We start from the raw sequence: 113770 nt of genomic DNA on the forward strand, positions 1-113770 counted from the left end.
GGCTCCTGACCTGGGCCGGCGGCGCGCGGCCGATCAGTTGCGCGGCAGGTAGCGGCCCCGCGGGGACCCGGTGACGGCGCCGTCGGCGAGGATCGGCTCGCCGCGCAGGAAGACGTCGGTCACCTTGGCCGTCATGTCGAAGCCCTCGAACGGGGTGTACCCCTGGGTCGACTCCGAGTCGGCGGCGCGCACCGTCCACTCAACCCGCGGGTCGACCAGCGCGACGTCGGCGTCGTAGCCCTCGGCGATGCGGCCCTTGCCGGTCAGGCCGTAGCGGCGGGCCGGGTTGTCCGCCACGAGCGCGGCGACGCGACCCAGCGACAGGCCGCGCCGGGTGCCCTCGGTGACGAGGCCGGGCAGCAGGTACTCGGTGCCGCCGAAGCCGGAGTGTCCCACGAAGACGTCGTCGCGGTCCCCGCCGAACTTGACCTCCTCGCGGCAGCAGGCGTGGTCGCTGACCACCCAGTCCACGTTCCCGGCCAGCACGTGCTCCCACAGGGCCTCGACGTCCTCGCGGGGCCGGATCGGCGGGTTCACCTTCGCGCCGTTGTCGGGGGCGGTGTCCACGTCGGTCAGCAGGTGGCCGATGGTGACCTCGCGGCGGAAGTCGACGTGCGGGAACGTCGACTTCATGAGCATCGCCGCCTCGAACGCCTTCGCCGAGGACAGGTGCAGCAGGTTGATCGTGGGCAGGCCCGTCTCGTGGGCCAGGTAGGAGGCGATGGTGACGGCCAGGCCCTCCGAGTGCGGCGGGCGGGCGTCGCTGTAGGCGCGCAGCCCGCGGTCGGTGCGCTCGCGCATGACCTGGTCGGTGTAGGCGCGCATGATCTCGGCGGTCTCGCAGTGCAGCGACAGCGAGATGCGGTCGGCCAGCTCCGGGAAGCGCCGGCGGGTGGCCTCGATGCCGCGCATGACGAACTCGAAGTGCGCGATGTTGTACGGCTCGTCGGGCGGGGTCATGAGGAACTTGGCCTGGTCGTCGGAGCTGCCGTGCAGGCCGTGCCCGCCGTAGAACATGAAGATCTTGAAGGAGGTGACGCCGTGGCGCTCGACGAGCAGCGGGATCTCGTCGATGTGCTGGCGCAGGATCGGCGCGACGTGGAAGCCGTAGTCGACGTGGGCGCGGCCCTGCACGGCGGCGAGCACGTCGGGGAACATGTCCTCGTACGGGCCGCTGCGGTTGAGGTAGTACTGGCCGGTGCGGAAGTACGTCAGGCCGGAGGTGACCCCGCCCTGGGCGCAGGCGCGGCTCTCGGTCTCGGCGTCCTCGCTGAGCGGGTTGTAGATGCCCCAGTGCTGGTGGGCGTCGACGACGCCGGGGAAGGCGAGCTTGCCACCGGCGTCGTGCACGACCCGGGCCTCCCCGGTGACGTCGCCGACGGCGGTGATCTTCCCGCCGTCCACGGCGATCGACGCGGCGACCGGCTCGTCGCGATCGGGCGAGACGACGAGTGCGTTGGTGATGATCAAGTCATGCGGCATCGTGGTGCACCTCTCGGCGGGCGTCGTAGCAGGGGGTCATCGGTCTGGGGCCGGTGACCGCCTCGACTTCATCGTCAAGACGGCCACCGGAGCTCATTCGCACCCAGCTCTCGCCGGCATCCACCGCGGACGCGGTCACGCCGCCACGCCCCGCTCACGCAGCGCGGCCAGCGTCTCCGGCTCCACGAGACCCTCCAGCACCTCGTCGGTGTCGGCGTACGGCGCACGGCCGGTGAACCGGATCGAGCCCGGCGTCTCCGACAGCTTGGCGACCACGTTGGACATGCGCACCGGCCCGAGGTCAGGGTCGTCCACGGTGGTGATCATGTCGGTGGCCACGACGTGCGGATCGTTGACGAGGTCGGCGACGTCGTAGATGGGCGCCACGGCGACGTCGGCGGCCTCGCACTGGGCGAGCACCTCGTCCCGGGTGCGCTCGGCGACCCAGGCGCCGACGTAGCCGTCGAGCAGCTCGACGCGCTTGGCCCGCTCGGCGCCGGAGGAGAACCAGGGCTCGTCCACGACCTCGGGGTGTCCGACCAGGGACAGCAGCCGGGCGGCGATGCTGTTGGCCGAGGTGGAGATGGCGACCCAGCGGTCGTCCTTGGTGCGGTACGTGTTGCGAGGGGCGTTGTTGGCCGAGCGGTTGCCGGTGCGCGCGGGCACGATGCCGAGCTGGTCGTAGGCGATCGGCTGCGGGCCGAGCACCTGCACCAGCGGCGCGAGGATGTTGAGGTCGACGACCTGGCCGCGCCCGCCACGCGCGTCGCGGTGGTAGAGGGCGGCGAGCACGACGCCGAAGCCGGTCGTGCCGGCGACCGCGTCGGCGAGGCCGAACGGCGGCAGGGTCGGCGGCCCGTCGGGCTCGCCGGTCATCGCCGCGAAGCCGCTCATCGCCTCGGCCAGCGTGCCGAACCCGGGGCGGCGGGAGTAGGGGCCGGTCTGGCCGAAGCCGGTGACCCGCACCAGGATCAGGCGGGGGTTGACCTCGCTGAGCACGTCCCAGCCGAGGCCCCAGCGCTCCAGCGTGCCGGGGCGGAAGTTCTCCACCAGCACGTCAGCGGTGGCGACGAGGTCGAGGAAGACGGCGCGTACGTCCGGATCGCCGAGATAGAGGCCCACCGTGCGCTTGTTGCGGCCGACCATCTTCCACCACAGCCCGTGGCCGTCCTTGCGATGGCCGTGCGTGCGCATGCTGTCGGGCTTGGCCGGGTGCTCGATCTTCACCACCTCGGCGCCGTAGTCCCCGAGCAGCTGGGCCAGCAGGGGGCCGGCGAGCACGGTGGACGCGTCGATCACGCGCAGACCGGTCAATGGGCCGTCGGTCATGTAAGCCTCCCCGAAGCTGTTCCGGTTTGGGGAACAGCGTTCCTGCAACGCACTCTAGGGGCGACGGCGGGCGGGGTCAATGCCTTGCGAATGCTGATTGACCTGCCGGAATCCAGGACGGTACCGTTCTGCGGAACAAAAGACCGATTATCGGTACACGCTGGGGGAGGTCGAACGGGTGGCCGACATCCTCGGCTCGCGCAGTCGATGAAGCGCCGGGCCGTAGAATCCCGGTGCACGACGCTTGACGTTCCCCTCGACGAGGAGCCGGCCCGCATGCCGAAGAGCGCCCCCGCCGAGCAACGCGCGCCGGCCAGCACGGTCGACCGCGCGCTGGACGTGCTGCTGCTGTTCAGCACCGTGCGCGCGGCCACGCTCGGGGTCAGCGAGATCGCCCAGGAACTCGGCATGTCCAAGCCGGCCGTGCACCGCGTGCTCACCACCCTGCGCAGCCGCAACCTCGTCGAGCTCGACGAGGAGTCCCGCCGCTACTCTCTCGGGCTGCTCGCGGTCAGCATGGGCGTGCGCTATCAACGAGGCCTGGTCGCCGCCGACGCCGCCATCCCGGCGCTGCGCCCGCTCAGCGACGAGTGCCAGGAGACCGCCACCCTGTCGGTGCGCTCGGGCGACCGGCGCTACTACGTCGAGCAGGTCACGCCGGACCGCCCGGTCGTGATGATGGTGCAGCTGGCGGTGCCATTCCCGCTGCACGCCGGCGCGTCGTCGAAGGCGATCCTGGCGTTCCTGCCAGAGGCCGAGCGCGACCGGTACCTCGCCGGCCGGCTCGATCCGGTCACCCCGCACACCCGTACCGACTCGCGCGGCCTGCGCCGCGAGCTGGAGACGATCCGCGAGCTGGGCTACGCCCGTTCGTCCTCGGAACGCCAGGCCGGCGCGGCCGCCGTCGCCGCGCCGATCCTCAAGGGCGGCGAGGTCGTCGCCGCGATGAGCGTCTGCGGCCCCGAGGCCCGCTTCGACGCCGACGCGCACGCCGAGCGCCTGCTGGCCACGGTCGCGCGCATCACCGCCGAGCTGGACGCGGCCGCATGACGGACACGACCGACGTCGGCGGCACCGCCGCGACCGTCGAGCGCGCCCTGGACGTGCTGATCTGCTTCGTGCGCAGCGAAGCGCCGGACCTGGGCGTGACCCAGCTGGCCGAGAAGCTGTCCCTGTCGAAGGCCGCCGTCCACCGCCTGCTGACCTCCCTGCGCGCCCGAGGCATGGTGGAGATCGACGAGACGACGCACCGCTACCGCCTCGGCCCGACGGCGCTGACGCTGAGCCACTCGTACCTCTCGCGCCTCGACGTGACCGCGCTGGCCGCGCCGGAGCTGCCGTGGCTGTGCCGCGCCACCGACGAGACGGTGACCCTCTCCCGCCGCGCCGGCCTGACCCGCTACTACGTCGAGCAGGCCCTGCCCGACCGCGACGTGGTCCGCCAGGTCACCGTCGGCGTGCCCTTCCCCTTGCACATCGGCGCCAGCTCCAAGGCCTTCCTGGCCCACCTGTCCCCCGCCGACATCGAAACGGTCCTGGCGGCCCCGCACGACAACCTCTCGCTCGACCCGGACGCGCTGCGCGCCGACCTGGCAGAGATCCGCGCGCGCGGCTGGGCACACTCCGAGAGCGAGCGCGATCTCGGCACCGCCTCGGTGGCCGCCCCGATCCTGGACTACCGGGGCGAGCCCCGCGCGGTGATGAGCGTCTGCGGCCCGGCAGACCGCTTCCGCCCGGAGCCCTGCGCCGCGGCGCTGCTCGAGGTCACTGCCCGCCTCTCGCGCCGGATGGGCCACGGCATCCTGGCCTGAGGCTCACACGCGGCCGCCGCTACGGTCCCTGGAGGTCGACGGCCACCTCGTGATGACTGACCCGCTCGTCCCAGCGGCTCAGCGCCTGCCGCGCAGTCTCCTCGACGACGGCGAGGTCCGGATCGTCCCCGGCGAACCCGCGCACGTCGTCCATGCTGCCGAAGTACGTGACCGAGGTGAACAACACCTCACCCCCGTCGGCGGACCGCAGCAGCCGGGCCCCGCGAAACCCCGGCACCCGCCCGAGATGCGAGGCAACCTCGGTCTCGTAGTGCCGCTGATAGTCATCCGCCGTCGCCGCCGGCGCCCACCCCCGCCACACCCGCGCGATCATCGCCGCCCCCGTCCGTAGGTGATCCCGGTGCGACACTAGCAACACATCCATCGATGGGACGGAACAAGAGTCCGAGCCGGCGTACGTCGCGTCGGACCACTCCTTCTACCAACTGCCGAAGTGAGATCACGGTGCACCTTGAGATTGACGGGCTGAACATCCACAGCGCCGCAGACGCGCACAAGGTACTCGCCGAAGCGTTCGACTTCGGCCCGTACTACGGACACAACCTGGACGCCCTCTTTCTCAGCACCGAGGTCGCCCGCCCGACAGAGGTGATCTGGCACCACGCCGGCGCAAGCCGGGCCGCAATCGGCGAGGAGGCATTCAACGGCCTGATCCGCGTCCTGCGCCGCGCCGAAGACGAAGACCGCACCAAGAACCCGCCCAAACCGATTCACGCTGACCCTGCACGACTGACAGAGCAAGCCGGCCCGCCAAACCACAGACACCCCGCGAAGAACAACCACCAAATCGCAAGAGCCGATGCCGACCCCCTGAGGGCGAGCGAAGCAAGCCCGAAAAGCCCCGAACGGGCCGCACCTCTTCGGACCAGCGCAAGCCAAGAGGGTTGGAGGGGGTTTGGGTGGAGCGAAGCTCCCCCGTTGGGGAGCGGACAGCAGCAGCGAATATGCTGTTGACGCTATATTGGAGGAGTACTGATCGACTGGTCGAGCGAGTTCGACAGGTGGCTGACCGAGCTCGAACGTCGAGCCGACGCTGCACACGGCTGGGCGCAGGAACAGCTCGACATCGTTGCTGCGCAGCTGGAGTACTTACAAGACCTCAAAGAGCCGCCGACGGACGACACCCCGACACTGCGGCGAGTCCGCCAGTCCGGCAGGTATCAGGTCTGGCGGCTGTCGCACCCGTTCCGGGATGGCATCGCGATCCGCCTGATCGTCTGGTTCCCGCCCGACGCCCCGCCGGTGATCGTGTTGTTCGGCAACGACAAGGCCCAGATGGGCGACGTGTTCTACAACAGTGTCGGCAGCCGCGCCGACCAGGTGATCGCGGCCTACCTCAGACAGACCGATGGAGGCGACGATGACTAACCAGCCCGCCCACTCCGAGCCCACCACGTTCGTCGGCACCGAAGCCACACAGGCACGCATCACCCGGCTTCGAGCGCGGCGTGGCGCCGCTGAGCGCGTCGATAGCATCCGCGCCGAGATGGCCGAAGCCGACCGCGTCTACGCCGAGAACCTCGCCGCGGTACGCAAGGCAGCAGACCTCACACAGGTCGAACTCGCCAAAGCCATGGGCGTGGCACAGTCTGAGATCAGCCGCATCGAGAGCCGGCCCGACATGCTGCTGTCCACACTCGCCAGCTACCTGGCCGCAGCCGGCGACCGCCCCCGCGTAGTCGTCACAATCGCCGGCCACGACGTCGAAATCGACCTCACCCCCTTGATCAGGCACTGAACAAGCGAGCCCAAAAAGCCCCGCACAAGCCGCAAGCATCCGACAACCACAAGCCGCGGCGGCCGGAGGGGACGCGGGTGAGCGAAGCTCTCGACCGAGCGAAGCAAAGCGAGCCCAAAAAGCCCCGCACAAGCCGCAAGCATCCGACAACCACAAGCCGCGGCGGCCGGAGGGGACGCGGGTGAGCGAAGCTCTCGACCGAGCGAAGCAAAGCGAGCCCGAAAAGCCCCGCACAAGCCGCAAGCATCCGACAACCACAAGCCGCGGCGGCCGGCGGGGACGTGGGTGAGCGAAGCTCTCGACCGAGCGAAGCAAAGCGAGCCCGAAAAGCCCCGCACAAGCCGCAAGCATCCGACAACCACAAGCCGCGGCGGCCGGAGGGGACGCGGGTGAGCGAAGCTCTCGACCGAGCGAAGCAAAGCGAGCCCAAAAAGCCCCGCACAAGCCGCAAGCATCCGACAACCACAAGCCGCAGGGGCCGGCGGGGACGTGGGTGAGCGAAGCTCTCGACCGAGCGAAGCAAAGCGAGCCCGAAAAGCCCCGCACAAGCCGCAAGCATCCGACAACCACAAGCCGCGGCGGCCGGAGGGGGTTTGGGTGGAGCGAAGCTCCCCCATTGGGGAGCGAGCGAAGCGAGCGCGAAAAACCCACCCATCGCAACGCGAAAAAGGCGCACCCGCCTTTGAGCAGGGTGCGCCTCCGATGGGTGGAGCCGAGGGGACTCGAACCCCTGACCCCCACACTGCCAGTGTGGTGCGCTACCAGCTGCGCCACGGCCCCATCTGGTGTTTCACCCGCTCTCGCGGGCACTCAGGAATAGTACACACACTGGCGGAGAGGGGCGAACGGGTACCCCCCTCAGTTCTGCGTCGGGTCCGCCGGATAGTGCGCCACGGCCGCCATCAGCCCGCCCTGGCGGCGTAAGACCATCTGCCACAGGTCGTCCGGGCGGGGGGCGAAGGCGTCGCTCGGCAGGGCGTCGAAGACGAACCACGAGCCGCCCTCGATCTCGCGCTCCAGCTGGCCCGGGGACCAGCCCGCGTAGCCGGCGAAGACGCGCACGCCCAGGACGCCCGCAACCAGGAGGTCCGGGTCGCCCGAGAGGTCGACCGTGCCCACGGCGCCGGAGACGCGGTTGAAGCCGGCGAGGTCCTCCACGCCGGGGCGGGTGCGGGCCAGGCAGATGGCGGCCTCCGGCTGCACCGGGCCGCCCTCGAAGACCACGGGTGGCTCCCCCGCGAGCGCGCCCCAACCGCCGAGGACGTCGGCCACCTGGACCTCGGTCGCACGGTTGAGCACGACGCCCAGCGCGCCGCCCTCCTCGTGCGCGACCACCAGGACGACGGTCCGCTCGAAGTTGGGGTCGCGGAGCGCGGGCGTCGCCACCAGCAAGCGCCCGGTCAACGACTCCATCGCCCTCCCTCGCCGCTGTCTGGACGTGCCTCGGCCGGTGCCCGAAGAGCCGGGGCGCGGTGAGCCGCGGCCCGTTGGGGGCTGACCGGACGAGTGTCCTTCCATCCCACCGAGATCCCCGTGCATGGACATCAGCCCCACCAGCAAACATGACCGACCGGGCGGCCGATGATCGGGCGCGCCGGGTGGATCTTCGCGAGGCGGGGTGCGAGGGTCATGTCTCGCACCATAGCCTGACCCGCGCGTCCCGGTTAGGGTCTGTTCCGTGACCTCACTCGCGGACGTTGCGGTGATCGGCGGTTCGGGGCTCTACGCACTGCTCGACGACGCCGAGGAACACGTGGTCGACACGCCGTATGGCCCACCGTCGGACCCGATCACGGTGGCCACCGTCGGCGGGCGGCGCACCGCGTTCCTTCCGCGGCACGGGCGCGATCACCGGTTCCCGCCGCACCGGATCCCATACCGGGCGAACCTGTGGGCGCTGAAGGAGATCGGCGTGGCCCAGGTGCTGGCGCCGTGCGCGGTGGGCGGCCTTCGCCCCGAGCTCGGGCCGGGCACGTTCGTGGTGCCGGACCAGCTGATCGACCGGACGTCGGGGCGCGTCCAGACGTACTACGACGAGGGCGCCGTCCACGTGAACTTCGCCGACCCGTACTGCGCGGTGGGCCGGGACGTGGTCACGAAGGTGGCCGCCGAGCACGGCATCGAGGCCGGCGACGGCACGATGGTGGTGGTCGAGGGGCCGCGCTTCTCGACCCGGGCCGAGTCGCGGTGGTTCACGGCGATCGGCGGCGCGGTGGTGAACATGACCGGGCACCCGGAGGCCGTCCTGGCCCGTGAGCTGGCCCTCTGCTACACCTCGATCGCGCTGGTCACCGACCTCGACGCCGGCGTGGAGGGCGACCACGGCGTCACCCAGGAGGAGGTCTTCCGGGTGTTCGGCGAGAACACCGCCCGCCTGCGCCGGGTGCTGCTCGACGTCATCCCGCGCCTGCCGGGGCGGCCCGATGACCCATGTCAGCACGCGTTGGACGGTCTGCGGTAGGCAGCCGCACCACGAAGCGGCAGCCGGCACCCACGTTGTCCGCGGCGACGGTGCCGTGGTGGGCCTCGACCAGGCCACGCACGATGGCCAGGCCCAGTCCCCCTCCGGCGTTTTTCGCGGGTGTACGCGCCGTGCCCCCACGAAACGCCACGTCGAAGACCCGGGGCAGGTCGGCCTCCGGGATGCCGCCGCAGGTGTCGCTGACCGCGAGCCAGCCGCCGGTGTCGTCCTGGCCGCCCGTGACCGTGACCGTGCCGTCCGGCGGGGTGTAGCGGATGGCGTTACGGATGAGGTTGTCCACGACCCGCGAGAGCTCGGGCACCGAGCCGCGCACGACCGGCCAGCCCGAGGACGGCTCGGCCACGATGCTGATGTTCCCGGCGGCGGCGAGGGGCGAGGCCGAGGCGATGGCGTCGGAGACCACGTCGCCCAGGGGCACGTCGGCCAGCGACAGCCGCAGCGCCCCGGCGCTGATCCGGGACAGCTCGAAGAGGTCGTCGACGAGCGCGGCCATGCGGTCGGTCTCGGCACTGATCCGGCGGTGGTAGTCGGCCACGGTCTCCGGGTCGGAGACGACCCCGTCGTCGAGGGCCTCGGCCATGGCCCGCAGGCCGGCCAGCGGGGTACGCAGGTCGTGCGAGACCCAGGCGACCAGCTCCCGGCGCCGGGCCTCGGCCTCCCGCTCCCGCTCGCGGGCCTCGGCCTGCCACATGCTCGCCCGGGCCAGCCGCCGGCCCGACCACAGCCCGACCGCGAGCGACACCGTGGCCGCCGTGCCGACCACGATGAGCAGGACGTGCAGGTCGTGGTCGGAGATGAACATGCGCATGGCGGCGCCCAGGATGCCGGCGAGCACGCTGAGCACGGTGACCAGCAGGAGCACCGCGATGTGGGCGGTGACGGACCGGCCGCGCAGCGCGCGCAGGGCGACCAGGCCGGCCACGGCGACGGCCAGCGCCCCGCCGAGGGCCATCAGGAAGGTGTGCAGGTCGTCACGCATATTCGTACCGGTACCCCACGCCCCAGACGGTCAGGATGCGCTTGGGCTCGGCCGGGTCGTCCTCGACCTTCTCCCGCAGCCGTCGCATGTGGACGGTGACGGTGGACTGGTCGCCGAAGGTCCAGCCCCACACCTGCTCCAGCAGCTCGGCCCGGCGCAGGACCCGGCCCGGGTTGCGCATGAGGAACACCAGCAGGTCGAACTCGCGCACGGTGAGGGCCAGCTCGGCGCCGCGCAGGGTGGCGATGCGCCGGGCCACGTCGATGCGCAGGTCGCCGTCGATCAGCTCGCCGGCCTGGGGCGGCGGGGGCGCGGCGCGGCGCAGCACCGACTGGACCCGCAGCACCAGCTCCCGGGGCGAGAACGGCTTGGTGACGTAGTCGTCGGCGCCGATCTCCAGGCCCAGCACCCGGTCGGACTCCTCGCCCAGCGCCGTGAGCATGATGATGGGCAGCCCCGGGTCCTGGGCCCGCAGCCGGCGGCAGACCTCCAGCCCGTCGATGCCGGGCAGCATGAGGTCGAGCACCACGAGGTCGGGCCGCTCGGCCCGGTAGGCGTCCAGGGCGGCCCGGCCGTCGCCGGCGAGGCGCACGGCGAAGTCCTCCCGCTCCAGGTACCGCCGGACGACGTCGCTCACGGTCGGGTCGTCGTCCACGACGAGCACGCGCTGCCCCATCGTTCGAGCGTAGAGCGCGAGGAACCGAGCACCATGCGCGCGAGCGGGCCGTAAGCGAACCGTCAGGTCTCGCCGCCGATGTCCGTCTCGTAGGCCTCGTACAGCAGATCCGCGCCCTTCTGCCGGTACTGCCACACCTCCTGGATGAGGCGATCGGCCTCCCAGCGCAGGTCCTCGCCCGCCCCCGGGTCGCGCAGCCGGTCCTCGAACTCGTCCAGCGCGGTCCACACCGACCGGTGATGGCCGACGAGGTCGTCGAGGTCGTGGGCCAGCCGAGGCGCGTCGTCGAGCACCTTGGCGTAGAGCCCGGAGTCATGTTCGGCGAACGCCGCCTTGAGCTGCGCCACCGCGCGGCTCATCGCGGGCCGCCACGCCGGGTCGCCGACCGGCGTCTGGATAGCGTGTTCCATGCGTTGAATGCCGCCGAGCAATTCCATGCCGCACCTCCCGCCCACTCCATGATGTGACGCGAGACACACTCAAGGCAAGATCAGAGGGTCGGTATCTCTTCGCCGCCCGCTGCCGCCCCCTCGGTCATCCGCCTCAGCCAGGCGTTCACGACGGCCAGCTGGTCCGGGGTGAAGCCCTGACTGAGGCGCCCCTCGACGGCCTGGACGATCGGCAGCGTCTCGCCCAGACGGGCCCGGCCGGCCTCGGTCAGGAAGATCTGCTGGGAGCGCCGGTCGGTCGGGTGCGGGCGCCGCTCGACCAGGCCGGCCCGCTCCAGCCCGCCGAGCATCTCGTTGGCCGACTGCCGGGCGGTGGAGACCCTGCGGGCCACGTCGGCGACGGACATGCCCGGGTCCTCGTCGAGCATCAGCAGCGACGCGAACTGGGCCACCGACAGGTCGTGCTGGACCAGCGCCTCGGCCACGTGCCCGCGCAGGGCCAGCCAGGCATGGCGGACGAGGAACGTCGAGCAGGCGTCTTCGGTCGTCACCCGACCATTGTGCGCGCGTGCACTATTGACAGGGACCTGACGATTTTGCGAGTGTGACGACATGGCCGTCAGGGACCTGTCAATCAGTCTACCGAACCAGCGCCGGGTGCTGTCGGTGCTGGTGTTCGCCGCGGTACTCATCTGGATCGACACGACCATCCTCGGCATCGCGCTGGAGCGCATCGCCGACCCGCGCGCCGGCCTCGGCGCCACGCCGGGCCAGCTGCAGTGGGCCGTCGGCTCGTACGCGCTGCTCTTCGCCACCGCGCTCTTCGCCGCCGGCGCGCTCGGCGACCGCTACGGCCACCGCACGATCCTCGTGCTGGGCCTGCTCTGCTTCGGCGCCGCCTCGGTGTGGGCGGCCTGGGCCGGCGACGCCACCGGCCTCATCCTGGCCCGCGGCCTGATGGGCCTGGGCGGCGCGATGATGATGCCGACCTCGATGGCGATCATCGGCGCCACGTTCCCGCCCGAGCGGCGGGCCGGGGCGATCGCCGCCTGGTCGGCCTCCAGCGGCGTCGGCGTCGCGCTGGGCCCGCTGCTCGGCGGGGTGCTCGTGGACCACTTCTGGTGGGGCTCGGTGTTCCTGGTGAACCTCCCCGTCGTGGCGCTGGCGCTGATCGGCGTCGCGGTGGCGGTACCGAATCCGAAGCTCGCGCAGCGTCGGCGCCCCGACCCGATCGGGCTCCTGCTGTCCACCGCCGGCCTGGCCGCGCTCGCCTACGGGCTGATCGAGGCCGGCCAGGACACCGACTGGGCACGCCCACAGGTGTGGATCCCCGTGCTGGCCGGCCTGGCGCTGCTCGCCGCGTTCGCCGTCTTCGAGTGGCGCTCCCCCGAGCCGTCGTTCGACCCACGGCTGTTCCGCAACGGGCGGTTCAGCGCCGGCAACCTCGCGCTGGCCGCGCTGTTCTTCGGCATCACCGGGCAGATGTTCTACGGCAACTTCTACCTGCAGGGCGCCCGCGGGATGAGCGCCCTGGACACCGGCCTGGCCTTCCTGCCCGGCGCGCTCGGGGTGGCGGTCGGATCCCCGCTCGGCGCCCGGCTGGCCAGGCGCTTCGGCGTCGGGCCGGTCAGCGGGGGCGGCCTGCTCGTCGTCGCCGCGGCGTTCCTGGCCAACCTGCTCTTCGACGTGGATACGCCGCTGTTCTGGTTCTGCGCGGTGGGCTTCGTCAGCGGTACGGCCATGGGCCTGACCATCGCCCCGACCGTCGCCGCCGTCATCGCGGTGCTGCCGCTGGACCGCATGGGCGCCGGGTCGGCGGTCAACAACACCGTCCGGCAGGTCGGCAGCGTGCTCGGCATCGCGCTGCTCGGGACGGTGCTCGCCGCGACGTACCGGGACCGGATCGAGCCCGCGCTGGCCGGCCTGCCCGCCGCCGCCCGGGACGCGGCCGCGCCGTCGGCCGAGCACACCCGGGCCGTCGCGGACGCGCTGCACCGGCCCGACCTCGCCGAGTCGGCCAACACCGCGTTCATCGCGGCCATGCACGTCACCGCGGCGTCCGCGGCGGTCGTCGCCTTCCTGGGAGCGGTACTACTGGTGCTCGCCTTCCGCGCCCGCCGCGCCCCGGCGCCGTCGACCCGGCAGGAGCCGGCGCTGGCCGCGCAGCGGTGAACGGATCGGCCGCCGGCTACCCGTCCTCCTCAGGACGCGGGCCGGCGCCCGCTCAGGCCGACCCGGGCGTCGGCGGCCGGTCGTGCAGGATCCGCTGGTAGAGCACGGCCTCCTGCCACTGCCCGTTGAGGTAGAGGTAGTTGCGGGCCCGGCCGAAGCGCTCGAAGCCGTTCTTGTCCAGCACCCGCTGCGAGGCGATGTTGTCCGGCAGCGTGCTGGCCTCCACCCGGTGCAGGCCGAGCTCGGCCTCGGCGACCGCGCAGGCCGCGCCGACGGCCGCGGACATCACGCCCCGGCCCTCCTCGGCCGCGTCGATCCAGTAGCCGATGCTCGCGTTGCAGAACGGGCCGCGCACGATCGAGCTCAGCGACACCATGCCCAGGATCGCCTCGCCGCGGACGATGACGCAGGTCCACGCCTCGCCCGCGGCGTTGCGGCGCACCGCGGTGTCCACCCGCCCGCGCTGCCCCTCGGGGGTCCAGTACGACTCCGGCTGAACCGGCGACGACCGGCGGAAACGCTCGCGGTTGCGCAGGCTCACCTCGCGCAGCGCCACGTCGTCGCCCGGCTCGATCGGGCGCAGCAGTGCCCCGGCGGGCAGCTCGGCGGGTCTCATCCCCGGCCCATCAACCTCTCCACGTCGGCCAGCTCGGCGGGCGTCAGCGGGCCGTGGTCCAGCGCGCCGGCGTTCTCCTCGACCTGCGCGACGGTCCGGCAGCCCGGGATCGGCACCGTCCGGGCATCGTACGCCCACAGCCAGGCCAGCGCGCCCTGCGCCAGCGTGCGCCCGCCCGAGGTCAGCACCTGGCGGATGCCGTCGATGCGGGCCAGGAACTCGGGCGTGGGGCGGCCGTCGGTGAAGTACGTCATCCACTCCGGACTGAGCCCGCGCACGTCATCGCGCGGCAGCTCCGACCCCGCCGTGTAGCGGCCGCCGAGCAGCCCCATGGCCAGCGGGCCGCGGACGATCACGGCCAGGTCGTGGCGCTCGGCGACGGGCAGCACCGCGTAGGAGCCCCGCAGCACCGACATGTCGGCCTGGATCGCGGCGCAGTGCACGCCGGCGGAGGCGAACGCGTCGGCCCGCTCGGGGAAGTCGGTGCTCCAGCCGTACGCCCGGATGTGCCCCTGCTCGATCAGCTCCTCCAGCACCGGCACGAGGTCCAGCGCCTGCGGGATCGGCAGGCCGTTGATGTGCAGCTGGTACAGGTCGATGCGGTCGGTGCCGAGCCGGCGCAGCGACTCGTGCACGGCCCGGCGCAGGCCCTCCGGGCTGCCGTCGTCCGGCCCGACCTGGCGGGTCACCTCGTCGAAGGTGCCGCCGAACTTGGTGGCGATCACCGCCTCGTCGCGGCGGCCCTCCAGCGCGCGGGCGAGGACCCGCTCGCTGTGCCCGGCCCCGTAGACGTTGGCGGTGTCGAAGAACGTGACACCGAGGTCGAGCGCGCGGCGGATGGCCCGGATCGACTCGTCGTCGTCCACCTCGCCCCAGCCGAGCGGCTGCTCGCCCGCCCAGAAGGGGCCGCCGATCGCCCAGCAGCCCACGCCGAGCGCGCTGACCTCGATGCCACTGCGTCCCAGGAATCGCGTCTTCGTCATGGCCCTCACGCTGCCACCTGGAGCGCGCTCCAGGTCAACAGCGCCGGCTCAACACGTGGTCTGGACGAGTTCGGCCTTCGCCGACGCGGCCCATTGATACGGAATCTGCCGGAACCAGTACAGCGGCGGCAAATGCGAGGTCGCCACATATACCTGCCCGGGGAAACAGCGGGTTACCCGCAGTCGAGCGCGCCATGCATGATCGGCTGTTGTCACAATGACGACGGATTTCCAGCCGTATTCACGCGCATATCGGGCAATCGCCTCCGCCTCGCCCCGGGTGGTGTCCGGGTCGGGGTGGAAACACAGCACCGTCACGCCCGGCGGGGCCGGCAGGCACCGGCCCGACTCGGCGTCGGACGACAGCGTGGACTGCACGAGATAGTCCGCGCGGTGCTCCCGGGCCAGCTGCGTGGCGAGCCGGTCCCGGTCGTCGTCGCCCGGCCCGGCCAGCTCGACGATCGCGTCGATGTGGGGCGGGAGCACGGGCAGGCGCGGCCACACGAAGTACCGCGCCGTCAATCCAAGAAATGCGCTGAGCGCGACCGCCAGGGCGATCAACAAACTTTTCCGCCACCTCCGGATCATTTTCCGAGTGTCGCGGGGGCAGCTGAAGAATTGCTGAACGCCCGGGCGAGTCGCGGGCGTGACCTAACTCACGAACGCAGTATTTCGCGCAATCTGTCGGCAAAACCGGGCGGATCAAGCACGAATGCGATATGCCCGCCCGGGAATGAAATCGGCGTTGTGCCCAGCAGCGCGGCCATCGCGTGGGACGTCCGGTCCAGCAACTGCCCGGCGGAGTCCTCGCCGAGCCCGATGAGGACCCGCACCGCCCGGAGCGCCTCGACGTCGGGCCGGAAGTAGGTCGTGCCGCGCATCTCGTGGCGGAACCAGTGCCGCTCGTCGGCGATCTGCTGCGCGTCCGGCGGGCCGGGCGGCGGACCTTGCTGCTCCGTCACGCCGGCGTTGACCATGAACTTCTTCCACGCGCCGGGCACGTCGCCGGCCTCGTAGGTGGCGATGATGTCCTCGATCGCCGCGTTGCGCTCGTCGCGGTCCGGCAGCACGTCGTTGATCGGCGGCTCGTGGGCGATCACCGTGTGCACCGCCGCCGGGTGCCGCTGCGCCAGGGCCAGGGCGGTGACCGCGCCGCCGCTGGTGCCGAAGACCGCGGCCGGGCCGCCGTCGACGCGCGCGATCAGCGCGGCCACGTCGTCGGCCCGCCGATCGGCGGTGGAGTCGGACTCCGGATCGTCGAGGACGCTCGCGCCGATCCCACGCGGATCCGTGGTGAGCACGGTATGGTCGGCGGCGAGCAGGTCGGCCAGGGGATTCAGGAACCGGGTGCCCATCGGCGCGCCGACCAGCACCAGCAGCGGCCCGCCGCCGCGCAGCTCGTAATGCAGCGTGGCGCCGGGGACGCGCAGGGTGTCACTCTTCACGTCAAGTACCTCCTTCTCGTGCGCTCAGATAGGAGACCGGCGCGATGGCCCAGACTCGTCGCCTTCTGGAGCCCGATTTCGCCGACGACCTCCAGCGGGCCCGCAAGGGTGACGACGACGCCTTCGCCCGGCTCGTCGCGCCGCTGCGCGGGCCGCTGCACGCGCACTGCTACCGGATGCTCGGCTCGGTCCACGACGCCGACGACGCACTGCAGGACGCGCTGGTGCGGGCGTGGCTCGGGCTGTCGGGCTTCCAGGGCCGCGGCTCCCTGCGCGGCTGGCTCTTCACCGTCGCCACCCGCACCTGCCTCGACCTCGCCGCGGCCCGCGGCCGCCGCGCGCTGCCGATGGACCTGGGCCCGTCCAGCGAGCACGCCGTGGTCGGCGACCGCCCCCGCGACGACGTGGCCTGGCTGAGCCCTTACCCCGACGTCGTGCTCGAGCGGCGGGAGAGCGTGGAGCTGGCCTTCGTCGCCGCGCTGCAGCACCTGCCGGGCAACCAGCGGGCCGCGCTGCTGCTGTTCGACGTGCTCGGCTTCGCCGCGGCCGAGATCGCCGCGATGATGGACACCACGGTCGGCTCGGTGAACTCCGCGCTGGCCCGGGCCCGCCGCACGCTGGCCGAAAAGGTCCCGCCGATGCCCCAGCAGCCGACCCTGCGCCGCATCGGCGACGAGCGCATCCGCAAGATCGTCGAGGCCTACGCCACCGCCCTGGAGCACGGCGACGCGGCCGGGCTGGTGGCGCTGCTGACCACCGACGTGACCTGGTCGATGCCGCCACAGCCGCACTGGTACCGCGGGCTGCCGGCCGTCACCGACTTCGCCGTCCGCCTGCCGCTCGGCACCTGCGGCAGCTGGCGCCACCTGGCCACGGCCGCCAACGCCCAGCCCGCCATCGCCTGTTACCGGCGCCCCGGCCCCGACGGGCCCTACGAGGCCTGGTCGCTCAACGTGCTGACCCTGCGCGAGGACCGGATCGCCGAGATCACGTCCTTCATCGACCCGGCCGTCTTCGCCCGCTTCGGCCTGCCGCCCCGCCTCTGACGACGACGCTCGCGCACTAGCCGAGCGTGACCGGGATTTCCTGGTAGCCGTGGAAGGTCATCAGGTCGAGCGTGCGCGGCGAGCCGGCCAGGGCCAGCCGCGGGAACCGGCGCAGCACCATCGGCAGGGCGAGCTGGATCTCGAGCTTGCTCAGCGCCGCGCCCAGGCAGTAGTGCGGCCCGACCGAGAAGGACATCGTGTGGTTGTCCGGCCGGTGCGGGTCGAACACGTCCGGGTCGCTGAAGCGCCGCGGGTCCCGGTTGGCCGCGCCGAGCAGCACCAGCGCCTCGCCACCCTCCGGCACCGGCACCCCCATGACCTCGGTGTCCTCGGTCGCGTAGCGGACCCCGAACTGCACCGGCGTCTTGTACCGCAGGATCTCCTCCACGTAGGCCGGCGCCACCTCGGGCTTGTCCCGCAGCTCGGCCCGGTGTGCCGGCCGCTCCATGAGCAGGATGAGCCCGTTGCCGATGGAGTGGACGCTGGTGAGGAAGCCGGCGTTGTACACCCCGATCAGGTTCGACACCAGCTCCTCGTCGCTGAACTCGGCGGCGCCGGACGCCCGCTGCTCCAGCAGCGTGCTGGTCAGGTCGTCGCGGGGCGCCGAGCGACGGGTCTCGACGAGCCTGGCGAAGTACGCCGCCAGCTCGGCCGCCGCCGCGTCGCCCGCCTGCAGGTACCGCCAGTTCTGCGGCCCCGGCTCCAGCACCAGCGAGAAGGGCTCCGACCGGGGCGGGAACCACGGGCGGTCCTCCTCCGGCACGCCGACCAGCTCGCCGATGACGTCGCTGGGCACCGGATAGGCGAAGAGCTTCATGAAGTCGACCGTCCGGCCGCCGGCCCCGGCCTCCTCGAGCTGGTCGAGCCGCCGGTCGACGAGCCGCACGATGGCCGGCTCCAGCCTGGCCATCCGCCGCGCCGTGAACGCCTGCGCCAAGGGCCGCCGCAGTCGCGCGTGATCCGGCGGATTGAGGAAGAACACCGTTTGCTGCAGCACCCGCAACGACCGCCGGCGTCGCCACAACGGCTCGTCCCGCCCGTCGAGCCGGTCCAGGTACGCCGCGTCGAGCATCTTGAACACCGGGTCGCGGGTGAGTTTCTCGATGGCCTCGTAGCCGTGCACGACGACCGAGTAGCGGTCCACCACCGGATCGAGCGGCGCGGCCTGGCCGACCTGGTGAAGCCCTGCGTAGAACGGGTACGGGTCGCGCCGGCCCTCGGCCGAGAACAGTTCCCTGAGCGCGATCGCGGTCTGCATGAAGCACGCCTCCCCAGGTGCCGGCCGATACCCTTCGACCGCCGTCGATCATAACCACGGCAACTGATCAACGTCGATGTTTACATCAAGTTTTCTTTCCCGAGCCATTTTCACAATCGCCAATGTGTATTCCGGGTGAATGCATCACGTCCCCGCGGCGACCCACCCTGACCAACGCTTCGAACCCGGCGCAGGGAACGTCGTCGTGCCACCTGGTTGCTTGCCCGCTACCGGCATCGGGTCAAACCTCGCGCCGGCCTCGGCCGGGGCCGGTCACCCGGCCAGCAGGCCCCAGTGGACGGCCAAGGGGAGGAACAGGGTGCCGGCGGTGACGAGCAGGCCCAGGCGGGCGCGCTCCGGGGCCGAGATCTCAGCGCGGTGGCGGCGCCAGGCGATCACGGTGGCCACCAGGGCGGCGACGGTTCCCAGGGCGAGCAGCTGCAGCAGCAGCCAGGGCAGCGGGCGGCCGAGCAGCGTGGGGCCGACGACCTGGGCCGCGATGGCCATCATGAACAACAGGTAGAGCGGGCCGCCGAGGGTGGCGGCCAGGCCGGCGCCGGCCAGCCAGCGGGCCGGGCGGCGCACCGTCGGGGCGAACCGGTGGCCGCGCAGCCGGCGAAAGGCGGCCGTCAGCGGGAACGCGGCGAAGCCCAGGACGAGAAGCGCGAACCCGGCGGCCTGCAGCCCGAAGGAGTCATACCAGCGCAGCGGCGCGACGGCCGGGATCGGGCCACCGCCGGCGGGCAGTTCGGCGGCGGTGGGCGCGGGGGCGTCGATCCAGGCCGACTCGTACCGCCCGTAGTCCGGCGGGACGGCGTCCAGGTGGTCGTAGCCGCCGTTGGCGGTCAGGTGGAGATTGTGCCGTACACCAGGAACGGTCCGAATCGTCGCGTGCGTGTTGCCGGCGTCGTGCAGGGCCTCGGCGATGAGGCGGGCGCTGAGCTCCGGCATGACGTCGTGGTCCATCTCGCCCCACTCGGCGAGGACGGGCTGGCGCACCTGTCGCCAGGCGGCGGACGGGTCGAAGCCGGCCTCGGCGAACAGCCCGGCGCCGACCACGGTGCGGAAGGCGGGGCCCTGCATCGTGCGGGTCAGCGAGCCGGAGACCCCGAAGTGCCGCAGGTACTCGCCCCACTCCCACCGCGCCTGGACGGCCGGCGCGACGCCGGCGGCGCCGACCGCGATCACGTACCGCACGTCGGCCGACCGGGCCGCGGCGAGTGGGGCGACGAACGCGCCCTCGGAGGCGCCCCACAGGCCGAGGCGGGCCGGGTCGACGTCGGGGCGGGCGGCCAGCAGGCGCAGGCCGGCCAGCGCGTCGTCGGCCAGCACCGAGTAGTCGCGATGGAACAGCGAGTAGCCGGCCGTGCGCTTGTCGTAGATGAGCACGACAAGGCCGAGCCGCGCGTAGGCCTCGGCGTCGGGCCGGATCACCTGCCGGCCGCGGTTGCCCGCCCCCTGCACCATCACCATCGCCGGTCGCCGGCCCGCCGCCGAGGCGCCGGCCAGGATCGTCCCGTGCAGGACCACGCCGCCGTTGCCCTCGAACGAGACCTCGGTCGCGGTCACGTCGTCCGGGGCCGCCGCCGCGGGAGCCGCGCCCAGCCCGGAGAACCCGGCCATCACCAGCATCACCATCAGCCATCGCTTCATGCCGAGAAGGCTCACCGACACGGGATGCCGGGCACCAAGGTGCAGACACCCGGATCCATTGGGGGGCCTGCCCGATCGACCCCGAGCGGCCCACCTCCCTAGGTTCATCGTCATGGTTCGAAACGTGACCCGCGATCTCGGGCGGCTGGCGCTCGGCGCCGCGATCGGGCTGCCCGCGCCGCTCCTGCTGGCCCTCGTCCTGCTGTCGGCGCCGGCCACGCTGCTCGGCGGCCTGGGCCTGGTCCTCTTCGCCGCGGCCGTCTGGCTGGTGCGCCGCCTGGCCGGCCTGCAGCGCGATCGGTTCGAGGTGCCCCGCCCCTATCGTTCGATGCCTTCAGGTGTACTGCCCAGGGCACGCGCCCTGCTCCAGGACCCGGCGACGTGGCGCGACCTGGCCTGGCTGCTGTCGCAGTTCGCGCTCGGTGTCGCCGGCGTGGCCGTGGGCTTCGGCCTGTGGCAGGCCGCCCTGCAGTGCCTGACCGCGCCGCTGCTCCGGGCGTTGCTGCCCGGCCGCACCGGCTTCGACCCGGCCGTGCTCGAGTTCACGCACCGCTCGGCCGCCCTGGCCTGGCTGCTCGTGCCGGTCGGGGTGGGGCTGGTCTTCCTGGCGTACCGTGCGCCGGGCCTTCTCCTCGAAACCCAGACCCGGCTGGCCCGCGCGCTGCTGGGCCCGACCGCGAAGGCGCGGCTGTCGGCCAGCGTCGAGCACCTGACCGCCACGCGCGCCGCCGCCGTGGACGCTTCGGCGGCCGAGCTGCGCCGGATCGAACGGGACCTGCACGACGGCGCGCAGGTGCGGCTGGTGGCGCTACGCATGAACATCGGCCTGGCGGAGCACGTGATCGACGCCGATCCGGACACCGCCAAGGCCCTCATGGCCGAGGCCAAGGCGAGCGCGGGCACCGCCCTGGCGGAGCTGCGCGACCTGGTGCGCGGCATCCATCCCCCGGTGCTGGCCGACCGCGGCCTGGCCGGCGCCGTGCAGGCCCTGGCCCTGTCCAGCGCCGTCCCGGTCGGCCTGGACCTACGCCTGGAGCGCCGGCTGAGCGCCCCGGTGGAGTCGGCCGCCTACTTCGCCCTGGCCGAGTCCCTGGCCAACGCCATCCGCCACAGCGGCGCCGGCACGATTCGGATCATCGTGATCGACGAGGTCCACCGCCTGACCATGACCGTCTGCGACGACGGCCGCGGCGGGGCCGACGCCGGCAAGGGCACCGGGCTGCAAGGCATCCGGCGACGGCTCTCCGCCTTCGACGGCACCCTGCGGATCGCCAGCCCCGCCGGCGGCCCCACCACGCTGACCATGCGGCTGCCGTGCGCGTCCTGATCGCCGAGGACCAGCCCCTGCTGCGCGACGGCCTCACCCGGATGCTGACCGCCTACGGCTTCGAGGTGGTCGCCGCCGTCGCCGAGGGCACCGAGCTGACCGAGGCCCTGCTGACCCACCGTCCCGACGTCTCCGTGATCGACGTACGGCTGCCCCCGACGTTCACCGACGAGGGCCTGCGCGCGGTCCTCGCCGCCCGCGCCGAGTCCCCCGCCCTGCCGGTGTTGATCCTTTCGCAGTACGTCGAGCAGCTCTACGCCCGCGAACTGCTCTCCGGGCGCACCGGCGCCGTGGGCTACCTGCTGAAGGACCGCATCGGCGACGTCCAGCAGTTCATCGACGCCGTCCGTCGGGTCGCCGCCGGCCACACGGTGATGGACCCGGAGGTCGTCTCCCAGCTGCTGCACCACCGCGGCAGCCTGGACGGGCTGACCCCGCGCGAGCGGGAGGTGCTCCGCCTGATGGCCGAGGGCCGCTCCAACGCCGCCATCGCCGACGCGCTGACCATCACGGAGAAGTCGGTGAGCAACCTCATCAATGCCCTCTTCGCCAAGCTGGGCCTTCCCCCGTCCACCACCGACCACCGCCGCGTCCTGGCTGTCCTGGCGTACCTCAACCAGTAACTGCTCGATCACCGGTGTACGGTGATGCGTCGCGGCTCACTTCGAGCTGCATCCATGAGGAGGCCGAGCAGGCTGTGGACCACCCCTGGTTCGTCCTCGGAGTACTCCTCGGCAATGGCATCGGGTCCCTGCTGGCCGTGTTCTGCCTGGTCCGGATGACCGACCAGCAGCGGTCGGTGCGCAACCGCCTCCTGCTGGTGCTGGTCGCCGCCTGGGCGCTGGTCGAGACCGCGCGCGACGACATGCTCTTCGTGGCCGCCACCACCATCCACATGAGCGACTACGAGGTCCACTTCTTCCTGGCCCCGAGCATGGGCCTGACCGCGATCGCCGTGCTGTTCACGATGGCCGTCTTCTGGTTCACCGCCGCGCACCCCCGCCCACTGTGGACGATCGGCGGCGGCATCGCGGCCGGCCTGCTGATGACCGCGATGAGCCTGCAGGCGGCTTTCTCCGGCCGTACCGACTCGGCCACCTCGATCGACATCGCCAACGCCGCGATGATCGCCGCCGGCCTCGGCGTGACGACCGGGATCGCCGTGTGGCTGGGAACCGGGGCCACCACCCGGCAGGCAAGGGCGACCGCCGTCACGCTGCTGACCGTCGGCCTGACGATCACGCAGTACCTCATCAGCGCCGAGGTGACGACCGATCCGTCCACCACGGTCAACAGCGACCTCGGCATCAACCCCGTCCAGCTGGCCGTGTTCACCGCCGTGGCCTTCGGCGTCCGGGCCATCGCCCTCACCTTCATGACCATGATCGAGGAGGGCCGCCCCGACCCCGCGGCGGACCAGTTCGACGCCCACGGCTTCCGCTAGCCCGACCGGCCCGGCGTGACCGCGTCACGTCGACCCCCTCGGGCGAGGTGGCGCACACGGTGTCCCCGTCCCGTAAGGCGACGCTGCGCGGCATCCCGGCAGCGCGGGTAGCCCGCGCCCGCCACCTCTTCACGGCGGAGCACGAGTCGACATGTCCCCGCTATGCCGACCGCACCACCTCGGCATAGCTAGTATCGATCCGACACGAACGTGAGGGGGTGGCTGGATCATGACCGTCGTATCAAGCCTGCCCGACCGGCCGCTGACGCTCGACGACGTCACGCGCATCGCCGAGGCCGACACCAACCACCGCTTCGAGCTCAGCGAAGGGAACCTCGTCGTCATGCCGCCGGGCACGTGGCGCCACCAGGAGATCAGCCTGCTCATGAGCGCCTGGCTTCTCAGCCACGGCTACCGCGGCCGCGTCAACGTCGCGCCCGGCGTGCGAACCGCAGCCGACGACCTCAACGGCCGCATCCCCGACCTGGTCGTCACCACCGGCTCGATCCCGGCCGACACCGTCTGGCTCGACCCGGCGCAGGTCGCCTTGGCGGTTGAGATCGTGTCCAAGGGCTCGGAGCGCATGGACCGCTGGCTCAAACCGGTCGAATACGCCGAGGCCGGCATCCCGCTCTTCTGGCGCGTCGAACCGGACGACACCGTCGTGCAGTTCCGTCTCGACGGCAACCGCTACGCAGAGTACGGCTCAGTCCCGCTTGACGATCTCCTTGCCGGCGACGTTCCCGACCTGAGCTGACCTCACCTAGCCCGAGCGCCGTCAACCGATCGCCGGCTTCCGCGAACACGGCGACCTCCGACGAGCCTGTGCCGTTGAGCCGAGCACACAGCGCGGCCTGTTCGCCCGGCTCGGACACCACCAGCGTGATCGACGAGTGCACGCCTCATGTCGAGCCCTGCAGGTAGCTGGCCACTGCCGACGAGAACACCCCGGCGGGCAGTGCCTGCGGCGGGCGCACCGATGGCAGCTCGGGCAGTGCGGCCAGCCCGGCGGTGAAAGTCCCACGGTGCGCCGCCGACGACTGGCCCGCCGCGGTCCGCCAGTACCGGTCGGCCGCGACGTCGAACTCGACCAGCCCTGCCGCAGCCAGTCGGCTGACCGCCGTGACGAACTCGTCCTCCAGGGGAATCGCATGGTTCAGGTAGTCCGCCGTGGCGATCACCTGACGCAACGACGACCCATGAACCGGGTCCACCCCGCCGATCGACCGCAGAATCCACACGTCAGAGAGCGTCCAGGCCTCTTCCAAGGCGGTCTCCATTCGTCTTACGGGCGGTGTACTTCATGGCTTTATGACATTCTGTACGCCGATCGGGTGCTATCGGGGGAGACCCATCCATGACGCGCTGGAACGACGACGGCCAGGTTCCCTACCAGTCCTATGACGTCACGCCGATCGGCAGGGATACCTACCCGGGACACCCCGGCACGCAGCCGTTCTCCGCGCCACCCCAGCCGGCGTACGGGCCGTATCAGCCGGCGCCCCCTGGTCCGCCGGCGCCGCGGCGCACTACGCGGGTCTTCGCGCTCATCGGCAGCCTCGTGGTGCTCGCCGTGGTAGCGGTCGGCATCGTGGTGGTGATCGCGATCCGGCGCCAGTCCGATGACAAGAACACCGCCGCTCCGTCCACGCCTTCCACGGCGGCGAGCACCGAGGCGCCACAGACCGGACCGATCGACATGTGCCTCGTCGGCAACTGGAAGCAGTCGGAGTACAAGTCGTCGTTCGACTTCACCGACCTCGTCGCCGACGGCAAGCCGCTCGGCAAGGTCAAGGTCACCGGCTCCGGCGTGAAGCAGGAGATCACCGCCGAAGGCGACTCCGTCTCGGACTACTCGGGGGTCACGTACACGGGCAAGGCTTCGGACGGACGCGCGGTCACGCTGTTGTTCAGCGGCCAGTACCGCCAGAGCCTGCGAACGACCAACCACCAGATCCTGTTCAGCGCCAAGACCAGCACAATGACGATGACCGTCATGGTCGACAACAAGCAGGTCCTCAAGACCAACCCCACCGGGACGAGCAACCCGCAGCCGTACACCTGCGGCGACAACCGATGGACAACCACATCCCTGGTCGACCCCGACGCCGCCACCACGTACGTCCGCAGCTACTAGCGCGCCGGCTGCTGTCAGCCCAGCGCCCCCATCCAGCCTGCGATCGCCTGCCCGATCTCGTCCGGCGAATCTTCCTGGACGAAGTGGATCCCCGCGACCGTCACCTCGGCCTGCGCCGGCCATCCGCGGACGGTGTCGAGCAACCAGTCGCTGGCGAGGACCGCACCGGGCTCGGCCTTCACGAACAGCTTGGGTACATCGCTCGTCCCCAGCCAGTCCGCATAGGCGGCCGCGATCGCAGTCACATCGGCAGGCTCGCCCTCGATGGGGATTTCCCGGGGCCACGTCAATGTCGGCCGTCGCCCCTCACCGGGCTCGCCGAACGGCCGTCGGTACTCCGCCATTTCCTCGCCGGACAGGGTGCGCAGGACAGCCTGCGGCAGTACCTGCTCGACGAAGACGTTGTCTCGCAGGACCAGCTCCTCGCCGGCCTCGGAGCGCAGTGCCTGCAAGAGCGAGCGCTGTCCCATCGTGTCCCAGTGGTCCCAGGCTTGCGGACGCACGATCGCCTCCATGTACGCAATACCCTTCACCGCCTCGCGATGGCGGTTGGCCCAGTCGAAGCCGAGGGCCGAGCCCCAATCGTGGACGACAAGGGTCACCCGCTCGCGCACGTCCAGCGCCTCGAGCAGGGCGTCGAGGTAGCGGCGGTGCTCGACGAAACGGTACGAGCCGGGGCCACTGTCCGGCAGCTTGTCGGAGTCGCCCATGCCGATCAGGTCGGGGGCGATGCAACGGCCGCGTGGCTGCAGGTGCGGCAACACGTTGCGCCAGAGGTAGGACGAGGTGGGATTGCCGTGCAGCAGCACGATGGGATCGCCCTCTCCAATCTCCACGTACGCCATCTCGATGCCGAGAACCCGCCGACGTTGCTTTTGGTACGGAAACGCCGCAGAGATCATGTTCGCCCCCCGCTAGTACTAGCCGAACATCACCGCTGCCCGCGTCGTGGACCTTTACGCGCCTCCAGTCCATCGTTCGTGGCGGCCGACGACCTACAAGCCCAGGTAGCAAGAGGCGGGGTCACCGATATCGGTGACCCCGCCTCTGATGGCGATCTCCTCCGCGCCGCTCTGGGCGGCGCGGGCTCGATTACGCCCTCCATGGTGGACCTGACGCTGACCTACTTGAACCCGACGTAGACGCCGCGCCGTTCTTCGGGGGGTGTGGGTGGGCGAAGCCCCCCACTGGGGAGCGAGCGAAGCGAGCGCGAGGAATCCGGAACCGCAACGGCAAGCGGCCCCTGCCGCGAAGCAGGGGCCGCTAGTGGTGGAGGTGCCGGGAATCGAACCCGGGTCCTTCGTCGCTTTGTTAGGGCTTCTCCGAGCGCAGCTCGCTGTGCCTCTACTCGGCCCTACCAATCACGCGAGCGAGTTGGTATGACGGGCCCAGTCACGATTAATCTCGCCGCGCGAGCCCCGTGACGAGACTCGGTTGGCCAGCCTTCTAGCTGATGCCGGTTACTGGGCCGAAGGCAATCCCAGACCGACAGAACTTCACCCTAGCTTAGGCAGCGAGAGCGAGTTCGGAGCGCTTGTAGTTGGCGCTTATAACTTTCCGACGACTGATTCGCGAGACAACGTCGGCTTCCTCGGCTCGCTTCCCCTATCGCCACAAACAAAGTCGAAACCAGTCACCCCCGCGCGGGTGGTGGTGGCTGTCGCACCCCATCGGTGCGACCGATCAAGCGTAACGCTTCCCGGCTCGAACTTCATCCCGGTATGCCAGTGCAAGCGTGGCCGTTGATCTGACAGGTGAACGGTCGGTTGCGGACGCCCAGGCCCGACACCTCGAAGCGGAAGGTGGCGGAGGCAGAGGGGGCGATCGTGCGGGTGGCGTCGACCGGGGTGAAGATCACGCGGAGGTCGGAGCGGGACATCACGGCGCCGTCGACGTTGCGAACGCTGAGGTCGAGCAGGGGCAGGACGATGACGACGGCCCAGTCGTCGGCCGCCGACGGGCCGGGGTTGGCGATGGTGATCGTGACGCGGTACGACGTCAGGGTCAGGTTTTCGGTTCTGTAAGTGGCGCTCAGCTGGGCCAGGCCGACCGTGTTGGGGGCGGACGGGCTCGGCGTGGCGGAAGCCACCGGGGCCGACGAGCGGCTCGCGGCGGGGACGACCGGCTGGGTGGTCGTGGTCGGGTTCGGCGGCGCAGCCGCGGCCGGGGCGCTGGCCTGCAGGGGTGGCGGTGTGTCGCCGCCGGTGTACGGAGGGTCCGCGGGGTGCAGCGCGGTGGTCTTGCCGATCAGGATGCCGGCCATGGCGAGCAGCAGCAGGGCGGCGGCGCCCGTCGCGACGGCCTGGCTGCGGCGGTCGGCCGACCAGTCGCGGGCGTCCGCCAGCCATCGCCATCCCCGGCGTACCGCGCTGCCGCCCCTCACCGCCATATCGCCCAACCAAGCCGTGCGCACCGCGGCGGGGCGTGAGGCGACGCGCTGGGCGGGCACGGGCACGGCGACAGCGGGGGCGGTCTCCTCGGACACCTTGGCCACGCCGGTCGTGTGGGCGCCCAGGACGGCGGCGGCGAAGCCGGGGACGGAGGTGGTCGGGCGCGGGCCCGCGGTCGAGCGGCGCTGCGAGCTCAGGCCCGGCGCGGAGCGGCTCGGCGAGTTGGCCTGGCGCGGCAGGCGGTTGAACGGCCCGCCGTCGTTGCGCCACTGGGACGTCGCCGCCGGGGGCTCGCCGGCGCCGGGTTCCTCCGCGGCGATCTTCGCCAGCGTGGCGCTCAGGGGGCCTTCCAAGAGGGAGGTGTACGTCGAGAGCAGCACCCTGCGCCGCATCGTCCCCTGCGGGCCGAGGAACCCGCTCTGGGTCAGCGTGAAGTGGCTGCCACCCGCCCGCTCGGTGATGGTCATCGCGACGACCGTGTGCAGGTTGGTGCCCTGGCAGCGCATCACCAGCCGGTGCGGCGCCTCGATCGTGACCAGCTCGCCCTCGATCGGGTCTTCCAGGCCCTCCAGGTCGTGGGCCTCGAAGGTGAACGTGCCGTCGCCCCGGACCATGAATCGGGACGTCGACAGCCAGTCGGTGACGAGGTGGGCCTCCGTGAGCGCGCGCCACACCAGCGACGGTGGCTGCTCGAGGTCAACTTCGACCCGGATCTCGGTCACGCACGGACTATATGACCTCGACGCATTGCTTGCAGAGTGCCCACGCCATACTCACGCGCGCGGGAACGCTTACTCAGCGTTGCCCTTGCCGCGACGGCCCATAACGCGAGCGATCTCGCGGTCGGCGTCGCGTTTGGCCAGCGTCTGGCGCTTGTCGTAGGCCTTCTTACCGCGCGCGAGGGCGATCTCGACCTTCGCCCATCCGTCGGAGAAGTACACCGACAGCGGCACCAAGGTCAGGCCGCTTTCCCGCACCTTGACCCCGATCCGCTCGATCTCCTGGCGCTTCAGCAGCAGCTTTCGGATCCTCCGCGGGGGGTGGTTGGTCCAGGTGCCCATGGTGTACTCCGGGACGTGCATCGCATGCAGGAAGACCTCGCCGTCGGAGATCTGCCCGAACGCGTCCACGAGGGAGCAGCGCCCGGCCCGCAGTGACTTGACCTCGGTCCCGGTCAGCGAGATGCCGGCCTCGTACGTATCGAGGATCTCGTAGTCGTGGCGCGCCTTCCGGTTGGACGCGACCAGCTTGCGTCCCTTTTCGCGCGGCATCGACCCCTCCAGCATTTTCTCGACCGGACTGAAGAGTATCGCGCCCGGCAAGACCATTTTCGCCGCCGCCGCGGCGAAGGGCTCACGGAGATCATCTCGATAAGTCGGGCGCTGGCGCGGCACGACTTATCCCATTTTTCGCCTGACGACCTTTAAATCCGACATATCGCGGCGCGCCAGCGCCCGACATGTCGGGTATCGGCGGAGACGGGCGGTTCCACGGAGACCGGCGGTTCCACAGAGACAGCCGGTTCAGCGGAGACGGGCGGGCTCCGCAGAGACAGCAGCTTCGCAGGGACGGCGCGTTCGGTCGAGGCGGGCAGGTCTAGCAGAGGCAGGCAGGGAGCCAGGTCAGGGGCTGGACCGGGGTGCCGTTCAGCCGTACCTCGAAGTGGAGGTGGTAGCCGGTCGACGCGCCCGTGGTGCCGACGCGGCCGATCAGCTCGCCGCGCTGGACGCGCTCGCCCACGTGGACCAGGATCGCCGACTGGTGGGCGTAGCAGGTGGCGAGGCCCTTGCCCTGGTACAGCCCGTGGGAGATGCAGGTGTAGTTGCCGTTGCCGCCGGACGGGCCCGCGCGCACCACCACGCCGTCGGCGGCGGCGACGATGGGCTGGCCGCCGCCCGCCGCGAGATCGACGCCGGCGTGGAGTTGGTAGACCTTGTACACCGGGTCGAAGCGCATCCCGAAGTTGCTCGACTTCCAGCCGTGCACCGGCATCAGGAAGAAGGCGCCGCCGGACGACGGGCCGACGGCCGTGGTCAGCGGGGCCGCGCTGCCGCCGCCGCGGGAGGAGGCCTTCGCCTTGCGGGCCTCGGCGTTGGCCTCAGCGCGCAGTTGTTCGGCCACGCGGTCGCTCTCCCGCTTCAGCTCCTGGTAGCGAGCCAGGACGGCGCTGCGCTCGGCGTTGGCCGTGGCCTCGGCGCGGGCGCTCAGGTCGAGCAGGTTCTGCACGTCGGCGGTGGCCTTCTCGGCGCCGGCCCGGGCTGCGCGGGCGTCGGCGAGGCTGCGCTCGGTGTCGGCTGCGGCCTGGCCGGCGCGCTGCTGGGCCATGACGGCCACGTTGCTGCGCTGCTTGGCCGACATCCGGGCGACGGTGAGCTCGTCGATGGCGTCCTGCTTGGCCTGGGCGACGTGGTCGAGGTACTCGATGCGCACCGCCAGGTCGGCCGGGTCCGAGGTGTCGAAGATCGAGTTGAACTGGGCGAAGCCCCCGCCCTTGTACGCGGCCGCCACGAACACAGACACGTCGGCCTTGGCCGCGTCGACCTGCTGCTGGGCGTCCCGGTAGGCGTCGTCGGCGGCGTCCACGGCGAGGTTGGCGGCATCGCGGTCGCGCTGGGCCTGCCGGGCCGCGGCGTCGGCGGCGATGACCTTGCCCTTGGCGTCGGCCAGGTTGGCCTGGGCTCCGGGCAGCGCGGCGGCGGCGCGGTCGTGGTCGGCGGCGGCCTGCTGGGCCTTGTCCGTGGCCGCCTCCAGGGTCGCCTGGGTCTCCTGCAACTGCTTGTCGAGACGGGCCTTGTCGTCGCTGGTATCGGCGTGCCCGGCCGTGCCCGGCCCGAGCAGCATGACGACCGCGCCGATGACGGCGAGGATCCGGATTCGGTTCACGGAAGCAACCCTCCAGTACCACTTGAGGGTCACCGTATGCTGATATAACCGGATAAGTCCGGATTTCCGAGGTAAAACACCGATAGTGGCGCGACGCTCACGCGAACGAGCACGCACACGGCGAACGCCACGAGCACGCGCACGGCGAACGAGCACGCGCACGCGCACGGCGAACGAGCACGCGCACGGCGAACGAGCACGCGCACGGCGAACGCCACGAGCACGAGCACGGCGAGCGCGTGGGAAACGCGAAGGGCGGGCCCCCGAGTGGGGACCCGCCCTTGCGAGAGCCGCAGCGTCAGACGCGCACGTAGAAGCGCAGCGTGACCCAGGCGGTGACGGCGCTCACGAGGCCGCCAGCACCGGCCAGGACCGGCAGCATCAGCCAGATGTTGCCCCAGTCGACCGGTAGCAGCACCGTTGCCAGCGCCTTGAGCGAGCCGTCAATGAAGAAGACCTTCGCGGCTATCAGCGCACCGAAGGCGAGGATCGCGCCGATCAGGCCGGCGAAGACCGCCTCCAGGACGAACGGCATCTGGATGAACCAGTTCGAGGCGCCGACGAGCTTCATGACGGCGACCTCGCGGCGCTTGCTGTACGCCGCCACCTGGATGGTGTTGGCGACCAGCAGCAGCGCGGCCGCGCCCTGGACCACGGCGACGGTCAGCGCCAGCGTCTGCAGCGCGCCGAGTAGGTCGAAGACCCGTTTCAGCAGCTGCTTCTGGTCGATGATGTCGCTGACGCCCTCTTGGGTGCGGAATTGGTCGGTGAACTCCTGGACCTTGTTCGGGTCCTTGAGCTTGATGCGGAACGACTCGGGCAGCGAGTCCTTCTTCACCGAGTTGATCAGGTCGGGGGCGTCCTTGAACTGCTCGTTGAAGCGCTCCCAGGCCTGGTCCTTGGTCTCGTGCGTGTAGGTGGAGACCAGGGTGTTGGACTTGATCGCGCTCTCGATGTTGCTGCGCTGGTCGTCGCTGACGTTGGCGTTGAGGAAGACCGAGACCTCTACCCGCTGGTAGAAGAAGTCTTCCATCTTGCCGACCTGGAAGAAGAGCAGCAGGCTCGCGCCCAGCATGGTCAGCGACACCGTCATCGTGATGATCATGGCGATCGTCATCGTGACGTTGCGCCAAAGCCCGGTCAGGACTTCGGACAGGACGTATCTCACGCGCATCGGGTGGGGGTTTCCTTCCCAGCGGACCCAGCAGGAGGACGGGGGCGGTGCGGACTAGGGCTGGGGATCAGCCGTAGACACCGCGCGGCTGGTCCCGCACGATCCGGCCACTTTCGATCTCGACGACCCGCCGTCGCATCTGGTTCACGATGTTGGAGTCGTGCGTCACCATGACGACCGTCGTGCCGGTGCGGTTGATCCGGTCCAGCAGACGCATGATCTCGATCGACGTGTCCGGGTCCAGGTTTCCGGTCGGCTCGTCGGCGAGAAGGATCAGCGGCCGGTTCACGAAGGCCCGCGCGACCGCGACGCGCTGCTGCTCGCCGCCGGACAGCTCGTGGGGATACCGGTGCTCCTTGCCGCCGAGACCGACGAGCTCGAGCACCTCGGGTACGACGCGGCGAGCGACGCCCTTCGACTTGCCGATGACCTCGAGGGCGAAGGCCACGTTCTCGTACGCCGTCCGGTTCGGCAGCAGCCGGAAGTCCTGGAAGACGCAGCCGATCTGACGGCGGAACGCCGGGATGCGCCACGAGCGCATCGACGTCACGTCGCGCTCGTTCACGACGACCTTGCCCCGGTTGGGGGTCACCTCGTGGAGCAGCAGCTTGATGATCGTGGACTTGCCTGAGCCGGAGGGACCGATGAAGAAGACGAACTCGCCCTTCTCGATGTTGACGGAAACATCGTCAAGGGAGGGGCGAGACGCCTTCGGATACGTCTTCGTCACGTGGTCAAGCCGAATCACGGGACGTGAGTCTACGCGGTGTGACAAGTGCGCCAAGTACACGGCGTGCGTCATGTGTGCTTTGCCGGGAATGCGAACCCGATGAGGGGACGCCAAGCCCAGGGCAGCGCTGGATTCCACACTGGAGTGTGACGTACATAACATTTTCGACGGCGGAATCAGCGCTACTTTGTGTGATTGACGGACTCCGCTGAGACGATCATTCGGCCGAGCCGAGCTCCCGCTGCTTGCGCCAGCGGATGCCGGCGTCGATGAAGCCGTCAAGGTCGCCGTCGAAGACCGCGGTGGGGTTGCCCGTCTCGTGCTCCGTGCGGAGGTCCTTGACCATCTGGTACGGGTGCAGGACGTACGAGCGCATCTGGTCGCCCCAGGAGCCGGCCACGTCGCCGCGCAGCGCGTCCATCTTCGCCGCCTCCTCGGCCCGCTTCAGCGCCAGCAGCTTGGCCTTCAGCACGCCCATGGCGGTGGCCTTGTTCTGGATCTGGGAGCGCTCGTTCTGGCAGGAGACCACGATGCCGGTCGGGATGTGGGTCAGGCGGACCGCCGAGTCGGTGGTGTTGACACCCTGGCCGCCGGGGCCGCTGGAGCGGTACACGTCCACGCGCAGGTCGTCGTCGGGGATCTCCACGTCGTCGGTCTGCTCGACCACGGGCACGACCTCCAGCGCCGCGAACGACGTCTGGCGGCGGCCCTGGTTGTCGAACGGGCTGATGCGCACCAGCCGGTGGGTGCCCGACTCCACGGAGAGCGTGCCGTAGGCATACGGCGCCTTCACCGCGAAGGTGGCCGACTTGATGCCGGCCTCCTCGGCGTAGGAGGTGTCGTAGACGTCGGTGCTGTAGCCGTGGCGCTCGGCCCAGCGCAGGTACATCCGCATGAGCATGTCGGCGAAGTCCGCCGCGTCCACGCCGCCGGCTCCTGCCCGGATCGTCACGAGGGCCTCCCGGGCGTCGTACTCCCCGGAGAGCAGCGTGCGGACTTCCAGCTCCTCGATCGACTTGCTCAGGCCGGAGATCTCTTCGCCGACCTCGTGCAGCGACGAGACGTCACCCTCGGTCTCGGCCAGCTCCAGCAGTACCTGGGCGTCGTCCAGCCGGGACCGCAGACGTTCGAGCTTGTTGATCTCGCCCTGCACGTACGACAGCCGAGACGTCACCTTCTGCGCGGCGGCCTGATCGTCCCACAGATTGGGAGCGGACGCCTGCTCCTCGAGATCGGCCTTCTCCTTGCGCAGGCGGTCGAGGTCGAGCACGGCCTCGATGTTGCGCAGGGTGTTGTCGAGGCTCTTGAGCGACTCGGCGTAGTCGGGAGCATTCACGCATCAAGACTACGCCGCGGGGCGCACGGTTATTTCTCCGGCGCGGCCAGCTACTTCCCCGGCGCGCTCTTGAGCCAGGTGAGCGCGGCCTTGTGGTAGCCGACCGCGAACTCAAGCGAGGCGGAGAAGAAGTCGTCGCCCGACTTCTTGGCCTCCTTGGCCATCTCCCGCGCCTCGGTGAGCGCCGCGGTGTGGTACTCCTGGGCCTGGGCGTAGACGTCCTGCAGCTGGGCCGAGGACTGCTGGGCGCCGAACGCGACCCGCAGCGCCACCGGGTTGCGCAGCGACTCCCGGCCGGCGGGCTCGGAAAGCCACCTGGCGAATGCCCGCTTGCCCGCCGGGGTGATCGCGTAGGGCTGGCTGGAGCGCGCGCCGGGCTTGCCGAGCTTGACGTAGCCGGCGTCGGCCAGCGCGGGCAGCTCGCGGTAGACCTGGCTGCGCGTCATCGACCAGTACGGCCCGAGCCGGCGCTGGGCGGCTGCCATCAGCTGCCCACCGGTCATCGGGCCGTCGTGCAGCAGGCCCAGTAGCGCCGCCGCGGTCGCGTTGACTCCAGAATCCGCCATGACCCTACGCTGCCATCTTTCAACGGCTCAGTCCAGGATTTCGGCAAATCCACTGTGAACTGTCGCGCTGCGACTGTCGAGTTAGGACATCTTCGGGAACGTCGGGAAAGCAGGCATCGACGGGAAGGTCGGCATCGGGTCGCCGATGCCGGGCAGCCCGGTCTTCGTCGGCGTCGGGGTCGGCCGCTTCGTCGGCGGCTTCTCCCCCGAGCCGCCGTTGCCGGAGTTGCCGCCGCCCGAGCCGTTGCCACCGCCCTCGGCGGTCTCACCCGGCGTCGCCGACGCTCCGGCCTCCGGCGTGACGCTGGGCGCCGGGGCGGCCCCCGCCGACCCGGAGGGGGCCGGCGCCGACGTGGTGGCGTTGACCTTCTTGTCCCCGCCGCCGTCCTTCTGCCCGTTGCCGGTCAGCAGGAGGAGACCGCCGGCGAGCAGGAGGATCAGGAGCAGGCTACCGCCGATCGCGGCCAGGACCAGCCGCTGCCGGCGCGGCGCGCCCGAACCGCCACCCGAAGGGGCGTACCGCTCGTCGTGCGCCTCGGCCGGCTCGTCGAACAGGTGATCGGGCAGCGCCGGCTCGCCCTCCTCGACCGCCGGCCGCGGGGGCGCGACCGCGAGCGGCGGGGCGGAGACGACCTGCGTGACCGGCTCGGCGTCCCCGATGGACGGGGCCGGCGGAGCCGAAGACTCGAAGCGCAGCTCGGTGGGCGGCTCGTCGGCCGAACCGTCCCGCTGCGCCGGGATCATCATCTCGACCGCGGGCGAGGGCTCGGCCCACAGCGGCTCCCCCGCCGCCACGGCAGGCATCGGCAGGACCGGAGCATCCGAAGAATCGGACACAGGAGCAGGATCCGGCCCGGCGACCGGCACCTCCGTGACCGCGTCGGCCACCGCGGGATCGGCCGCCGCGGAAAGCACGGTCGTGGCCTCATCGGAACCGTCCGGCGCGGCCAGGACCTCCGTCGGCAGATCGGACGAACCAGCCGAATCGAACAAAGCGTCCACAGAAGGCACGCCAGCTGCATCGGACGGCACACCGGGTGAACCGGCTGAATCGGACGCAGCGTCCACCGAAGGCACACCGGCGGAGTCGGACACAACGGTCGTCGGAGGCTCCTGCGGTACACCTGCCAGCACCTCGGTGGGGAGGTCCTCGATCGGCACCGCCATCATCAGCGCGGCCGACGCCGCCGCCGGCGAGGTCGGCGCCGTTGGCAGCGGCACCCAGTCCACCCGCCGCACCGGCGCCTGCATCGGCGCGGTCAGCTCGGCCGAGCGCTGCCAGAACGTGACCGCCTCCGCGGCCAGCCGGGGCAGCGGCTCGAACCCGTCGAGCGCCCCCTCGGCCGCGCGCAGCCGCCCCACGATCGACGCCGCCGTCGGGCGCATCCGCGGGTCGAGCTCCATGCACGCCTCGATCACCGGCCAGAGCGCGGCCGGCATGCCGGGCGGGGGCACCGGCACGCAGTCGGCGTGGCGGCGCAGGACGTCGTTGGGGGAGCCGCCGCGGTACGGGCTGCGGCCGCAGATCAGCTCGAAGAGCACGACGCCGAGGGCGTAGACGTCGGACGCCGGGCTCGGCGAGCCGCCCGCCACCACCTCCGGGGCGACGTACTCGGGCGTGGCGTGGGTCGGGCCGGCCGGCCGGTCCAGCCGCCGGGCCACGCCGAAGTCGGCGAGCCGGACGGGACCGCCGTCGGTGGGCACCAGGAGGTTGCCGGGCTTCACGTCGCCGTGGACGATCCCGTTGGCGTGCACGTAGGCGAGTGCGTCGGCGATCTGGGCCACCACCTCGGCGGCGACCGCGGGCGGCAGCGGCCCCTCGGCGCGCAGCCGGCGGCGCAGGTCGGGCCCGGCCACCAGCTCCATGGCGATGGCCAGCATGCTCTTGTCGGTGACGAGGTTCTTGACCCGGATCACGGACGGGTGCTCCAGGCCGGCCAGCAGCTCGGCCTCGCCGAGGAAGCCGTCCTTGAGCTCCGGCACCTCGGCCGCCTCGGGCCGCAGCACCTTGACCGCGACCCATTCGCTCGCCTGGGTGTCGTACGCCCGCCAGACCGCGCCGATGGCGCCCCGGGCAACCTCCGACTCCAGCCGGTAGCGGTTGCCCACAATCGTCTTCGCCGTGGCCGTCTTCATCGCCGTCCCTCCCCCTCCAGCCAAGACGGTAGGCGAGTGCCGCCAGGCCGGGCGGGATCGACAGGCCCGATGGCACGAACCGGGGAGTCCTTACATGACGTAGGTAAGGTCACGTGTCGTGAAGAGAGGCGCACTGGTCGGCTGGCTGGGCAGGCTCGACGCCACGGAGCTGGCGGAGATACTCCGCCGCCGCCCCGACGCGCTGTCCTCCCCCGCGCCGGCCGACCTCGAGGACCTCGCGGCCCGCCTGTCCGACCGCGCCGCGGTCGCCGGCGTGCTGGAGACGCTGCCGCTGCCGGCCCTGCAGGTGTTGAAGGCGCTGGGTGACGGGCCCATGCCGCAGGATCGGCTGGCCGCCGAGCTGGGCCGGGCGCCCGGCGACCCCGAGGTCGACGCGGTCCTGCAGGTGCTGACCCAGCGGGCCCTGGTCTGGTCCGACCGCGACGGCCTGATGCCGATCCTTCCGTACGCGCCGGACACCGGCGGGTCGTTCGAGCCGGTCCCGCCCGCACCGCGGCTCATCCCGGCGGACCGCCTGCAGATCATGAGGACCGCCACCGAGCGGCCGGTCCTCCAGCTCGTCAACTGGTGGTCGGGGCCGCCGCTGCGGCAGGTCGTGGTGCGGGTCCTGCACAGCCTCCCGCCCGACACCGCCGTGGCCGGCGACTCCCTGGCCCCGCTCGTGCACTGGACCGCACCACTGACGGCGGGCGGAGTGCCTGACTTGTCCGAGAAGGTGGGACAGGTCCTTGTGGACGCCGCCGAGCTGGGCATCTGTGCCGAGCCGCAGCCCGGGTACTTCGCGATCGGACCGGCGGGCAGGGCACTGGCCGACGGGCGGCCCCTGGTGCCGGCCCAGCGGCTGCAGGTCCGCCCGGCCGGCAGCGTGGTGGTCAGCGAGGACCCCGACCTGCTCGACGAGGTGGCGGCGGCGCTGGAGCTGGAGCGGTTCGCGCCCACGGTGGCCGGGTCGAGCGAGCCTCCCGCCGAGACGATCGCCGCCCTGCGGGCCGCCGGATATGCGCCGGAGGCCGAGGCGGGCAAGGTGACCCTGCGGCGCCGCGCGAACCCTGCCGAGCTGGCGCGGCATCTCGCCGTACCGCTGCAGCGCGATGCGTCACCGCTGGAGCAGATCCGCCGGCGGGCGCCCCGGCTCACCCCGGCGCAGGCCGAGCTGCTCGCCGAGGCGGTCGAGCGCGGCACGCCCGTGTGGATCAGGTACGTCGACGCCGGCGGGCGGGCGTCCGAGCGGGTGATCGAGCCCGCCGCGCTCGCCGGGTCGACGATCGAGGCCTTCTGCCGGCTGCGCCGCGACGATCGCGCCTTCGCGCTGGAGCGGATCGTCGCGGCGGCGGCGGTGCAGGACAGGGCCTAGCCCATGTGCGGGTAGCGGTGGTCCGTCGGCGGCACGAAGGTCTCCTTGATCGTGCGCGGCGAGGTCCAGCGCAGGAGGTTGTGCCAGGAGCCGGCCTTGTCGTTGGTGCCGGAGGCCCGCCCGCCGCCGAAGGGCTGCTGGCCGACGACGGCCCCGGTGGGCTTGTCGTTGACGTAGAAGTTGCCGGCCGCGAAGCGCAGGGCGTGGGCGGCCCGGTCGATCGCGGCCCGGTCGGTGGCGAAGATCGAGCCGGTCAGCGCGTACGGCGCGACCGACTCCGCCTGGGCCACCACGGCGTCGAACTCGGCGTCGGGGAAGACGTGCACGCCCAGGATCGGGCCGAAGTACTCGGTGGTGAAGACCTCGTGCTCCGGGTCGGTGCACTCCACGATCGTGGGCCGCACGAAGAAGCCCTCGGTGTCGTCGGCGGTGCCGCCGGCCACGACGGTGCAGGACGACGAGTTCTTGATCCGGTCCAGGGCGCCGGCCAGCCGGTCGAACGCGCGCCGGTCGATCACCGCCCCGCCGAAGTTGGTGAAGTCGGTGACGTCGCCGTAGGTGAGGCCCTCGGCGGTGGCGACCAGCTCGTCCTTGATCCGCGCCCACAGGCTCTGCGGGACGTAGGCGCGCGAGGCCGCCGAGCACTTCTGGCCCTGGAACTCGAACGCGCCCCGGATCAGGGCGGTGACCAGCGGCGCCGGGTCGGCCGACGGGTGCGCGATCACGAAGTCCTTGCCGCCCGTCTCGCCGACCACCCGCGGGTAGGAGCGGTAGACGTTCTCGGCGACGGTCCGGTTGAGGGTGCGGAACACCGCGGTCGAGCCGGTGAAGTGGATGCCGGCCAGGTCCGCGTCGGCCAGCGCGACCTCGGAGGCGGCCAGGCCGTCGCCGGTGACCAGGTTGATCACGCCCGCCGGCAGGCCGGCCGCCTCGAACAGCCGCATGGTGTAGTGCGCGGCCAGCTGCTGGGTCGGCGAGGGCTTCCACACCACCGTGTTGCCCATCAGGGCCGGGGCCGAGGGCAGGTTGCCGGCGATGGCGGTGAAGTTGAACGGCGTGATCGCGTAGACGAAGCCCTCCAGCGGGCGGTGGTCGAAGCGGTTCCACACCCCCGCCGACGAGCGCGGCTGGTCGGCCAGGATCTGCTGGCCGAAGTACACGTTGAAGCGCAGGAAGTCGATCAGCTCGCACGCCGCGTCGATCTCGGCCTGGGTCGCGGTCTTGGACTGGCCGAGCATGGTGGCGGCGTTCAGCGTGTCCCGCCACGGGCCGGAGAGCAGATCGGCGGCGCGCAGGAACACGGCGGCCCGCTCGGCGTAGGGCAGGTCGCGCCAGGCCGGGGCGGCCCGCTTGGCCGCGGCGACCGCGTCGGCCGCGTCGCCGGTGGTGGCGTTGTGTGTGACGCCCAGCACATGGGCGTGGCGGTGCGGCTCGACCACGTCGATCGGCGCGCCCGCGGCCATCCGCTCGGCGCCGTCGATGGTCATGGTCAGCTCGTGCCGCTCTCCGGCCAGTTCGCCAAGGCGGCGTTGCAGGCTCGCCCGCTCCGGGTTTCCGGGGGCATATCCGCGCACGGGCTCGTTGTTCGGCTCGGGCACGGTGATCAAGGCATCCATGAGGGTCTCCCACGTCGTCTCGGCAGCGTTGGCGAGGTCTCCTCCATCCTCGCACCTTCGCCGTCCGGGTCGAGGGCTCCGCGGGCGGTGGGCGGGTGCGGGGGCTCGCGTACGCTGCTTTCTCGTGGGTGCGAAGCGTGCTGAGGTGGTAGAGCCGACCGTGGAAGCCTGGCGGCCGGCGCGCGCCGTGTTCGTGGCGGCGTTCGCGCTCGTGCTGTTGTTCCTGACGCTCTTCTCGGCGTACGGCCACGTGCCGGGGGCCGCGGTCGCCGCGCTCGTGCTGCCGGCCGTGCTGACCCCGACCCTGATCGCCGGGGCGGCCGTCGGCGTGCTGGCGGTCGGCCGGTTCGCCCCCGACGCCGACGTGCGCGGCCGGCTGCTGTGGGCCGGCCTCGGCGGACTTCCCGTCGGGCTGCTCGCGATGGCGGGGATGCTCCTGGCGTACCACTCGGGGCCCTCGGTCGCCTATGTCGCCGTCACCGTGGTGGTCGCCGGGGTGCTCGGCGGGCTGCTGGCCGCGGCGCACCCGATCAGCGCGGTCGCGGCGGGCGCGGCGGCCGGCGTGGTGGCCTCCGGGATCGGGCTGCTGGTGGCGTACTTCCAGAACGACCTCGTCGACCTCTTCGGCAACCAGGAGACCGTCGGCAGCATGGCCGACGCCTCCTACCGGCTGCAGCTGACCGCCTCGATCGTCAGCGGCATCGCGGCCGGGGCCATGGCCTTCGCATACCTGCGCCGCACCGGGCTGGCGCTGCCGTGGCCGGCGTACCCGCTGGCCGGGGGCGTGCCCGGGCTGCTCACCCTCGGCGCCGCGCTGGTCGGCTGGCTCGGCGGGCTGCCGCTGTCGCACGCGGTGGCCAAGGAGAGCGAGTTCGACGCGGCGATCATCGCCAACCGGCTGCCGGAGCAGGTCAACCACGGCCTGATCCTGGTCTTCGCGGGCGCCTTCGTGGCCATGGTCCTGGTCGGCCGCACCCTCAAGCGAGCGAGCTGATCAGCTGACGAGCTGATCCAGTTCCGAAGGGTCGTACCACTCCAGCTCGTGGTCCTCGGCGCCGTCCACCGTGAACTGGGCGTCGGGGTCGCCCGCCTCCGCCTCCTCGACGACGTCCGCGGCCGCGGCGACGTCGGCCTCGGCGTCGTGCCCGTCGATGTGGATCGCGGCCACCGTGCGCAGGGCGATCCGCCCGCCGATCTCCACTTCGCTGGAGCCGAGCTCGAGCCCGTTCAGCTTCAGCACCGACCCCGGCAGGTCGACGGAGACCACGACCCGGCGGCGCGGGGCCTTCGCGTCGTGGCGCAGCAGCCGCAGGGCGCTCTGGGCGGCGCGGGTGAAGGCGACGTACTCCAGCTCCTCCTCGTCGCCCTCGGCGTACCACTCCCGCAGCGCCGGCGTGACCGCGTGCGCCTCGGTGGGCGGCGGCAGCTCGCCGCTCTCGCGCAGAACGGCGAGCTGGGCGAGGGTGGCGGGCAGGTACACGCGCGTGAGGTCCGTCGTCACGCTCCCTGTACTACACCCTTGCCCGGGTTTCGACACGCAAGCTGGGCGTGTCGGATGCCGGGTCAGCGGGCCTCGCCGTAACCAGCGGAAGGCAAACGGTGGCAAACTGAGGCGATGGAGCCGCGATTCCTGCTCATGGCCGACGTCGCCGAGCAGTTGAACGTGTCGACCTCGCAGGTGTACCACATGGTGCGCAGCGGGGAGCTGCCCGCGATCAAGGTGGGCGGGCGCGGCCAGTGGCGCATCGAGCGGAGCAAGCTCGAGGAGTACATCGAGCGCAAGTACGCCGAGACGGCGGAGTGGGTGCGCAGCAACCCGCTGGTCGAGCCGGACCTCGACTGACCGGCTGCCCCGCACAAACGACCTATCCGCGCGAACCGGGCGCGAGGCTTCTGACAGCTATATGGCCGCTGGTACAACCGATATGCGAGGCAAACGAAGGCAAACGTAAGAATCCGGGGGCCAACGTTGACGACGGTGACCGATGCGGTGGTCCTCCGCGTGCCGCCCGCCCTCGATCCGCCCTGGCCCTCGTCCGCCCCCGACGACCCGCTTCCCTTCGAGTGGCCGAAGGGCGGGCCGCCGCCGGCGCTGGCCGTGCCGCCGCCCCGCCGTCCCCCGCGGCCCGCGCCGCTGCCGCTGGCCCGCTCGACCGCGCACATGGCGGCCCAGCGGTTCGCGAGCCTGTGCGTGGAGATCCTCAACGGCTACCGGCCGCCGAGCCAGCTGCGGCCCATGACGCACCCGCAGCGGTTCACGGACGTGAGCGACCAGATCATGCGGCGTACCGTGCGCATCCGGATGTCGCCGGGGCAGGCCGCGCGGCACGGGAGCCTGGTGCGGGCCCGGCGCATGCTGCTGTCCGAGCCGCTCGCCGGCGTGGCCGAGGCCGTCGTCGTGCTGGAGCAGGGCGAGACGGCCTGGGCGATGGCGATCCGCTTCGAGCGCTCCGACCGCCCGGGCTTCGGCGCGTTCGGCTGGGTGTGCACGCTGGTCCAGGTCGTCTGAGCGACGCTGCTCCAGCAACGCCGCCGGCCCGGGTCCAACGGACCCGGGCCGGCGAAAAGAACGAGAACGGTCAGGACTCAGGCGTCAGGGGCACCGTGGCAGCGCTTGTACTTCTTGCCCGAGCCACAGGGGCAGGGCGCGTTGCGCGACGGCCCGTTCCCGCCCACCACCTGGCCCGGCGAGGGCTTGCGGGCTCCCGCGTTCGGCGCCGGCGGACCCGACCGCCGCCCGCTCGGGGACGGCCGCTGCCCGGCGGCCGAGCCGTTGCTGCCCAGCCCGAGGGCCGGGGCCTGCTCCTGCTCGATCACCACGCCGGACTCGCCGGCGGCGCCGTCGATGGTCGGGGCCGAGTACTGCAGCGCCCGCGGCGTCCGGTTGGCACCCAGACCCTTCGCGCGGATCTCGACCTGCGGCTCGGGCAGCGGCACCGAGGGGACGTCGCCGTCGATCTCGTCGTCCGACTCCGCCCCGACGGCCACCGGCTCCTCGGCCTGGACCTCTTCGACGTGGACCTCAAGGTTGAACAGGAAGCCGACGGCCTCCTCCTTGATGCCCTCCTGCATCTGCTGGAACATGTCGAAGCCCTCGCGCTGGTACTCCACGACCGGGTCGCGCTGCGCGTAGGCCCGCAGGGTGATGCCCTCCTGCAGGTAGTCCATCTCGTAGAGGTGCTCGCGCCACTTGCGGTCGATGACGTTGAGCAGCACCTGACGCTCCAGCTCGCGGACGGGCTCGGCGCCGAGCTCCTCCTCGCGGCGGTCGTAGGCGGCGTGGGCGTCCTCGATGAGCTGCACCCGCAGGAACTCCGGGTCCAGCTGGCCGCCGCCCTCCTCCTCGAGGTCCTCGATCGTGACGCCGACCGGGTAGAGCTGCTTGAGGTTGGTCCACAGCTGCTCGAGGTCCCAGTCCTCGGAGGTCTCGCCGAGCGAGGTGGCGCCGACCACGTAGGCCCCCACCACGTCGTCGATCATGTTGCGGACCTGCTCGCTGAGGTCCTCGCCGTCCAGCACGCGCTTGCGCTCGGCGTAGATGACCTTGCGCTGCTTGTTGAGCACCTCGTCGTACTTGAGGACGTTCTTGCGGATCTCCGCGTTCTGCGCCTCGATCTGGGTCTGCGCGCTCTTGATCTGGCGCGTGACCATCTTCGACTCGATCGGCACGTCCTCGGGGATGTTGAAGCGGTCCATCACGGCCTCGACCGCGCTGGCCCGGAAGCGGCGCATGAGCTCGTCCTGCAGCGACAGGTAGAAGCGGGACTCGCCGGGGTCGCCCTGGCGGCCGGAGCGGCCGCGCAGCTGGTTGTCGATGCGGCGCGACTCGTGCCGCTCGGTGCCGAGCACGTAGAGGCCGCCGGCGTCGGTGACCTCCTCGGACTCGTCCTCGACCAGCTTCTCGAACTTGGGCATGAGGTCCGTGAGGGCCTTCCCGTAGCCCTCCGGGTCCTCTTCCTCGGTGATCCCGCGCTGGCGCAGCTCGGCGTTGGCCAGGAACTCGGCGTTGCCGCCGAGCAGGATGTCGGTGCCGCGCCCTGCCATGTTGGTGGCGACCGTCACCGCGCCCTTGCGGCCGGCCTGCGCGACGATCTCCGCCTCCTTGGCGTGGAACTTCGCGTTGAGCACGGCGTGCGTGACGCCGCGGCGGCGCAGCAGCTGCGACAGCAGCTCCGACTTCTCGACCGAGACGGTGCCGACGAGGATCGGCTGGCCGAGGGCGTGGCGCTCGACGATGTCATCGACGACGGCGTTGTACTTCGCCTTCTCGGTCTTGTAGATGACGTCGGGGTGGTCGACGCGGATCATGGAGCGGTGCGTCGGGATGGAGACGACGCCCACGTTGTACACCTTGTTGAACTCCGCCGCCTCGGTCTGCGCCGTGCCGGTCATGCCGGAGAGCTTGGCGTAGAGCCGGAAGAAGTTCTGCAGCGTGATCGAGGCGAGGGTCTGGTTCTCCTGCTTGATCTCGACGCCCTCTTTGGCCTCGATGGCCTGGTGCATGCCCTCGTTGTAGCGCCGGCCGTGCAGGATGCGGCCGGTGAACTCGTCGACGATGAGGACCTCGCCGTCGTTGACGACGTAGTCCTTGTCGCGCTTGTAGAGCTCCTTGGCCTTGATCGCGTTGTTGAGGTACCCGACCAGGGGCGTGTTCACCGACTCGTACAGGTTGTCGATGCCCAGCTGGTCCTCGACCTTGGCCACGCCGCGCTCGGTGACGGAGATCGTGCGCTTGGACTCGTCGACGTCGTAGTCGGCCTCGCCCTCCTTGCCCCGCTTCAGGCGGTTCACCACGCGGGCGAACTCCTGGTACCACCGGGCGGACTGCTCGGCCGGGCCGGCGATGATCAGCGGGGTGCGGGCCTCGTCGATCAGGATCGAGTCGACCTCGTCGACGATCGCGAAGTTGTGGCCCCGCTGGACGAGCTCGTCCTTCGACCACGCCATGTTGTCGCGCAGGTAGTCGAAGCCGAACTCGTTGTTGGTGCCGTAGGTGATGTCGCACTCGTAGGCGGCCCGGTGCACGGCGGAGGGCTCGTTGGGGCCGACCACGCCGACGGTCAGGCCGAGGAAGCGGTGAATCCGGCCCATCCACTCGGCGTCGCGTCGTGCGAGGTAGTCGTTGGTGGTGACGACGTGCACGCCCTTGCCGGACAGCGCGTTGAGGTACGCCGGGAGCACGCAGGTGAGGGTCTTGCCCTCACCGGTCTTCATCTCGGCGATGTTGCCGTAGTGCAGGGCCGCGCCGCCCATGATCTGCACGTCGTAGTGCCGCTGGCCGAGCACCCGCGAGGCCGCCTCGCGGGCGACCGCGAAGGCCTCGGGCAGGATGTCGTCCAGCGTCTGACCGTCGGCGAGTCGTTCCTTGAACTGCTCGGTCATGCCGGCGAGCTCTTCGTCGGTCAGGTCGGCATACTCGTCCTCCAGCGAGTTGACGGCGTCGGCGACGGCCTTCAACTTGCGCACCATCCGGCCCTCGCCGGCGCGGAGGATCTTCTCGAAAATCGACACGGGTCAGCGCTCCCTCAAACGTCTGCGACCCATCGTAGGCGGCGTTCTGAGCAAACCGTCGCCCCCGCCCGCCTACTCTTCGGATATTGAGCACCAAATCGGGATAATTCTCCCGACGTACCGCAGAAATATCCGTCTCCCGACGGGGACCAATGCGGCAGGATCGGCGTTCATGGAGCCGATCGAACTCGCCACCGCCGACGGGCTCGTCCTGCGCGCGTGGCAGCCCGACGACGCCGAGGACGTGTTCCGCGCCTGCCAGGACCCGCTCATCCAGCGGTGGACCATGGTACCCGCCCCCTACCTGCGCGAACACGCCGAGGACTACACCGGGCCGATGACCCGCGCGGCGTGGGCGGCGCAGACCGCGGCGCCGCTGGGGGTCTTCGACGCCCGCTCGGGTGAACTGCTCGCCTCGGCCGGGCTGGTCGTCCTCGACCTGCCCAACCGCAGCGCGGAGCTGGGCACCTGGGTGGCGCCGTGGGCGCGGGGCCGGCGGGTCGCCGAGCGGGCCGGCCGGGCGGTCGCGCACTGGGCGTTCGAGGTGCTCGGGCTGAGCCGGCTCGTCTGGCGGGCCGAGGTCGGCAACCACGCCTCGAGGCTGAGCGCCGAGCGCATCGGGTTCACGTTCGACGGCATCGTGCGGGCCGGGCTGCCCGGCCGGGACGGCGGCTTCGTCGACTGCTGGCATGGCGTGCTGCTCCCCGGCGAGGTCTGCGACACCCCGCCGGCCTGGGTCGCCCCCGGCGGCCCCGGCGCGCGGCGGGCCTACGCGTTCAGCCACCCGCCGGCCCGCCTGCCGGCCGGCCCGTGCACGCTGCGGGCACTGCGCGAGACCGACCTCGACGACGTGGTGGCCACCTTCCGCGACCCCGAGACGGTGCAGTGGACCTCGATCCCGCTGGACTACCGGCCGATCCAGGGCCTGGACTTCATCCGGGTCGGCTACCCCGCCATGTGGCGGCGCGGCACGGGCGCCGGCTTCGCGTTCGCCGACAGCGACGACCGCTTCGCCGGCACGGCCGACGTGCGGATCCACCCGCTCGACCCGGTCACCGGCGAGGTCGGGTACTCCGCCGCGCCCTGGGCCCGCGGCAAGGGCTACACCACCGAGGCGGTGCGCGCGGTGTGCGCCTTCGGCTTCGAGCGCCTGGCGCTGGGCCGTATCGTGTGGCGCGCCCACCTCGGCAACGACGCGTCCCGCCGGGTGGCGGAGAAGGTGGGGTTCGTGGTGGAGGGCGTGCAGCGGGAGAGCTGCGTGCAGCGCGGCCGGCGGCTGGACGGCTGGATGGCCACCCTGCTGCCGGGGGACCTGAAATGAGCGTGACGCTCCGCCTGCTGCGCGAGGCCGACGCCGACGCCGTCGTGGACGGCTGCGGCGACTTCCTGACCCAGCGGTACCTCACGTTCCTGCCGCAGCCGTACACCCGCGCCGACGCGCTCGAGTTCATCGCCCGCAACGGCAACGACCGGGCGATCGCCGACGGCGACACGGACGAGCTGCTCGGCGTCGTCGGCTGGACGCCGGGCCGCGACGGCGTCGCCGAGGTCGGCTACTGGGTGCGCCCCGCCGCGCGCGGGCGAAGGGCGGCCACCACGGCGCTGGAGCTGCTCGGCGCCGAGCTGTTCAGGACCGAGTTCCAGCGGCTGTACCTGCGCACAGCGCCCACCAACACGGCCAGCCAGCGGGTGGCGATCGCGGCGGGGTTCGCCCGCGAGGGCATCGCGCGCGGGGCGGCGCGGCTGCGCGACGGCACCCGCGACGACCTGGTGGTCTGGGCGCGGCTCGCCGGCGATCCGCCCGGGCCGAGCCCGCGGGCGCTGCCGGATCTTCCCGGCGGCGAGCTCACCGACGGCGTCGTGGCCATCCGGCCGTTGCTGGCCGAGGATGCCGACGTGACGTACGAGCTGCGGATCCTGCCGGAGGTGAGCGGCCGATCCGTCGTGGCCACGCCGCCGAACCTCGCCGGCATCGCGCGCCAGTGCGCCGAGTCGCAGTCCAAATGGCTGGCCGGCCAGCGGGCCGAGATGACCATCTGGCGGGTCTCGGACGGCGCTTACCTCGGCGAGATCGCGGTGTACTACGCCGAGCCGGCGCTGCACGAGGCCATGATCGGGTACAGCCTGTCCCAGAAGGCCCGCGGCCACGGCTTCGCGGCCCGCGCGGCCCGGCTGGTCACCGACTGGGGCTTCGAGATCGGCATGGCCCGGATGATCGCCGGTACCGCGGTGGACAACGTCGCCTCCCAGCGTGTGCTGGAGGCGGCCGGCTACGCCCGCGAGGCGTTGCAGCTGCGCCGGCTGCCCGGCCCCGACGGTTCGCGAATCGACAACATCGCGTTCGCCAAGGTGCGTCCATCGGCCACCTGAGCGTCATGTGAGCGCTGGGCCAAGGCGCTGCAGCTGCGCCGGCTGCCCGCCCCCGACGGTTCGCGAATCGACAACATCGCGTTCGCCAAGGTGCGTCCATCGGCCACCTGAGCGTCATGTGACGTTGCGCTGCGCCAACGAGCGTATGGCCCATGCGTCGTCGTGCAGTGATCTCCGGCGTGGGCGTGGCCGCGGGCACCGCCGTCCTGCCCGCCGCCCTCGTCAGCCCCGCGGCCGCCGCCGCACACGACTCCGACCGCAACGGCCACCGCCCGTCCCACCCGGTGGTCATCGGCCACCGCGGGGCGAGCGGCCACCGGCCCGAGCACACGCTGGCCTCCTACACCCTGGCGGTCGAGCTCGGCGCCGACTTCATCGAGCCCGACCTGGTGCCGACCAAGGACGGCCAGCTAGTCGCGCGCCACGAGAACGAGATCGGCGCCACCACCGACGTCTCGGCCAAGCCGCAGTTCGCCGCGCGCAAGACCACCAAGACCATCGACGGCGCCTCCGTCACCGGCTGGTTCACCGAGGACTTCACGCTGGCCGAGCTCAAGACCCTCCGTGCGGTCGAGCGCCTCCCCGCGGTGCGCCCGCACAACACGATCTACAACGGGCTGTTCGAGATCCCGACGTTCCAGGAGGTCATCGACCTCGCCCGGGAGATGGGCCGCAAGGTCGGTCGCACCATCGGGGTGTACCCGGAGACCAAGCACCCCACGTACTTCCGCGGCATCGGCCTGGAGCTCGAGCCGCTGCTCGCCCGGGTCCTCAAGCGCAACGGCCTGGCCGGGCGCACCGCGCCGGTGTTCCTGCAGTCGTTCGAGCCGAGCAGCATCAAGAAGCTGCGCGGCCTGGTCGACACCCCGTCCGTCGTGCTGCTGGACCAGGTCGGCCAGCCCTTCGACTTCAAGACCAGCGGCGACCCGCGCACCTGGGCCGACCTCGCCACCCCGGCCGGCCTGGACTACCTCAAGGCGTTCACGGACGGCGTCGGCGCCACCAAGAACCTCGTCGTCGCCCGCGACGCGGCCGGCAACCTGCTGCAGCCGACGGCGCTCATCTCCGACGCGCACGCCCGCGGGCTGAAGGTGCACGCCTGGACGTTCCGCAACGAGAACCAGTTCCTGCCGCTCGACCTGCGCGTCGGCGCCGACCCCAACGCGTGGGGCAACGTCCTGCACGAGGTCGGGGTCTTCCTCGCGGCGGGCCTCGACGGCCTCTTCGCCGACTACGCGGACACGGCGGTGCTGGCCCGCGATCTGTACCTCACGTCTTGATGCATTGCGCTGTTGTGGGTGGGCCCTGGCACCGGGCCCACCCACACCTTGCTCTTGCTATTGCACGCCCAGGCTCATCACGCCGTAGTCGTAGGCCCGTCGGCGGTAGACCACGCTCGGGCGCCCGGACTCCTTGTCGTTGAACAGATAAAAATCGTGGCCGAGCAGTTCCATGTGGAACAGGGCGTCGTCCACCGTCATCGGCTCGCCGGGGTGCTCCTTCTCGCGGACGATGTGCCAGGGCTGGTTGTCGGCTTCCTCGGTGAGTTCGAATCCCTCACCGGCGATCGCGGCCTTCGGCACCGTGGCAAGCGCCGAGGCGCCATACCCCTCGGGTGGCGTGAACGCGAGTGACGCGGTAGCCGCGGCGACTGAGACCGGCGAGCGCCGGCCCCGGTGGACCCGTCTGCGATCGGCGGCCCGGCTGAGCCGGCTGTCCAGCTTGCCGATCGCAACGTCCAAGGCGCTGTAGAAGTCGGCGGCGCAAGCCTCCGCACGGATCACCGGGCCCCTCGAGTAACACGTGACCTCGACGCGCTGACAGTGATCGGATTGGCGCGGATTGCGCTCGTGAAACAGCTCGACGTCGACGCGGATGAGCTTGTGGTCGTATCGCTCGACCTTCTGCAGCTTGTCGGCGACATGCTGCCGGTAATGGTCGGGCACCTCGACGTTGCGGCCCTTGACGACGATGTCCACTCCTGACCTCCCCCACGGGTTCTTCCAGAGAAACGGGTTCGGGTTTTGATATTTCGAGGATCGGCCGAGACGCGCCTCCCCGGAGGCTGAGCCCGCGCGACACACGACCGAAACGATGGGTGTCAGGTCCTCCCTTCGCGGCCGTCTCGCCTCGGGGTCCGCACCATGGGCCCGGGGGCGAGCAGTGGTCGTCCCTCGACGTTAAACCGAGGACAGCCGCTAGTCACCCCTGGTTCAGAAGAACTGTCAGTTCCCATGCTCGAAACCCTCCCGCGGGATTACCCCACGCTACGTTTGAGGTAACTTTCGGTACAAATCGGGTATATTTCGTGTTGTACCCCTGACGGTCCGTAACGTCCTCCCCCGCTGGGGGGATACCGCGTTTGAGATCGTCTGGAAGTTCGTACGGTGCCCACCCACCCACGGCTCAAACGCCCCGGGCGCCGACCTTCCTCACGACCGGCGCCCCTTGGGGGCCGGGGCGTCGCCGTGACTCCTCAGGGCGATCAGGGACCCTCAGAGCCACCCATGGCCGCGGCTCAGGGCCGGCCGTCATCACGGGGCTTCGGGCCCATCTCGCCTCCACTGCGGGCACCACAGCGGCCCCCAGGGCCGGGCACCGCCGCGCCCACTCAGCACCCGGGCACCGCCGCGCCCGCTCAGCACCGGGCACCGCCGCGCCGCTCAGCACCGGGCACTGTCGCGAGGCTCAGCGCCGGGGGCCGTCGCGCCGTGGGGCCGCTCGAGGGCCGCCAGGACGCGACCCCGGTCCTCCCTGGCGCTGGGTGGCGGCCAGCACGACGGCCCGGTACACCGGGATGCCCGCCGAGGCCAGGCGGTCACTCGCCGCCGCCAGCGTGGCCCCCGTGGTGACGATGTCGTCGACCAGCACGACCGCGGCCCCGGCCCGCCGTGCCCGCTCCCCCAGCTCCGCGGCGCGCCCCCGATGCACCGCGAACGCCTGCCGCGCGGCCACCGCCCGCTGCGCCGCCGAGAGCTCGGCCGAGTCCCCGCCCTTGTCCAGCGCCCGCAACGGCCGCGCGATCGCGACCTCCGCGCCCGCCTGGCGCCGAAGCACCCGCGCCGCCGCCCGGACGAGCCGGAGCATGTGGTCACCGTGCCGCTTGCGCACCGCGGCCGCCGTCGCCGGCACCGCGACCAGCACTACCGGCCCGGCATGCCCGGCCAGCGCCCGCAGGACGACCCGGGCGAGCATGCCCCCGAGCGCCCCGGTCAACTCGTGCCGGTTCTCCTCCTTGTACTGCACGATCGCCCGCCCCAACGCCCCCGAGTACGCCGCCAGCGCAAACGTCGGCGGCATCCCCTCCGGCTCCGGGTCGGGCCGCGTACGCTCCGGCCGCACCCCCGCGAGGGCCGCCCGACACCGCTCGCACAGCACCCGAGCCGACGGCTCGTCGCACCCCGCACACGTCGCCGGCAGCACCAGATCGAGCAGCCCGTCAAGCAACCCCGCACCGATCCGTCGCACCGGCCCGACGGCAACCCGGCCCGGCCCCCTCGACCGCACCCCGGCAGCACCCGCGACGGACCGACGCCCGGCGGATGGGCGGCGCTCGTCGCGCGGGCGCACGGCGCGTGGGTGGGGTTCGGCGCACGGGCGCTCCGCGCGTCGACGGGCCTCGGCGCGCGGGCGCTCGACGTGCGGGCGCTCGACGTGCGGGCGCTCGACGTGCGGGCGCTCCGCGCGTGGGTGGGGCTCGGCGCTCGGGCGCTCGGCGCGTGGGCGGGGCTCGTGCATGCGGGCGCCGGGCGGGCGCGCGGCGCTTGGACGGGGCTCGGGCGGACGCGCGGCGGGTGGCACGGTCAGTCCGGGTAGAAGGGCGAGGTCGGGGCGGCCGGCTCGGCGCTCGGGGCCGCCGCCGGCGCCGGGCCGAGGTTCAGCTGGTCGATGGAGTCTCGGTAGATCACCCGGGCCACGTGGTTGGTCTCGACCATCACGAAGATCGGCATGTTGTCCCACTTGCGGGTCTGCGTTTCCAGCGGGCTGTTGAACCGGGCCACCACCGCGTTCACTTCCGGCTGGGACGCCGGGCGGGAGCCGGTCGGCAGTGGCGTCTCGTCGGCGCCGTCCATGGTGATCCCGACGACCGAGTACGGCGCCGGCGTGATGCCGGAGGAGTTCGGCTGGGGCGTGCTCGGCTTGCCGCCGACCACCAGCATCGTCTCGGTGAGCCAGGCGACGCCCTGGTTGTCACCCAGCGAGGTGGCGATCGGCCGAAGTTGCCCCATGGTCAGCTTGCTGTCGCTGGTGAGCTGGAGGGAGGCCACCATGACCGTGCCGCCGGCGATGAGCGCGATCCGGTGGCCCTCGGGCGCGACCGCGAAGGCGGTGATCGCCTGGGACGTCGGCAGCCCGCCCGTGGTGACCTTCTCCAGGGTGGTCGAGGTGCTGTCGGTCCCGGCCCAGAGATGCTGCCCGTCGGAGACCAGCAACCGCTGGACCGGGTAGGTCATCCACGCCGGACGGCTCAGGTGCGGCAGCCGCTGAAGGTTCGTGTCGTGGTACACCGGCGGGTTGGCCACCGGACCGGGCGCGCTGACGACGAGCGACTGCTCCGCCTTTCCCACCTGTCGCACGAGCGCGGCCCGGTTGAGCTGCCGGTTGATCGCCGCGGACACCACCTGCACGTTGGCCCCGCCGGGCGTGAACAGCGGCGTCTCGCCCTCCTGCGGTACGACGACCGCCCGCACTGAGCCGTTCGTCACACAGAACCTCTCGGGCACGGGGTTCGTGATGGCCTGCGTGTAGGCGACGTTGTCGTCGGTGAAGCCCGTCTGCGAGTCGGCGGGGTTGTCCTGGTTCTCGATCCTCAACTGGACCCGCGGGTGGTCCAGGAGTGACCAGCGGATCTGCCGCGCCAGGCGGCTGAGCTCATCGGTGTGGAGCCCGGCCGCCTTGCTGCTGAGGTTGACCTTCACGGTCTGGTTGTACTGGTCGGCGACCGGATTGTCCTTGCTCTCGACGTTGTCCGGCAGCCCCTTCACGACGCCGGTGAGCCCCTGGCCGGGCCCCAGCTTGAGCCAGCGCATCACCTCGCTGACCCGCTTGGCCGGCGAGAAGGTGTTCGGCATGTACCGCAGGTCCGGCACCAGCTTCGCGGGCGTGCCGTTGGCCTCCCAGAAGTAGATGGGCTGCCAGTCGTACCAACTCTTGAGCCCGGTCTCGGTCAGCAGCAGCTGCGGAGGCGCCTCCTTGAGCCGGAATTCGCCGTTGGTGGTGGGCTCGGCCACGAACCGCGCGATGTACGGGTCCGGCTTCTGCTGCGCGTCGAACTCCCCCCGCCCGCTCAGCGTCCCGATGGGGATGATCTGGACCTCGACCACGTACGCCCCGTTGACCACCTGCGTCTGCCGGACCGGGGTGTCGCGGACGACGACGAGCCCGTCGGCCGGCGCCGACCAGGACTGCGCCTCGGCCGGCGTCATGAACTGCCGCAGCCGGTCCCGCGTCTCCTTGTTCGGCGACGACTCCTCGTCGCTGTCGAGGTTCCCGCCGACGGAGGCCTTCAGGTACTGGGCGACCAGGTCGGGCGCGTTCGTCGCCGAGGCCGGCACCGGTGGCTTCTTCTCGTCCTGCATCGGCGCCGCGCTGTGGGCCGGCCCGGCGTACCTCGGATCGGTGTGCGCCGGCAGCCCGCACCCATTGAGCGTGAGCGCCGCGGCCAGCCCCGCGAAAACCGCGCCACGCCCGAGCAGCCCGCGCCGAGCCGGCCAACCGCCCGGCAGGGTCCACCGGTCCGATCCGGTCCGGTTCTCGCCCTGCCTGCGGCCGGTCCGGGCCTCGCTCCGGCCGACGGCGGCCCAGTTCTCGCCCCGGGCGACGGCGGTCCGGGCCTCGCCCTGGCCGCCGCCTGCGATGCGGAGCCAGGAGGCGATGCGGCCAGGTCGCGTCATGGTGTCTCCCCGATCAGGGCGGCCTCGTCGGCGCGGGCGTCGTCAGGGACCAGGCGCAGCGGCGAGGAGACCAGCCGGTCGCCACTGCGGGCCGGCAGCGTCAGCCGGAACTGGGCCCCCTTGCCCGGCGCGCCCCACGCCTCCAGCCAGCCGCCGTGCAGGCGGGCGTCCTCTAGGCTGATCGACAGGCCGAGGCCGGTGCCGCCGGTCTGCCGGGCGCGCGACGGGTCGGCGCGCCAGAACCGGTTGAACACCAGCTTCTCCTCTCCCGGCTTGAGGCCCACGCCGTGGTCGCGCACGGTGACGGCGACCGCCGAGCCGTCGGCGGCGAGCGTGACGACCACCGGCTTGGCCTCGCCGTGCTCGACGGCATTGCCGACCAGGTTACGCAGCACCCGCTCGACCCGGCGGGGGTCGACCTCGGCGATGACCTCCGTGTCGGGCACCACGATCTTGAGCTCGACCTTGCAGCGCTCGGCCAGCGACTCGAGCTGGTCGATGACGCGGCGCACCACCGGCACCAGGTCGGTCGGCTCGGCGTCGAGCGCGGCGAACCCGGCGTCGAACCGGCTGATCTCCAGCAGGTCGGTCAGCAGGCCCTCGAACCGGTCGAGCTCGGCCTGCAGCAGCTCGGCGCTGCGCGCGGCGGCCGGCTCGAACTCGTCGCGGGAGGCGAACAGCAGGTCGGCGGCCATCCGTACGGTGGTCAGCGGCGTGCGCAGCTCGTGCGAGACGTCGGAGGTGAAGCGCCGCTGGAGGCGGGACATCTCCTCCAGCCGCACGATCTGGCGCTGCAGGTTGGCGGCCATCTGGTTGAACGCGGCGGCGAGCCGCGCCAGATCGTCCTCCCCGCGCACCACCATCCGCTGGTCGAGCAGGCCGGCGGACAGCCGCTGGGCGGTGCGTGCCGCCACCCGCACCGGCGTCACCACCAGGCGGGTCATCATGGCCGCGATCAGGGCCAGCAGCGCGACGAGGGCGATGCCGGTGCCGGTGACCACGCCGCCGGTGAACTGGATGAGCTGGTCCTCGACGCGCAGGGGAATGATGTAGTACAGCTCCAATGGCTCGGTGCCGACGGCGACCGAGGTGCCCAGGACGAGGTACTTCTGCGGCCCGTTGCCGATGTCCAGCGTCGCTATCTGCTGGTACGTGCCCGGCTTGGGCCCGGTGACCAGCGACCGCATCCCGCTCACCTGCGGGTTGTCCATGACGTTGGACTGCTTGCCCGGCGGCCAGAAGACGTTCAGGTTGCCGGTGCGCCTGAGCATGATGATCTCGGCGTCCGAGTTGGCCAGCTGGCCGTGCAGCGTGGGGGCGATCTTCTTCATGGCCGCGGGCAGGCTGGGGTCGTCGTTCTGGGTGAAGCCGGTCAGCTCCTGCATCGCGTAGGCGGCGCCGGTGTCGACCGTGTTCCTGGACTGGGTGACCCGGTTCTGCAGCACGCTGTTACTGATCAGCGACGCGACCGTGTAGCTGAACGCCAGCACCAGCGCGGCGGACAACGACAGGGTGATGCCCACGACCCGGAACTGCAGCGAACGGCGCCACTGCCGCCGCAACACCGCCCAGAGCCGGCGAACGCGCCGGCTCACGGACTGCGGCACGATCCTCCGGAGCCGCAGGCGGCGGGCCCGGAGGATGAGCGGGTCGATACGCACCATGCTCGGCCTAACCGGTCCCGGCCTTGTACCCGACACCGCGCACGGTGAGGATGATCTCGGGCTTCTCGGGGTCGGGCTCGATCTTGGCGCGCAGGCGCTGCACGTGGACGTTGACCAGGCGGGTGTCGGCCGCGTGACGGTAGCCCCACACCTGCTCCAGCAGCACCTCGCGGGTGAACACCTGGCGCGGCTTGCGGGCGAGCGCAACCAGCAGGTCGAACTCGAGCGGGGTCAGCTTGACCTCGTCGCCATCGCGCATGACGGTGTGCGCCGGCACGTCGATGGTGATCTGGTTCCCCGGCGGCCCTATGGTCAGCAGCTCCGGGGCCACGTCCTCGCCCCGGCGCAGTCGGGCCCGCATGCGGGCGACGAGCTCCTTGGGCTTGAAGGGCTTCATGACGTAGTCATCGGCCCCCGACTCCAGGCCCAGCACCACGTCGACGGTGTCGCTCTTGGCGGTGAGCATCACGATGGGCACGCCCGACTCGGCCCGGATGGACCGGCACACGTCGATCCCGCTCATACCGGGCAGCATGAGGTCGAGCAGGACGATGTCGGGGCGAGTGTCCCGGAAAGCAGCGAGAGCGCGCTCACCGTCGGCAACGAAGGAGGGAAGGAAGCCCTCGCTGCGCAGGACGATGCCGAGCATCTCGGCGAGGGCGGGGTCGTCGTCGACCACCAGGACACGGGCTCTCATGCGGTCCAATATTTCACCTCCATCCCCCTCGGTGGGAACCCGACCGCGGATCTTGGATATTTCACGCCCTGTCGTGTTCGCGCAACAACTCTGTGTGACGGTCTGCGGCGGCGGCCCCCCGAAGTCGCCCGGGCCGACTACGGTGTCCCGCGTGGAGACCCGCGCCGTGATTCCGATGCGCCCCCTGACATTCGGGGAGCTGCTCGACGCCGCCGTCTCCCTGCTGCGCATCCAGGCCCCGCTGCTGCTCGGGGCCGCGTTGGTGCTGGCCGCCGGGGAGCAGGCGCTCCTCTATCCCCTGCGCGGCTGGGCCGACATGAACCTGCCCTGGTTCGCGCCGCACCCGTCCAAGGCGGGCGAGTCCTGGCTGGCCTTCTGCTTCGGCCTGAGCACCGAGGGCGCGATCCTCGCGCTGCTCGGCGGCCTGGCCGGGGCGGCCGCCGGTCCCGGCCTGCTCGGCGTCGCGGCCCGGCCCCGCGACCTGCTCCGCCAGGTGCTGCGCCGCACGCTGCCGCTGCTCGTCGTCGCTCTCGTGACCGCCGCGCTGATCCTCATCACCTCGCTGGTCCTGATGCTCCCGTGGCCACTGGTGTTCGGACTGCTCGGCCTCGCCTCGCCGTCGCTGGCGGTGGACCGGACGGGCCCGTTCGCGGCGGTCGGCCGCTCGTTCCGGCTGGCCGGGCGCAACCTGCGCGGCGCCGCGATCCGCCTCGGGGGGTACTTCAGCTGGGCCCTCATCCGGATCGTCCTCGGCCTCGGCGGCTCGTATGCGCTGGAGCTCTGGCTCGACCACGATCAGGCCGCCTACACGTTCGGCATGATCGCGATCTGGGCGGTGGTCGACGCCGTAGCCTATGCGTCGCTCGCGTGCATCGACGCGGTGCTGTACCTGGAGGTACGGATGCGGGTCGAGGGTCTCGACGTGGCCATCGGCCGGCTGCGCCGTCTGGGCCGCCCGGTCGACCTGGCGAACTCGGTCATCCTCGGGGCGGCCGTCCGATGAGCAGACGGCACCCCGGCAATCCGCGACGGCCCGTCGCGAGCGGGACGGCGGCGGCGCGATGACCAGGTGGTGGGAGGGCGCGCTGCAGTTGGTCGACGAGATGGTCGGCGTTGCGCTGGCCTGCGTCCTCCTGATCGCCGTGGCGATCGTGTTCGGCCTGCTGTACTACTTCTACCCCCGCTGGGTGCCGAAGCGCTTCCCACGGCTGCGGTTCGGCCGGCAGCGCGGTGACGAGGCCGACGAACAGCTCGACGTCGACCTCGGGCCGGAGGACGACGAGGAAGAGGAGCCCGAGACCGAGGCCGACGAGGTGCCGGAGCTGCCGGCCCACGTGTTCACGTCGCTGGCCGACCGGATGGCGGCCGAGGGACGGTACGCGGAGGCGGTCCGGGAGCGGCTCCGGGCGATCGTGCGCGGGCTGGTCGAGCGCGAGGTGCTGGAGCACCGGCCGGGCATGACGGTCACCGAGCTGGCCCGGGCGGCGGGGGTGGCCAAGCCGGCGATCGAGGCGCCCATGCGGGCCGCGACCGGGATCTTCTCCGACATTTGGTACGGGCAACGACCGGCCACCGCCGAGCACGACGACCACATGAAGGCGCTCGCCACGGAGGTCGGGCGATGACCGAGCCGACGAACGAACCGCTGACCGGAGCGGCGGCGACCGGGCCGGAGACCACTGCACCCACGGAAGCGGCCACCACCGGACGCGGGACCGCCAGGCCGGAGGGCGTCGCACCTGCGGGGCCGGGCACCGCCGGACGCTGGACGGCTGGGCCGGAGATCCCCACACCCGCCGGAGCGGGGGCCGCCGAGCCGGGAGCCGCCGGACCACAGCCCGCCGCACCTGCGGGGCCGGGCACCGCCGGACGCTGGACGGCCGGGCCGGAGATCCCCACACCCGCCGGAGCGGGGGCCGCCGAGCCAGGGGCCGCCGGACCACAGCCAGCCGAAGCAGCCACTGCAGGAGCCGGCATCGCAGGGGCGGGGACTGACGGGGCGGCGACTAACGGGCCGGTCGACCGGGTGTCCGCCGGGCCGACGATCAGGGCCGCGACCGAGCCACCGCAGCAGGCGGCGAGCCAGGCGACGGGACGGGCGGCGAGCCGGGCGGCGGGCAGGGCGGCGGGCAGGGCACGCGGCGGGCCGAGGAGCCGGCGGTGGCTGCGGCTCGTCGCGCCGGTCGTGGCCGCGATCGTGCTGATTCTGCTCGGGATCGCGGTGTACAAGGTCGGACAGCCCGGGCTCACCGACGACGACTACCTGTCGCCGGGCAGCCGGGCGGACATCGGGGCGGCCGAGCTGGCGGGGCGGGTGCGCGAGGCCGGGGTCACGATCATCCCGGAGCGCTCGAGCTCCGATGCGCTCGTCGCCGCGTTCAACGGCAATGCCACGCTGTTGATCACGACGCCGCAGTTGATGCACCCGCTGTACCTGCGGATGTTGAAGGTGCTGCCGGCCTCGACGCGGGTCGTGATCGTCGAGCCGGACGCGAACGCCGTGATCGAGGGGATGCTGCCGTTCCAGGCGCTGCACCGCAACTACGCGGCGAAGGCGCCCGAGCCCGGGTGCGGGTACGGGCCGGCGGCGCAGGCCGGGGCGGCCGGGGTGGGGCGGACCTTGTACGGCGAGCTCGACCCCATGCTGGGCCGCGAGACGCAGCGCTGCTACGGGGGGTCGCTGGTGGTGTACCAGCGCGAGGCCACCACCGTCACGGTCGTCGGGGCGGCGGATCCCTTCCGCAACGACCGGATCGGCGAGCGCGGGAACGCGCGGCTGGCCACCGGGCTGCTCACCGGCGCGCCGCGGCTCGTGTGGCTCGACCTGCACCACCGGGAGCCGCCGCCGATCGTGATCGACGACCCCGCGCTCAACGGGGCACCGGTCGCGCCGGCGTCGCTGCGGCCGGTCCAGCCTGGCGACCCGACCGAGCGGGACTTCCCGCGCGAACGGCGCACACCGATCAAACGGCCGCCGGTGGTCGGCACCCCGTCGTTCCAGGCGGCCCAGCACGACAGCGACGATCCGCCGAACCCGCTGTGGGTGGCGTTCCCGAAGTGGGTGTACCCCACGACGGCCCTGCTCATCGTCGGCGTGGCCCTGCTCGCCGTGGCCGCGGCGCGCAGGCTCGGGGCGCCGGTGGTGGAGCCGCTGCCGGTGGTGGTGCGCTCCAGCGAGACCGCGGCCGGACGGGGGCGGCTGTACCAGCGGGCCCGGGCCCGGCCCGAGGCGATACAGATCCTGCGCGAGGCGGCGCTGGGCCGGCTGGGCCGGCTGCTGCGGCTCGACCCGGACGGGGACCGTGCGGCGCTGGTCGAGACGGTCGCGGCGCGCAGCGGCTGGCCGGCGGCGGCCGTCGGGCACACCCTGTTCGGACCCGCCCCGGAAAACGACGCGGATCTGGTCGCGGCCGCCGCGGCCCTCGACCAGCTGGTCAGCGCCGTCACCACCGAGCAGGCGGCCGCCCCCGGTGAAGGATCGCCGGGCCCGGCCAGCACAGCCAGTAGCGATCAGGCCGTAACCGAAGGAGAGTCACGGTGACCGAAACCGCCACGCCGACGATGCATGGGTTGCCGGACGGGGACGCCCAGGTGGCGCGGGCCGCGCTCGGGCGGCTCCGGGCCGAGGTGGCCAAGGTGGTCGTCGGGCAGGACGCCATCGTCTCCGGGATGGTCATAGCGCTGCTGGCGCGCGGGCACGTGCTGCTCGAAGGCGTGCCGGGCGTGGCCAAGACGCTGCTCATCCGCACCATCGCGGCGGCGCTCGACCTCGACTCGAAGCGGGTGCAGTTCACGCCCGACCTGATGCCCGGCGATGTCACCGGGTCGCTGATCTTCGACGCCCGCAGCGCGGAGTTCGAGTTCCGGGAGGGGCCGGTGTTCACGAACCTGCTGCTCGCGGACGAGATCAACCGGACGCCGCCGAAGACGCAGGCCTCGTTGCTGGAGGTCATGGAGGAGCGGCAGGTCTCGGTCGAGGGGCGGGGGCGGCCGCTGCCGGAGCCGTTCCTGGTGGCGGCGACGCAGAACCCGATCGAGTACGAGGGGACGTATCCGCTGCCGGAGGCCCAGCTCGACCGGTTCCTGCTGAAGCTGACCGTGCCGCTGCCGACCCGGGACGAGGAACTCGGCGTGCTGCGGGCGCACCACCAGGGGTTCGACCCTCGGCGGCTGCGCGAGGCGGGGGTGCAGGCGGTGGCCTCGGCGGCCGACCTGGCGGCGGGGCGGGCGGCGGTACAGCGGGTCGCGGTCGCCGACGGCGTGCTCGCCTACATCGTGGACCTCTGCCGGGCGACCCGGGTCTCGCCGTCGCTGGAGCTGGGGGCGTCCCCGCGCGGCGCCACGGCGCTGCTGGGGGCCTCGAAGGCATGGGCCTGGCTGACCGGGCGGGAGTACGTCACGCCCGACGACGTCAAGGCGCTGGCCCGGCCGGCGCTGCGGCACCGGGTGCGGCTGCGGGCCGAGGCGGAGCTGGAGGGCGTCACGACCGACGCCGTGCTCGACTCGGTGCTGGCCACCGTCCCGACGCCGCGATGACCGGCGACCGGGGGCCGCGATGATCACCGCGCGGGCGGCGGGGCTGGTCGGGGTCGGGGCGGCGCTGCTGGCGCTGGCCGGCCTCGTGCTCGGCGACCGGATGTCGCCCGCCGTGCTGTGGACCACGGCCGGGGTGATCCTGCTGCTGGTGGCCGCCGCGTGCGTCGTCGACTACGTGGCCGCGGCGTCGCCGAAGCGGCTGAGGATGAGCCGCACCGGGGACCAGTCGGTGTGGCTGGGCGAGACCGGGCAGGTCACGCTGCTGCTGCAGAACCGGTCCGACCGGGTGCTCACCGGGCGGGTGCGCGACGCCTGGGTGCCCTCGGCCGGGGCCACGCCGGCGATGCAGGACGTGCGGATCGAGCCGGGGCGGGCGGTCGCGATCACGACCACGCTCACCCCGACGCGGCGCGGGGACCGGGCGGCGGTGCGGGTCATGGTGCGGTCGTTCGGGCCGTTCCGGCTGACGTACCGGCAGACGAGCCGGGCGGTGGCGGACCGTCTGACGCCGAAGTGGCGGCTCCGGGTGTACCCCAGGTTCAACTCCCGCCGCCTGCTGCCCGAGAAGCTGGCTCGCCTGCGGGTGCTGGACGGCTCGGTGGTGACCCGCGGGCGCGGGCAGGGCACGGAGTTCGACACGCTGCGGGAGTACGTGCTCGGCGACGACGTGCGCTCCATCGACTGGCGCGGCAGCGCGCGGCGGTCCGACGTCGTGGTGCGGACGTGGCGGCCCGAGCGCGACCGGCGGCTGGTGTGCGTGCTGGACACGGGGCGCACGTCGGCCGCCCGCATCGGCGACGAGCCGCGCCTGGACGCCGCCATGGACGCCGCGCTCCTGCTGGCCTCGGTGGCGGCCCGGGCGGACGACCGGGTGGACCTGCTCGCGGTCGACACGGCGGTGCGCGCCTCGGTGACCAACGTGGACAAGAAGACGCTGCTGTTCCGGCTGGTCACGGCGATGGCGCCGCTGGAGCCGGCGCTGGTCGAGACCGACTTCGGGCTGGTCGCCGGGGAGGTGCTGCGGCGGGAGCGCAAGCGGGCGCTGGTGGTGCTGTTCACGGCGCTCGAGCCGGGGGCGCTCGGGGAGGGCCTCCTGCCGGTGCTGCCGCAGCTGGCCGCCCGGCACAAGGTGATCGTGGCGTCCGCGCACGACCCCGAGCTGGCCCGGATGGCGCAGGTGGGCGCGGAGGCGGCAGCGGCCGACGTGTACGCCGCGGCGGCCGCCCAGCGAGCCCTGAGCGAGCGCGACCGGGTCGCCGCCGCGCTGCGCCACTACGGCGTGGAGGTGGTCGACGCCCCGGCCGACGAGCTGGCGTCCCGCCTGACCGACCACTACCTGGCGCTGAAGCACACCGGGCGGCTGTGAACCCGCACGGGGCTCAGGCCGCCGGGAGGGCGTCCGCGGCCTCGCCGGGGACGGTGGTGCTGTGGCCCTCCAGCTGCGCGCGGCGGCCGAGCACGAAGACGTACACCAGGAAGGCGGCCCACACCAGGAAGCCGATGAAGTCCTTGACGATGTAGGGCAGCGGGGACGGCGTCAGGAACCCCTCCAGCACCCCGCTGACCAGCAGCACCGCCACGAGCCCGAGGGCGACCAGCATGCCCTCCAGCGCCGTCTCGGCCAGGGCGCGGCCGCGGGTGCGCAGCGGGCCGGGGGCGACCCAGGACCAGCCGATGCGCAGGCCGACGCCGGCCCCGATGTACACGGCGGTGAGCTCGAGCAGGCCGTGCGGGACGATCAGGCCGAAGAACACGTCGGCGCGGCCGTAGGCGATCATCACGCCGCCGATGAGGCCGACGTTGAGGGCGTCCTGGAAGAGAAAGTAGAACACCGGCAGGAAGGCCACGCCAGAGGCCAGGCACACGCCGGTGATCAGCGCGTTGTGGGTCCACACGCGCAGGAACGAGTTCTGCGGCATGTACTCGCTGTAGTAGCCGGCGAAGTCCTGGTTGACCAGGCGGCCGATGTCGGCGTCGCTGACGAAGTACCCCGCGACCTGTGGGTTCGACACGATGTACGCCATCAGGCCGAACGTCAGCGCCGTGAACACCGTCGCGACGCCGCACCACCACGGCCAGGCCCGGTAGACGGCCAGCGGGAAGGTGTGCGTGAAGAAGCGGCCGACCCCGGCCAGGGAGAACGTCGGCGAGCCGGTGAGCGCGTTGCGACCGGCCAGCACGAGGCGGGACAGCCGCGCGACCAGGATCGGGTCGGGCGAGCGGCTGCGGATCAGCGACAGATGCGTGGCCGCGCGCTGGTAGAGGGCCACGAGCTCGTCGGCCTCGGCCGCGGACAGCTTGCGGCGCCGGGACAGCTCGTCGAGCCGCCGCCACTCGGCGCCGTGCTCGGCGACGTACGCGTCCAGGTCCACGCATGGCAGCGTAGACGGAACGGGCACGCCCGGGGGTGCCCGTCTGATGCACACTGTCTGCCATGAACGACACGGCGGCCGTGCCCGGCGAGCGCGTGATCAGCGGCGAGGCCGTCGAGCTCGAGGTGCGGGTCGCCCGGGCCGGGTCGCGGGTCCTCGCCCTGACGCTGGACCTGCTGTGCCAGGCCGTGCTGCTGGTCGCACTGCTCTTGATCACCATGGTGGCCCTCTTGCTGGCCGCCCGCATCGGCCTGTTCGACCTGGGCCTGGGCCAGGCGTTCATCGCCGTCGACACGGTGATCCTGCTGATCGGCTACCCGGTGTTCTGGGAGACGCTGCTGCGCGGTCGTACCCCGGGCAAGCTCGCGATGGGCCTGCGCGTGGTGCGCGACGACGGCGGCCCGATCCGCTTCCGCCAGGCGCTGACCCGCGCGCTGGTGGGCGTGGCGGTCGAGTGGCCCGGCCTGCTGTTCCCGGTGGCGTCCTGGGCGGTCGGCCTGGGCGTGCTCATGCTCAACCCGAACGGCAAGCGGATCGGCGACCTGGTGGCCGGCACGATCGTGATCCACGAGCGCACGCCCGCGGCCTGGGGTTGGGTGCCGGCCATGCCGCCGCCGCTGGCCGGCTGGGCCGCGCTGCTCGACCTGACCGGGCTGGACGACAGCCTGGCGCTGGCCGTGCGGCACTTCCTGGCCCGCAACCGGCAGATCGCCGAGCCGGCCCGCACGGCGCTGGGCCAGGCGCTGGCCCGCGACGTGGCCGCCTGCACCACCCCGCCGCCCCCGCCGGGCGTGCCGGGCTGGGCGTACCTGGCCGCGGTGCTGGCCGAGCGGCACCGCCGGGCCAGTCACCGCCTGGCAAAGGCCCGCGCGGCCTCGGCGAGCGTCTGGCCGGGCCTGTCCACGGCGCTGAGCCGCCGCGGCTAGGCGGCCGCGGCGGCACCCGCGCTAGGAGTTCTGCCGCCGGCCCCACTCCTGGATGTTGTACGTCGGCCCCCACACGGACGGGTTGTCGCGGATGTTGGCGTACTCCTGATAAGTGAACGTCAACGTGGGCCGCTGCATCAGCGGGAGGACGTAGGCGTCCTTGGTCATCAGGTCATCGGCTTGGTTGAGCAGGTCGGCGGCGTGCTTGGCGTCGATGTCGATGGCGGCCTGGTGCACCAGCCGATCCAGCTCCGCGTTGGAGTACCCGCCGAAGTTCCCCGGCGCGCCGGTCGCCCAGCGCCGCTCCGGCGCCGTCTGGAAGAGCGGCCCGTTCACCCAGTCGAACAGCACCAGGTCGAAGTCGGCGGCCGTGAGAGTCTGGCCCATCCCCTCGGTCGGCTCGGCCCGGGCGTCCAGGCCGATCTCCTTGAGCCCGGCGGCGACCTGCTCCGCGATCGCGGCCCGCACGGTGTTGCCCTTGTCGTAGCGCAGCCGCAGGGCCGGCACGACCTCGCCGGCCTTGGTCACCAGGTGGCCGTTGTCGATCTTGTAGCCGGCGTCGGTGAGGAGCTTCTTGGCCTTGCCGGCGTCGCCGGAGCCCTGGCCGGTGCCGGTGACCACGTCCTTGTAGCCGGAGTCGCCGGGCATGAGGTTGTGGCTGCCCAGCGGCTTGAGGTTCTTGTCGTAGGCGCCGTACGTCTTCTCGATGATCGTCTTGACGTTCACGGCGGTGAAGAGGGCGCGGCGCAGGATCGGGTCGGCGAGGTACTTGTTCTTGGTGTTGAGCGTCAGCTGCTCCCACGTGAAGCTCTCGCCGATCTCGTAGATCACCCCCGGCGTGCCGGCGACCCCGGTGACGAGGGCCTGGCTCGGCTGGGGGGCCATGCCGGTCAGCTCCTTGCTGCGCAGCGCGGGCAGCACGGCCGCCGGGTCCAGCACGAACTTGAAGGTGATCCGGTCCAGCGAGGGCTTCGTCTTGCCGTACCACTTGTCGTTCTTCTTGAGCACCAGCGTCTGGTCCTTCGCGAACGACTCGATCTGGTAGGGCCCGCCGGACCAGGTCGGCACGGTGTGGGCGAACCAGTTGGCGGCGCCGGCCACGCCCTCGGGCTTGGCCAGGTCGAAGCCCTGCTTGGTGGCCAGATGCGACGGGTACAGCCCGTCGTTGGAGAAGTCGCCCTTCCAGTCGCCGAAGGTCTTGCCGTCGGTGAAGGTCATGGTGACCGTCTTGCCGCCGTCGGAGCCCACGATGCTCTTGATCAGGTCGTAGCCGGCGGTGCTGGCCGGGGCGCAGGTGGTGCAGTGCGCGGGGTTCCCGGAGTTCTGCTTCCAGGTGAGGATGAAGTCGTCGGCGGTGATCGGGACGCCGTCGCTCCAGACCGCGTCCGGACGGATCTTGTAGACGATCGTCTCGGGGATCTGGTTCGTGATGTCGGCGGAGATCACGAGGTCCGCGTTGAGCTGCAGGCGGCCCTGCGGGTCGACCTTGAACACCTGGGGCAGCAGCCCGGACAGCGCCTGCCTGGTCGCCGGGGTGTTTCCCTCTTGCGTATTCACGTTCCAGTTGGTGACGGGCTGGTCCAGGCCGTACGTGTACGCCCCGCCCAGCTTGATGTCGCCACCGTTGCACGTGGTCGGGTTCTTCTGGCAGTCGGCGAACCCGATGGTGGCCGTGGGCGACGGCTTGGCCCCGTGGTCGCCGGTGCACGCGCCGAGCAGCAGCCCGGCCGCCGCGAGGACGGCGATCGAAGCCCGCATCTGCCTTCCAGTTACAAACGCCACCCGGCAACCATAGGGGGCGCGCCTAAGCGAAGAGGGCACGACCCCAGTAGTCCTCGGTACCGGAGATGCCCGCCGGGCAGGCGAACAAACCGCTGGAGACGTGGCGGATGTACTCGTTGAGCGCGTCCTGGCGCGACAGGCGGGTCTGGATCGGCACGAACTGCTTGCGCGGGTCGCGCTGGTAGGCGATGAAGAACAGCCCGGCGTCGAGGCGGCCGAGGCCGTCGGAGCCGTCGACGAAGTTGTACCCGCGGCGCAGCAGCCGGGCGCCGTCGTTCATCTCGGGGTGGGCCAGGCGCACGTGGGAGTTGGCGGGGATGAGCGGCCGGCCGTCGGACCCGTTGGTCGAGAAGACCGGCTCGTCGAACTCCTTGGCGCCGGACAACGGCGCGCCCTCGCCCTTGTTGCGCCCGATGATCGCCTCCTGCTCGCCCAGCGAGGTGCGGTCCCAGGTCTCGATCACCATCCGGATCTTGCGGGTGACCATGTAGGAGCCGCCGGCCATCCAGTCCGCGCCGTCGCCGGCCCGCGCCCAGAGGTGCTCGTCGAGCAGCGCGGTGTCCTCGGCCTTGAGGTTGGCGGTGCCGTCCTTGAAGCCGAAGAGGTTGCGCGCGGTCTGCTGGTTGCGCGAGGTCGAGGAGGTGCGCCCGAAGCCAAGCTGCGACCAGCGCACGCTGACCACGCCGAAGCCGATCCGGGCCAGGTTGCGCACCGCGTGCACGGCCACCTGCGGGTCGTGCGCGCAGGCCTGCACGCAGATGTCGCCGCCGGAGATCTCGGGCTTGAGCGCGTCCTTGGCGAACTTCGGCAGGTCGGCCAGGGCGTCGGGGCGCTTGCCCGCGATGCCGAAGCGGTCCTTGCCCTCCGCGGTACGGAAGAGGGTGGGCCCGAAGCCGATGGTGAGCGTGAGGCCGGACGGCGGCAGGCCGAGCGCCTCGCCGGTGTCGTCGGGGGCGGCCTCCGCGACGCCGTTGACCGCACCGATGGAGCCGGCGTCCTTGCCCGCCGTCATCCGGGCCGCCGCCGCGGTCCACTTCTGCAGCAGCGCGATCAGCTCGTCGCGCTTGTCGGTGATGACGTCGAAGGCGACGAAGTGCAGCCGGTCCTGGGCGGGTGTGACGATCCCGGCCTGGTGCGTGCCGTAGAAGGGCACGGCCGCGCCGGGATCGGACGCCCGGGCGGGTTCGGCACGATCGAAGAGCTGCGAGCCCACGACGCCCGCGGCCGCGGCCCCGAAGGCACCGGCGCCCGCGAGCCCGATCATCTTCCGGCGGTCCATGTCAAACCCTTCAAGATCCGGCTTCGGTACGGCGGGAAGGCGCGCCCGGCCCGGCCGGGCGCGCCTGATGGCGACTTACTTGCTGCCGACGAGCGGCGCGACCTTGCTGATCGGCTCGGCGAGCGCGTTGATCGCGTCGGCCAGCGACTTGAGCTGGGCCTCGGACAACTCGTTGTGCAGCTTCCAGCCGTCGCCGTTGCGGTGCTTGTCCAGCTCGGCCTGGGCGGCGGCGAACTTCTCGTCGAGGGTCTTGGCCAGGGCGGCGTCCTTCTCCTCGATCACCGGCCGCAGCGCGGCGATCGCGGCCCGGGAGCCCTCCAGGTTGGCCTGGAAGTCCCACAGGTCGGTGTGCGAGAAGGTGTCCTCCTCACCGGTGATCTTGCCGGTGGCCACCTCGTCGAGCAGCTCCTTGGCCCCGTTGGCCAGCTCCAGCGGGGACAGCTGGACGTTCTGCGCCTTGTCCACGATGGTCTTCACGTCGGCCAGCAGCTTGTCGGCGATCGGGCCGGACTTGCTGATGTCCTTGGTGACCCACAGGTCCTTCTCGAGCTTGTGGAAGCCGGTCCACTCCTGGCCCGCCTCCAGGTCGGCCTCGCGGGCGTCGATCGCCGGGTCGAGGTCGCCGAAGCTCTCGGCCACGGGCTCGATGCGCTCCCAGTAGGTGCGCGCGATCGGGAAGAGCTGCTTGGCCTTCTCCACGTCGCCGGCCTTGACCGCGTTGACGAACTCGGTGGTCTTGTCGATCAGGGCGCCGGTGTTGCTCTTGACGTACGTCTGGTAGTCCTTCGTCGCCTGCGCGAGCTTGGCGTCGTCGGTGAGCGGCTTGCTCTCGCCGGTGGCCTTGAACGCGCCGCGGATGCCGTTGCCGATCATGCCCGGCTTGCAGGCGGTCTCGTAGGTGCCGGCCGGCAGCTCGACGATGAGTTCCCGGGTCAGGCCCGGCGCCACGTTCTCCACCTCGCCGACGATCCGGTCGCCGGTGGCGTAGATGTAGAACTCGGTGACCTTGCCGCCCTTGTTGCTGACGGCGAAGGTGACCGGGCCCGAGTTCGTCTCCGTGCGCTCCAGCTTGCACTCGGTGTCGGTCGCGGTGACGGCGATCTTGCCGTTGCCGCTGGCCGCCGGGCCCGCCTTGTCGCCGGACTTGTCGTCGCCGCAGGCGGCCAGACCGAGCGCGAGAGCCGGGAGGGCGCCGAGAACGAGCAGGCGTGTATTACGCATGGTGCTCCTACGAAACTGGGGGACTGAGGCGCCGTCAGGCGTTGGTGCTGGCCGGGTTGGCTTCGGTGGGCTGAACAGCCGGAGCCGGGGCGGGCGCGGCCGGCTTGCGAAGCAGCGGCAGCAGGAAGATGACCAGGACGGGCACGCCGTACGCGACCCAGGCGATGGTCTCCAGGACAGACGGCTGGGGCGTGAAGTTGAACATGCCGCGCAGCAGCTCCGCGTACCAGGCGGTGGGCGGCAGCGCACCAGAGACGTCGAACGCGTGGCTGTTCAGGCCCGGCAGGACGTTGGCCTCCTGCAGGTCGTGCACCCCGTACTTGAAGATGCCGGCGGCGACGAGCACGAGCAGCGCGCCGGTCCAGGTGAAGAACTTGGTCAGGTTGATCCGGATGGCGCTGGCGTAGAGCAGGTAGCCCAGCACGATCGAGGTGGCCAGGCCGAGCGAGATGCCGATCAGCGGCTGCATGGTGTCGGAGCCCTGCGCGGCGGCGAAGAAGAGGATCGAGGTCTCCAGGCCCTCCCGGGCGACGGCCAGGAAGGCCATGGCGGCCACCGCGAAGGTGCCGACCTGGATCGCGTCCTCGAGCTTGCCGCGCAGCTCCTTGGCCATCTGGCGGGCCATGCGGCGCATCCAGAAGATCATGAAGGTGACGAACACGACGGCGACCAGCGAGGCGATCGCGTCGACCAGCTCCTGGCGCGGCCCGGAGAGGTACGTCGAGCCGGCCTGCAGCAGCGCGGCCACGCCGATCGAGAGCAGCGCGGCGGCCGCGACCCCGGCCCACACGAACTTCAGCAGGTGCCTGCGGTCGCTCTTGACCAGGAACGCGACGAGAATCGAGACCACGAGCGTAATCTCGAGGCCTTCGCGAAGGCCGATCAGGTAGATGGCGGTCATGCCGTGCTCCGCAGGTTAGCCGTACCTTACTTAGGTCAGCTTTACCTTAGACCCCACCTACTGCACCCTTCAAGCTCCGGAGGGGCGAGTGAATCTCGTCATGCTCGCGTCAGGCGGGTGAACGGCGAGGGGCCCCGCCGGTGTACTCCGGCGGGGCCCCTCGCATCGGCGCAGCTCAGTAGCGGTAGTGGTCCGCCTTGTACGGCCCCTCGACCGGCACGCCCAGGTACTCGGCCTGCTTCTTGGTCAGCTCGGTGAGCCTGACCCCGAGGGCGTCCAGGTGCAGCCGGGCGACCTTCTCGTCGAGGTGCTTGGGCAGCGTGTAGACCCCGATCGGGTACTGCTCGGTCTTCGTGAACAGCTCGATCTGCGCGATCGACTGGTTGGCGAAGCTGTTGGACATCACGAACGACGGGTGACCGGTCGCGTTGCCCAGGTTCAGCAGGCGCCCCTCGGACAGCACGATGATCGAGTGGCCGTCGTCGAACTTCCACTCGTCGACCTGCGGCTTGATGTTGATCCGGGTGACGTCGGAGCGACGGGCCAGGCCGGCCATGTCGATCTCGTTGTCGAAGTGCCCGATGTTGCCGACGATCGCCTGGTGCTTCATCCGCGCCATGTGCTCGGCGGTGATCACGTCGAGGCAGCCGGTCGCGGTGACGAAGATGTCCGCGGTCTCGACGACGTCGTCGATCGTGGCGACCTGGTAGCCGTCCATCGCCGCCTGCAGCGCGCAGATCGGGTCGACCTCGGTCACGATGACCCGGGCGCCCTGGCCGCGCAGCGACTCGGCGCAGCCCTTGCCCACGTCGCCGTAGCCGAACACGACCGCGACCTTGCCGCCGATGAGCACGTCGGTGGCCCGGTTGATGCCGTCGATGAGCGAGTGCCGGCAGCCGTACTTGTTGTCGAACTTCGACTTCGTCACCGAGTCGTTGACGTTGATCGCCGGGAAGAGCAGCGTGCCGGCCTGCTGCATCTCGTACAGCCGGTGCACGCCGGTGGTGGTCTCCTCGGTGACGCCCTTGATGCCGGCCGCCACGCGGGTCCAGCGGCGGTTGTCCTCGCCCAGCGAGCGCTGCAGCACCTGGAGGATGACCGCGTACTCCTCGGAGTCGGCGGTGTCGGGCGACGGCACCGCGCCGGCCCCCTCGAACTCGGCGCCCTTGTGCACCAGCAGCGTGGCGTCGCCGCCGTCGTCGAGGATCATGTTGGGGCCCTGCCCGTCGGGCCAGAGCAGCACCTGCTCGGTGCACCACCAGTACTCCTCGAGGGTCTCCCCCTTCCAGGCGTACACCGGGACACCGGCCGGCTTCTCGGGCGTCCCCTCGGGCCCGACCGCGATGGCCGCGGCCGCGTGGTCCTGGGTCGAGAAGATGTTGCAGCTGGCCCACCGCACCTGCGCCCCGAGCGCAACGAGCGTCTCGATCAGCACGGCCGTCTGGATCGTCATGTGCAGCGAGCCGGTGATCCGCGCGCCCTTCAGCGGCTGCGTAGCGGCGAACTCGCGCCGGATGGCCATCAGGCCCGGCATCTCGTGCTCGGCGAGCTGGATCTCCTTGCGCCCGAACGCGGCGAGGGAGAGATCGGCCACCTTGAAGTCACCGTCGGCGACGGTCCGCGGCGGCAGCGTGCTGGTCAATGCGGTCTCCTGGGTCTGCATAGGCGAACGGCGACCCTTCACGGTACGCGTCGGCGCCGCGACGCTTCAAACGCCTCGTCGGCGGGTCGGACCGCCTACTTCCGGACAGCGCGCGGGGCGGTGAGATCACTCCCACCGCCCCGCGCTTCCCCCCGGTTTGGTTCCCCCGCATGTGGCTCGGACCCCGTCTCGAACCCTGCGTAGCTAGAACACTACCCTCCGCAACCTACATGTCAAGCAAATCCACTAAATTCGGACACCGTCGAGGCGATATGCGCGCCCACGAGTCCGGCGGCTCGGACATACGCACCGAACGCGATAAGTCGGGCGCTGGCGCGCCACGACTTATCGGACTTATACCCTGTCAGGAGAAATCTCCGAAAAATCATGATGTCGCCAGGCATCGGGATTTTTCGCGAAAAGCGCCAGAAGCCGGGCATACAACAGCGCGATGCCCGGAGTTCGCCCAACGCACCGAGAGCGCCGGGGCCGCCGGCGGCGTACGCGGCCGAGGACCGGGTGAGTTTGTCGGCAAGCACGCAGGCCGCCGAAGCACCACGGCGGCCTGCGAACGCTTCACCGGACTACGGGGTGGCGGCCTGGAAAACCTCGCCGTTGCCGCTCACCGACAGCTCCGCCCGCGCGGCCGGCGCGAAGGCGGCCTGCCCCTGCGTCAGGGTGACGGGCACCACGCCGTCGTCAACGCGCACCGAGCCGCGCGTGCACAGCACGATCCGCGGCCCCCCGCCCGGCAGGCGGACCGCCTGCGTGTCCGTCGACAGGACCGCGTGGTGGAGCGTGAAGTCCGGGATCGGGATCGGGTACGCGGACAGCCCCGGGGACACGGCGGCCGACCGGGTGATCGGGTCGTCCAGTACCTCGAAGCGAAGGACCCGCAGGAGCTCCTCCACGTCCACGTGCTTCGGGGTCAGGCCGCCGCGCAGGACGTTGTCCGAGGCGGCCATGATCTCCACGCCCACGCCGCGCAGGTACGCGTGCAGGTTGCCGGCCGGCATCCAGACCGCCTCGGTGGGGCGCAGGCGGACCCGGTTGAGCAGCGTGGCGACGATGACGCCGGTGTCGCCCGGGTACTGCTCGGCGAGCGTCACCATCAGGGCGTAGGCGTCGCGCTCGGCGGCACGGGGGCGGGCGGCGGCGACCACCTCGGCCACCAGGTCGGCGTCCGGGGTGGCCAGCAGGCCGCGGACGGCGTCGTGCAGGGCGGTGGCCACGTCGGGGTGGGACAGGGCGTCGATCGTGGGCTTGAGCCGCTCGACGCCGAGGGCGGTCAGGTCGGCGGCGGCGGCCGACGGGGCGCGGAAGCCGCACAGGGCGTCGAAGTCGGTCAGGGCGACCAGCATCTCCGGCTTGTGCCAGGCGTCGACGTACGACGGGTGGCCGGCGGCGTGCGCGGCCCTCGCCTGGTCCAGCGTCGGGTGGGCCTGCAGGGAGAGCGGCTGGGCGGCGGCCAGGACCTTCAGCAGGAACGGCAGGCGGGTGCCGAAGCGCTCCACGTTCGCGGCGCCGAGCAGGGTCACGGGGTCGGCGGCGATCGCGTCGACCAGGGACGCGCCGCTCACCGCCAGGCGGGACGGGCTGGCCGGGTGGGCGCCCATCCACAGCTCGGCCTCGGGGTCCGGGGTCGGTGCGGGGCGGCCCTGCAGCGTGGCGATCGCGGTGTGCGACCCCCAGGCGTACTTGCGGATCGGGCTCTCCAGCATTTCCACGGTCGTGCGCCTCCGAGTCAGAACGATCAGGAAGTGAGCGGGGCCGGCACAATGGCCGGCCCCGGGAAAACTAGTGCGCCTCGGTGGTCAAGGCCGAATCGGCCGAGGCCTTGCTCGCGCGGTAGATATCTGGCTCCAGGTAGATCACCCGGGCGATGGGCACCGCGGCCCGGATGCGGGCCTCGGCGGCGTCGATGCCGCGGGCGATCTCGTCGGCGGTCTCGTTGTGCCGTACCGCGATCTTGGCCGCGACCAGCAGCTCGTCGGGGCCGAGGTGCACGGTGCGCATGTGGATCACGCGCTCGACCTCGGGGCCGGCGACGATGGCCTGCTCGATGGCCTCGACCTGCTCCGGGCGGGCGGCCTCACCGACGAGCAGGCTCTTCATCTCAACGGCCAGGATGGCGGCCACGCTGATCAGCAGGGCGCCGATCGCGGCCGTGCCGATGCCGTCCCAGACGCCGTTGCCGGTGATCAGGGTCAGGCCGACGCCGAAGAGCGCGAACACGAGGCCGACCAGGGCGGCGGCGTCCTCGAGCAGGATGACCGGCAGCTCCGGCTCCTTGGCCCGGCGGATGAACTGGACCCACGTCGCCTTGCCCTTGATCTTGCGGGTCTCGCCGATCGCGGTACGGAAGGAAAGCCCCTCCATCACGATCGCGGCCACGAGCACCACCACCGGCACCCACTGCCACGACTTGATCGGCTCCGGGTGCGCGATCTTGTGCCAGGCCTCGTAGATGGCGAAGACGCCACCGACGAAGAACAGCACGACGGCGACGATGAACGCGTAGATGTAGCGCTCGCGCCCGTAGCCGAAGGGGTGCCGGGCGGTGGGTCGCTTCTCCGCCTGCCGGCCGCCGAGCAGCAGCAGGCCCTGGTTGCCGGAGTCGGCGACCGAGTGGATCGCCTCGGCCAGCATCGACGAGGAGCCGGTCAGCAGGAACGCGACGAACTTGGTGACGGCGATGCCGAGGTTGGCGGCGAGGGCCGCCAAGATCGCCTTGGTGCCGCCTTCAGTGCTCACGGGTTAGCCAGCTCCTTCATCTCGCTCACGGCGGGGACGGCCATCGGGTCGAAGCCGTGGGCGAGACCAAGGTAGATCGAGGCGAAGTCCGGCACGGCGACGAGCGATGCCAATCGTTCCAGAGCGGAGCCACCCTCGGCGGTGATCAGGCTCACCCGCACGCCCCGCCGCTCGGCCAGCTCCTGCACGGCCTCGGCGCGGCGCTCTTCCACCGCGATCGGCTCGCCGTCGGTCTCCTCCTCGTCGGAGGCGAGGCCGCCGTCGCGCAGCAGCACCAGGCGCAGCCGGGTCGCCGGGCTGTCGGACTCCCCCGGGTCGGCGAAGATGTCGCGGTCGGCCTCGGCCAGGCCGCCGTACACCCCGTCGAGCAGGCCGACCCGGCCGCGGCCGGCCTCGCCGAGCGCGCCGACCACCGCGGGGTAGCGGGCGTTGGCCGACAGCGTGTCGCCGAAGCGCCGGGCGGCGACGGTGGCCAGCGGCGAGGAGCCCCAGACGATCGGCACCGAGTGGGCGAGGTCGAGGGCGAGGCTCTTGCCCGGGTTGACGAACGACTCGAGCGCGGTGCGGCACCGCTCGGCGTCGGCGTCGAGCCGGGAGGCGGTCTCGGCGAAGTCGGCCTCGTTGACCTTGACCAGGCCGAGCTGGCGGCCGGCCAGCAGGACCGGCACGGCCAGGCCCCACAGGCTGGCCCGGGCCGGCGCGCGGCGCGGCACGGGGATGAACGGGGCGCGGAAGCGGTCGGCCAGCGCGTGCAGCTGGGTGTCGGGCGCGCCGATGGCGACCAGCCGGGCCCCGCGGCGGCCGGCGGCCTCGGCGGCGGCCAGCGCCTCCGGGGAGCGGCCGGACGCGGAGACGGCGATGACCACGTCGGCCGCGCCGACCCAGCCGGGGATGCCGGCGCTGCGGTGGGCCAGGACCGGCACCGGGCAGCGCGGCCCGGCCACGGTCTCCAGGATGTCGCCGGTGCGCGCGGCGGTGCCGACGCCGGCGATGACGACGGCCCGCGGCCGCCCCTCGTCGCCCAGCTTGCTCAGGTCGGTCTCGGCGGCCAGCGCCGCCGACTCCCGGACCTGGGCGCCGGCCGACGCGGTGGCCCGCAGCATGCCGCCCGGGTCGTTCTTCTCCAGCGCCTCGGCGTTGTCCAGCAGCGCGTGGTCGATCTCGCGGTGCCCGCGGACGCCCGCGGTGCCCTCAAGCGGGTTCACTCGGCCCCCTCCTCGTCCGTGGCGTCCTTACCCGGAGCAGGCTGACGGGCCTCGTCGAGCAGCAGGACCGGGATGCCGTCGCGGATCTCGAAGATCCGCCGGCATTCGGTGCAGGTCAGAGTCTGCTCCTGCTCGTCGAGGATGAGCTCGGCGTGGTGCTCGTCGGGGCAGCGCAGGATCGAAAGCAGGGCGGGGTCCACGGACACGCGTTCCAACTCCTTCTCAGCGGCCGACCGTCAGCGGCGGATCACGGCCAGCATCTCATCGCGCAGGGCGGCCATCCGCTCCGCGGTCGGCGCCTCAACGTTAAGCCGCAGCAGCGGCTCGGTGTTGGACGGGCGGACGTTGGCCCAGCTGCCGTCGGGGAAGCTCAGCGTGATGCCGTCCAGCCGGTCGACCTCGGCGTCGAACGCCTGCTCGATCTCTGCCATCTTCGCCGCTTGATCGGTCACCGTCGAGTTGATCTCGCCCGAGGCCGCGTACCGCTCGTAGTCCTTGGCCAGCGCCGACAGCGGCGCGGCCTGCCCGCCGAGCAGGGCCAGCGTGTGCAGGGCGGCCAGCATGCCGGTGTCGGCGCCCCAGAAGTCGCGGAAGTAGTAGTGCGCCGAGTGCTCGCCGCCGAAGACGGCGCCGGTGCGGGCCATCTCGGCCTTGATGAACGAGTGCCCGACCCGGGTGCGCACCGGCACCCCGCCGTGCTCCTCGACGATCTCGGGCACCACCCGCGAGGTGATGAGGTTGTGGATGATCGTGGCGCCGGGCGCCTTGGCCAGCTCCCGGACCGCGACCATGGCGGTGATCACCGACGGGGAGACGGCCTCGCCGCGCTCGTCGACGACGAAGCAGCGGTCGGCGTCGCCGTCGAAGGCCAGGCCGAGGTCGGCGCCGGTCTCGCGGACGCGGGCCTGCAGGTCGACGAGGTTCTTCGGCTCCAGCGGGTTGGCCTCGTGGTTGGGGAAGGTGCCGTCGAGCTCGAAGTACATCGGGATGATGGTCAGCGGCAGCCCGGAGCCGAGCACGGCCGGCACGGTGTAGCCGCCCATGCCGTTGCCGGCGTCCACGACCACGGTCAGCGGCCGGATGTCGGAGAGGTCGACCAGCTTCAGCAGGTGGGTCGCGTAGCGCTCCAGGAGGCTGTACTGCTCCAGCCCGCCCTTCAGCTCGGCCTCGCGCACCCGCGGCGTCCCGGCGTCGAGCATCCGCTGGGCGCGCTCGCGGATCTCGGCCAGCCCGGTGTCCTGCCCGACCGGCTTGGCGCCCTGCTTGCAGAGCTTGATCCCGTTGTACTGCGCCGGATTGTGACTCGCCGTGAACATCGCCCCGGGCAGGTCGAGCGCGCCCGAGGCGTAGTAGAGCAGGTCGGTCGAGCCGAGGCCGGCGTCGATGATGTCGGCCCCCTCGGCGCGCGCACCGGCGGCGAAGGCGCCCGCCAGCGCCGGGCCGGAGGCCCGCATGTCGTGCGCGATCACGATCTTGTCGGCGAACTCGCCGCGGGCGCGCAGCGTCTGCACGAAGGCCCGCCCGAGCGCCTCGGCTACCGGCTCGTTGAGCTGGTCGGGCACGGTGCCCCGCACGTCGTACGCCTTGACGATCCGGCTCAGGTCGATCACAGTACGCACCCCTGTCGTGGTCGCTGTTCCTACGACGGAAGCCTAGTGCGGTCGCGTTCCGTGCACGTGTCAGTCCGCAGTTGCCGATGTGAGTTCGCGTAAAGCTTGTGGTACAGGATGAGGCATGGCCGAGGAAGGTAACTCCCTGCGGGCGATCGTCGCGGCACTGGCAGCCAACCTCGGCATCGCGCTCAGCAAGTTCGTGGCGTTCCTGTTCACGGGGTCGTCAGCGCTGCTCGCGGAGGCCGTGCACTCCGTGGCCGACACCGCCAACCAGGTGCTGCTGCTGATCGGCGGGCGCCGGGCCCAGCAACGGGCGAGCCAGCTGCACCCGTTCGGCTACGCCCGCTTCCGGTACTTCTACGGCTTCCTCGTCACCCTCGTGATCTTCCTGGTCGGCGGCGTGTTCGCGCTCTACGAGGGCTACCGGAAGCTGCGCGACCCGAGCCCGGTCGAGGACCCGGTCTGGGCGTTCGCGGTGCTCGGCGTCTCGGCCGCGCTGGAGTCGTTCTCGCTGCGCACCGCCGTGCACGAGGCCGAGCCGTCCCGCCGCGGCGCTCCCTGGCTGCGCTTCATCCGCACCACCCGCTCCCCCGAGCTGCCGGTCGTGCTGGCCGAGGACTTCGGCGCCTTGACCGGCCTGAGCTTCGCCCTGGTCGGGATCACCCTCGCCGTCATCACCGGCGACGGGCGATGGGACGCCGCCGGCACGCTCGCGATCGGGGCGCTGCTGGTGGTCATCTCGATCACACTGTCGCAGCGGATGCGCAGCCTGCTGATCGGCGAGTCGGCCGACAACGGCACGCTGCTGCTGATCGAGGCGGCCATCGAGCGGGAGCCGCTGATCGAGCGGATGATCCACCTGCGCACCATGCACCTCGGCCCCGACCAGCTGCTGATCGCGGCCAAGGTGGCGGTGCGGGGGAACGAGACGATGGCCCACGTGGCGGCCGCCATCAACCGGGCCGAGGCGCAGGTGCGCAAGGCGGTGACGTACCAGTGCTTCATCTTCTTGGAGCCCGACATCTTCGACCAGAGCCTCTTCGACTCGGCCGAGAAGCCGCCGGGCTCCTCGTCGACGGAGCCACGCCAGGCGTGGGAGTAGCTAGAGCTGGAGCCCGGTGAGGACCATGACCCGTTCCTCGGTGTAGTCGGCCATGGCGCTGGCCAGCCCTTCCCGCCCGACGCCGCTGGCCTTCGCGCCGCCGTACGGCATCTGGTCGGCCCGGTAGCTCGGCGCGTCGCCCACGATCACGCCGCCGACATCGAGGACGCGGTGCGCCTCGAAGGCCCGGTCGAGGCGGCGGGTGAAGACGCCGGCCTGCAGCCCGTACTGCGACGCGTTGACCGCGGCGAACCCGTCCGCGTCGCAGGCGACCCGGGCCAGCACGAGCACCGGCCCGAAGACCTCCTCGGTGACGACCTTCGACTCGGCCGGCGCCTCGGCGAGGACGGTCGGCGCGTAGGCGGCGCCGTCGCGCGCGCCCCCGGTGAGCAGCTTGGCCCCGGCCGCCACCGCCTCGCTCACCCACGCCTCGACCCGCTTGGCGGCGTCCTCGCTGATCAGCGGGCCGACGTCGGTGGCCTCGTCGCCGGGGTCGCCGGTGCGCTGGGCCTCCACGGCGGCCACCAGCCGGTCGGCCAGGGCGTCGTAGTGGCGCTCGTGGACGTACACCCGCTGCACCGCGATGCAGCTCTGCCCGGCCTGGTAGTTGGAGAACGTGGCGATGCGCGACGCGGCCCAGTCCAGGTCGTCCCAGTCCTCGCAGACCACCACGGCGGCGTTGCCGCCGAGCTCCAGGGTGACGTGCTTGCGCGGCACGGCGTCGCGGATCTGCCAGCCGACCGGGCCCGAGCCGGTGAACGACACCACCGGCAGCCGCGGGTCGGCGACCAGGGCGGGCGCGCGGTCGTTCGGAATGGGCACGATCGACCACATCCCGGCCGGCAGGTCGGTCTCGGCGAGGATCTCGCCCAGCAGCAAAGCGCTGAGCGGGGTGGCCGGGGCCGGCTTGAGCACGATCGGGGCGCCGACCGCGATGGCCGGGGCGACCTTGTGCGCGACCAGGTTGAGCGGGAAGTTGAACGGCGCGATGCCCAGCACCGGCCCCCGCGGCACCCGCTTGACCAGCGCGATGCGGCCGGTCGCGGCCGGGTCGGTGTCCAGGCGCTGCACGGCGCCGGAGAAGCGGCGGGCCTCCTCGGCGGCCCAGCGGAAGGTGGAGACGGCGCGGGAGACCTCGCCGCGGGCCCACTTCAGCGGCTTGCCGTTCTCCGCGGTGATGAGCCTGGCCACCTCGTCGGCCCGCTCCTTGAGCCGGGCGCTGACGTGGTCGAGCGCGGCCGCCCGGGCGCTGGCCGGCAGCGCCGCGGCCGCGGCGGCGACGGCGGCCGCGGCGGCGACCGCCTCCTCCACCTGCTCCGGAGTGGCATTGGACGTCGCACCGACCGGACGCCCGTCGTAGGGATGGCGGATCTCGACGGCGTCGTCACTGGAGGCCGGGCGCCCGGCGATGTAGAACGGGGTCACGATTCCACACTAACTCCCACGGAAACAGTTGCTCGAGGGCTTGTGCGCCACGGATTCGATGGAAAAATGTCCCTGCCGGCCCCAAGGGAGTGGACATGACCAAACAGCTGCAGAACTTCGTCGACGGCACCTACACCGACCCCGCCGACGGGCGTTACTCCGACCTCATCGATCCGTCCACCGGCGAGGTGTTCGCCGCCGCGCCGGTGTCCGGCGCCGAGGACGTCGACCGCGCCGTGCGGGCCGCCGCCCGGGCGTTCGAGACCTGGCGCGACGCCACACCGTCGGAGCGGCAGAAGGCCCTGCTCAAGCTGGCCGACGCGATGGAGGAGCGGGCGGAGGAGATCATCGACGCCGAGGTGCGCAACACGGGCAAGCCCCGCGCGCTCACGGCCAGCGAGGAGCTGCCGCCGTCGGTGGACCAGATCCGGTTCTTCGCCGGCGCGGCGCGGGTGCTCGAGGGCAAGTCCGCCGGCGAGTACATGAAGGGGCACACCAGCTACGTGCGGCGCGAGCCGATCGGCGTCTGCGCGCAGGTCACGCCCTGGAACTACCCGCTCATGATGGCGGTCTGGAAGATCGCGCCGGCCCTGGCCGCGGGCAACACCGTGGTGCTCAAGCCGTCCGACACCACGCCGGCGTCCTCGCTGCTGCTGGCCGAGCTGGCCGCCGAGTTCCTCCCGCCGGGCGTGCTCAACGTGGTCACCGGCGACCGGGAGACCGGCCGCGCGCTGGTCGCCCACCCGACGCCGCAGTTCGTGTCCATCACCGGCTCGGTGCGGGCCGGCCGCGAGGTGGCCGGCGCGGCCGCGCCGTCGCTCAAGCGCACCCACCTGGAGCTCGGCGGCAAGGCGCCCGTCGTGGTCTTCGACGACGCCGACCTGGCCGCCGCGGCCGAGGCGATCGCCGTGGCCGGGTACTTCAACGCCGGCCAGGACTGCACCGCGGCCACCCGCGTGCTCGCCGGCCCCGGCATCTACGACGACTTCGTGGCGGCGCTGGCCGAGCAGGCGGCGGCGACGAAGACCGGCGCACCGGACGACGAGGACATCCTCTACGGCCCGCTGAACAACGCCAACCAGCTGGCCCGGGTCGGCGGCTTCATCGACCGGCTGCCCGACCACGCGAAGCTCAACACCGGCGGCGCCCGGGTCGGCGAGCGCGGCTTCTTCTACGCCCCGACCGTGGTCTCCGGCCTGCGCCAGGAGGACGAGATCATCCAGGACGAGGTCTTCGGGCCGGTGATCACCGTGCAGCGCTTCACCGACGAGGACGAGGCGGTGCGCTGGGCCAACGGCGTGGAGTACGGCCTGTCCTCCTCGGTCTGGACCCGCGACCACGGCCGCGCGATGCGGATGACCCGCCGGCTGGACTTCGGCTGCGTGTGGGTCAACGCGCACATCCCGATCGTCGCCGAGATGCCGCACGGCGGGTTTAAGCAGTCCGGATACGGCAAGGACCTCTCGATGTACGGCCTGGAGGACTACACCCGGATCAAGCACGTCATGCACAACATCGAGCTCTGATGTCGCACAGCGAGGATCTCCACAAGCGCCGCACCGCCGCCGTCGCGCGGGGCGTGTCGAGCATGGTCCAGTCGTACGTCGACTACGCCGCCGGTGGCACGCTGACCGACGTGGACGGCCGGGAGTGGGTCGACATGGCCGCCGGGATCGCGGTCACGAGCGTGGGCAACGCGAGCCCCAAGGTCGTGGCGGCGGTCCAGCGGCAGGTCGAGCGGTTCACCCACACCTGCTTCATGATCGCGCCGTACGAGTCCTACGTCGCCGTCTGCGAGCAGCTCAACGCGCTCACCCCGGGCGCCTTCGAGAAGCGCTCGGCCCTGTTCAACTCGGGCGCCGAGGCGGTCGAGAACGCGGTGAAGATCGCCCGGCACGCCACCGGCCGCCGGGCGGTCGTCGTGTTCGACCACGCCTACCACGGCCGCACCAATCTCACGATGGCGCTGACGGCGAAGAACATGCCGTACAAGCAGGGCTTCGGCCCCTTCGCCGGCGAGATCTACCGGGTGCCGATGTCCTACCCCTTCCGCGACGGCCTGGCCGGCCCGGACGCCGCGGCGCTGGCCATCAACATGATCGAGAAGCAGGTCGGCGCCGACCAGGTGGCCGCGGTGCTGATCGAGCCGATCCAGGGCGAGGGCGGCTTCGTCGTACCGGCCCCCGGCTTCCTCTCCTCCCTGGCCGCCTGGTCGAAGGCGCACGGCGCCCTGTTCATCGCCGACGAGATCCAGACCGGCTTCTGCCGCACCGGCGACTGGTTCGCCTCGCCGCACGAGTCGGTCGAGCCCGACATCATCACCACGGCGAAGGGCATCGCCGGCGGCCTGCCCCTGGCCGGGGTGACCGGCCGGGCCGAGGTCATGGACGCCGTGCACCCCAGCGGGCTGGGCGGCACGTACGGCGGCAACCCGATCGCCTGCGCCGCCGCCCTGGCCACCATCGACACGATGCGCGAGCTGGACCTGAGCGCCGCGGCCCGGCGGATCGAGTCGGTGATGGTGCCGCGGCTGCGCGAGCTGCAGCAGTCGCACCCGTTCATCGGCGACGTGCGGGGCCGCGGCGCGATGCTGGCCATCGAGATCGTGGTGCCGGAGTCGGCCTCGCCGGGGACGATGACGGCGGAGCGCGGCTACGGCCGGGGCGCCCCGCTGGGCGCGACCCCGGACCCGGCCAGGACGTCGGAGATCCAGCGGCGGGCCCACGAGGCGGGGCTCCTGCTGCTCACCTGCGGGACCTACGGCAACGTCATCCGCTTCCTGCCCCCGCTCGTCATGGACGACCCGACCCTGCAGCGCGCCCTGACGATGCTGGAGTCCGCGCTCTGAGTAGCCCGGGCGCGCCCTGCCGACAGGGCGCGCCCCTTGGCGTTCTTGGGTGACGCGGGTCACTATGAGGCATGCACAATCCCTGGCTGGCCCTCCCCTCGGGGGCCGATGCGCGCGAGCGGATCGGACAGAACGGGCGCGCCTGGGACGCTTTCCTCAACAACCAACAGGTCGGCGACCAGGTGCGCGACGTCGTGGCCGACTCCTGGCGGCGCAGCGCCGCGGCCCATCTCGATCCCGACGCCACGGCCCCGGTCGACCTCGACGACGACGAGCTCGAGGACTACCGCGGGGCCCACCCGCTGCGCCACGTGCTGCCGCTGTTCCGCGACCTGCTCGGCAGCTTCGCCGACGACGGCGACCACCTGATGGCGGTCTGCGACGCGCAGGGGCGGCTGCTCTGGGTGGAGGGGCACCCGACCGTGGTACGCCGGGCGGAGGGCATGAACTTCGTCGCCGGGGCGCGCTGGGACGAGACGCACGCCGGCACCAACGCGCCCGGCACCGCGGTGGCCCTCGACCACGAGGTGCAGATCTTCGCCACCGAGCACTTCAGCCGCCGGGCGCAGCGCTGGACCTGCTCCGCCGCGCCGATCCACGATCCGCGCACCGGGCGGCTGCTCGGGGCGATCGACGTGACCGGCGGCGACCACCTCGCCAACCCGCATTCCCTGGCGCTGGTACTCGCGACCGCCCGCGCCGCCGAGACGTACCTGGCCACGCTGCCCTCGGCGGCCCCGGCCGGACCGTCGTTCGGCGCGCTGGGGCGCGACGCCGGGGTGCTGTCGGCCGGCGGGCGGGCGCTGCGGCTGAGCCCGAGACACAGCGAGATCGTCGCGCTGCTCTGCGCGCACCCGGCCGGCCTGACCGGGGACCAGCTGGCGGTCGAGCTCTACGGCGACGGGCTGGTCAACCCGGTGACCCTGCGGGCCGAGCTGTCCCGGCTGCGCCACGTGCTCGGGCCCCTGCTGCTCTCGCGCCCCTACCGGCTGCGCGAGCCGGTGCTGTCGGACTTCGCGGAGGTCCCGGCCCGGCTGGCCGAGGGCGACGTCGCCGGGGCGCTGCTGGCGTACCGCGGGCCGCTCCTGCCCCGCTCGGACGCCCCCGGCATCGTGCGCCTGCGCCGGCTCATCGAGGGGCAGCTACGCGCCGGCGTGCGGGCCAGCCGCGACGCCGAGCTGCTCGCGGCCTGGACCGCGGCCGGTTGGGGGGCCGAGGACCTGTGGATGTGGGAGGCGCTGGCGGCGGCGCTGCCGGCCGGTTCGCCCCGGCGGGCGCTCGCCCTGGAGCGGGTGGCCCGCCTGTCCGAGGAGTACGCGGCGCCGGCCGCAACGTGGTTGCAACGTTCCCGTAACTAGCTTCCGGGCATGACCCGCTACGCAGCTCCCGGCCAGGACGGTGCCCTGGTCCGATACGAGTCCCGCTACGACCACTGGATCGGCGGCGAGTACGTCAAGCCGGTCCGCGGCCAGTACTTCGAGAACCCCACGCCGGTCACCGGGCAGACCTTCTGCGAGATCGCCCGGGGCACGGCCGAGGACGTCGAGCTGGCCCTCGACGCCGCGCACGGCGCGGCGGACGCGTGGGGGCGCACGAGCGTCGCCGAGCGCGCGAACATCCTGAACAAGATCGCCGACCGGATCGAGGGCAACCTGGAGGCCCTCGCCGTCGCCGAGACGTGGGAGAACGGCAAGCCGGTGCGGGAGACCTTGGCGGCCGACCTGCCGCTGGCGGTGGATCACTTCCGGTACTTCGCCGGCGCCATCCGGGCCCAGGAGGGCAGCCTCGGCGAGCTCGACGACGACACCGTCGCGTACCACTTCCACGAGCCGCTCGGCGTCGTCGCCCAGATCATCCCGTGGAACTTCCCGCTGCTCATGGCGACGTGGAAGCTCGCGCCGGCGCTGGCCGCCGGCAACGCGGTCGTGCTCAAGCCCGCCGAGCAGACCCCGGCCTCGATCCACGTGCTCATGGGCCTGATCGCCGACCTGCTGCCGCCGGGCGTGGTGAACATCGTCAACGGCTTCGGGGTCGAGGCCGGCAAGCCGCTGGCCAGCAGCCCGCGGGTGGCCAAGGTCGCCTTCACCGGCGAGACCACGACGGGGCGGCTGATCATGCAGTACGCCAGCGAGAACATCAAGCCGGTGACGCTGGAGCTCGGGGGCAAGAGCCCGAACATCTTCTTCGACGACGTGTCGAGCGCGAAGGACGCCTTCTACGACAAGGCCCTCGAGGGCTTCGCGATGTTCGCGCTCAACCAGGGCGAGGTCTGCACCTGCCCGTCCCGCGCGCTCGTCCAGCAGGGCCACTACGGCGAGTTCCTGGACGCCGCCACCGAGCGCGTCCGCGCGATCAAGCAGGGCCACCCGCTGGACAGCGAGACGATGATCGGCGCGCAGGCGTCCAACGACCAGCTGGAGAAGATCCTGTCGTACCTCGAGATCGGCCGCCAGGAGGGCGCCAAGGTGCGCGTCGGCGGCGAGCGGGCCGACCTCGGCGGCGAGCTCTCGGGCGGCTACTACGTCCAGCCGACCGTCTTCGAGGGCGACAACGCCATGCGGATCTTCCAGGAGGAGATCTTCGGCCCGGTCGTCTCGGTGACCTCGTTCTCCGACTTCGCGGACGCCATCAAGATCGCCAACGACACCCTCTACGGCCTCGGCGCCGGCGTCTGGACCCGCGACACCAACACCGCCTACCGCGCCGGGCGGGCCATCCAGGCCGGACGGGTCTGGACCAACTGCTACCACGCCTACCCGGCCCACGCGGCCTTCGGCGGCTACAAGCAGTCCGGCATCGGCCGGGAGAACCACAAGATGATGCTGGAGCACTACCAGCAGACGAAGAACCTGCTGGTCAGCTACTCCCCCAACAAGCTCGGGTTCTTCTAGGCCATGCCGCGCGTGGCGGTGACCCCGCGGCGGCCGACCTGATCCGGTCGCTGCGGGGCACTCACGGACCCCTGATGTTCCACCAGTCCGGCGGCTGCTGCGACGGCAGCTCCCCGATGTGTTTCCCGGAGGGCGAGTTCCGCACCGGCGCCAGCGACGTCCTGCTGGAGTCGCTGGCGATCGACGGCGTCGGCGAGCCGGTGACCTTCTGGATGTCGCGGTCGCAGTTCGAGCTGTGGCGGCACACCCACCTGACGGTCGACGTGGTGCCGGGCCGCGGCTCGGGCTTCTCGCTGGAGGCGCCCGAGGGGGTGCGCTTCCTGATCAGGTCCCGGCTGCTCACCCCCGAGGAGCTGGCCGAGCTGGGCGAGCGCGAATAGGAGGAACCCCCGGGTCGTTGGCCACCGACCCGGGGGTTCCTCAGTTACGTCAGTTGTTCTCGACGACGACGTGCCCGCTCGAGGCGTAGTAGCCGACCTGGCACAGCACCTTGGACGTGCCGCTGATGGAGGCCCGCGGCCCGGTCACCCCGTACGACGAGCCGCTGCCCATCGGGATGCAGGTGGCGGCGGAGTGCAGGTGGAAGTAGGACGGGTACCCGGTGCACGGGCCGCCGAGGTAGCCGCGGCCCGAGTCGGTGTACGAGCCGCTGCAGCCGGACGCGAAGGCGGGCGTGCCGGTGACGGCGAGCGTGCCGGCGCCGACGGCGACGACCACGGCGGCGACTCGCATCGCCTTGCTGAGCTTGCGCATGATGGTTCCTCCCCGATTGAAGAAACGAGCGAGGGCCAAAGTAAGCGCTCTCTCGACACCCGGGCAAGGTTTATACACGTCTATGGAATTCTCCGCGATCCAGTCGACTGTCATTAATGTCGCCGGATCAGGCGTTGCAGCTCCGATGCTTATTGTGATACTTGAACTAAGTCGGGTCAGCGATCGAGGAGGGGCCGGCGGGGGTCCCACGGATCGCCGCGGCGACGCCTGGCGATGGCCGAGAGCGCTTCCAGGACCACGCGGTTGGCCAGGAAGGCGGTGATCTCCGCGTGGTCGTACGGCGGGCTCACCTCGACCACGTCCAGCCCCACGATCGGCAGCTCGTAGCAGCAGCGCCGCACGGCGTCGAGCAGCTGGCGGGAGGTGAGACCGCCGGGCTCCGGGGTGCCGGTGCCGGGGGCCATGCCGGGGTCGACCACGTCGACGTCGACCGACAGGAACACGCCGTCGCAGTCGTCGGTGGCGATGGCGAACGCCTCGGTCAGGCACTCGTCCAGGCCCCGGGCGACGATCTCGGTCATCTCGTAGGAGCGCATCCGCTGCTCGGCCATCCAGTCCAGCGTCTGCGGGTCGGGCCAGTAGCCGCGCAGGCCGATCTGCAGGAAGCGGTCGCCGCGCAGGGCGCCGGACTCGATCAGGCGGCGCATCGGCTGGCCGTGGCCGATCAACGAGCCGAACTCGACGTCGCCGGTGTCGGCGTGGGCGTCGAAGTGGACCATCGAGACGCGGCCGTAGCCGTGCTTGCGGGCCACGCCGGTCGCGTCGGGCCAGGCGATGGTGTGGTCGCCGCCGAGGATCAGCGGGATCGCGCCGGCGTCGGCCGCCGCGAAGACCGCGTCCTCCAGGGACTTGATCGCGCGGGCGGCGTCCCCGGAGTACATCTCGACGTCGCCGGCGTCGAGGACGCGCAGGTCCCGCAGGGCGTCCACGCGCAGGGCCAGCGACGGGCGGGAGCCGTCGTGCGGCAGGTAGCAGGCCTGCCGGATGGCCTGCGGGCCGAAGCGCGTGCCCGGGCGGTGCGAGGTGCCGCCGTCGAAGGGCGCCCCGATGACGACCACGTCGGCGCCCGCAAAGCTCTCGGGCGAGGACAGATCGCACGCCGGCACGCCCAGGAACGTGATGTCCGGGCCGAACATCGGGCCGTACCTGGTCATAGCTCCTGGATACCCCAGGGCGCGCCGTACTCGGTGAGCAGATCGAGGAACGGGCGGGGCGGCAGCGCCTCCGGGCCGAGCACGCCGGCGCCCGACCAGGTGCCGGCGGCCAGCAGCTCCAGCGCCACCACGGGGTTGACGGCGGTCTGCCAGACGACGGCCTGGCTGCCGTACTCGCGCATGGTCCAGGCGTTGTCGACCACGTGGTAGAGGTACGTGGCCCGGGGGCGGCCGTCGCGGCCCAGGCCGGTGACGTACGTGCCGGCGCAGGTGCGCCCGTGCATCCGGTCGCCGAGCGTGGCCGGGTCGGGCAGGCAGGCGGCCACCACGTCGCGCGGGGAGACGTCGACGCCGCCGACGCGGACCTTCTTGGTGGAGTCCATGCCCAGCTTGTGGATGGTCTTGAGGACCTCGATGAACTCGTTGCCCAGGCCGTACTTGAAGGTGACCCGCCGCACGTCGATCCAGCGCGGGATGAGCAGGACCTCCTCGTGCTCCACATTGACGCACTCGACCGGGCCGATGCCGGCCGGGAAGGTGAAGGTCTCGGGCTCGGAGAACGGCTTGGTGACGTACCAGCCCCGGTTCTTCTCGTAGACGACCGGCGGGTTGAGGCACTCCTCGATGGTGGTCCAGATGGAGAAGGACGGCGCGAACTCGTAGCCCTCCACCACCAGGTCGGAGCCGTCGCGGATGCCGACGTCGTGCACCTCGGCGAACAGGGTGTCGGCGGCGTAGCGGGCGAAGACGTCGGACAGGCCGGGCTCCACCCCGATGCCGCACAGGGCCAGGCGGCCGGCCGCCCGCCAGCGGTCCTCGGCGGCGAACTGCTCGTCGCCGAGCTTCACGCCGGTCTTCTCGTAGGGCCGCTCGGGGTGCGGCTGGGACAGCGACATCGCCATGTCGAGGTAGTGCGCGCCGGCCGCGAAGGCGCCGTTGAAGACCGGCATGACGAAGCGCGGGTCGACGGCGTTGAGCACGTGGGTGATCCGAAGCTCCCGGCACAGCGCCTCGACCGCGCCCGCGTCGGACGCGTCGAGGGCGGCCGCCGCGAACCGGGGATCGTCCGCCGAGGACACGGCGGCCTCGGCGCGGGCCAGGTCGCGGTCGGCCACGACGCAATGGTCGAAGAATGCGCGGCGCACGGCAATGCGCACGGCGGCAGCGCCGACGCCGCCGGCGCCGACAATGAGCAAACGCATGGGGTATCAGGCCTTCCGGCGCAGACGGGGCAACTGTCCGATGAGGACGATCAGGAACGAGATGGCGAACATCGCCGTGCCGATGACGTTGATCTGGGCCGGGATCCCGCGCTGGGACGCGCCCCAGACGAACATGGGGAAGGTGACCACCGTGCCGGAGTTGAAGTTCGTCACGATGAAGTCGTCGAAGGAGAGCGAGAACGACAGCAGGGCGGCGGCCACGATGCCCGGCATCACCAGCGGGAGGGTCACCCGCATGAAGGTCTGCCGCTCGTCGGCGTAGAGGTCCATGGCCGCCTCCTGCAGCCGCGGGTCCAGCCCGGCCAGGCGGGCCTTCACCGTCACCACCACGAACGACAGGCAGAACATGACGTGCGCGATGACGACGGTCCAGAAGCCCAGCGGCACCCCGGAGGCGACGAACAGCGCCAGCAGCGAGGAGCCCATCACGATCTCGGGCGTGGCCATCGGCAGGAAGATGAGCGTGTTGGTCGCGCCCCGGCCGCGGAAGGAGTGCCGGGCCAGGGCGAAGGACATGAGCGTGCCGAGGATCGTCGCGACCACGGTGGCGACCAGCGCGATGGTGATGCTCAGCAGGAACGCGTCCTGGATGCCGGCGACACCGAACGGGTGCTTCCAGTTGTCCAGGGTGAACTTGTAGTTGTCCAGCGTGTAGGGGGCGTTGTGCCCGGCCTCGCGGAAGGACATCGCGGCGACGACGCCGATCGGCACGAAGAGGTACAGCAGGACGATGATCCCGATCGCGAGGACCCAGTGATCGGCGGCGAACCGGCGCAGGCGGTGAAGCATCAGAGCACCTCGTCCGTTCCGGCGCGCTTGACGTAGATGAAGACCAGCACGAGGATCGCCGCCATCAGGGTGAACGACAGCGCCGCCGCGGCGGGGTAGTCGCCCACCTTGAGGAACTTCGACTGGATGACGTTGCCGATCATGTACTGCCGGCTCGTGCCCAGCAGCTCGGCGTTGATGTAGTCGCCCGCCGCCGGGATGAACGTGAGCAGCGTGCCGGCCACCACGCCCGGCATCGACAGCGGCAGCACCACGCGGGTGAACCGCGCGACCGGCCGCGCGTAGAGGTCGCCGGCCGCCTCGATCAGCCGGGGGTCGAGCTTCTCCAGGCTGGCGTAGAGCGGCAGGACCATGAAGGGCAGGAAGTTGTACACCAGGCCGGCGATCACCGCGGGGGTGGTGGCCAGCAGGCGGTCGTCGGGCAGCGGGACGTGGAGCGCGTTGAGCACCGACACGACCGTGCCGTTGTCGGACAGGATGACCTTCCAGGCCAGCGTGCGGATCAGGAAGCTGGTGAAGAAGGGCGCGATGACGCAGATGAGCAGGACGTTCTTCCAACGACCGGCCTTCTGCGCGATGGCGTAGGCCAGCGGGTAGCCCAGCAGCAGCGAGAAGGCGGTGGTCAGGGCGGCGTAGCCGATGGAGCGGCCGAACTGGGGCAGGTAGGCCGACACGGCGTCGCTGTAGTTGCTGAACTGCCAGGTCATCGCGTAGCCGTCCTCCAGCGACCCCGACGGGTCGTAGAGGCTCGTGGCGAGCAGCTGCACGCACGGCACGGCGAAGAACAGGATCAGCCAGAGGCCCCCGGGGAGCAGCAGGAGGTACGGCAGCCACTTCTTCTTCGGTTTCTCGAGCTTGACCGGGGTCTGCGCCCCGGCCGCCCCAACGTGCCCCAAAGCGCTCACGCCGTCGCCTCCGCTTCGCTCCGGCGCCGGCGCGAGCCAACCCTGTGCTCATTGTTCGCGGCCCCAACGCCAGGTCTGGCTCGACGAGGCTCCGCGGCGGTCGACCCAGACCAGGCGCCGCTTCGCTCCGGACCGCTCATGCCGCCACTTCCTCCGGGTCGACCACCGGCGCGTGGGTCTCCCCCGCGGGCCGCGGCAGCAGGAAGGCGTGCTCGGGGCGCCAGTGGACGGTGACCTCGGAGGCGACCGAGAGCGGCGCGGCCACCCCGGAGTTGGGCACGAACACGGTCAGCTCGTCGCCCCAGGGCGCGCGGACCAGGTACTGCGTGCTCACCCCCATGTAGGAGGAGTCGGTCACGAGCCCGGTGGCGCTCTGGTGGCCCGAGGGCACCTCCCCGGTGGTGAGGTGCAGCTTCTCCGGCCGCACGCCCAGCCAGACGGTGCCCTCGGCGGCCCGGGCCCGGGCGGCGGGCACGGTGTAGCGCGTGCCGTAGGCCTCGACGAGGAGGTCGTCGCCGCTGCGCCCGTGCACCTCGGCGGCGAGCAGGTTGGACTGGCCGAGGAAGTTGGCCACGAAGGCGGTGCCGGGGAAGTCGTACATCTCCACCGGCGCGCCGAGCTGCTCGATGCGCCCGGCGTTCATCACCGCGACGGTGTCGGCCATGGTCATGGCCTCCTCCTGGTCGTGCGTGACGTGCACGAAGGTGATGCCGACCTCGGTCTGGATGCGCTTGAGCTCGACCTGCATCTGCCGGCGCAGCTTGAGGTCAAGCGCGCCGAGCGGCTCGTCGAGCAGCAGCACCTGGGGCCGGTTGATGAGCGCTCGGGCCAGCGCGACGCGCTGCTGCTGGCCGCCGGAGAGCTGGGACGGCTTGCGCTTGCCGAAGCCGTCCATCTCGACCAGGTGGAGCATCTGCTCCACCTGGTCGGCGTACTGCTTCACGCCCCGCCGGCGCAGGCCGAACGCGACGTTGTCGGAGATGGAGAGGTGCGGGAAGAGCGCGTAGCTCTGGAACACCGTGTTCACCGGCCGCTTGTACGGGCGCAGGTTGGTTACGTCCTGATCGCCGAGCAGCACCTGGCCAGCCGTCGGCTCCTCGAGGCCGGCGATCATCCGCAGGGTGGTCGTCTTGCCGCACCCGGACGCGCCGAGCAGGGCGAAGAACGACCCCCGGGGCACGGTGAGGGTCAGGTCGTCGACCGCGGTGAAGGCGCCGAACCGCTTCGTCACGCCGATCAGCTGGAGATCGCCTTGCTGCTCGGTCATGTATCAGGCTCCCCGCACCGACTCGTACTTGGCGGCGTACTTCTTGTCCTCTTCCTCGCTCAGCGCGCGGAAGCCGTGCGCCTTGGCGAGGGTGGCGGCGTCCGGGAAGATCAGCGGGTTGCTGGCCATGTCCGGGTCGATCTTCTGCATCGCTTCCTGTGCGCCCTGCACCGGACAGATGTAGTTCACGGTCGCGGCCACCTGGGCGGCCACCGTGGGGTCGTAGAAGTAGTCGATGAGCTGCTCGGCGTTGGCCTTGTGGGTCGCCGGGGCCGGGACCATCATGTTGTCGGACCAGAGCATCAGGCCCTCTTCCGGCGTGACCCACTTGACCTGCGAGCCCTCCTCGGCGGCGAGCTGGATGACGTCGCCGGACCACGCGATGCAGGCCGCGAGGTCGCCCTTGGCGAGGTCCTCCTTGTAGTCGTTGCCGGTGAACTTGCGGATCTGGCCCGAGCTGACCGCCTTCTTGATCTTCTCCAGGGCGGCGTCGTAGTCGGCGTCGCTGACCGTCTGCGGGTCCTTGCCCATGGACAGCAGCACCAGGCCGACGGTGTCGCGCATCTCGCTGAGGACGGCGATCTTGCCCTTGAGGTCGGGGCGGGTCAGCAGCTCGTCGATCGTGCGGACCTCCTTGGTCACCTTGCCGTTGTAGGCGATGCCGGTGAGACCGGACTGCCACGGCGCGGCGTGGGTCATGTCCTTGTCCCACGGCCGGTTGCGCAGGTTGGCCAGCACGTTCTTGGTGAAGTTGGGGGTCTTGGCGTTGTCGAAGGGCTGCACCCAGCCGAGACCGACGACCCGCGAGGCCATCCAGTCGGTCAGGACCATGACGTCGCGGTCGATCGACTGGCACGCCTGCAGCTGGTTGCGGACCTTGCCGAAGAACTCGTTGTTGTCGTTGATGTCCTCGGTGTAGGTCACCGCGATGCCGGTCTTGGCTGTGAAGCCGTCCAGCGACGGGTGCTTCTTGTCGTCGTTGGCGTCGACGTCGATGTACAGCGGCCAGTTGGAGAAGTTGACCTTCTTCTCGGTCGCCGAGGCGTCCGCGCCGACGCAGGCGGCCTTCTCGGACTCTGTCTTCTTCGCGGGCTTCGTGCCACAGGCCGCGAGGGCCCCACCGGTCGCGGCGAAGGCGCCGCCGGCCAGGAGGCCACGCATGAGGGTCCGGCGCGACAGGCCGGTGACGTTGAGCACCGCCTGCGCTTCTGGCGAGAGCGGCGGGCGAGAGGGGTTTCGCACGAGGGCTCCTACGGATCTCGGTGCCGGCCTTGGGGGTGACCGACGACTGATCCTGACACGCAGTCCCATCACTCACAAGGGATTCCGTTGTCACGATCAAGCTGCACAACGAAAAGCGCTATGTGGTCAAGCCGGGGTTACAGTCGTCACCTCAGCGAAACAGGGAGCGACAGTCTGCCACGGTTTCGCGGCCGGCGGCACCCCTAACGAATCCGCAGATCTCTCGATGGCCAGCCATGGAATTAGTTGCCAACGCCCGGGTCCTGGGTAAGAATCCACACGTGACCGAGCCCGTCCTCGACGACGTCAACAAGCGCATCATCGAGCAACTGCAGCGTGATGGCCGTATGTCCTACGCCGCTCTGGCGAAGGTCGTGGGGCTGTCCGAGGCGGCGGTTCGCCAGCGGGTGCAACGCCTGCTGGACACCGGCGTCATGCAGATCGTGGCGGTCACCGATCCCCTCACGCTGGGCTTCGCCCGGCAGGTGATGATCGGGATCAAGGTGGAGGGGGACATCCGGCCGGTCGCGAAGGCCCTGGCCGAGGTGCCCGAGATCGACTACGTGGTCATCTGCGCCGGGGGGTACGACCTGCTCGCCGAGCTCGTCTGCACCGACGACGAGCACCTCCTCGACCTCATCAACGACACCGTGCGCAGCGTCCCGGGCGTCACCGCCACGGAGACCTTCGTCTACCTCAAGCTCGCCAAGCAGACCTATGCGTGGGGGACCCGATGACCATCGACCAGCAACCCGACGCCGCCACGCTCGACGCGGCGGCGCGCGAGCACCTCTGGATGCATTTCACCCGGCTGTCGGCGTACGCGGAGTCCCCGATCCCGGTGATCGTGCGCGGCGACGGGCCGTACATCTACGACAGCAACGGCCGCCGCTACCTCGACGGCCTGTCCGGCCTGTTCGTCGTGCAGACCGGCCACGGCCGCCAGGAGCTCGCCGACGCCGCCGCCAAGCAGGCGGCCGAGCTCGCCTACTTCCCGCTGTGGTCCTACGCCCACCCGAAGGCGATCGAGCTGGCCGACCGGCTGGCCGAGATCGCTCCCGGCGACCTCAACCGGGTCTTCTTCACCACCGGCGGGTCCGAGGCGGTGGAGAGCGCCTGGAAGCTCGCCCGCTCCTACTTCAAGCGCACCGGCAAGCCGCTCAAGACCAAGGTGCTGTCCCGCTCGATCGCCTACCACGGCACGTCGATGGGCGCACTGTCGATCACCGGCATCCCCGTGCTCAAGCAGGACTTCGAGCCGCTGGTGCCGGGCGCCTTCCGGGTGCCCAACACCAACTACTACCGCCGCCCGGACGAGTCGATGACGCCGGAGCAGTTCGGCCGGTGGGCCGCCGACCGCATCGGCGAGGCGATCGAGTTCGAGGGCCCGGACACGGTGGCCGCGGTGTACCTCGAGCCGGTGCAGAACGCCGGCGGCTGCTTCCCGCCCCCGCCCGGGTACTTCGAGCGGGTCCGCGAGATCTGCGACCGCTACGACGTGCTGCTCGTCTCCGACGAGGTGATCTGCGCGTTCGGGCGCCTCGGGGAGTACTTCGGATCCCAGCGGTACGGCTTCCAGCCCGACATCATCACCTGCGCCAAGGGCCTGACCAGCGGCTACGTCCCCCTCGGGGCGATGCTCGCCTCCGAGCGGCTGGCCGAGCCGTTCCTCGACGGGAGGAACTGGTTCGCGCACGGCATCACCTACGGCGGGCACCCGGTCGGCTCCGCGGTGGCCCTGGCCAACCTCGACATCTTCGAGCGCGAGGGCCTCAACGCGCACGTGCGCGACAACTCGGCGCTGTTCCGGTCGTACCTCGAGCGCCTCCACGACCTGCCGATCGTCGGCGACGTGCGGGGCGACGGCTACTTCTTCGGCATCGAGATGGTCAAGGACAAGGCGACGAAGGAGACCTTCAACGAGGCCGAGTCCGAGGCGCTGCTGCGCGGGTTCCTGTCCAAGGCGCTCTTCGACGCCGGCCTGTACTGCCGGGCCGACGACCGCGGCGACCCGGTGATCCAGCTGGCCCCGCCGCTGATCTGCGACGAGAGCCACTTCATCGAGATGGAGCAGATCCTGCGGTCCGTGCTGACCGAGGCATGGGCGCGCCTGTAGAGCGCACGCGGGTCCGCCGCCTGCCCGACAAGCAGGTCCGCGACCGCGCCGCGCTGCACGGCGTGCTCGACGCGGGCCTGGTCGCCCACGTCGCGTTCGTCCACGATGGACACCCGTTCGCGATCCCGGTCGCCTACGCCCGCGACGCCGACACGGTGCTCTTCCACGGCTCGACGGGCAGCCGCCTCTTCCGGCTGCTCGCCGAGGGCGCCCCGTGCTGCCTGTCGGTGACCCTGCTCGACGGGCTGATCCTGGCCCGCAGCGCCTTCGAGGCCTCGATGCGGTACCGCTCGGCCATGGTCCTCGGCGCCTGCTCGGTGGTCGAGGACCAGGTGCCGGCGCTGCGCACGATCAGCGAGCACCTCACGCCGGGCCGGTGGGAGCAGATCCGGCCGCCGTCGAGGAAGGAGCTCGCCGCCACCCTCGTCCTGGCGCTGCCGCTCGAGGAGTGGTCGCTCAAGGTCAGCGACGGCTGGCCGGAGACGTCCGACGAGGACGCCGGCTGGTCCCCGCCCACCGGCGTCATTCCCATCCGCACGGTGCGCGACGAGTTCATCGAGGGCGAGTCTTCATGAGCTTCTGGATGTCGGTACTGCCGGAAGCGCCCGCCCGGCCGGCGCTCCCCGGCGACGCCGACGCCGACGTGTGCATCGTCGGCGCGGGCTACACGGGCCTGTGGACGGCCTACTACCTGGCGGTCGCCGACCCGTCGCTGCGCATCGTCGTGCTGGAGGCCCAGACCGCCGGCTTCGGGGCCAGCGGCCGCAACGGCGGCTGGTGCTCGGCGCTGTTCCCCAAGTCCGTGGCCGCGCTGGAGCGCTCGTACGGCCGCGAGCGCGCGCTCGCCCTCAACGCCGCCATGGAGGCGAGCGTCGACGAGGTCGGCCGGGTCGCCGCCGCCGAGGGCATCGACTGCGACTACGCCAAGGGCGGCACCGTCGTGCTGGCCCGCACCCCGGTGCAGCTGGAGCGAGCCCGGCACGAGGCCGAGGAGGCCGCCGGCTACGGCATCGACCTGCGCCTGCTCTCCGCGGCCGAGGCGACGGAGCGGGTGGGCGCCACCGGCGTCCTCGGCGCCACGTTCACCCCGCACTGCGCCGCCATCCAGCCGGCCAAGCTGGTCCGCGGCCTGGCCGCCGCCTGCGAGCGCCGGGGCGTGCGCATCTTCGAGCGGACCCCGGTCACCCGCCTCACCCGCCGCCGCGCCGAGACGCCGCACGGCACCGTGCGGGCGCCGATCGTCGTGCGCGCGACCGAGGGCTTCACCCCTCGGCTGCCGGGCCTGCGCCGGGCCATCGCTCCGGTGTACTCCCTGATGATCGCCACCGACCCCCTGCCCGCCTCCTTCTGGGCCGCCGCGGGGCTGGCCGGCCGCGAGACGTTCTCCGACCACCGCCACCTGATCATCTACGGCCAGCGCACGGCCGACGACCGGCTGGCCTTCGGCGGGCGCGGGGCGCCGTACCACTACGGCTCGGCCGTCGACCCCTCCTTCGACCTGGAGCCGCGGGTCTTCGCCGAGCTGCGGCGGGTCCTGGGCGAGCTCTTCCCCTCGCTGGGCGACGTGCCGGTCGCGCACACCTGGGGCGGGCCGCTCGGCATCGCCCGCGACTGGATGGCGTCCGTGGGGCTGGACGCCGCCACCGGGCTGGCCTGGGCGGGCGGCTACGTGGGCGACGGGGTCGGCACGGCCAACCTCGCCGGGCGGACGCTGGCCCACCTGATCCGCGGGATCGACAGCGATCTGGTCGGGCTGCCGTGGGTCGGGCACCGGTCGCCACCCTGGGAGCCGGAGCCGCTTCGCTGGCTGGGCGTGAACGCGAGCCTGCGGTTGATGACGGCGGCGGATGCCACCGAGGCGCGGACCGGCCGGCCCTCGAAGCGGGCGGCGCTGATGTCGCGGGTCCTCGGCGCCTGACGGACCGGTGGCCGCGGATGCGGCCGCTCAGCCCTCGAGCTCGTCCGGGGACACGCCCAGCAGGTTGGCGACCTGCTCGATGATCACGTCGTGGACGAGGTCGGCCAGGTCGTCGTGGTCGGCCGCGCGGAACTCCAGCGGTCGCCGGTAGAGCACGATCCGCGGCGGCACGCCGTGCCGGCCCGGGCGGCCGGGCAGGAGCCTGGCCAGGGGTACCTCGCCGTCCTCGAGCACGTCGGAGTCGTACACGTTGAGGTCCGGCGGCACGTCCTCGACCGCGAACTCCACGCCCGCGAGCTCCTGGGAGAAGCGCTGCTCCAGCTGTTCGACGGAGTCGAGGACCAGGTCATCGAACATCTCGGCGCGCGTGCGGGACATCGGCAGCGACGCGGGCACCAGCCGGCCGCGCAGGCCTCGGCCGTGCCGGTCGCGGCCGCGCCTTCCCGGTCCACTGCGTCGTCGGTCTGGGCTCGCCACGGTGCCAGCGTAGCGCCAGCCAACCCTATCGCCCTCGCGAGCGTGTCGCCGTGGTCACCCCGGCGTGTCGCGAGCCTTCCGGAAGGGCGTGAGGGCCTGCGAGAGATACGGTTCCGCGGTGAGGACCCCACGTCGATGCTCGCGCAACGGTTGCCCCCGACCCCCCGTTGCGACGTTGACGTACGTTTATGCCGAATCGACCGCAGTTGTCGGTCCGCTGGCCGCATTCGCCGAGCCGCACTCCTACGACCTGTGCGAATCACACGCCCGCGGGCTCACCGCGCCGCGGGGTTGGGACCTGGTACGGCACGAGGGCGAGTACGGCCCGCCCCCGCCGACGAACGACGATCTGGTCGCGCTCGCCGAGGCCGTGCGCGAGGCGGCCCGGCCCGCCCCGCATCGCGACGAGCCCGATCAGCAGCATCCACTCGGGCGGCGAGGCCACCTGCGAGTCATTCCTCCGGACGCATAATTATCGAAAGAATGTCAACGAAAAGGGCGCCGACCCCATTTCGGGTGTCGGCGCCCAAATTCGGAAATCCGATCTGCTAAGCGGCCCGTCGTTTGAGCTTGCGGCGCTCGCGTTCCGAGAGCCCGCCCCAAATCCCGAAGCGCTCGTCGTGCCCCAGCGCATACTCCAGGCAGTCCGCCCGCACCTCACAGCGCGAGCAGATGCGCTTGGCCTCGCGCGTCGACCCGCCCTTCTCCGGGAAAAAAGCCTCCGGATCGGTCTGCGAACACAGGGCGCGCTCTTGCCACTCCGGAGCGTTACCCAGCAGGTCGGCCACGACTGGTCGGCCGTCCATCAGCGTGCCTCCTTCTTGCGCACCGGCGTCAATGCCGGCGCAACCCCCCACGCGGAAGGCGCATGTCCTACAAGGTTGCTGTACCTCGGCGCGGTGTTCCTAATGTCCACTTGGTGGCGTTGTCTTACCCCACCAGGCGAACATCCCCCGTGAAATTACACGCGTGTTATACGTGCGTCGTCAAGCCGAACCTGCTAAATAGGCCCGCTCGGGCGATCGCTCGCACCCCGTGCCGTACCCATACCGACGAAGCCCCGCCGAAGGTAACGGGCGACACGCCGGACGCGCCGAGAAAGTCTGCGCGACTTTGCTCAACCGGCCCCTGACCCGGCCGAACTGCGCCGATGTGCGGCAGAAGCTGAGACCCAACCTCACGGCCCACCCATGATCAACCGTCTGCTCCTGGGCGCGGCCGTCTCCGTGATCATGTTCTCCGTCGGCGTCGCCGGCCTGGGCTGGAAGCCCTACGTCGTGATGTCCGAGTCCATGGCGCCGTCGATCCACGCCGGCGACCTCATCTTCGTCGATCCCCATGCCACCTCTGTGTCGGTCTACGAGACCGTGACCTACACCGATCCGCGCGGCCCAATCACCCACCGGGTGATTTCTCAGGCCGCCGACGGCGCCCTGACGGTGAAGGGTGATGCCAACGCCCAGCCGGACCCGGCGGCCGTCGACCGCAAGCACATCGTCGGCCCGGTCCGCCTGATCCTGCCCCACGCGGGCTGGCCCGTGATGCAGGTCCGCACCCACCCGGTCCGCATCGCCGGCGGCGCCCTGCTCCTGGCGCTGCTCTTCCCGGGCCGGCGGATCCTGGGCCTGCTCCTGCTGGGCGGCCTGGTCGCCGTGGTGGCGATGGTGCCGACGACGGGCGCGACGCTGCTGTCGGCCTACACGATGACGCGGCCCTGAGGCGCGCCCCGCCGGTTCACGCGCGGCCGCACCCCGCCGGTTCAGGCGCGCCCACCACCCCGCCGGTTCAGGCGCGCCCACCACCCCGCCGGTTCAGGCGCGCCCACCACCCCGCCGGTTCAGGCGCGCCCGCCACCCCGCCGGTTCAGGCGCGCCCACCACCCCGCCGGTTCAGGCGCGGGCCGGGAGTGAGCCGTAGACCGTGCTCCGCTGGCGAACCGGCCGGCCCGCCGCGCGCCCGATGGACTCCAGCTCCTCGCGCGTGCGGGCCGAGCCGTGCTCCGAGCCGGCCATGCGCGAGATGGTCTCCTCCATCAGCGTCCCGCCGAGGTCGTTGGCCCCGCCGCGCAGCATCGCCACCGTGCCCTCGTCGCCGAGCTTCACCCACGAGCACTGGATGTTGGCGATCCGGCCGTGCAGCAGCACCCGGGCCATCGCGTGCACGGCCCGGTTGTCGCGCCAGGTCGGGCCCGGGCGGGCGATGCCGGCGAGGTAGATGGGCGCGCTGTGGTGCACGAAGGGCAGGGCGACGAACTCCGTGAAGCCGCCCGTGCGGTCCTGGATGCCGGCGAGCACCCGGAAGTGGCCGAGCCAGTGGCCGGGGTGGTCGACGTGGCCGTACATCATCGTCGAGCTCGACCGGATGCCCAGCTCGTGCGCCGTCGTCACCACCTCGACCCACGCCGACGTCGGGAGCTTGCCCTTGGTCAGCACCCAGCGGACCTCGTCGTCGAGGATCTCGGCGGCGGTGCCGGGGATGGTGTCCAGGCCGGCCTCCTTGAGCTGGGTCAGCCAGTCGCGGATGGACACGCCGGCCTTGGAGGCGGCGGTGACGACCTCCATCGGGCTGAAGGCGTGCACGTGCATCTCCGGGACGCGGGCCTTGACCGCGCGGACCAGCTCCGCGTAGGCGCCGACCGGGAGCTTCGGGTCGATGCCGCCCTGCATGCAGACCTCGGTGGCGCCGACCCGCCAGGCCTCCTCGGCCCGGTCGGCGACCTCCTCGTAGGACAGACGGTAGGCGTCGGCGTCGCGCTCGCGCTGGGCGAAGGCGCAGAAGCGGCAGCCCACGTAGCAGACGTTGGAGAAGTTGATGTTGCGGTTGATCACGTAGGTGATGTCGTCGCCGGCGGCCTCGCGGCGCAGGTCGTCGGCGATGCGGACGAGCTCGTCCAGGGCCGGGCCGTCGGCGTTGAACAGGGCCAGGGCGGCGGCCTCGTTGGCCGGGTCCAGCAGGCTCGCCGGGTCGCTCGCGGCCAGCGAAAGTCCACTGTGGACGTCACCGTCCAGGCGCTCGGGTGCGGCCTGCGGGACCCTCGTGGCGACCTCGCTCCAGTCGCCGTAGACCGTGTCGAAGTCCCCGCGCCGGTCCGCGCTGCGCCCCTCGGTGTCGATCGCGGCGAAGAGGTCGGTGCGGCCGCTGTCCTCCAGCCCGCCGTCCGGCTCCTGCCATGGCCGGCCCGCCGGGCGGGCGGCCTCGTCGGCCAGGCCGGAGTCGCGCTCCATGAGCGCCTCGACGTGCGCGGCCAGCCGGGCGTCGAGCCACGGCACGCCGCGGCGGGCGTACTCCGGGTAGATGGTCAGGCGCTCGCGCAGTACGAAACCGGCGGCTTTCGTCCTTTCCGCGAGCTCGTCGAGGGCGGGCCAGGGCCGCTCCGGGTTCACGTGATCCGGCGTCACCGGGCTCACGCCGCCCCAGTCGTCGATGCCGGCCCGGATGAGCAGCGCGTACTCCTCGTCGATGAGGTTCGGCGGGGCCTGGATGCGGGCCTTCGGGCCCAGCACCAGCCGGGCCACGGCGATGGTGGCCGCGAGGTCGTGCAGCTCGGCGTCGGGCATGCCGCGCATGGCGGTGTCGGGCTTGGCGCGGAAGTTCTGGACGATGACCTCTTGGATGTGGCCGTACTCCTTCATCGTCCGGCGAATCGCGAAGAGGGACTCGGCGCGCTCGTCGAGGGTCTCGCCGATGCCGATGAGGATGCCGGTGGTGAACGGCACGCCGACCCGTCCGGCGTCCTCCAGCACCCGCAGGCGCACGGCCGGCTCCTTGTCCGGCGAGCCGAAGTGCGGGCCGCCCGGCTCCGACCACAGGCGGGTGGCGGTGGTCTCCAGCATCATGCCCATGCTGGGCGCGACCGGCTTGAGCCGCTGCAGCTCTGCCCAGGACAGCACGCCCGGGTTGAGGTGGGGCAGCAGGCCGGTCTCCTCGAGCACGGCGATCGCGCAGGCCCGCAGGTACGCCAGGGTGGAGTCGTAGCCGCGCTCGTCCAGCCAGCGGCGGGCCTGGGGCCAGCGCTCCTCCGGGCGGTCGCCTAGCGTGAACAGGGCCTCCTTGCAGCCCTGCTGCGCGCCTTCGCGGGCGATCTGCAGCACCTCTTCGATCTCGAGGTACTCGGCCGGCAGCCGATGCGGGACGGTCGCGAAGGTGCAGTAGTGGCACCGGTCCCGGCACAGCCGGGTGAGCGGGATGAACACCTTCTTCGAGAAGGTGATGACGCCCGGGCGGCCGGCGTCGGCCAGGCCGGCGTCGCGCACCGCCGCCGCGGTGGCGAGCAGATCGTCGAGCGAGGAGCCGCGGGCGGTCAGGAGCACGGCCGCCTCGGTCGCGTCGAGCGCGCGGCCGTCGGCCGCCCGCCGCAGCGCCCGCCGCATGGCGTTGTTTTCGGTACCTCTGCCTTCAGACGTCACGGACTGAAGCCTAGGCCGCCGCCGGGCGGATTCACGCGAGCCGGACGTGTGACTTGTCCCGTGGCCGCGACCGGCGGCAGCGGCCACGGGAAAGCGAGGTCTACCCTCAGTTGCTCGGCGGAATCGCCTGGGTGCTCTGCGTCGCCTCGCCGTCGTCGCCCTTCTTCTCCTCCGGCTTCAGCACCGAGGTGGCGTCGGGGTCGACGACCGGCGCCTGCTGGGTGGCGTCGGGGTCGGCGGTGGGCGCCGGGGACAGGACCGCCGTGCCCTCCTCGCTGGGCGCGGGGTGCGTCGAGGTGCCGCCCGGCCAGCCGGCCGAGGCGAACCCGCCGCCCTGCGTCGGCTGCTCCGATGCAGGCTGCCCGGAGGCGGGCTGCGCGGAGACCGGCTGCGCGGCGAACGGCTGTGCGGAGACCGGCTGTGCGGCGAACGGCTGCGCGGAGACCGGCTCGTCGGCCACCGGGGTCGGGGCCGGCGCGGTGTACGCGGCGAACGGCGAGCTGAGCGGCGACGCGGAGACGGGCTGGGCCGCCTCGGCCGCGGCCGGCGGGGTCGCCGGGGCGCCGTAGCTGGGCGCGGCCGCGGCCGGCGCGGTGTACCCGGGGGTCGCCCCGGGAGCCGCGTAGCCGGGTGCGGCGTACCCGCCGGAGGTCGGCGCGGCCGCCGGAGCGCCCGTGGTCGGGGCGGCCGGGGTCGCGTAGCCGGGGGTCGTCGGCACGGCGCCGGTCTGCTGCGCGGCGGGGTAGCCCGCGGCCGCGCCGGCGATGACGCCCGGGTTCACGGCGGACTGGGTCCCGGTCTGCTGGGACCAGCCGGCGGTGGCCGGCTGCTGCTGGCCGTACGCGGCCGGGTACCCGGCGGGGGCGGCCGGCTGCGCGCCGGTCACGTAGCCGGTCTGCGGCTGGGCGTACTGCTGCTGCGGGTATCCGTAGGCCTGCGGGTACTGCCCGTAGCCCGGCTGCCCGTACTGCGGGGCGACCGGCTTCGGCGCGCTGTAGGCGCCCAGGAAGACCCGCGAGGTGAGGAACAGCCCGAGGGCGATCAGGCCCAGGCCGGCGAGGTGCTCGAGGAAGTTGGCGAAGGCGTAGCCGAGCGCGAGGTACTCGCTCTGCATGTCGCCGATGAGCCCGGCCAGCAGCAGGACCAGGCCGAGGACGGCGGCCACCGCGTACTCGATCAGGGCCCCAAGGACGATCATCTTCGACCGAGGCGTGACCGGGTCGATCTGCGTGACCAGCACGACGGCGAGGATCGGCATGAGGATGACCTGGAAGCCCACCACGTTGCCGAACGACGTCGTGGCCATGGTCAGGAACGAGTTGGCCACGCCGGTGAACAGCTCGAGCAGGCCCGCCAGCAGGAAGACGCCGGCCGCGCCGATCAGCGCGAAGGCGGCCAGCTCGCGGTAGGGGTCGAGCAGGCCCCGCACCTTCTTGGCGTCCGGCAGCGGCAGGGCCGGCGCCGCCTGGGGCTGGTGGACCGCGCCGGGCAGCGCCTGGGCAGGGGTCTGGTACTGGGCCGCGGCCGGGGTCGGCGAGTACGCCCCGGTGGGGGTCGGATCGGGTGGCTGGGTGCTCACTGGCTCTCCCGAAGTGAACGGTCCGAGTTGCTGTCCGGTTCGGTGCATTCGATGGAACGGAAACGGTCGCGAGCAGCGTAGCTCCCGCGGGCGATTCCCGCGTGTGCGGAAGACCCCGCATATCGACGTAACACCGGTGGGGCAGGATTGGACCCATGCGGATCGTGGTGCTGGCCGGCGGGATCGGTGGCGCGCGCTTCCTCCTCGGGGTGCGCGCGGTGGGCAGGGAACTCGGTGCGGACGTGACGGCGGTGATCAACGTCGGCGACGACGTGACCCTGCACGGCCTGCGCATCTGCCCCGACCTCGACAGCGTGATGTATACGCTCGGCGGCGGCGCCGACCCGGAGCGCGGGTGGGGCCGCGTCGGGGAGAGCTGGACGGTCAAGGAGGAGCTGGCCGCGTACGGCGCCGAGCCCACCTGGTTCGGCCTGGGCGACAAGGACGTGGCGACCCACCTGGTGCGCACCCGGATGCTGGACGCCGGCTACCCGCTCTCCGCGGTCACCGAGGCGCTGTGCGACCGGTGGAAGCCCGGCATCCGCATGCTGCCGGCCAGCGACGACCGGGTGGAGACGCACGCCGTGGTGGAGGTGGACGGGGCGACCCGGGCGATCCACTTCCAGGAGTGGTGGATCCGCCACCGCGCCGGCGTCCCGACCCAGCGCTTCGTGTTCGTGGGGGCCGAGACGGCCAAGCCCGCGGCGGGGGTGCTGGACGCGATTTCCGAGGCCGATGTCGTACTGCTGGCGCCGAGCAACCCCGTGGTCTCCATCGCCCCGATCCTCGCCGTGCCGGCCATCCGCGACGCGGTGGCCACGGGCCGGGCGCCGGTCGTCGGCGTGTCCCCGATCATCGGCAGCGCGCCGGTGCGCGGCATGGCCGACAAGTGCCTGGCGGTCATGGGCGTGCCGTGCACCCCGGCCGGCGTCGGCGGCCTGCTGGGCGCCCGCGCGAACGGCGGCGTGCTCGACGCCTGGCTGGTCGACGAGACCGACGCCGGCGTCGAGGTCCCGGGCCTGACTGTCCGCGCCGTGCCGCTGTGGATGACCGACGAGGCCGCGACCGCCACGATGGTCCGCGACGCGCTGTCCACGGTGGGGGTCTCATGACGGGCCTGGAGATCCTGCCGGTCAACGGGATCGGCGACGTGCGGCCCGGCGACGACCTGGCCGCGCTGATCACGGCCGCGGCGCCGTGGCTGGCCGACGGCGACGTCCTCGTGGTGACCAGCAAGATCGTGAGCAAGTCCGAGGGGCGGCTGGTCGAGATCCCGCTCGACGAGCCGGCCCGGGAGGCCGCCCGCGAGGCCGCGCTGCGCGCCGAGACGGTCCGCGTGGTCGCCCGCCGCGGCGCGACCCGGATCGTGCAGACCCACCACGGCTTCGTGCTCGCCGCCGCCGGCATCGACGCGTCCAACGTCGACCCCACGCACCTGGTGCTGCTGCCGAAAGACCCGGACGCGTCGGCCCGGTGGCTGCGCGAGGAGCTGCGCGAGCGCTTCGGCCTGGACGTGGCCGTGGTCGTCACCGACACCATGGGCCGCCCGTGGCGCATGGGCCTGACCGACGTGGCGATCGGCGCCGCCGGCGTGGATGCGCTGGATGACTACCGGGGCCGCCTCGACGCGTACGGCAACGAGCTCCACCTCACCCAGACGGCCGTCATCGACGAGCTGGCCGCCGCCGCCGACCTGGTCAAGGGCAAGGTCGACCAGGTGCCGGTGGCGGTCGTGCGGGGCCTGCCGATCCCGGCGGGCGCCCCGCACGGCCGCGGGGCGGCCGAGCTGATCCGCGGCGCCGACGCCGACCTCTTCTCGCTGGGCACGGCCGAGGCCGTGGCCCGCGGACTGCGCGCGGCCGGATCGCTGCCCGACGCCGTGTCGTTCGGCCCCGCGGACGAGCCCGTGCAGCTGCCGGAGCTGCCGTTTCCGCGGACACGCAGCGTAACGACGCCGCCCGGCACCGTGGCCGCACTGCTGGTGTGGGCGCCGGCCGGCGACGCGCGGGCCGCCGCCGAGGCCGGCCGCCGGGCCGAGCGCCTGCGGGCCGTTCTCGCAGCTGACGGCCTCGCCAGCGCCTGGCTGGAGGTCGCGGCGGGCGACACGTTCGGCGACGAGCTGCCGGAGGGCGGCGTGCCCCTGGGCGTGCTCGCGATCGGGCGCGGTAGCCTGCCGTCACTATGACGCTGCACGAGGACGCTCTCGCGGTACTGTCGGCATGGTCGGCCCCCACGGCGGAGGCGGAGGCCACCCGTCAGCGCTTCCTGGACTTCGTCCGGTCCGACCCCACCACGGTCTGGCGCGAGCACGCCGGCGGCCACGTGACGGCGAGCGCCCTGGTGGTGGACGCCGCCGCCGAGCGGGTGCTGCTGTGCCTGCACGGGCGGATCAAGCGCTGGGTGCAGATGGGCGGGCACTGCGAGCCCGGCGACGCCACCGTCGCGGGAGCGGCCCTTCGCGAGGCCACCGAGGAGTCGGGAATCCTGGGGCTGCGCATCAGCGAGGCGCCGATCGGGCTCGACGTGCACCACGTCGTCTGCTCGGGTGGGCCGTCGCTGCACTACGACGTGCGGTATGCGGCGATCGCCCCGCCCGGCGCGGTCGAGATGGTGAGCCCGGAGTCGGCGGCGCTGGCCTGGTTCGCGCCGGACCAGCTGCCCGAGCCGCTGGCCGGCGCCACCGAGTCGCTGATGGCCCCGGCCCTGGCGTGGGCGAAGCGCTCCTAGCCGGCTTTCGCTTTCAGTTCTTCGCCTTCAGTTCTTCGCCTTCGGCTTCCGGCTTCCGGCTTTCGCTTCCGGCTTTCGCTTCCGGCTTTTCGCTTTCGCCTCAGAGCAACTCGCTCGAGCCGCGCTCCTTCAGCGAGTCGACCAGCTTCTTGACGTCCTGGGCGCGGGCCCGCGGGCAGATCAGCAGCGCGTCCGGCGTGTCCACGATGATCAGGTCGCTGACGCCCACCGCGGCCACCAGGCGGCCCGAGCGCGGCACCACCACGACGCGCTCCGCGTCCTGCATGAGCACCGTGGGCTTGGCCGGCGAGGACGGGTCGAGCTCCACCACCACGTTGCCGGCCGTGTCGGTCTCCAGCAGCTCGCCGAGCGTGTGGAAGTCACCCACGTCGTTCCAGCCGAAGTTGCCCGGGACGGTGCCGACCAGCCCGGCGCGGCCGGCCCCCTCCATCACCCCGAAGTCGACCGAGATCTTGGTCAGCCCGGGCCAGATCTCGGCCAGGACCTCCTCGCGGTCGCGGGTGTCCCAGGCCTCGGCGATGCGGCGCAGGCCGTCGTGCAGGGCCGGCTGCTGGCGGGCCAGCTCGTCGAGGAACACGTCGACCCGCCACACGAACATGCCGGCGTTCCAGAGGTACTCCCCCGAGTCCACGTACCGCTGCGCGACGTCGATGGCGGGCTTCTCGGCGAACTCGGCGACCTTGCACACGTCCCCCGCGCCGACGCGCTCGCCGACGTGCAGGTAGCCGTAGCCCGTCTCCGGGTGGGTCGGCGTGATGCCGATGGTCATCAGCAGGCCGTCCTCGGCGCCCTGGATCGCCCGCTGCAGCGTGTCGGTGAACGCCGGCACGTCGCGGACCAGCTGGTCGGCGGCGAAGGCGCCCATCACGGCGTGCGGGTCGCGGCGGGCGATGACCGCGGCGGCGAGGCCGATCGCGGCGCACGAGTCGCGCGGGGTGGGTTCGACGAGGATGTTGCCCTCCGGCAGCCCCGGCAGCTGGCGGGCGACCGCGGCCGCGTGCGCCACCCCGGTCACCACGAAGGTGCACTCGGGCGTCGCCAGGCCTTCCAGCCGCCCGTACGTCGCCTGGAGCAGCGACAACGGGGTGCCGGTCAGGGCGTGGAGGAACTTCGGATGGCCTGCTCGCGACAGCGGCCAGAGCCGCGTGCCGCTGCCGCCTGCTGGGATCACCGCGTAGAACACGGCCTCATCATGCCCAGTGCGGGCCACCTTTCCACAACTTGAGGGTATCGCATTCATTACCAGAATCGCCTGAACTGACTTCGGAGGGTGATTATCCGGGTCACCCGGCGAGGCCGCGCGGGCTCGCCGCCCGGGCCCAGGCGGCGAGGTGCACCTCGGCGCTGGACTCCCAGGTGAACTCCTTGGCCCGCGCCGCGCCGGCCTTGGCCAGCGCCGTGCGCCGCTCGGTGTCGTCGAGCAGCGCCGCGAGGTCGCGGGCGATCTCGTCGGGGCTCGGGCCGGTGTAGGCGACCGCGTCGCCGCCGACCTCGGGCAGGGACAGCCGGGGCGTGGTGAGCACCGGCGCGCCGCACGCCATGGCCTCCAGGATCGGCAGGCCGAAGCCCTCGCCGTAGGAGGGGTAGGCGGCCACGACCGCGCCGCCCAGGAAGCCGGGCAGGTCGGCGTAGCGCAGGTAACCCGGCCGCAGCAGCCGCAGGTGGCTCGGCACCTCGGCGATGGCCGCGTCGATCTCGTCGTCGTGGCCCTGGCCGCCGGCGACCACCAGCGCGGGCGGGTGCTCGCGGTCGCGCACCGCGGAGATCCAGCCGCGGATCAGGCTGGGCACGTTCTTGCGGGGCTCCTTGGCGCCGAGGAACGCGATGTACTCCTGCGCGCCGAGCCCCAGCCGGGCCCGCACGCGCGCCTTCTCGTCGTCGCTGGGCGCGTGGAAGGCCTCGGGGTCCACCCCGTGGTAGGCCACGTCGATCCGCGTCGGGTCGGCGTCGAGCAGCCGGATCAGCTCGTCGCGGGTCGCCTTGCTGGGCACGATCACCCGGTTGGCGCGCCGCAGCGACGTCTTGATGGCCGAGCGGAAGAACGTGCGGCGGGACTTGTCGTAGTGCTCCGGCTCGGTGAAGAAGGTGGCGTCGTGGACGGTCACCGTGACCGGGCAGCCGGCCCGCAGCGGGCACGTGTAGAAGGGCGAGTGCAGCACCTGCGCGCCGACCTGCTGGGCGAGGATCGGCAGGCCGGTCTGCTCCCACGCGAGACGGGCCGGGCGGTGGGCCGCCGCGGCGGGCGCGGACATGATCCGCGCGTTGGGCACGAGCCGGCCGTAGCGCTCGGCGTCAGTGCGCTGGCAGACGACCGCGAGATCGGCTTCGAGCGCGCCGAGCGCGCCTAAGAGGCCGTCGACGTAGCGCCCTACACCGCCTCGGTCGGCTGGGACACTCGTGGCGTCAACAAGCACGCGGGGCGGGCGGCCGGGGGTCACTTGGCGACTCCTTCTGGACTCGATGCACGTCTCGGTCAGAGACTACGCCCGTTCCGCCGATGATCGATGTCCACGACGCGACTAGCGACGTGAGTTCCACCCAGGATTCAGCCTGAATCAACTCACGTGTTCAGTTCATCGCGGGGCGTGAACACTACTTCTCAGTACAACGGTTCTCAGTACAACGGCATGGCTACGTCGCCGGGCGCGCCCACTTCGTATTTGCCCACGCCGCGCACATCGAACCGCCCGTCGTGGTAAACGGCGGCATCCGCCCGGCCGTCACCGTCGTACTGCCCGGGCACCGGCGTGTCGCCCGGGTCGCCGAGCTTCACCGACGCCTGGCCGTCGATGGTGAACTGCTGGGTCATCGGGGACCAGACGGCCGGCTCCATGACGCCGTCGCCGTTGAAGTCGGCCGGCACCGCGATCGCGCCGGGCTCGCCGAACTGCCACTCGCGGATCGCCCGGATGGCCCACAGCCCGGTGGACGGACGCCAGATCGCCGGCTCGGCCCGCCCGTCGCCGGTGTAGTCGCCGGGCACGGGCTGGTCGCCGGGCTGGCCGAGCTGCAGCTCGCCGACGCCCTTGATGTACCAGACCCCGTTGGCCGGCCGGAACACCGCGAGGTCGGCCTTGCCGTCGCCGTCGTAGTCGGCCGGGGCCGGCACGTCGCCGGGCAGCCCCCACTGGACGGTCGTGCGGCCCGAGCCGCTCAGCAGGATGGTCCAGTTGCCGGTGGTCGGCGACCACGTGGCGATGTCCGACTGGCCGTCGCCGTCGTAGTCGGCCGGCACCGCGATCTCGTTCGGCCCCGAAGTGAATATCGGGTCGGGCGACCCCGCCACGCGCACGGTCCCGTCGGCCGGCCGGTAGGCGGCCAGCCGGGCGCGCACCGTGCCCGGCTTGACCAGGTCGCCGAGCAGCGCGGCGGCGCGGTCGCGGATGGCCGGCAGCGCGTCCATCCCCTTCGCGCCCGGGCACTCGGTCGGGTTGGTCTGGCGGTGGGGGAAGACCCGGGGCACGGTGACCGTGGTGCCGCTCGGGTACTTCGACGTCGACCCGCCCCCCGTGAGCGTCACGCTGCCGCGCGGGTCGATGGCCTGGCTCAGTGAAAGTTTCCAGGCCGTGTACTGCGCGGCGGCCTCCACCACGGCCGGCGGGACGGGCGTGGTGCGGTAGTCGCCGATCATCGCGATGCCCGCGGTGCCGGTGTTGAAGCCGCCCGCCTGGGCGCCCACCACCGGACGGCTCAGCCCGCCGGAGCGGCCCTCCCAGAGCCGGCCGAAGCGGTCCACGAGCACGTTGTAGCCGATGTCGCCCCAGCCGCGGCTGACCGTCTGGTACTCGTAGATCGAGCGCAGGATCTTCGGCACGTCCGACTCGGCGTAGTCGTTGCCGGTCGCGGTGTGGTGCAGGGCGACGGCCTTGACCAGCGGGGCGTACTGCGGCCGCCAGCCCATGATCTGCTCGTTCGCGCCCCAGGAGGCCCGGGAGTTGATCGCCGGCATGGACGGGCGCGGCGCGGTCGAGGCGTCCTCCGGGCTCGCCGCGGCGGCGTCCCCGGGCGAGTCGGTCGGGTCGATGAGGTCGGCGGCGACGTCGTGCGGCGCGGGCGCGCCGGTCGTGCTCACCGCGATCTGCACGCCGTCGCTGCGGCCCACCCACACCAGGTCGGCCCCGCCGCGCTCGGCCGTTCCGGCGCCCGGCGACGGGCTCGGCCGCGCGCCGGGCCGCCCGCTGGAGGGCACCGTCACCGGGTCGCGGTCGGCCTCGCCGGCGCCGACGGCCTGCCACGGGCCCCAGTCGCCGCCGGGGGCGTGGGCCCGGACCGCGACGCTCACGCCGGCGACCCGCCCGGTCTCGCGCCAGGTGACGCCGACGGCGCTGAACGGGGCGGTGGCAGACCGGGTGATCGTGAGGGTGCGGCTGCGGGTGGTCCGGTGGTACCCCTCGGCCAGCGGGGCGCCGGCGAGCGGGCTGTGCGACGCGATCGCGCCGGCCGCCGGGCGGTCGAAGTCGCCGAGCTCCACGCGGGTCATGTGCGTCGGCACGCCGGCGCCGCCGGGGGCCTTGGCGGCCGGGTTGGCCCACTCGATCGGCGCGGTCAGGCCGTCGGAGGCGACCGGCGGGTCGGACGGGCGGGCCGTGGCGCCGCCGGCGGTCAGGCCGCCGAGCAGGGCCAGGGCGCAGCCGGAGGCGGCGAGCACCCTGCCGCGCCGGTATCGTCGCGTTGCCCAGACGCCCATCCCGCTCCCATCCTCTCGTGGCTCGAGCGGAATGCTATGGAAGGGAATTTTCGGACATATGGGTAATACAATTCCTTCACTCTTTGCGGCAGTTGTCGGTAAGGACCCGTCACTTCCGTTCCTGACGTTCTACGACGACTCGACCGGCGAGCGGACCGAGCTGTCCGGTGCCACGCTGGCCAACTGGGTCGCCAAGACGGCCAACCTGCTGGTCGACGGCTGCGGCCTGGGCCCGGGCGACGTGGCCGCGGTGCGCCTGCCCGCGCACTGGCAGACCGCCGCGATCCTGCTGGGGGCCTGGACGGCCGGCCTGAGCGTCGCCTACGGCGAGCCGACCGCGGCGGGCGCCGACGTCGAGTTCGCCTCGCTGGCCGCGGCCGAGACCGGCGCGCCCGGCCCCGCCGACCGGTACGTGCTGGGCCTGGCCCCCATGGGCCTGCCGATGCGCGGCGGCGTGCCGACGGGCTGGGCCGACTACGTGGCCGAGGTGCGGCAGTTCGGCGACCACTTCTCCGGGCCCGCCGACCCTGGCGGCACCGAGGACCTCGTCGCCAGGGGCCGCGCGCTGGCCCTGCCGGGCGGGCGGGTGCTCATCGACGCGGTCGCCCACCCGGACCCGGTCGAGTGGCTGATCGCACCGCTCGCGGCCGGCGCCAGCATCGTGCTCAGCGTCAACAGCGACCCGGAGAAGCTGGCCGCCCGGGCCGCGACCGAGCAGGCCGAGCGGTTCTAGACGCCGTCGGCCACCCGCTTGGCGCGGATCTCGGCGAAGTAGCGCAGCGACTCGGGGTTGACCAGCGCGCCCTTGGCCGCCGCCGACTCGATGGGGGTGCCGGTGAGGATTCGCTTCACCGGTACCTCGAGCTTCTTGCCCGACAGCGTCCGCGGTACGGCATCCACCTGGAAAGCCTGATCGGGAACGTGGCGCGGGGAGAGCGCGGTGCGCAGCTCCCGCGCGATGCGCGCCTTCAGCGCGTCGTCCAGCGCCACGCCCGGGGCCAGCACCACGAACAGCAGCAGCTCACCGGCGCCGCCCTCGGGGTCTTCCAGGTGTACCACCACGGAGTCCACGACCTCGTCCAGCCCTTCGACGACCGAGTAGAACTCGCTCGTGCCCAGGCGCACGCCGCCCCGGTTGAGGGTGGCATCGGAGCGGCCGGTGATCACGCAGGCGCCGGTGGGGTCGATGGTGATCCAGTCGCCGTGCCGCCAGACGCCCGGGTAGGTGCCGAAGTAGGCGTCGGCGTAGCGGGAGCCGTCCTCGTCGCCCCAGAAGCCGACCGGCATGCTCGGCATGGGCGCGGTGATCACGAGCTCGCCCAGCTCGCCGACCACGGGCGTGCCGTCGGCGGCGTAGGCCTCGACCCGCGCCCCGAGGGCCCGGCAGGCGATCTCGCCGGCCCGCACCGGCAGCAGCGGCACCCCGCCGACGAAGGCGGTGCAGACATCGGTACCGCCCGAGGCCGACGCCAGCAGCACCTTGTCGGACACGGCCTCGTAGACCCACTCGAAGCCCTCGGGCGGCAGCGGCGCGCCGGTCGAGCCGACCCCGCGCAGCCGGCTCAGGTCGGCGAAGTCCTTCGGCACCAGGCCGGTCTTGCGGCAGGAGAGCAGGAACGGGGCGGACGTGCCGAAGTACGTCATCCCGCTCTCTTCGGCGACCCGCCACAGCCAGCCGAGGTCGGGGTGGGCCGGATTGCCGTCGACCAGCACCACGGCGGCGCCCACGGCCGGGCCGGAGACGAGGTAGTTCCACATCATCCAGCCGGTCGTGGTGAACCAGAAGAACCGGTCGCCGGGGCCGAGGTCGTGGTGCAGGGCGAGCATCTTGAGGTGCTCGAGCAGGATGCCGCCGTGCCCGTGCACGATCGGCTTCGGCAGGCCCGTGGTGCCGGAGGAGTAGAGGACGTACAGCGGCTGCCCGAACGGCACCGCGGCGAACTCGAGCGGCTCGTCGGTCTCCGCGACCAGGTCGGCCCAGTTCCCGGCGGACGGGTCCAGGTACCCGATGCGCACGACGTGCTCCAGGGAGGGCAGCGCCTGCCGGATGGCCGCCACCTCGGGGTCGCGGTCGATGGGCTTGTCGCCGTAGCGGTACCCGTCGACCGCCACCAGCACCTTCGGCTCGATCTGCAGCCAGCGGTCGACCACCGAGCGGGTGCCGAACTCCGGCGCGCAGCTGGAGAAGATCGCCCCCAGGCTGGCCGTCGCCAGCATCAGCACGAACGTCTCGGGGATGTTCGGCGCGTAGGCGGCCACCCGGTCGCCCGGCCCCACCCCCAGCCGCCGCAGCCCGGCCCGGGCCCGGCGCACCTGCTCGCGCAGCTGCGCGGCGGTGAGGGTGACCGGCTCCCGGGTCTGCGACCAGGCGAGAACCATCGGCTCGTCGTCGGCGACGCCGGGCATGCGCAGCACGTGCTCGGCGTAGTTGAGCCGCGCGCCGGGGAACCACTTCGCGCCCGGCATGTGGGCGTCGGCCAGCGCCGCGGTCGGCGGCTCGTGGGCGATGACCTCGAAGTAGTCCCAGATCGCCTGCCAGAACTCGCCCGGGTGGTCCACGGACCACTGCCACAGCGCCTGGTAGTCGCCTTCGGGGAAGCTGCGGCCGTGCTCCGCCAGCCACCGCACGAAGGCGCCGATCCGGGTGCGATCGAGCACGTCCGCCGGGGGCTGCCAGAGCATCTTCGCCATGAGACCATCTTGCGGCACGCCAAAACGTTCGCTCAGTGTGGACGCCCCCTATGCGAGCCCTCGCTTCGGTGTGGCGCCCACACGTGCGACTTGCCTTATTTCACTTCTTCGGCTTCGGCGCGTGGCTGCCCTGAAGGCTCGGGTCCACGGTGGGCTTGACCCCGGGGGCCGGTCGCGGCTGGGTGCCGTAGTCGACCAGGTCGACCGTGGCCGCGGTCAGCGCCATGCCGGTGCCCGCGGTCGCGTCGCCCGCGAAGCGCCCGGTGGCCGACTCGAACAGGAGGCAGTCGGCCTGGTCGCCCGGGCCGACGTCGGTGCGCACCATGCAGACCAGGTCGTACCCGGTGCCCGCGATCGTCGCCGTGGTCGCCTTGACGTCGGGCATCGCGCCCAGCGCCTTGTAGATCGCGGCGCGCTGCTGCGGGGTCCAGAACGGCTCCGAGTAGTGGATCAGCTCGTAGGCGTCCTTCCAGATCATGCTGTCCGCGGGGCGGTCGGGGTATGTGTCATGGACCCACTGCCGCAGGTAGGTCAGCAGCTGCTGCGGGTCCGCCGGCAGGCTCGCCAGGAAGACCGGCGTCGGGCGGTACATGCTCGCCGGCTCGGCCGCCTCCTTGTCGATCTCGGCCTGGGCCGCCGCGTCGTCGATGTTGGTGCTCCCGCCGTCCACACCTCTTCTTGTCCGGTGTGCGGCGGCGTGTTCCCGGCTATTTCTCTCTCTGCCGCTGCTCTTCCCGGTGGCGCTGGATGGCCTCGCGGCGCGCCAGGCGGTGCTCGCGTCGGATTTCTGCCTCTCGCCAGCGGCCCTCGTTCTTCGGGGAGTCGGGCACCACGGCGGGCAGGGGCCGCGGCTTGCCGTCCGCGTCGACCGCGACGAACACGAGGTACGCGGTGGCCACCACGACCGGCTCCCCCTCGCTCACCTCGTCCCACCGCTCGGCCTCCAGCCGCACGCCGATCTCCATGGACGTCGTGCCGGTCCAGTTGACCTGCGCATACGCGTGCACGAGGTCGCCGACGCGCAGCGGCTCGAGGAAGGCGATCTCGTCGATCGAGGCGGTGACGGCCGTCCCTCCGCTGTGCCGCGCCGCCGCCGCACCGGCAACGTCGTCGATGAATTTCATGATCACGCCGCCGTGGACCGTGCCGTACAGATTCACGTCGACTGCGGTCATGATCCGGCTCAGCGTGACCCGCGAGTAACCAGTGGGACGGCTGGGCGGTCGGCCGGTGTGCTCGGTCATGCCAAAGACGGTACGGTGCGACCCATGCGACACGTCGGAAGCCTGATCGCGGGGATGTTGATCGCCCCGATTGCGTGGCTGCTGATCGCCATCGGTCAACCCAAATCCACGGGCACCGTGGACAAGTGGCTGAGTCGCGGCGCCTTCGACTCCGTCGACCTGCTCGTGCCCGCCGCGTACCTGCTCGGCGCCGGCCTCCTCATCGGCCTGATCGCCACCCTGCGCATCTCCCCCGTCGGCCCGATCGTCGCCGGCTTGGCCCTCCTGGCCACATATGTCAGCCTCTTCATCGACCCGCTGTCGGCGATGAAGAGCCTGCCGAAGGACCTCGACCTCGGCTTCGTGACGGCCGACCTCACCGGCCCCATCCGCAACGGCACGACGGCCGTGCTGGGCGTGGCCCTGCTGGTCGCCGCGGCGAGCGTGAAGCGTTGGCGGGCCTGGCCGCGGACGGTGCCCCTGGCGCCGGAGTCCGCGGTCGACTCGCCCGACGTGCACGAGTACCGGCTGGGCCAGGGGCCGGCCGCCGCCCCGCCCGTCGCCCGGCCCGCCTATGCCGGCTCGCCCACTACGGCGTTCCCGGCCGCCTCGACCACGGTGCTGCCCTCGGCCGCGGCGGGTTACCGGGCCAGCGACGACACGCAACCCGTGCCGCCGGCCGGGTTCCCGACGTCCGGTCCCCCGGTGCCCCCGGTGGTCTCCGGGCCGCCCGTCGTCTCCGGC

The 113770-nt window shown here is 71.9% G+C and carries 105 protein-coding genes, 1 tRNA gene and 1 other RNA gene (1 of these 107 cut by a window edge); 43 read left to right on the top strand and 64 right to left on the bottom strand.

Translation table 11 applies throughout. The annotated features are described in order from the left end of the window. Window positions 1-33 precede the first annotated feature (33 nt). Together ABD352_RS48730 and ABD352_RS48735 are read right to left on the bottom strand one after the other, a co-directional pair. Window positions 34-1482, bottom strand: coding sequence for a dihydroorotase (locus ABD352_RS48730; protein ID WP_344619476.1), 1449 nt, complete (start codon window positions 1480-1482; stop codon window positions 34-36). Between the two features lie 135 nt (window positions 1483-1617). Then, the gene (locus tag ABD352_RS48735; protein ID WP_344619477.1) at window positions 1618-2811 is read right to left on the bottom strand and encodes a CaiB/BaiF CoA transferase family protein; all 1194 of its coding nucleotides are present in this window, start codon (window positions 2809-2811) and stop codon (window positions 1618-1620) included. A 276-nt stretch (window positions 2812-3087) separates the two neighbouring features. Here ABD352_RS48735 and ABD352_RS48740 point away from each other — a divergent pair, with 276 nt between their 5' ends. Both ABD352_RS48740 and ABD352_RS48745 read left to right on the top strand, forming a co-directional pair. Next, window positions 3088-3861 (top strand): IclR family transcriptional regulator, encoded by a 774-nt coding sequence (locus ABD352_RS48740; RefSeq protein ID WP_344619478.1) that lies wholly within the window; start codon window positions 3088-3090, stop codon window positions 3859-3861. Beyond that, the gene (locus ABD352_RS48745) at window positions 3858-4622 is read left to right on the top strand and encodes an IclR family transcriptional regulator (RefSeq protein ID WP_344619479.1); all 765 of its coding nucleotides are present in this window, start codon (window positions 3858-3860) and stop codon (window positions 4620-4622) included. Before ABD352_RS48740 ends, ABD352_RS48745 begins: the two co-directional genes overlap by 4 nt. A gap of 19 nt (window positions 4623-4641) precedes the next feature. Here the strand turns inward: ABD352_RS48745 and ABD352_RS48750 are convergent, their stop codons facing one another. Further along, the gene (locus tag ABD352_RS48750; protein ID WP_344619480.1) at window positions 4642-5007 is read right to left on the bottom strand and encodes an antibiotic biosynthesis monooxygenase family protein; all 366 of its coding nucleotides are present in this window, start codon (window positions 5005-5007) and stop codon (window positions 4642-4644) included. An 80-nt stretch (window positions 5008-5087) separates the two neighbouring features. On the opposite strand from ABD352_RS48750, the gene ABD352_RS48755 reads away from it, so the two are divergent. From ABD352_RS48755 to ABD352_RS48765, 3 genes are all read left to right on the top strand, one after another. Further along, the gene (locus ABD352_RS48755) at window positions 5088-5597 is read left to right on the top strand and encodes a barstar family protein (RefSeq protein WP_344619481.1); all 510 of its coding nucleotides are present in this window, start codon (window positions 5088-5090) and stop codon (window positions 5595-5597) included. A 288-nt stretch (window positions 5598-5885) separates the two neighbouring features. Next, the gene (locus tag ABD352_RS48760) at window positions 5886-6011 is read left to right on the top strand and encodes a hypothetical protein (RefSeq protein ID WP_344619482.1); all 126 of its coding nucleotides are present in this window, start codon (window positions 5886-5888) and stop codon (window positions 6009-6011) included. After that, complete coding sequence (locus ABD352_RS48765; RefSeq protein ID WP_344619483.1) at window positions 6004-6381, top strand: helix-turn-helix domain-containing protein; 378 nt, start codon at window positions 6004-6006, stop codon at window positions 6379-6381. Before ABD352_RS48760 ends, ABD352_RS48765 begins: the two co-directional genes overlap by 8 nt. A 707-nt stretch (window positions 6382-7088) precedes the next feature. Here ABD352_RS48765 and ABD352_RS48770 read toward each other — a convergent pair. Both ABD352_RS48770 and ABD352_RS48775 read right to left on the bottom strand, forming a co-directional pair. Then, a tRNA-Ala gene (locus tag ABD352_RS48770) sits at window positions 7089-7161 on the bottom strand. 78 nt (window positions 7162-7239) lie between these two features. Then, a complete protein-coding gene (locus tag ABD352_RS48775) occupies window positions 7240-7794 on the bottom strand; it encodes a YqgE/AlgH family protein (RefSeq protein ID WP_344619484.1) in 555 nt (184 codons plus the stop codon). A gap of 289 nt (window positions 7795-8083) precedes the next feature. Between ABD352_RS48775 and ABD352_RS48780 the strand changes: the two genes are divergently transcribed. Beyond that, complete coding sequence (locus ABD352_RS48780; RefSeq protein ID WP_425553954.1) at window positions 8084-8842, top strand: S-methyl-5'-thioadenosine phosphorylase; 759 nt, start codon at window positions 8084-8086, stop codon at window positions 8840-8842. Here ABD352_RS48780 and ABD352_RS48785 read toward each other — a convergent pair. From ABD352_RS48785 to ABD352_RS48800, 4 genes are all read right to left on the bottom strand, one after another. Further along, window positions 8778-9842: a sensor histidine kinase gene (locus ABD352_RS48785; RefSeq protein ID WP_344619486.1), complete on the bottom strand. Its 1065-nt coding sequence runs from the start codon at window positions 9840-9842 to the stop codon at window positions 8778-8780. The genes ABD352_RS48780 and ABD352_RS48785 overlap by 65 nt on opposite strands. Beyond that, entirely contained in the window at window positions 9835-10518 is a 684-nt protein-coding gene (locus tag ABD352_RS48790) for a response regulator transcription factor (RefSeq protein ID WP_344619487.1), read from the bottom strand. The genes ABD352_RS48785 and ABD352_RS48790 overlap by 8 nt, the downstream gene beginning before the upstream one ends. Before the next feature lie 62 nt (window positions 10519-10580). Then, window positions 10581-10928 carry a hypothetical protein gene (locus tag ABD352_RS48795; protein WP_344619488.1) on the bottom strand — a complete coding sequence of 116 codons (348 nt, stop codon included), beginning with the start codon at window positions 10926-10928 and terminating at the stop codon, window positions 10581-10583. A gap of 80 nt (window positions 10929-11008) precedes the next feature. Continuing rightward, on the bottom strand, window positions 11009-11458 hold the full coding sequence (locus ABD352_RS48800; RefSeq protein WP_344619489.1) for a MarR family winged helix-turn-helix transcriptional regulator: 450 nt from the start codon (window positions 11456-11458) through the stop codon (window positions 11009-11011). Window positions 11459-11519: 61 nt separating this feature from the next. Here ABD352_RS48800 and ABD352_RS48805 point away from each other — a divergent pair, with 61 nt between their 5' ends. Further along, on the top strand, window positions 11520-13079 hold the full coding sequence (locus ABD352_RS48805; RefSeq protein WP_344619490.1) for an MFS transporter: 1560 nt from the start codon (window positions 11520-11522) through the stop codon (window positions 13077-13079). 52 nt (window positions 13080-13131) lie between these two features. Here ABD352_RS48805 and ABD352_RS48810 read toward each other — a convergent pair whose 3' ends face one another. The 4 genes from ABD352_RS48810 to ABD352_RS48825 all read right to left on the bottom strand — a co-directional run bounded on the left by ABD352_RS48810 (window position 13132) and on the right by ABD352_RS48825 (window position 16123). Next, window positions 13132-13695, bottom strand: coding sequence for a GNAT family N-acetyltransferase (locus ABD352_RS48810; protein ID WP_344619491.1), 564 nt, complete (start codon window positions 13693-13695; stop codon window positions 13132-13134). Beyond that, a complete protein-coding gene (locus ABD352_RS48815) occupies window positions 13692-14678 on the bottom strand; it encodes an aldo/keto reductase (protein WP_344619492.1) in 987 nt (328 codons plus the stop codon). Before ABD352_RS48815 ends, ABD352_RS48810 begins: the two co-directional genes overlap by 4 nt. A gap of 48 nt (window positions 14679-14726) precedes the next feature. Then, window positions 14727-15242 (bottom strand): YdcF family protein, encoded by a 516-nt coding sequence (locus tag ABD352_RS48820; protein WP_344619493.1) that lies wholly within the window; start codon window positions 15240-15242, stop codon window positions 14727-14729. Between the two features lie 92 nt (window positions 15243-15334). After that, complete coding sequence (locus ABD352_RS48825; RefSeq protein ID WP_344619494.1) at window positions 15335-16123, bottom strand: alpha/beta fold hydrolase; 789 nt, start codon at window positions 16121-16123, stop codon at window positions 15335-15337. 44 nt (window positions 16124-16167) lie between these two features. Between ABD352_RS48825 and ABD352_RS48830 the strand changes: the two genes are divergently transcribed. After that, on the top strand, window positions 16168-17169 hold the full coding sequence (locus tag ABD352_RS48830) for a sigma-70 family RNA polymerase sigma factor (RefSeq protein WP_344619495.1): 1002 nt from the start codon (window positions 16168-16170) through the stop codon (window positions 17167-17169). Window positions 17170-17185: 16 nt separating this feature from the next. On the opposite strand, the gene ABD352_RS48835 is transcribed toward ABD352_RS48830, so the two are convergent. Together ABD352_RS48835 and ABD352_RS48840 are read right to left on the bottom strand one after the other, a co-directional pair. Further along, the gene (locus ABD352_RS48835) at window positions 17186-18427 is read right to left on the bottom strand and encodes a cytochrome P450 (RefSeq protein WP_344619496.1); all 1242 of its coding nucleotides are present in this window, start codon (window positions 18425-18427) and stop codon (window positions 17186-17188) included. A gap of 273 nt (window positions 18428-18700) precedes the next feature. Continuing rightward, the gene (locus ABD352_RS48840) at window positions 18701-20080 is read right to left on the bottom strand and encodes an alpha/beta hydrolase family protein (protein ID WP_344619497.1); all 1380 of its coding nucleotides are present in this window, start codon (window positions 20078-20080) and stop codon (window positions 18701-18703) included. Window positions 20081-20192: 112 nt separating this feature from the next. Here ABD352_RS48840 and ABD352_RS48845 point away from each other — a divergent pair, with 112 nt between their 5' ends. The 4 genes from ABD352_RS48845 (at window position 20193) to ABD352_RS48860 (ending at window position 23608) form a co-directional block, all read left to right on the top strand. Beyond that, the gene (locus ABD352_RS48845) at window positions 20193-21407 is read left to right on the top strand and encodes a sensor histidine kinase (RefSeq protein ID WP_344619498.1); all 1215 of its coding nucleotides are present in this window, start codon (window positions 20193-20195) and stop codon (window positions 21405-21407) included. Continuing rightward, the gene (locus ABD352_RS48850; protein WP_344619499.1) at window positions 21395-22030 is read left to right on the top strand and encodes a response regulator; all 636 of its coding nucleotides are present in this window, start codon (window positions 21395-21397) and stop codon (window positions 22028-22030) included. Before ABD352_RS48845 ends, ABD352_RS48850 begins: the two co-directional genes overlap by 13 nt. A 74-nt stretch (window positions 22031-22104) precedes the next feature. After that, window positions 22105-22851 (top strand): hypothetical protein, encoded by a 747-nt coding sequence (locus tag ABD352_RS48855; protein ID WP_344619500.1) that lies wholly within the window; start codon window positions 22105-22107, stop codon window positions 22849-22851. 229 nt (window positions 22852-23080) lie between these two features. Beyond that, a complete protein-coding gene (locus tag ABD352_RS48860; protein ID WP_344619501.1) occupies window positions 23081-23608 on the top strand; it encodes a Uma2 family endonuclease in 528 nt (175 codons plus the stop codon). 145 nt (window positions 23609-23753) lie between these two features. Here ABD352_RS48860 and ABD352_RS48865 read toward each other — a convergent pair whose 3' ends face one another. Next, window positions 23754-24119, bottom strand: coding sequence for a hypothetical protein (locus ABD352_RS48865; RefSeq protein WP_344619502.1), 366 nt, complete (start codon window positions 24117-24119; stop codon window positions 23754-23756). Between the two features lie 89 nt (window positions 24120-24208). On the opposite strand from ABD352_RS48865, the gene ABD352_RS48870 reads away from it, so the two are divergent. Then, complete coding sequence (locus tag ABD352_RS48870; RefSeq protein ID WP_344619503.1) at window positions 24209-24988, top strand: hypothetical protein; 780 nt, start codon at window positions 24209-24211, stop codon at window positions 24986-24988. Window positions 24989-25002: 14 nt separating this feature from the next. On the opposite strand, the gene ABD352_RS48875 is transcribed toward ABD352_RS48870, so the two are convergent. From ABD352_RS48875 to ABD352_RS48925, 11 genes are all read right to left on the bottom strand, one after another. Then, window positions 25003-25890 (bottom strand): haloalkane dehalogenase, encoded by an 888-nt coding sequence (locus ABD352_RS48875; protein WP_344619504.1) that lies wholly within the window; start codon window positions 25888-25890, stop codon window positions 25003-25005. A 365-nt stretch (window positions 25891-26255) separates the two neighbouring features. After that, window positions 26256-26629, bottom strand: a transfer-messenger RNA (tmRNA) gene (ssrA, locus tag ABD352_RS48880). 70 nt (window positions 26630-26699) lie between these two features. Continuing rightward, complete coding sequence (locus tag ABD352_RS48885) at window positions 26700-28100, bottom strand: SRPBCC domain-containing protein (RefSeq protein ID WP_344619505.1); 1401 nt, start codon at window positions 28098-28100, stop codon at window positions 26700-26702. Between the two features lie 69 nt (window positions 28101-28169). After that, window positions 28170-28649 carry an SsrA-binding protein SmpB gene (smpB, locus tag ABD352_RS48890; protein WP_344619575.1) on the bottom strand — a complete coding sequence of 160 codons (480 nt, stop codon included), beginning with the start codon at window positions 28647-28649 and terminating at the stop codon, window positions 28170-28172. 325 nt (window positions 28650-28974) lie between these two features. Then, the gene (locus ABD352_RS48895; RefSeq protein WP_344619506.1) at window positions 28975-30261 is read right to left on the bottom strand and encodes a peptidoglycan DD-metalloendopeptidase family protein; all 1287 of its coding nucleotides are present in this window, start codon (window positions 30259-30261) and stop codon (window positions 28975-28977) included. Between the two features lie 29 nt (window positions 30262-30290). Continuing rightward, complete coding sequence (locus tag ABD352_RS48900) at window positions 30291-30491, bottom strand: hypothetical protein (protein WP_344619507.1); 201 nt, start codon at window positions 30489-30491, stop codon at window positions 30291-30293. Window positions 30492-30559: 68 nt separating this feature from the next. Then, window positions 30560-31435 (bottom strand): permease-like cell division protein FtsX, encoded by an 876-nt coding sequence (gene ftsX / locus ABD352_RS48905; protein ID WP_344619508.1) that lies wholly within the window; start codon window positions 31433-31435, stop codon window positions 30560-30562. Between the two features lie 67 nt (window positions 31436-31502). Continuing rightward, window positions 31503-32183 (bottom strand): cell division ATP-binding protein FtsE, encoded by a 681-nt coding sequence (gene ftsE, locus ABD352_RS48910; RefSeq protein WP_190251422.1) that lies wholly within the window; start codon window positions 32181-32183, stop codon window positions 31503-31505. Between the two features lie 199 nt (window positions 32184-32382). Then, the gene (gene prfB / locus ABD352_RS48915; RefSeq protein WP_344619509.1) at window positions 32383-33501 is read right to left on the bottom strand and encodes a peptide chain release factor 2; all 1119 of its coding nucleotides are present in this window, start codon (window positions 33499-33501) and stop codon (window positions 32383-32385) included. A 50-nt stretch (window positions 33502-33551) separates the two neighbouring features. Then, window positions 33552-34067 carry a helix-turn-helix transcriptional regulator gene (locus tag ABD352_RS48920; RefSeq protein ID WP_344619510.1) on the bottom strand — a complete coding sequence of 172 codons (516 nt, stop codon included), beginning with the start codon at window positions 34065-34067 and terminating at the stop codon, window positions 33552-33554. Window positions 34068-34148: 81 nt separating this feature from the next. After that, a complete protein-coding gene (locus ABD352_RS48925) occupies window positions 34149-36203 on the bottom strand; it encodes a serine/threonine-protein kinase (protein WP_344619511.1) in 2055 nt (684 codons plus the stop codon). Window positions 36204-36321: 118 nt separating this feature from the next. On the opposite strand from ABD352_RS48925, the gene ABD352_RS48930 reads away from it, so the two are divergent. Further along, window positions 36322-37578: a WYL domain-containing protein gene (locus tag ABD352_RS48930; RefSeq protein ID WP_344619512.1), complete on the top strand. Its 1257-nt coding sequence runs from the start codon at window positions 36322-36324 to the stop codon at window positions 37576-37578. Here ABD352_RS48930 and pruA read toward each other — a convergent pair. Then, entirely contained in the window at window positions 37575-39194 is a 1620-nt protein-coding gene (gene pruA, locus ABD352_RS48935; RefSeq protein ID WP_344619513.1) for an L-glutamate gamma-semialdehyde dehydrogenase, read from the bottom strand. The two genes, ABD352_RS48930 and pruA, sit on opposite strands and share 4 nt — an antisense overlap. A gap of 145 nt (window positions 39195-39339) precedes the next feature. Between pruA and ABD352_RS48940 the strand changes: the two genes are divergently transcribed. Next, a complete protein-coding gene (locus ABD352_RS48940; protein ID WP_344619514.1) occupies window positions 39340-40188 on the top strand; it encodes a hypothetical protein in 849 nt (282 codons plus the stop codon). On the opposite strand, the gene ABD352_RS48945 is transcribed toward ABD352_RS48940, so the two are convergent. Continuing rightward, window positions 40189-40695, bottom strand: a complete 507-nt coding sequence (locus tag ABD352_RS48945) for a DUF6912 family protein (RefSeq protein WP_344619515.1) — start codon at window positions 40693-40695, stop codon at window positions 40189-40191. It lies immediately after the preceding gene. A gap of 114 nt (window positions 40696-40809) precedes the next feature. Here ABD352_RS48945 and ABD352_RS48950 point away from each other — a divergent pair, with 114 nt between their 5' ends. Next, complete coding sequence (locus ABD352_RS48950; protein WP_344619516.1) at window positions 40810-41037, top strand: helix-turn-helix domain-containing protein; 228 nt, start codon at window positions 40810-40812, stop codon at window positions 41035-41037. 135 nt (window positions 41038-41172) lie between these two features. Then, on the top strand, window positions 41173-41703 hold the full coding sequence (locus tag ABD352_RS48955) for an Rv3235 family protein (RefSeq protein ID WP_344619517.1): 531 nt from the start codon (window positions 41173-41175) through the stop codon (window positions 41701-41703). Window positions 41704-41780: 77 nt separating this feature from the next. On the opposite strand, the gene secA is transcribed toward ABD352_RS48955, so the two are convergent. After that, window positions 41781-44705, bottom strand: coding sequence for a preprotein translocase subunit SecA (secA, locus tag ABD352_RS48960; RefSeq protein ID WP_344619518.1), 2925 nt, complete (start codon window positions 44703-44705; stop codon window positions 41781-41783). Between the two features lie 172 nt (window positions 44706-44877). On the opposite strand from secA, the gene ABD352_RS48965 reads away from it, so the two are divergent. The 3 genes from ABD352_RS48965 to ABD352_RS48975 all read left to right on the top strand — a co-directional run bounded on the left by ABD352_RS48965 (window position 44878) and on the right by ABD352_RS48975 (window position 48355). After that, window positions 44878-46026: a GNAT family N-acetyltransferase gene (locus ABD352_RS48965; RefSeq protein WP_344619519.1), complete on the top strand. Its 1149-nt coding sequence runs from the start codon at window positions 44878-44880 to the stop codon at window positions 46024-46026. Then, complete coding sequence (locus tag ABD352_RS48970; RefSeq protein ID WP_344619520.1) at window positions 46023-47075, top strand: GNAT family N-acetyltransferase; 1053 nt, start codon at window positions 46023-46025, stop codon at window positions 47073-47075. Before ABD352_RS48965 ends, ABD352_RS48970 begins: the two co-directional genes overlap by 4 nt. A 152-nt stretch (window positions 47076-47227) precedes the next feature. After that, complete coding sequence (locus ABD352_RS48975) at window positions 47228-48355, top strand: glycerophosphodiester phosphodiesterase (protein WP_344619521.1); 1128 nt, start codon at window positions 47228-47230, stop codon at window positions 48353-48355. 57 nt (window positions 48356-48412) lie between these two features. Here ABD352_RS48975 and hpf read toward each other — a convergent pair whose 3' ends face one another. From hpf to mtrA, 5 genes are all read right to left on the bottom strand, one after another. Beyond that, window positions 48413-49054, bottom strand: coding sequence for a ribosome hibernation-promoting factor, HPF/YfiA family (gene hpf, locus ABD352_RS48980; RefSeq protein WP_344619522.1), 642 nt, complete (start codon window positions 49052-49054; stop codon window positions 48413-48415). A gap of 709 nt (window positions 49055-49763) precedes the next feature. After that, the gene (locus ABD352_RS48985) at window positions 49764-50375 is read right to left on the bottom strand and encodes a ComF family protein (RefSeq protein WP_344619523.1); all 612 of its coding nucleotides are present in this window, start codon (window positions 50373-50375) and stop codon (window positions 49764-49766) included. Between the two features lie 503 nt (window positions 50376-50878). Next, a complete protein-coding gene (locus ABD352_RS48990) occupies window positions 50879-52969 on the bottom strand; it encodes an LpqB family beta-propeller domain-containing protein (protein ID WP_344619524.1) in 2091 nt (696 codons plus the stop codon). Then, complete coding sequence (gene mtrB / locus ABD352_RS48995; protein ID WP_344619525.1) at window positions 52966-54633, bottom strand: MtrAB system histidine kinase MtrB; 1668 nt, start codon at window positions 54631-54633, stop codon at window positions 52966-52968. Before mtrB ends, ABD352_RS48990 begins: the two co-directional genes overlap by 4 nt. Window positions 54634-54640: 7 nt before the next feature. Next, window positions 54641-55330 (bottom strand): MtrAB system response regulator MtrA, encoded by a 690-nt coding sequence (gene mtrA / locus ABD352_RS49000; protein WP_190251405.1) that lies wholly within the window; start codon window positions 55328-55330, stop codon window positions 54641-54643. 151 nt (window positions 55331-55481) lie between these two features. Between mtrA and ABD352_RS49005 the strand changes: the two genes are divergently transcribed. The 5 genes from ABD352_RS49005 (at window position 55482) to ABD352_RS49025 (ending at window position 61232) form a co-directional block, all read left to right on the top strand. Next, on the top strand, window positions 55482-56333 hold the full coding sequence (locus tag ABD352_RS49005; protein ID WP_344619526.1) for a hypothetical protein: 852 nt from the start codon (window positions 55482-55484) through the stop codon (window positions 56331-56333). A 58-nt stretch (window positions 56334-56391) separates the two neighbouring features. Then, a complete protein-coding gene (locus tag ABD352_RS49010) occupies window positions 56392-56955 on the top strand; it encodes a DUF4129 domain-containing protein (RefSeq protein ID WP_344619527.1) in 564 nt (187 codons plus the stop codon). A 572-nt stretch (window positions 56956-57527) separates the two neighbouring features. After that, complete coding sequence (locus tag ABD352_RS49015; protein WP_344619528.1) at window positions 57528-58871, top strand: DUF4350 domain-containing protein; 1344 nt, start codon at window positions 57528-57530, stop codon at window positions 58869-58871. 20 nt (window positions 58872-58891) lie between these two features. Beyond that, on the top strand, window positions 58892-59866 hold the full coding sequence (locus ABD352_RS49020; RefSeq protein WP_344619576.1) for an AAA family ATPase: 975 nt from the start codon (window positions 58892-58894) through the stop codon (window positions 59864-59866). A 19-nt stretch (window positions 59867-59885) separates the two neighbouring features. Then, window positions 59886-61232 (top strand): DUF58 domain-containing protein, encoded by a 1347-nt coding sequence (locus ABD352_RS49025; protein WP_344619529.1) that lies wholly within the window; start codon window positions 59886-59888, stop codon window positions 61230-61232. Window positions 61233-61245: 13 nt separating this feature from the next. Here the strand turns inward: ABD352_RS49025 and ABD352_RS49030 are convergent, their stop codons facing one another. Then, entirely contained in the window at window positions 61246-62238 is a 993-nt protein-coding gene (locus tag ABD352_RS49030; RefSeq protein ID WP_344619530.1) for a stage II sporulation protein M, read from the bottom strand. Window positions 62239-62300: 62 nt separating this feature from the next. On the opposite strand from ABD352_RS49030, the gene ABD352_RS49035 reads away from it, so the two are divergent. Beyond that, complete coding sequence (locus tag ABD352_RS49035) at window positions 62301-63164, top strand: RDD family protein (RefSeq protein ID WP_344619531.1); 864 nt, start codon at window positions 62301-62303, stop codon at window positions 63162-63164. Window positions 63165-63185: 21 nt separating this feature from the next. On the opposite strand, the gene ABD352_RS49040 is transcribed toward ABD352_RS49035, so the two are convergent. The 10 genes from ABD352_RS49040 to ABD352_RS49085 all read right to left on the bottom strand — a co-directional run bounded on the left by ABD352_RS49040 (window position 63186) and on the right by ABD352_RS49085 (window position 75558). After that, entirely contained in the window at window positions 63186-64922 is a 1737-nt protein-coding gene (locus ABD352_RS49040; RefSeq protein WP_344619532.1) for an ABC transporter family substrate-binding protein, read from the bottom strand. 46 nt (window positions 64923-64968) lie between these two features. After that, entirely contained in the window at window positions 64969-66225 is a 1257-nt protein-coding gene (gene efeB, locus ABD352_RS49045; RefSeq protein WP_344619533.1) for an iron uptake transporter deferrochelatase/peroxidase subunit, read from the bottom strand. Between the two features lie 75 nt (window positions 66226-66300). Then, window positions 66301-67446 carry an iron uptake system protein EfeO gene (efeO, locus tag ABD352_RS49050; RefSeq protein ID WP_344619534.1) on the bottom strand — a complete coding sequence of 382 codons (1146 nt, stop codon included), beginning with the start codon at window positions 67444-67446 and terminating at the stop codon, window positions 66301-66303. A gap of 34 nt (window positions 67447-67480) precedes the next feature. Then, entirely contained in the window at window positions 67481-68347 is an 867-nt protein-coding gene (gene efeU, locus ABD352_RS49055) for an iron uptake transporter permease EfeU (RefSeq protein ID WP_344619535.1), read from the bottom strand. Between the two features lie 175 nt (window positions 68348-68522). Beyond that, complete coding sequence (ahcY, locus tag ABD352_RS49060) at window positions 68523-69989, bottom strand: adenosylhomocysteinase (protein ID WP_425553955.1); 1467 nt, start codon at window positions 69987-69989, stop codon at window positions 68523-68525. Window positions 69990-70573: 584 nt separating this feature from the next. Next, on the bottom strand, window positions 70574-71716 hold the full coding sequence (gene manA, locus ABD352_RS49065) for a mannose-6-phosphate isomerase, class I (protein WP_344619537.1): 1143 nt from the start codon (window positions 71714-71716) through the stop codon (window positions 70574-70576). A gap of 70 nt (window positions 71717-71786) precedes the next feature. Further along, window positions 71787-72743 (bottom strand): cation diffusion facilitator family transporter, encoded by a 957-nt coding sequence (locus tag ABD352_RS49070; protein WP_344619538.1) that lies wholly within the window; start codon window positions 72741-72743, stop codon window positions 71787-71789. After that, entirely contained in the window at window positions 72740-73948 is a 1209-nt protein-coding gene (locus ABD352_RS49075; RefSeq protein WP_344619539.1) for an SIS domain-containing protein, read from the bottom strand. The genes ABD352_RS49070 and ABD352_RS49075 overlap by 4 nt, the downstream gene beginning before the upstream one ends. Further along, on the bottom strand, window positions 73945-74154 hold the full coding sequence (locus ABD352_RS49080; RefSeq protein ID WP_344619540.1) for a Trm112 family protein: 210 nt from the start codon (window positions 74152-74154) through the stop codon (window positions 73945-73947). The genes ABD352_RS49075 and ABD352_RS49080 overlap by 4 nt, the downstream gene beginning before the upstream one ends. A gap of 30 nt (window positions 74155-74184) precedes the next feature. Next, a complete protein-coding gene (locus ABD352_RS49085; protein ID WP_344619541.1) occupies window positions 74185-75558 on the bottom strand; it encodes a phosphomannomutase/phosphoglucomutase in 1374 nt (457 codons plus the stop codon). Between the two features lie 124 nt (window positions 75559-75682). Between ABD352_RS49085 and ABD352_RS49090 the strand changes: the two genes are divergently transcribed. Next, window positions 75683-76663 (top strand): cation diffusion facilitator family transporter, encoded by a 981-nt coding sequence (locus tag ABD352_RS49090; RefSeq protein WP_344619542.1) that lies wholly within the window; start codon window positions 75683-75685, stop codon window positions 76661-76663. Here the strand turns inward: ABD352_RS49090 and ABD352_RS49095 are convergent, their stop codons facing one another. Then, window positions 76664-78088, bottom strand: coding sequence for an aldehyde dehydrogenase family protein (locus ABD352_RS49095; protein WP_344619543.1), 1425 nt, complete (start codon window positions 78086-78088; stop codon window positions 76664-76666). A gap of 95 nt (window positions 78089-78183) precedes the next feature. Between ABD352_RS49095 and ABD352_RS49100 the strand changes: the two genes are divergently transcribed. From ABD352_RS49100 to ABD352_RS49120, 5 genes are all read left to right on the top strand, one after another. Next, window positions 78184-79614 carry a gamma-aminobutyraldehyde dehydrogenase gene (locus ABD352_RS49100; RefSeq protein ID WP_425553953.1) on the top strand — a complete coding sequence of 477 codons (1431 nt, stop codon included), beginning with the start codon at window positions 78184-78186 and terminating at the stop codon, window positions 79612-79614. After that, window positions 79614-80936 (top strand): 4-aminobutyrate--2-oxoglutarate transaminase, encoded by a 1323-nt coding sequence (gabT, locus tag ABD352_RS49105; RefSeq protein WP_344619545.1) that lies wholly within the window; start codon window positions 79614-79616, stop codon window positions 80934-80936. The genes ABD352_RS49100 and gabT overlap by 1 nt, the downstream gene beginning before the upstream one ends. A gap of 71 nt (window positions 80937-81007) precedes the next feature. Next, window positions 81008-82294, top strand: a complete 1287-nt coding sequence (locus ABD352_RS49110) for a GAF domain-containing protein (RefSeq protein ID WP_344619546.1) — start codon at window positions 81008-81010, stop codon at window positions 82292-82294. Between the two features lie 9 nt (window positions 82295-82303). Continuing rightward, a complete protein-coding gene (adh, locus tag ABD352_RS49115; protein WP_344619547.1) occupies window positions 82304-83827 on the top strand; it encodes an aldehyde dehydrogenase in 1524 nt (507 codons plus the stop codon). Between the two features lie 38 nt (window positions 83828-83865). Continuing rightward, complete coding sequence (locus ABD352_RS49120; protein ID WP_344619577.1) at window positions 83866-84207, top strand: DUF779 domain-containing protein; 342 nt, start codon at window positions 83866-83868, stop codon at window positions 84205-84207. Between the two features lie 49 nt (window positions 84208-84256). Here ABD352_RS49120 and ABD352_RS49125 read toward each other — a convergent pair whose 3' ends face one another. The 7 genes from ABD352_RS49125 to ABD352_RS49155 all read right to left on the bottom strand — a co-directional run bounded on the left by ABD352_RS49125 (window position 84257) and on the right by ABD352_RS49155 (window position 91181). Further along, window positions 84257-84580, bottom strand: coding sequence for a hypothetical protein (locus tag ABD352_RS49125; RefSeq protein ID WP_344619548.1), 324 nt, complete (start codon window positions 84578-84580; stop codon window positions 84257-84259). Window positions 84581-84756: 176 nt separating this feature from the next. Continuing rightward, window positions 84757-85755 carry an agmatinase gene (speB, locus tag ABD352_RS49130; protein WP_344619549.1) on the bottom strand — a complete coding sequence of 333 codons (999 nt, stop codon included), beginning with the start codon at window positions 85753-85755 and terminating at the stop codon, window positions 84757-84759. Beyond that, window positions 85752-86957, bottom strand: coding sequence for a saccharopine dehydrogenase family protein (locus ABD352_RS49135; RefSeq protein ID WP_344619550.1), 1206 nt, complete (start codon window positions 86955-86957; stop codon window positions 85752-85754). Before ABD352_RS49135 ends, speB begins: the two co-directional genes overlap by 4 nt. Before the next feature lie 6 nt (window positions 86958-86963). Beyond that, window positions 86964-87767 (bottom strand): ABC transporter permease, encoded by an 804-nt coding sequence (locus ABD352_RS49140; RefSeq protein ID WP_344619551.1) that lies wholly within the window; start codon window positions 87765-87767, stop codon window positions 86964-86966. Further along, a complete protein-coding gene (locus tag ABD352_RS49145) occupies window positions 87767-88672 on the bottom strand; it encodes an ABC transporter permease (protein ID WP_344619552.1) in 906 nt (301 codons plus the stop codon). The genes ABD352_RS49140 and ABD352_RS49145 overlap by 1 nt, the downstream gene beginning before the upstream one ends. 136 nt (window positions 88673-88808) lie before the next feature. Continuing rightward, complete coding sequence (locus ABD352_RS49150; RefSeq protein WP_344619553.1) at window positions 88809-89939, bottom strand: ABC transporter ATP-binding protein; 1131 nt, start codon at window positions 89937-89939, stop codon at window positions 88809-88811. A 3-nt stretch (window positions 89940-89942) separates the two neighbouring features. Continuing rightward, on the bottom strand, window positions 89943-91181 hold the full coding sequence (locus ABD352_RS49155; RefSeq protein ID WP_344619554.1) for a polyamine ABC transporter substrate-binding protein: 1239 nt from the start codon (window positions 91179-91181) through the stop codon (window positions 89943-89945). 236 nt (window positions 91182-91417) lie between these two features. Between ABD352_RS49155 and ABD352_RS49160 the strand changes: the two genes are divergently transcribed. From ABD352_RS49160 to ABD352_RS49175, 4 genes are read left to right on the top strand one after another with little or no spacing between them, the layout of a single operon-like run. Continuing rightward, entirely contained in the window at window positions 91418-91918 is a 501-nt protein-coding gene (locus ABD352_RS49160; RefSeq protein WP_344619555.1) for an Lrp/AsnC family transcriptional regulator, read from the top strand. Continuing rightward, on the top strand, window positions 91915-93297 hold the full coding sequence (locus ABD352_RS49165) for an aspartate aminotransferase family protein (protein WP_344619556.1): 1383 nt from the start codon (window positions 91915-91917) through the stop codon (window positions 93295-93297). The genes ABD352_RS49160 and ABD352_RS49165 overlap by 4 nt, the downstream gene beginning before the upstream one ends. Then, a complete protein-coding gene (locus ABD352_RS49170; RefSeq protein ID WP_344619557.1) occupies window positions 93282-93872 on the top strand; it encodes a pyridoxamine 5'-phosphate oxidase family protein in 591 nt (196 codons plus the stop codon). Before ABD352_RS49165 ends, ABD352_RS49170 begins: the two co-directional genes overlap by 16 nt. Then, a complete protein-coding gene (locus tag ABD352_RS49175) occupies window positions 93869-95215 on the top strand; it encodes an NAD(P)/FAD-dependent oxidoreductase (RefSeq protein ID WP_344619558.1) in 1347 nt (448 codons plus the stop codon). Before ABD352_RS49170 ends, ABD352_RS49175 begins: the two co-directional genes overlap by 4 nt. A gap of 27 nt (window positions 95216-95242) precedes the next feature. Here the strand turns inward: ABD352_RS49175 and ABD352_RS49180 are convergent, their stop codons facing one another. Next, window positions 95243-95692, bottom strand: coding sequence for a metallopeptidase family protein (locus ABD352_RS49180; protein WP_344619559.1), 450 nt, complete (start codon window positions 95690-95692; stop codon window positions 95243-95245). Window positions 95693-95810: 118 nt separating this feature from the next. Between ABD352_RS49180 and ABD352_RS49185 the strand changes: the two genes are divergently transcribed. Beyond that, complete coding sequence (locus ABD352_RS49185) at window positions 95811-96164, top strand: DUF3499 domain-containing protein (protein ID WP_344619560.1); 354 nt, start codon at window positions 95811-95813, stop codon at window positions 96162-96164. A gap of 76 nt (window positions 96165-96240) precedes the next feature. On the opposite strand, the gene ABD352_RS49190 is transcribed toward ABD352_RS49185, so the two are convergent. Further along, window positions 96241-96498 (bottom strand): WhiB family transcriptional regulator, encoded by a 258-nt coding sequence (locus ABD352_RS49190; RefSeq protein WP_033364663.1) that lies wholly within the window; start codon window positions 96496-96498, stop codon window positions 96241-96243. Between the two features lie 384 nt (window positions 96499-96882). Between ABD352_RS49190 and ABD352_RS49195 the strand changes: the two genes are divergently transcribed. Then, a complete protein-coding gene (locus tag ABD352_RS49195; RefSeq protein WP_344619561.1) occupies window positions 96883-97410 on the top strand; it encodes a signal peptidase I in 528 nt (175 codons plus the stop codon). A 171-nt stretch (window positions 97411-97581) separates the two neighbouring features. Here ABD352_RS49195 and ABD352_RS49200 read toward each other — a convergent pair whose 3' ends face one another. After that, window positions 97582-100098, bottom strand: coding sequence for a bifunctional FO biosynthesis protein CofGH (locus ABD352_RS49200; RefSeq protein WP_344619562.1), 2517 nt, complete (start codon window positions 100096-100098; stop codon window positions 97582-97584). Window positions 100099-100204: 106 nt separating this feature from the next. Then, window positions 100205-101677, bottom strand: a complete 1473-nt coding sequence (locus ABD352_RS49205) for a hypothetical protein (RefSeq protein WP_344619563.1) — start codon at window positions 101675-101677, stop codon at window positions 100205-100207. Between the two features lie 155 nt (window positions 101678-101832). On the opposite strand from ABD352_RS49205, the gene cofD reads away from it, so the two are divergent. Genes cofD through ABD352_RS49220 form a run of 3 tightly spaced genes read left to right on the top strand, consistent with a single transcriptional unit; the run spans window position 101833 to window position 104404 of the window. After that, window positions 101833-102789: a 2-phospho-L-lactate transferase gene (gene cofD, locus ABD352_RS49210; protein WP_344619564.1), complete on the top strand. Its 957-nt coding sequence runs from the start codon at window positions 101833-101835 to the stop codon at window positions 102787-102789. Beyond that, on the top strand, window positions 102786-103862 hold the full coding sequence (locus tag ABD352_RS49215) for a coenzyme F420-0:L-glutamate ligase (protein ID WP_344619565.1): 1077 nt from the start codon (window positions 102786-102788) through the stop codon (window positions 103860-103862). The genes cofD and ABD352_RS49215 overlap by 4 nt, the downstream gene beginning before the upstream one ends. Next, the gene (locus tag ABD352_RS49220; protein WP_344619566.1) at window positions 103859-104404 is read left to right on the top strand and encodes an NUDIX hydrolase; all 546 of its coding nucleotides are present in this window, start codon (window positions 103859-103861) and stop codon (window positions 104402-104404) included. The genes ABD352_RS49215 and ABD352_RS49220 overlap by 4 nt, the downstream gene beginning before the upstream one ends. 100 nt (window positions 104405-104504) lie before the next feature. Here ABD352_RS49220 and ABD352_RS49225 read toward each other — a convergent pair whose 3' ends face one another. From ABD352_RS49225 to ABD352_RS49235, 3 genes are all read right to left on the bottom strand, one after another. Then, entirely contained in the window at window positions 104505-105608 is a 1104-nt protein-coding gene (locus ABD352_RS49225) for a mannose-1-phosphate guanylyltransferase (RefSeq protein ID WP_344619567.1), read from the bottom strand. A 100-nt stretch (window positions 105609-105708) separates the two neighbouring features. Further along, window positions 105709-106863 carry a glycosyltransferase family 4 protein gene (locus tag ABD352_RS49230; RefSeq protein WP_344619568.1) on the bottom strand — a complete coding sequence of 385 codons (1155 nt, stop codon included), beginning with the start codon at window positions 106861-106863 and terminating at the stop codon, window positions 105709-105711. A 176-nt stretch (window positions 106864-107039) separates the two neighbouring features. Beyond that, window positions 107040-109112 carry an N-acetylmuramoyl-L-alanine amidase gene (locus ABD352_RS49235; RefSeq protein ID WP_344619569.1) on the bottom strand — a complete coding sequence of 691 codons (2073 nt, stop codon included), beginning with the start codon at window positions 109110-109112 and terminating at the stop codon, window positions 107040-107042. Window positions 109113-109170: 58 nt separating this feature from the next. On the opposite strand from ABD352_RS49235, the gene ABD352_RS49240 reads away from it, so the two are divergent. Beyond that, entirely contained in the window at window positions 109171-109845 is a 675-nt protein-coding gene (locus ABD352_RS49240) for a TIGR03089 family protein (protein WP_344619570.1), read from the top strand. Here the strand turns inward: ABD352_RS49240 and ABD352_RS49245 are convergent. The 3 genes from ABD352_RS49245 to ABD352_RS49255 form a co-directional block, all read right to left on the bottom strand. Then, window positions 109842-111803 (bottom strand): acetoacetate--CoA ligase, encoded by a 1962-nt coding sequence (locus ABD352_RS49245; protein WP_344619571.1) that lies wholly within the window; start codon window positions 111801-111803, stop codon window positions 109842-109844. The two genes, ABD352_RS49240 and ABD352_RS49245, sit on opposite strands and share 4 nt — an antisense overlap. 100 nt (window positions 111804-111903) lie before the next feature. After that, entirely contained in the window at window positions 111904-112473 is a 570-nt protein-coding gene (locus tag ABD352_RS49250) for a hypothetical protein (protein WP_344619572.1), read from the bottom strand. A gap of 37 nt (window positions 112474-112510) precedes the next feature. Next, window positions 112511-113047 (bottom strand): acyl-CoA thioesterase, encoded by a 537-nt coding sequence (locus ABD352_RS49255; protein WP_344619573.1) that lies wholly within the window; start codon window positions 113045-113047, stop codon window positions 112511-112513. 24 nt (window positions 113048-113071) lie between these two features. Here ABD352_RS49255 and ABD352_RS49260 point away from each other — a divergent pair. Continuing rightward, window positions 113072-113770, top strand: part of the annotated coding region (locus tag ABD352_RS49260) for a hypothetical protein (protein ID WP_344619574.1) (this coding region is incomplete at its 3' end). Its footprint extends 410 nt past the window's final position; 699 of its 1109 annotated nt are in view.

The organism is Dactylosporangium salmoneum, assembly GCF_039532525.1.
Classification (GTDB): Bacteria; Actinomycetota; Actinomycetes; order Mycobacteriales; family Micromonosporaceae; genus Dactylosporangium; species Dactylosporangium salmoneum.

What these genes read in the sequence shown, in the direction of transcription:
- ABD352_RS48730 (WP_344619476.1), bottom strand. Translation starts at nt 1,482, where the DNA reads ATGCCGCATGACTTGATCATCACCAACGCACTCGTCGTCTCGCCCGAT.
- ABD352_RS48735 (WP_344619477.1), bottom strand. Translation starts at nt 2,811, where the DNA reads ATGACCGACGGCCCATTGACCGGTCTGCGCGTGATCGACGCGTCCACC.
- ABD352_RS48740 (WP_344619478.1), top strand. Translation starts at nt 3,088, where the DNA reads ATGCCGAAGAGCGCCCCCGCCGAGCAACGCGCGCCGGCCAGCACGGTC.
- ABD352_RS48745 (WP_344619479.1), top strand. Translation starts at nt 3,858, where the DNA reads ATGACGGACACGACCGACGTCGGCGGCACCGCCGCGACCGTCGAGCGC.
- ABD352_RS48750 (WP_344619480.1), bottom strand. Translation starts at nt 5,007, where the DNA reads ATGGATGTGTTGCTAGTGTCGCACCGGGATCACCTACGGACGGGGGCG.
- ABD352_RS48765 (WP_344619483.1), top strand. Translation starts at nt 6,004, where the DNA reads ATGACTAACCAGCCCGCCCACTCCGAGCCCACCACGTTCGTCGGCACC.
- ABD352_RS48775 (WP_344619484.1), bottom strand. Translation starts at nt 7,794, where the DNA reads ATGGAGTCGTTGACCGGGCGCTTGCTGGTGGCGACGCCCGCGCTCCGC.
- ABD352_RS48785 (WP_344619486.1), bottom strand. Translation starts at nt 9,842, where the DNA reads ATGCGTGACGACCTGCACACCTTCCTGATGGCCCTCGGCGGGGCGCTG.
- ABD352_RS48790 (WP_344619487.1), bottom strand. Translation starts at nt 10,518, where the DNA reads ATGGGGCAGCGCGTGCTCGTCGTGGACGACGACCCGACCGTGAGCGAC.
- ABD352_RS48795 (WP_344619488.1), bottom strand. Translation starts at nt 10,928, where the DNA reads ATGGAACACGCTATCCAGACGCCGGTCGGCGACCCGGCGTGGCGGCCC.
- ABD352_RS48805 (WP_344619490.1), top strand. Translation starts at nt 11,520, where the DNA reads ATGGCCGTCAGGGACCTGTCAATCAGTCTACCGAACCAGCGCCGGGTG.
- ABD352_RS48810 (WP_344619491.1), bottom strand. Translation starts at nt 13,695, where the DNA reads ATGAGACCCGCCGAGCTGCCCGCCGGGGCACTGCTGCGCCCGATCGAG.
- ABD352_RS48815 (WP_344619492.1), bottom strand. Translation starts at nt 14,678, where the DNA reads ATGACGAAGACGCGATTCCTGGGACGCAGTGGCATCGAGGTCAGCGCG.
- ABD352_RS48830 (WP_344619495.1), top strand. Translation starts at nt 16,168, where the DNA reads ATGGCCCAGACTCGTCGCCTTCTGGAGCCCGATTTCGCCGACGACCTC.
- ABD352_RS48835 (WP_344619496.1), bottom strand. Translation starts at nt 18,427, where the DNA reads ATGCAGACCGCGATCGCGCTCAGGGAACTGTTCTCGGCCGAGGGCCGG.
- ABD352_RS48840 (WP_344619497.1), bottom strand. Translation starts at nt 20,080, where the DNA reads ATGAAGCGATGGCTGATGGTGATGCTGGTGATGGCCGGGTTCTCCGGG.
- ABD352_RS48845 (WP_344619498.1), top strand. Translation starts at nt 20,193, where the DNA reads ATGGTTCGAAACGTGACCCGCGATCTCGGGCGGCTGGCGCTCGGCGCC.
- ABD352_RS48860 (WP_344619501.1), top strand. Translation starts at nt 23,081, where the DNA reads ATGACCGTCGTATCAAGCCTGCCCGACCGGCCGCTGACGCTCGACGAC.
- ABD352_RS48870 (WP_344619503.1), top strand. Translation starts at nt 24,209, where the DNA reads ATGACGCGCTGGAACGACGACGGCCAGGTTCCCTACCAGTCCTATGAC.
- ABD352_RS48875 (WP_344619504.1), bottom strand. Translation starts at nt 25,890, where the DNA reads ATGATCTCTGCGGCGTTTCCGTACCAAAAGCAACGTCGGCGGGTTCTC.
- smpB (WP_344619575.1), bottom strand. Translation starts at nt 28,649, where the DNA reads ATGCCGCGCGAAAAGGGACGCAAGCTGGTCGCGTCCAACCGGAAGGCG.
- ftsX (WP_344619508.1), bottom strand. Translation starts at nt 31,435, where the DNA reads ATGCGCGTGAGATACGTCCTGTCCGAAGTCCTGACCGGGCTTTGGCGC.
- ABD352_RS48920 (WP_344619510.1), bottom strand. Translation starts at nt 34,067, where the DNA reads ATGGCGGATTCTGGAGTCAACGCGACCGCGGCGGCGCTACTGGGCCTG.
- ABD352_RS48925 (WP_344619511.1), bottom strand. Translation starts at nt 36,203, where the DNA reads ATGAAGACGGCCACGGCGAAGACGATTGTGGGCAACCGCTACCGGCTG.
- pruA (WP_344619513.1), bottom strand. Translation starts at nt 39,194, where the DNA reads ATGGATGCCTTGATCACCGTGCCCGAGCCGAACAACGAGCCCGTGCGC.
- ABD352_RS48950 (WP_344619516.1), top strand. Translation starts at nt 40,810, where the DNA reads ATGGAGCCGCGATTCCTGCTCATGGCCGACGTCGCCGAGCAGTTGAAC.
- ABD352_RS48965 (WP_344619519.1), top strand. Translation starts at nt 44,878, where the DNA reads ATGGAGCCGATCGAACTCGCCACCGCCGACGGGCTCGTCCTGCGCGCG.
- ABD352_RS48970 (WP_344619520.1), top strand. Translation starts at nt 46,023, where the DNA reads ATGAGCGTGACGCTCCGCCTGCTGCGCGAGGCCGACGCCGACGCCGTC.
- ABD352_RS48975 (WP_344619521.1), top strand. Translation starts at nt 47,228, where the DNA reads ATGCGTCGTCGTGCAGTGATCTCCGGCGTGGGCGTGGCCGCGGGCACC.
- ABD352_RS48985 (WP_344619523.1), bottom strand. Translation starts at nt 50,375, where the DNA reads ATGCCGCCGACGTTTGCGCTGGCGGCGTACTCGGGGGCGTTGGGGCGG.
- ABD352_RS48990 (WP_344619524.1), bottom strand. Translation starts at nt 52,969, where the DNA reads ATGACGCGACCTGGCCGCATCGCCTCCTGGCTCCGCATCGCAGGCGGC.
- mtrB (WP_344619525.1), bottom strand. Translation starts at nt 54,633, where the DNA reads ATGGTGCGTATCGACCCGCTCATCCTCCGGGCCCGCCGCCTGCGGCTC.
- mtrA (WP_190251405.1), bottom strand. Translation starts at nt 55,330, where the DNA reads ATGAGAGCCCGTGTCCTGGTGGTCGACGACGACCCCGCCCTCGCCGAG.
- ABD352_RS49010 (WP_344619527.1), top strand. Translation starts at nt 56,392, where the DNA reads ATGACCAGGTGGTGGGAGGGCGCGCTGCAGTTGGTCGACGAGATGGTC.
- ABD352_RS49020 (WP_344619576.1), top strand. Translation starts at nt 58,892, where the DNA reads ATGCATGGGTTGCCGGACGGGGACGCCCAGGTGGCGCGGGCCGCGCTC.
- ABD352_RS49025 (WP_344619529.1), top strand. Translation starts at nt 59,886, where the DNA reads ATGATCACCGCGCGGGCGGCGGGGCTGGTCGGGGTCGGGGCGGCGCTG.
- ABD352_RS49035 (WP_344619531.1), top strand. Translation starts at nt 62,301, where the DNA reads ATGAACGACACGGCGGCCGTGCCCGGCGAGCGCGTGATCAGCGGCGAG.
- ABD352_RS49040 (WP_344619532.1), bottom strand. Translation starts at nt 64,922, where the DNA reads ATGCGGGCTTCGATCGCCGTCCTCGCGGCGGCCGGGCTGCTGCTCGGC.
- efeB (WP_344619533.1), bottom strand. Translation starts at nt 66,225, where the DNA reads ATGGACCGCCGGAAGATGATCGGGCTCGCGGGCGCCGGTGCCTTCGGG.
- efeO (WP_344619534.1), bottom strand. Translation starts at nt 67,446, where the DNA reads ATGCGTAATACACGCCTGCTCGTTCTCGGCGCCCTCCCGGCTCTCGCG.
- efeU (WP_344619535.1), bottom strand. Translation starts at nt 68,347, where the DNA reads ATGACCGCCATCTACCTGATCGGCCTTCGCGAAGGCCTCGAGATTACG.
- ABD352_RS49090 (WP_344619542.1), top strand. Translation starts at nt 75,683, where the DNA reads ATGGCCGAGGAAGGTAACTCCCTGCGGGCGATCGTCGCGGCACTGGCA.
- ABD352_RS49100 (WP_425553953.1), top strand. Translation starts at nt 78,184, where the DNA reads ATGACCAAACAGCTGCAGAACTTCGTCGACGGCACCTACACCGACCCC.
- gabT (WP_344619545.1), top strand. Translation starts at nt 79,614, where the DNA reads ATGTCGCACAGCGAGGATCTCCACAAGCGCCGCACCGCCGCCGTCGCG.
- ABD352_RS49110 (WP_344619546.1), top strand. Translation starts at nt 81,008, where the DNA reads ATGCACAATCCCTGGCTGGCCCTCCCCTCGGGGGCCGATGCGCGCGAG.
- adh (WP_344619547.1), top strand. Translation starts at nt 82,304, where the DNA reads ATGACCCGCTACGCAGCTCCCGGCCAGGACGGTGCCCTGGTCCGATAC.
- ABD352_RS49125 (WP_344619548.1), bottom strand. Translation starts at nt 84,580, where the DNA reads ATGCGCAAGCTCAGCAAGGCGATGCGAGTCGCCGCCGTGGTCGTCGCC.
- speB (WP_344619549.1), bottom strand. Translation starts at nt 85,755, where the DNA reads ATGACCAGGTACGGCCCGATGTTCGGCCCGGACATCACGTTCCTGGGC.
- ABD352_RS49135 (WP_344619550.1), bottom strand. Translation starts at nt 86,957, where the DNA reads ATGCGTTTGCTCATTGTCGGCGCCGGCGGCGTCGGCGCTGCCGCCGTG.
- ABD352_RS49140 (WP_344619551.1), bottom strand. Translation starts at nt 87,767, where the DNA reads ATGCTTCACCGCCTGCGCCGGTTCGCCGCCGATCACTGGGTCCTCGCG.
- ABD352_RS49150 (WP_344619553.1), bottom strand. Translation starts at nt 89,939, where the DNA reads ATGACCGAGCAGCAAGGCGATCTCCAGCTGATCGGCGTGACGAAGCGG.
- ABD352_RS49160 (WP_344619555.1), top strand. Translation starts at nt 91,418, where the DNA reads ATGGAATTAGTTGCCAACGCCCGGGTCCTGGGTAAGAATCCACACGTG.
- ABD352_RS49165 (WP_344619556.1), top strand. Translation starts at nt 91,915, where the DNA reads ATGACCATCGACCAGCAACCCGACGCCGCCACGCTCGACGCGGCGGCG.
- ABD352_RS49170 (WP_344619557.1), top strand. Translation starts at nt 93,282, where the DNA reads ATGGGCGCGCCTGTAGAGCGCACGCGGGTCCGCCGCCTGCCCGACAAG.
- ABD352_RS49175 (WP_344619558.1), top strand. Translation starts at nt 93,869, where the DNA reads ATGAGCTTCTGGATGTCGGTACTGCCGGAAGCGCCCGCCCGGCCGGCG.
- ABD352_RS49190 (WP_033364663.1), bottom strand. Translation starts at nt 96,498, where the DNA reads ATGGACGGCCGACCAGTCGTGGCCGACCTGCTGGGTAACGCTCCGGAG.
- ABD352_RS49195 (WP_344619561.1), top strand. Translation starts at nt 96,883, where the DNA reads ATGATCAACCGTCTGCTCCTGGGCGCGGCCGTCTCCGTGATCATGTTC.
- cofD (WP_344619564.1), top strand. Translation starts at nt 101,833, where the DNA reads ATGCGGATCGTGGTGCTGGCCGGCGGGATCGGTGGCGCGCGCTTCCTC.
- ABD352_RS49215 (WP_344619565.1), top strand. Translation starts at nt 102,786, where the DNA reads ATGACGGGCCTGGAGATCCTGCCGGTCAACGGGATCGGCGACGTGCGG.
- ABD352_RS49220 (WP_344619566.1), top strand. Translation starts at nt 103,859, where the DNA reads ATGACGCTGCACGAGGACGCTCTCGCGGTACTGTCGGCATGGTCGGCC.
- ABD352_RS49235 (WP_344619569.1), bottom strand. Translation starts at nt 109,112, where the DNA reads ATGGGCGTCTGGGCAACGCGACGATACCGGCGCGGCAGGGTGCTCGCC.
- ABD352_RS49240 (WP_344619570.1), top strand. Translation starts at nt 109,171, where the DNA reads ATGGGTAATACAATTCCTTCACTCTTTGCGGCAGTTGTCGGTAAGGAC.
- ABD352_RS49245 (WP_344619571.1), bottom strand. Translation starts at nt 111,803, where the DNA reads ATGGCGAAGATGCTCTGGCAGCCCCCGGCGGACGTGCTCGATCGCACC.
- ABD352_RS49255 (WP_344619573.1), bottom strand. Translation starts at nt 113,047, where the DNA reads ATGACCGAGCACACCGGCCGACCGCCCAGCCGTCCCACTGGTTACTCG.